General features: G+C 60.0%; 106 protein-coding genes and 1 tRNA gene (1 of these 107 running past the window's edge). 61 read left to right on the top strand and 46 right to left on the bottom strand.

Features of this window, described 5'->3' with window-relative positions; genetic code table 11:
- Positions 1–381, top strand: the 3' portion of a protein-coding gene (locus ABRP98_RS01455; RefSeq protein WP_349857123.1) for a DUF3558 domain-containing protein. Its footprint begins 345 nt before the window's first position; the window shows 381 of its 726 coding nt (coding positions 346–726); the start codon falls outside the window, past its left edge; it ends in the stop codon at positions 379–381.
- A gap of 306 nt (positions 382–687) precedes the next feature.
- Positions 688–2,262 (top strand): hypothetical protein, encoded by a 1,575-nt coding sequence (locus ABRP98_RS01450; RefSeq protein WP_349857122.1) that lies wholly within the window; start codon positions 688–690, stop codon positions 2,260–2,262.
- Between the two features lie 56 nt (positions 2,263–2,318).
- Here ABRP98_RS01450 and ABRP98_RS01445 read toward each other — a convergent pair whose 3' ends face one another.
- From ABRP98_RS01445 to ABRP98_RS01435, 3 genes are all read right to left on the bottom strand, one after another.
- Positions 2,319–2,591, bottom strand: a complete 273-nt coding sequence (locus ABRP98_RS01445) for a thiamine biosynthesis protein X (protein ID WP_349857121.1) — start codon at positions 2,589–2,591, stop codon at positions 2,319–2,321.
- A 56-nt stretch (positions 2,592–2,647) separates the two neighbouring features.
- On the bottom strand, positions 2,648–3,169 hold the full coding sequence (greA, locus tag ABRP98_RS01440) for a transcription elongation factor GreA (RefSeq protein ID WP_284769952.1): 522 nt from the start codon (positions 3,167–3,169) through the stop codon (positions 2,648–2,650).
- Between the two features lie 120 nt (positions 3,170–3,289).
- Positions 3,290–3,760, bottom strand: a complete 471-nt coding sequence (locus ABRP98_RS01435) for a DUF4307 domain-containing protein (RefSeq protein ID WP_349857120.1) — start codon at positions 3,758–3,760, stop codon at positions 3,290–3,292.
- Positions 3,761–3,852: 92 nt separating this feature from the next.
- On the opposite strand from ABRP98_RS01435, the gene mca reads away from it, so the two are divergent.
- The 3 genes from mca to ABRP98_RS01420 are packed head-to-tail and all read left to right on the top strand — an operon-like array spanning position 3,853 to position 5,847.
- Entirely contained in the window at positions 3,853–4,743 is an 891-nt protein-coding gene (mca, locus tag ABRP98_RS01430) for a mycothiol conjugate amidase Mca (RefSeq protein WP_349857119.1), read from the top strand.
- A gap of 3 nt (positions 4,744–4,746) precedes the next feature.
- Complete coding sequence (locus ABRP98_RS01425; protein WP_005280029.1) at positions 4,747–5,058, top strand: hypothetical protein; 312 nt, start codon at positions 4,747–4,749, stop codon at positions 5,056–5,058.
- A gap of 18 nt (positions 5,059–5,076) precedes the next feature.
- Positions 5,077–5,847: an isoprenyl transferase gene (locus tag ABRP98_RS01420; protein ID WP_349857118.1), complete on the top strand. Its 771-nt coding sequence runs from the start codon at positions 5,077–5,079 to the stop codon at positions 5,845–5,847.
- Positions 5,848–5,850: 3 nt separating this feature from the next.
- Here ABRP98_RS01420 and coaA read toward each other — a convergent pair whose 3' ends face one another.
- Entirely contained in the window at positions 5,851–6,777 is a 927-nt protein-coding gene (gene coaA, locus ABRP98_RS01415; RefSeq protein ID WP_284769949.1) for a type I pantothenate kinase, read from the bottom strand.
- Between the two features lie 119 nt (positions 6,778–6,896).
- Here coaA and glyA point away from each other — a divergent pair, with 119 nt between their 5' ends.
- Entirely contained in the window at positions 6,897–8,180 is a 1,284-nt protein-coding gene (glyA, locus tag ABRP98_RS01410) for a serine hydroxymethyltransferase (RefSeq protein WP_349857117.1), read from the top strand.
- On the opposite strand, the gene ABRP98_RS01405 is transcribed toward glyA, so the two are convergent.
- Positions 8,177–8,527 (bottom strand): DUF5997 family protein, encoded by a 351-nt coding sequence (locus ABRP98_RS01405; RefSeq protein WP_284852213.1) that lies wholly within the window; start codon positions 8,525–8,527, stop codon positions 8,177–8,179. The two genes, glyA and ABRP98_RS01405, sit on opposite strands and share 4 nt — an antisense overlap.
- 77 nt (positions 8,528–8,604) lie before the next feature.
- On the opposite strand from ABRP98_RS01405, the gene ABRP98_RS01400 reads away from it, so the two are divergent.
- The 4 genes from ABRP98_RS01400 to ABRP98_RS01385 all read left to right on the top strand — a co-directional run bounded on the left by ABRP98_RS01400 (position 8,605) and on the right by ABRP98_RS01385 (position 12,293).
- A complete protein-coding gene (locus tag ABRP98_RS01400; RefSeq protein ID WP_349857116.1) occupies positions 8,605–9,279 on the top strand; it encodes a LysR family transcriptional regulator substrate-binding protein in 675 nt (224 codons plus the stop codon).
- Between the two features lie 145 nt (positions 9,280–9,424).
- Complete coding sequence (locus ABRP98_RS01395; RefSeq protein WP_349857115.1) at positions 9,425–10,033, top strand: LGFP repeat-containing protein; 609 nt, start codon at positions 9,425–9,427, stop codon at positions 10,031–10,033.
- 235 nt (positions 10,034–10,268) lie between these two features.
- Positions 10,269–11,633, top strand: coding sequence for an RNA 5'-3' helicase PhoH2 (gene phoH2 / locus ABRP98_RS01390; RefSeq protein ID WP_349857114.1), 1,365 nt, complete (start codon positions 10,269–10,271; stop codon positions 11,631–11,633).
- Positions 11,634–11,714: 81 nt separating this feature from the next.
- Positions 11,715–12,293 (top strand): GNAT family N-acetyltransferase, encoded by a 579-nt coding sequence (locus ABRP98_RS01385; protein ID WP_284769946.1) that lies wholly within the window; start codon positions 11,715–11,717, stop codon positions 12,291–12,293.
- A 131-nt stretch (positions 12,294–12,424) separates the two neighbouring features.
- Here the strand turns inward: ABRP98_RS01385 and ABRP98_RS01380 are convergent, their stop codons facing one another.
- The 5 genes from ABRP98_RS01380 to glpX form a co-directional block, all read right to left on the bottom strand.
- Positions 12,425–12,718 (bottom strand): DUF2316 family protein, encoded by a 294-nt coding sequence (locus ABRP98_RS01380; protein ID WP_284852195.1) that lies wholly within the window; start codon positions 12,716–12,718, stop codon positions 12,425–12,427.
- Positions 12,718–14,286 carry an MDR family MFS transporter gene (locus tag ABRP98_RS01375; protein WP_349857113.1) on the bottom strand — a complete coding sequence of 523 codons (1,569 nt, stop codon included), beginning with the start codon at positions 14,284–14,286 and terminating at the stop codon, positions 12,718–12,720. The genes ABRP98_RS01380 and ABRP98_RS01375 overlap by 1 nt, the downstream gene beginning before the upstream one ends.
- The gene (locus ABRP98_RS01370; RefSeq protein WP_349857112.1) at positions 14,280–14,903 is read right to left on the bottom strand and encodes a TetR/AcrR family transcriptional regulator; all 624 of its coding nucleotides are present in this window, start codon (positions 14,901–14,903) and stop codon (positions 14,280–14,282) included. The genes ABRP98_RS01375 and ABRP98_RS01370 overlap by 7 nt, the downstream gene beginning before the upstream one ends.
- A gap of 221 nt (positions 14,904–15,124) precedes the next feature.
- A complete protein-coding gene (locus ABRP98_RS01365; RefSeq protein WP_349857111.1) occupies positions 15,125–16,525 on the bottom strand; it encodes a class II fumarate hydratase in 1,401 nt (466 codons plus the stop codon).
- A gap of 108 nt (positions 16,526–16,633) precedes the next feature.
- Entirely contained in the window at positions 16,634–17,647 is a 1,014-nt protein-coding gene (gene glpX / locus ABRP98_RS01360) for a class II fructose-bisphosphatase (RefSeq protein WP_284769941.1), read from the bottom strand.
- 217 nt (positions 17,648–17,864) lie between these two features.
- Between glpX and ABRP98_RS01355 the strand changes: the two genes are divergently transcribed.
- Complete coding sequence (locus tag ABRP98_RS01355) at positions 17,865–18,434, top strand: DUF4245 domain-containing protein (RefSeq protein ID WP_284769940.1); 570 nt, start codon at positions 17,865–17,867, stop codon at positions 18,432–18,434.
- Here ABRP98_RS01355 and ABRP98_RS01350 read toward each other — a convergent pair.
- From ABRP98_RS01350 to xseA, 3 genes are read right to left on the bottom strand one after another with little or no spacing between them, the layout of a single operon-like run.
- The gene (locus ABRP98_RS01350; protein ID WP_349838815.1) at positions 18,418–18,798 is read right to left on the bottom strand and encodes a hypothetical protein; all 381 of its coding nucleotides are present in this window, start codon (positions 18,796–18,798) and stop codon (positions 18,418–18,420) included. The two genes, ABRP98_RS01355 and ABRP98_RS01350, sit on opposite strands and share 17 nt — an antisense overlap.
- Positions 18,798–19,076, bottom strand: a complete 279-nt coding sequence (locus ABRP98_RS01345) for an exodeoxyribonuclease VII small subunit (protein WP_349857110.1) — start codon at positions 19,074–19,076, stop codon at positions 18,798–18,800. Before ABRP98_RS01345 ends, ABRP98_RS01350 begins: the two co-directional genes overlap by 1 nt.
- A gap of 24 nt (positions 19,077–19,100) precedes the next feature.
- Entirely contained in the window at positions 19,101–20,342 is a 1,242-nt protein-coding gene (gene xseA / locus ABRP98_RS01340) for an exodeoxyribonuclease VII large subunit (protein ID WP_284850341.1), read from the bottom strand.
- Between the two features lie 153 nt (positions 20,343–20,495).
- On the opposite strand from xseA, the gene ABRP98_RS01335 reads away from it, so the two are divergent.
- Positions 20,496–21,446: a 4-hydroxy-3-methylbut-2-enyl diphosphate reductase gene (locus ABRP98_RS01335; RefSeq protein WP_284850342.1), complete on the top strand. Its 951-nt coding sequence runs from the start codon at positions 20,496–20,498 to the stop codon at positions 21,444–21,446.
- 75 nt (positions 21,447–21,521) lie between these two features.
- Here the strand turns inward: ABRP98_RS01335 and ABRP98_RS01330 are convergent, their stop codons facing one another.
- The 3 genes from ABRP98_RS01330 to ABRP98_RS01320 form a co-directional block, all read right to left on the bottom strand.
- Positions 21,522–22,331: a DUF6542 domain-containing protein gene (locus tag ABRP98_RS01330; RefSeq protein WP_349857109.1), complete on the bottom strand. Its 810-nt coding sequence runs from the start codon at positions 22,329–22,331 to the stop codon at positions 21,522–21,524.
- A gap of 65 nt (positions 22,332–22,396) precedes the next feature.
- Positions 22,397–23,467: a DNA recombination protein RmuC gene (locus ABRP98_RS01325; protein ID WP_349857108.1), complete on the bottom strand. Its 1,071-nt coding sequence runs from the start codon at positions 23,465–23,467 to the stop codon at positions 22,397–22,399.
- A 36-nt stretch (positions 23,468–23,503) separates the two neighbouring features.
- On the bottom strand, positions 23,504–24,991 hold the full coding sequence (locus tag ABRP98_RS01320; protein ID WP_349857107.1) for an AI-2E family transporter: 1,488 nt from the start codon (positions 24,989–24,991) through the stop codon (positions 23,504–23,506).
- 29 nt (positions 24,992–25,020) lie between these two features.
- Here ABRP98_RS01320 and ychF point away from each other — a divergent pair, with 29 nt between their 5' ends.
- From ychF to ABRP98_RS01305, 3 genes are all read left to right on the top strand, one after another.
- A complete protein-coding gene (gene ychF / locus ABRP98_RS01315; RefSeq protein ID WP_349857106.1) occupies positions 25,021–26,106 on the top strand; it encodes a redox-regulated ATPase YchF in 1,086 nt (361 codons plus the stop codon).
- Between the two features lie 98 nt (positions 26,107–26,204).
- Complete coding sequence (locus ABRP98_RS01310; RefSeq protein ID WP_284769932.1) at positions 26,205–26,738, top strand: type 1 glutamine amidotransferase domain-containing protein; 534 nt, start codon at positions 26,205–26,207, stop codon at positions 26,736–26,738.
- A 308-nt stretch (positions 26,739–27,046) separates the two neighbouring features.
- A complete protein-coding gene (locus ABRP98_RS01305) occupies positions 27,047–27,961 on the top strand; it encodes a cation diffusion facilitator family transporter (RefSeq protein WP_502878773.1) in 915 nt (304 codons plus the stop codon).
- A 51-nt stretch (positions 27,962–28,012) separates the two neighbouring features.
- Here the strand turns inward: ABRP98_RS01305 and ABRP98_RS01300 are convergent, their stop codons facing one another.
- Entirely contained in the window at positions 28,013–29,374 is a 1,362-nt protein-coding gene (locus tag ABRP98_RS01300) for a dicarboxylate/amino acid:cation symporter (RefSeq protein ID WP_284850345.1), read from the bottom strand.
- 509 nt (positions 29,375–29,883) lie between these two features.
- Here ABRP98_RS01300 and pcp point away from each other — a divergent pair.
- Genes pcp through nrfD form a run of 4 tightly spaced genes read left to right on the top strand, consistent with a single transcriptional unit; the run spans position 29,884 to position 35,974 of the window.
- On the top strand, positions 29,884–30,480 hold the full coding sequence (gene pcp, locus ABRP98_RS01295) for a pyroglutamyl-peptidase I (protein WP_349857105.1): 597 nt from the start codon (positions 29,884–29,886) through the stop codon (positions 30,478–30,480).
- 47 nt (positions 30,481–30,527) lie between these two features.
- Positions 30,528–33,803, top strand: coding sequence for a formate dehydrogenase-N subunit alpha (fdnG, locus tag ABRP98_RS01290; protein WP_349857104.1), 3,276 nt, complete (start codon positions 30,528–30,530; stop codon positions 33,801–33,803).
- Positions 33,804–34,862, top strand: a complete 1,059-nt coding sequence (locus ABRP98_RS01285) for a 4Fe-4S dicluster domain-containing protein (protein ID WP_349857103.1) — start codon at positions 33,804–33,806, stop codon at positions 34,860–34,862.
- On the top strand, positions 34,859–35,974 hold the full coding sequence (gene nrfD / locus ABRP98_RS01280) for an NrfD/PsrC family molybdoenzyme membrane anchor subunit (protein WP_284796301.1): 1,116 nt from the start codon (positions 34,859–34,861) through the stop codon (positions 35,972–35,974). Before ABRP98_RS01285 ends, nrfD begins: the two co-directional genes overlap by 4 nt.
- Before the next feature lie 16 nt (positions 35,975–35,990).
- Here nrfD and ABRP98_RS01275 read toward each other — a convergent pair whose 3' ends face one another.
- Entirely contained in the window at positions 35,991–36,572 is a 582-nt protein-coding gene (locus tag ABRP98_RS01275; RefSeq protein ID WP_284769926.1) for a hypothetical protein, read from the bottom strand.
- A gap of 1 nt (position 36,573) precedes the next feature.
- Positions 36,574–37,563: a selenide, water dikinase SelD gene (gene selD / locus ABRP98_RS01270; protein ID WP_284796302.1), complete on the bottom strand. Its 990-nt coding sequence runs from the start codon at positions 37,561–37,563 to the stop codon at positions 36,574–36,576.
- A 76-nt stretch (positions 37,564–37,639) separates the two neighbouring features.
- Between selD and ABRP98_RS01265 the strand changes: the two genes are divergently transcribed.
- The 3 genes from ABRP98_RS01265 to selB all read left to right on the top strand — a co-directional run bounded on the left by ABRP98_RS01265 (position 37,640) and on the right by selB (position 40,871).
- Positions 37,640–37,734, top strand: a tRNA-Sec gene (locus ABRP98_RS01265).
- 23 nt (positions 37,735–37,757) lie between these two features.
- A complete protein-coding gene (selA, locus tag ABRP98_RS01260; RefSeq protein WP_349857102.1) occupies positions 37,758–39,086 on the top strand; it encodes an L-seryl-tRNA(Sec) selenium transferase in 1,329 nt (442 codons plus the stop codon).
- Positions 39,087–40,871, top strand: a complete 1,785-nt coding sequence (gene selB / locus ABRP98_RS01255; protein WP_349857101.1) for a selenocysteine-specific translation elongation factor — start codon at positions 39,087–39,089, stop codon at positions 40,869–40,871. It begins immediately after the preceding gene.
- 15 nt (positions 40,872–40,886) lie between these two features.
- Here selB and ABRP98_RS01250 read toward each other — a convergent pair whose 3' ends face one another.
- A complete protein-coding gene (locus ABRP98_RS01250; protein WP_349857100.1) occupies positions 40,887–42,107 on the bottom strand; it encodes a hypothetical protein in 1,221 nt (406 codons plus the stop codon).
- A gap of 253 nt (positions 42,108–42,360) precedes the next feature.
- Between ABRP98_RS01250 and ABRP98_RS01245 the strand changes: the two genes are divergently transcribed.
- A complete protein-coding gene (locus tag ABRP98_RS01245) occupies positions 42,361–44,277 on the top strand; it encodes a BCCT family transporter (RefSeq protein WP_502878775.1) in 1,917 nt (638 codons plus the stop codon).
- 35 nt (positions 44,278–44,312) lie between these two features.
- The gene (zupT, locus tag ABRP98_RS01240) at positions 44,313–45,110 is read left to right on the top strand and encodes a zinc transporter ZupT (protein ID WP_349857099.1); all 798 of its coding nucleotides are present in this window, start codon (positions 44,313–44,315) and stop codon (positions 45,108–45,110) included.
- A 1-nt stretch (position 45,111) separates the two neighbouring features.
- On the opposite strand, the gene ABRP98_RS01235 is transcribed toward zupT, so the two are convergent.
- From ABRP98_RS01235 to ABRP98_RS01225, 3 genes are read right to left on the bottom strand one after another with little or no spacing between them, the layout of a single operon-like run.
- Positions 45,112–46,053: a DUF808 domain-containing protein gene (locus tag ABRP98_RS01235; protein ID WP_349857098.1), complete on the bottom strand. Its 942-nt coding sequence runs from the start codon at positions 46,051–46,053 to the stop codon at positions 45,112–45,114.
- Between the two features lie 3 nt (positions 46,054–46,056).
- The gene (locus tag ABRP98_RS01230) at positions 46,057–46,593 is read right to left on the bottom strand and encodes a ribonuclease FAU-1 family protein (RefSeq protein ID WP_349857097.1); all 537 of its coding nucleotides are present in this window, start codon (positions 46,591–46,593) and stop codon (positions 46,057–46,059) included.
- Entirely contained in the window at positions 46,593–47,321 is a 729-nt protein-coding gene (locus tag ABRP98_RS01225; protein ID WP_349857096.1) for an Rv1157c family protein, read from the bottom strand. The genes ABRP98_RS01230 and ABRP98_RS01225 overlap by 1 nt, the downstream gene beginning before the upstream one ends.
- A gap of 269 nt (positions 47,322–47,590) precedes the next feature.
- On the opposite strand from ABRP98_RS01225, the gene typA reads away from it, so the two are divergent.
- Complete coding sequence (typA, locus tag ABRP98_RS01220; protein ID WP_284769917.1) at positions 47,591–49,501, top strand: translational GTPase TypA; 1,911 nt, start codon at positions 47,591–47,593, stop codon at positions 49,499–49,501.
- 11 nt (positions 49,502–49,512) lie between these two features.
- On the opposite strand, the gene ABRP98_RS01215 is transcribed toward typA, so the two are convergent.
- Positions 49,513–50,169 carry a GOLPH3/VPS74 family protein gene (locus ABRP98_RS01215; RefSeq protein WP_349857095.1) on the bottom strand — a complete coding sequence of 219 codons (657 nt, stop codon included), beginning with the start codon at positions 50,167–50,169 and terminating at the stop codon, positions 49,513–49,515.
- 89 nt (positions 50,170–50,258) lie between these two features.
- Here ABRP98_RS01215 and ABRP98_RS01210 point away from each other — a divergent pair, with 89 nt between their 5' ends.
- The 7 genes from ABRP98_RS01210 to ABRP98_RS01180 are packed head-to-tail and all read left to right on the top strand — an operon-like array spanning position 50,259 to position 56,015.
- Positions 50,259–51,878, top strand: a complete 1,620-nt coding sequence (locus ABRP98_RS01210) for an ABC transporter family substrate-binding protein (protein WP_349857094.1) — start codon at positions 50,259–50,261, stop codon at positions 51,876–51,878.
- Entirely contained in the window at positions 51,868–52,737 is an 870-nt protein-coding gene (locus ABRP98_RS01205; RefSeq protein ID WP_349857093.1) for a PIG-L family deacetylase, read from the top strand. The genes ABRP98_RS01210 and ABRP98_RS01205 overlap by 11 nt, the downstream gene beginning before the upstream one ends.
- On the top strand, positions 52,737–53,114 hold the full coding sequence (locus tag ABRP98_RS01200; RefSeq protein ID WP_349857092.1) for a hypothetical protein: 378 nt from the start codon (positions 52,737–52,739) through the stop codon (positions 53,112–53,114). Before ABRP98_RS01205 ends, ABRP98_RS01200 begins: the two co-directional genes overlap by 1 nt.
- Positions 53,115–53,168: 54 nt before the next feature.
- A complete protein-coding gene (fdxA, locus tag ABRP98_RS01195) occupies positions 53,169–53,492 on the top strand; it encodes a ferredoxin (protein ID WP_023017724.1) in 324 nt (107 codons plus the stop codon).
- A 3-nt stretch (positions 53,493–53,495) separates the two neighbouring features.
- Positions 53,496–54,584 carry a succinyldiaminopimelate transaminase gene (gene dapC, locus ABRP98_RS01190; RefSeq protein WP_284852180.1) on the top strand — a complete coding sequence of 363 codons (1,089 nt, stop codon included), beginning with the start codon at positions 53,496–53,498 and terminating at the stop codon, positions 54,582–54,584.
- 52 nt (positions 54,585–54,636) lie between these two features.
- Entirely contained in the window at positions 54,637–55,425 is a 789-nt protein-coding gene (locus tag ABRP98_RS01185; RefSeq protein ID WP_349857132.1) for a pseudouridine synthase, read from the top strand.
- Between the two features lie 29 nt (positions 55,426–55,454).
- Positions 55,455–56,015 carry a GtrA family protein gene (locus ABRP98_RS01180; RefSeq protein WP_005280100.1) on the top strand — a complete coding sequence of 187 codons (561 nt, stop codon included), beginning with the start codon at positions 55,455–55,457 and terminating at the stop codon, positions 56,013–56,015.
- Between the two features lie 519 nt (positions 56,016–56,534).
- Here ABRP98_RS01180 and ABRP98_RS01175 read toward each other — a convergent pair.
- The gene (locus ABRP98_RS01175; protein ID WP_349857091.1) at positions 56,535–56,690 is read right to left on the bottom strand and encodes a hypothetical protein; all 156 of its coding nucleotides are present in this window, start codon (positions 56,688–56,690) and stop codon (positions 56,535–56,537) included.
- Between ABRP98_RS01175 and ABRP98_RS01170 the strand changes: the two genes are divergently transcribed.
- A complete protein-coding gene (locus ABRP98_RS01170) occupies positions 56,679–56,960 on the top strand; it encodes a hypothetical protein (protein WP_284782501.1) in 282 nt (93 codons plus the stop codon). The two genes, ABRP98_RS01175 and ABRP98_RS01170, sit on opposite strands and share 12 nt — an antisense overlap.
- On the opposite strand, the gene ABRP98_RS01165 is transcribed toward ABRP98_RS01170, so the two are convergent.
- From ABRP98_RS01165 to ABRP98_RS01145, 5 genes are all read right to left on the bottom strand, one after another.
- Positions 56,913–57,104: a helix-turn-helix transcriptional regulator gene (locus tag ABRP98_RS01165; protein WP_284782607.1), complete on the bottom strand. Its 192-nt coding sequence runs from the start codon at positions 57,102–57,104 to the stop codon at positions 56,913–56,915. The genes ABRP98_RS01170 and ABRP98_RS01165 overlap by 48 nt on opposite strands.
- A gap of 83 nt (positions 57,105–57,187) precedes the next feature.
- A complete protein-coding gene (locus tag ABRP98_RS01160) occupies positions 57,188–58,033 on the bottom strand; it encodes a DUF559 domain-containing protein (RefSeq protein ID WP_349857090.1) in 846 nt (281 codons plus the stop codon).
- Between the two features lie 255 nt (positions 58,034–58,288).
- A complete protein-coding gene (locus ABRP98_RS01155; protein WP_349857131.1) occupies positions 58,289–59,620 on the bottom strand; it encodes an amino acid permease in 1,332 nt (443 codons plus the stop codon).
- A 101-nt stretch (positions 59,621–59,721) separates the two neighbouring features.
- Complete coding sequence (gene dapD, locus ABRP98_RS01150; RefSeq protein WP_349857089.1) at positions 59,722–60,693, bottom strand: 2,3,4,5-tetrahydropyridine-2,6-dicarboxylate N-succinyltransferase; 972 nt, start codon at positions 60,691–60,693, stop codon at positions 59,722–59,724.
- Positions 60,694–60,710: 17 nt separating this feature from the next.
- The gene (locus ABRP98_RS01145; RefSeq protein WP_349857088.1) at positions 60,711–62,069 is read right to left on the bottom strand and encodes an amino acid permease; all 1,359 of its coding nucleotides are present in this window, start codon (positions 62,067–62,069) and stop codon (positions 60,711–60,713) included.
- 88 nt (positions 62,070–62,157) lie between these two features.
- On the opposite strand from ABRP98_RS01145, the gene dapE reads away from it, so the two are divergent.
- Genes dapE through ABRP98_RS01110 form a run of 7 tightly spaced genes read left to right on the top strand, consistent with a single transcriptional unit; the run spans position 62,158 to position 66,926 of the window.
- Positions 62,158–63,246, top strand: coding sequence for a succinyl-diaminopimelate desuccinylase (dapE, locus tag ABRP98_RS01140; RefSeq protein WP_349857087.1), 1,089 nt, complete (start codon positions 62,158–62,160; stop codon positions 63,244–63,246).
- Between the two features lie 2 nt (positions 63,247–63,248).
- Positions 63,249–64,013, top strand: coding sequence for an LOG family protein (locus tag ABRP98_RS01135; protein WP_349857086.1), 765 nt, complete (start codon positions 63,249–63,251; stop codon positions 64,011–64,013).
- 14 nt (positions 64,014–64,027) lie between these two features.
- Positions 64,028–64,840 (top strand): dihydropteroate synthase, encoded by an 813-nt coding sequence (folP, locus tag ABRP98_RS01130; protein WP_349836699.1) that lies wholly within the window; start codon positions 64,028–64,030, stop codon positions 64,838–64,840.
- On the top strand, positions 64,837–65,559 hold the full coding sequence (locus tag ABRP98_RS01125; RefSeq protein WP_349857085.1) for a glucosyl-3-phosphoglycerate synthase: 723 nt from the start codon (positions 64,837–64,839) through the stop codon (positions 65,557–65,559). Before folP ends, ABRP98_RS01125 begins: the two co-directional genes overlap by 4 nt.
- A 3-nt stretch (positions 65,560–65,562) precedes the next feature.
- The gene (locus ABRP98_RS01120) at positions 65,563–65,868 is read left to right on the top strand and encodes a DivIVA domain-containing protein (protein ID WP_284782508.1); all 306 of its coding nucleotides are present in this window, start codon (positions 65,563–65,565) and stop codon (positions 65,866–65,868) included.
- 11 nt (positions 65,869–65,879) lie between these two features.
- Positions 65,880–66,047, top strand: coding sequence for a DUF3117 domain-containing protein (locus tag ABRP98_RS01115; RefSeq protein ID WP_005280113.1), 168 nt, complete (start codon positions 65,880–65,882; stop codon positions 66,045–66,047).
- A gap of 9 nt (positions 66,048–66,056) precedes the next feature.
- Entirely contained in the window at positions 66,057–66,926 is an 870-nt protein-coding gene (locus ABRP98_RS01110; protein WP_349857084.1) for a methyltransferase domain-containing protein, read from the top strand.
- Between the two features lie 540 nt (positions 66,927–67,466).
- Here the strand turns inward: ABRP98_RS01110 and ABRP98_RS01105 are convergent.
- Entirely contained in the window at positions 67,467–68,909 is a 1,443-nt protein-coding gene (locus tag ABRP98_RS01105; protein ID WP_349857083.1) for a GH32 C-terminal domain-containing protein, read from the bottom strand.
- A gap of 206 nt (positions 68,910–69,115) precedes the next feature.
- Positions 69,116–69,763, bottom strand: coding sequence for an O-methyltransferase (locus ABRP98_RS01100; RefSeq protein WP_349857082.1), 648 nt, complete (start codon positions 69,761–69,763; stop codon positions 69,116–69,118).
- A gap of 151 nt (positions 69,764–69,914) precedes the next feature.
- On the opposite strand from ABRP98_RS01100, the gene sigE reads away from it, so the two are divergent.
- From sigE to ABRP98_RS01085, 3 genes are all read left to right on the top strand, one after another.
- The gene (sigE, locus tag ABRP98_RS01095) at positions 69,915–70,544 is read left to right on the top strand and encodes an RNA polymerase sigma factor SigE (protein ID WP_005280118.1); all 630 of its coding nucleotides are present in this window, start codon (positions 69,915–69,917) and stop codon (positions 70,542–70,544) included.
- A 64-nt stretch (positions 70,545–70,608) separates the two neighbouring features.
- Positions 70,609–71,085 (top strand): anti-sigma factor family protein, encoded by a 477-nt coding sequence (locus ABRP98_RS01090; protein ID WP_349857081.1) that lies wholly within the window; start codon positions 70,609–70,611, stop codon positions 71,083–71,085.
- A 21-nt stretch (positions 71,086–71,106) separates the two neighbouring features.
- Positions 71,107–71,640 carry a twin-arginine translocase TatA/TatE family subunit gene (locus ABRP98_RS01085; RefSeq protein WP_349857080.1) on the top strand — a complete coding sequence of 178 codons (534 nt, stop codon included), beginning with the start codon at positions 71,107–71,109 and terminating at the stop codon, positions 71,638–71,640.
- Between the two features lie 12 nt (positions 71,641–71,652).
- Here the strand turns inward: ABRP98_RS01085 and ABRP98_RS01080 are convergent, their stop codons facing one another.
- Entirely contained in the window at positions 71,653–72,783 is a 1,131-nt protein-coding gene (locus ABRP98_RS01080) for an Mrp/NBP35 family ATP-binding protein (protein ID WP_284769893.1), read from the bottom strand.
- 123 nt (positions 72,784–72,906) lie between these two features.
- On the opposite strand from ABRP98_RS01080, the gene ABRP98_RS01075 reads away from it, so the two are divergent.
- Complete coding sequence (locus ABRP98_RS01075; RefSeq protein WP_284853497.1) at positions 72,907–73,653, top strand: hypothetical protein; 747 nt, start codon at positions 72,907–72,909, stop codon at positions 73,651–73,653.
- A gap of 371 nt (positions 73,654–74,024) precedes the next feature.
- On the opposite strand, the gene ABRP98_RS01070 is transcribed toward ABRP98_RS01075, so the two are convergent.
- A complete protein-coding gene (locus ABRP98_RS01070) occupies positions 74,025–77,780 on the bottom strand; it encodes a multifunctional oxoglutarate decarboxylase/oxoglutarate dehydrogenase thiamine pyrophosphate-binding subunit/dihydrolipoyllysine-residue succinyltransferase subunit (protein ID WP_502878772.1) in 3,756 nt (1,251 codons plus the stop codon).
- 163 nt (positions 77,781–77,943) lie between these two features.
- Positions 77,944–78,681, bottom strand: a complete 738-nt coding sequence (locus ABRP98_RS01065) for a hypothetical protein (RefSeq protein WP_284782515.1) — start codon at positions 78,679–78,681, stop codon at positions 77,944–77,946.
- 145 nt (positions 78,682–78,826) lie between these two features.
- Here ABRP98_RS01065 and ABRP98_RS01060 point away from each other — a divergent pair, with 145 nt between their 5' ends.
- Both ABRP98_RS01060 and ABRP98_RS01055 read left to right on the top strand, forming a co-directional pair.
- Positions 78,827–80,530: a carboxylesterase/lipase family protein gene (locus tag ABRP98_RS01060; protein WP_349857078.1), complete on the top strand. Its 1,704-nt coding sequence runs from the start codon at positions 78,827–78,829 to the stop codon at positions 80,528–80,530.
- Positions 80,531–80,610: 80 nt separating this feature from the next.
- A complete protein-coding gene (locus ABRP98_RS01055; RefSeq protein ID WP_349857130.1) occupies positions 80,611–81,465 on the top strand; it encodes a DNA primase in 855 nt (284 codons plus the stop codon).
- Between the two features lie 4 nt (positions 81,466–81,469).
- Here ABRP98_RS01055 and ABRP98_RS01050 read toward each other — a convergent pair whose 3' ends face one another.
- On the bottom strand, positions 81,470–81,982 hold the full coding sequence (locus tag ABRP98_RS01050; RefSeq protein ID WP_349857077.1) for a hypothetical protein: 513 nt from the start codon (positions 81,980–81,982) through the stop codon (positions 81,470–81,472).
- A gap of 112 nt (positions 81,983–82,094) precedes the next feature.
- On the opposite strand from ABRP98_RS01050, the gene ABRP98_RS01045 reads away from it, so the two are divergent.
- On the top strand, positions 82,095–83,330 hold the full coding sequence (locus ABRP98_RS01045; RefSeq protein ID WP_349857076.1) for an MFS transporter: 1,236 nt from the start codon (positions 82,095–82,097) through the stop codon (positions 83,328–83,330).
- 263 nt (positions 83,331–83,593) lie between these two features.
- Here ABRP98_RS01045 and ABRP98_RS01040 read toward each other — a convergent pair whose 3' ends face one another.
- From ABRP98_RS01040 to ABRP98_RS01030, 3 genes are all read right to left on the bottom strand, one after another.
- Complete coding sequence (locus tag ABRP98_RS01040) at positions 83,594–84,886, bottom strand: Nramp family divalent metal transporter (protein ID WP_349857075.1); 1,293 nt, start codon at positions 84,884–84,886, stop codon at positions 83,594–83,596.
- Positions 84,887–84,979: 93 nt separating this feature from the next.
- The gene (locus ABRP98_RS01035; RefSeq protein WP_349857074.1) at positions 84,980–88,102 is read right to left on the bottom strand and encodes a DUF3427 domain-containing protein; all 3,123 of its coding nucleotides are present in this window, start codon (positions 88,100–88,102) and stop codon (positions 84,980–84,982) included.
- A gap of 12 nt (positions 88,103–88,114) precedes the next feature.
- Positions 88,115–88,501, bottom strand: a complete 387-nt coding sequence (locus ABRP98_RS01030) for a (deoxy)nucleoside triphosphate pyrophosphohydrolase (RefSeq protein WP_349857073.1) — start codon at positions 88,499–88,501, stop codon at positions 88,115–88,117.
- Between the two features lie 127 nt (positions 88,502–88,628).
- Here ABRP98_RS01030 and ABRP98_RS01025 point away from each other — a divergent pair, with 127 nt between their 5' ends.
- On the top strand, positions 88,629–89,975 hold the full coding sequence (locus tag ABRP98_RS01025; protein ID WP_349857072.1) for a YjiH family protein: 1,347 nt from the start codon (positions 88,629–88,631) through the stop codon (positions 89,973–89,975).
- Between the two features lie 3 nt (positions 89,976–89,978).
- Here the strand turns inward: ABRP98_RS01025 and hutG are convergent, their stop codons facing one another.
- A complete protein-coding gene (gene hutG / locus ABRP98_RS01020; protein ID WP_349857071.1) occupies positions 89,979–90,917 on the bottom strand; it encodes a formimidoylglutamase in 939 nt (312 codons plus the stop codon).
- Between the two features lie 62 nt (positions 90,918–90,979).
- Here hutG and ABRP98_RS01015 point away from each other — a divergent pair, with 62 nt between their 5' ends.
- Together ABRP98_RS01015 and hutH are read left to right on the top strand one after the other, a co-directional pair.
- On the top strand, positions 90,980–91,723 hold the full coding sequence (locus tag ABRP98_RS01015) for an IclR family transcriptional regulator (RefSeq protein ID WP_349838835.1): 744 nt from the start codon (positions 90,980–90,982) through the stop codon (positions 91,721–91,723).
- Between the two features lie 74 nt (positions 91,724–91,797).
- Positions 91,798–93,348: a histidine ammonia-lyase gene (hutH, locus tag ABRP98_RS01010; RefSeq protein ID WP_349857070.1), complete on the top strand. Its 1,551-nt coding sequence runs from the start codon at positions 91,798–91,800 to the stop codon at positions 93,346–93,348.
- Here the strand turns inward: hutH and ABRP98_RS01005 are convergent.
- Positions 93,329–94,129, bottom strand: a complete 801-nt coding sequence (locus ABRP98_RS01005; protein WP_349857069.1) for an SGNH/GDSL hydrolase family protein — start codon at positions 94,127–94,129, stop codon at positions 93,329–93,331. The genes hutH and ABRP98_RS01005 overlap by 20 nt on opposite strands.
- A gap of 181 nt (positions 94,130–94,310) precedes the next feature.
- Between ABRP98_RS01005 and hutU the strand changes: the two genes are divergently transcribed.
- The 4 genes from hutU to ABRP98_RS00985 all read left to right on the top strand — a co-directional run bounded on the left by hutU (position 94,311) and on the right by ABRP98_RS00985 (position 100,461).
- On the top strand, positions 94,311–95,987 hold the full coding sequence (gene hutU / locus ABRP98_RS01000; RefSeq protein WP_349857068.1) for a urocanate hydratase: 1,677 nt from the start codon (positions 94,311–94,313) through the stop codon (positions 95,985–95,987).
- On the top strand, positions 95,988–97,157 hold the full coding sequence (gene hutI / locus ABRP98_RS00995; RefSeq protein ID WP_284769877.1) for an imidazolonepropionase: 1,170 nt from the start codon (positions 95,988–95,990) through the stop codon (positions 97,155–97,157).
- A gap of 46 nt (positions 97,158–97,203) precedes the next feature.
- Positions 97,204–99,075, top strand: a complete 1,872-nt coding sequence (locus ABRP98_RS00990) for a DEAD/DEAH box helicase (RefSeq protein ID WP_349857067.1) — start codon at positions 97,204–97,206, stop codon at positions 99,073–99,075.
- Between the two features lie 147 nt (positions 99,076–99,222).
- Positions 99,223–100,461, top strand: coding sequence for an HNH endonuclease signature motif containing protein (locus tag ABRP98_RS00985; RefSeq protein ID WP_349857066.1), 1,239 nt, complete (start codon positions 99,223–99,225; stop codon positions 100,459–100,461).
- A gap of 8 nt (positions 100,462–100,469) precedes the next feature.
- On the opposite strand, the gene ABRP98_RS00980 is transcribed toward ABRP98_RS00985, so the two are convergent.
- Genes ABRP98_RS00980 through putP form a run of 3 tightly spaced genes read right to left on the bottom strand, consistent with a single transcriptional unit; the run spans position 100,470 to position 103,142 of the window.
- On the bottom strand, positions 100,470–100,913 hold the full coding sequence (locus ABRP98_RS00980; RefSeq protein WP_284851556.1) for a DUF2269 domain-containing protein: 444 nt from the start codon (positions 100,911–100,913) through the stop codon (positions 100,470–100,472).
- A gap of 56 nt (positions 100,914–100,969) precedes the next feature.
- Positions 100,970–101,536 carry an HNH endonuclease family protein gene (locus tag ABRP98_RS00975; protein ID WP_349857065.1) on the bottom strand — a complete coding sequence of 189 codons (567 nt, stop codon included), beginning with the start codon at positions 101,534–101,536 and terminating at the stop codon, positions 100,970–100,972.
- A gap of 34 nt (positions 101,537–101,570) precedes the next feature.
- Positions 101,571–103,142 carry a sodium/proline symporter PutP gene (putP, locus tag ABRP98_RS00970; protein ID WP_349857064.1) on the bottom strand — a complete coding sequence of 524 codons (1,572 nt, stop codon included), beginning with the start codon at positions 103,140–103,142 and terminating at the stop codon, positions 101,571–101,573.
- Positions 103,143–103,322: 180 nt separating this feature from the next.
- Here putP and ABRP98_RS00965 point away from each other — a divergent pair, with 180 nt between their 5' ends.
- From ABRP98_RS00965 to ABRP98_RS00935, 7 genes are all read left to right on the top strand, one after another.
- Entirely contained in the window at positions 103,323–106,340 is a 3,018-nt protein-coding gene (locus ABRP98_RS00965) for a DEAD/DEAH box helicase (protein ID WP_502878771.1), read from the top strand.
- A 4-nt stretch (positions 106,341–106,344) separates the two neighbouring features.
- Positions 106,345–107,166, top strand: coding sequence for an SWIM zinc finger family protein (locus tag ABRP98_RS00960; protein WP_284769870.1), 822 nt, complete (start codon positions 106,345–106,347; stop codon positions 107,164–107,166).
- 2 nt (positions 107,167–107,168) lie between these two features.
- Complete coding sequence (locus ABRP98_RS00955; RefSeq protein WP_349857062.1) at positions 107,169–108,284, top strand: metallophosphoesterase family protein; 1,116 nt, start codon at positions 107,169–107,171, stop codon at positions 108,282–108,284.
- Between the two features lie 5 nt (positions 108,285–108,289).
- Positions 108,290–110,878 carry an AAA family ATPase gene (locus tag ABRP98_RS00950; RefSeq protein WP_349857061.1) on the top strand — a complete coding sequence of 863 codons (2,589 nt, stop codon included), beginning with the start codon at positions 108,290–108,292 and terminating at the stop codon, positions 110,876–110,878.
- A gap of 5 nt (positions 110,879–110,883) precedes the next feature.
- Positions 110,884–111,390 (top strand): MarR family winged helix-turn-helix transcriptional regulator, encoded by a 507-nt coding sequence (locus ABRP98_RS00945; RefSeq protein WP_023026318.1) that lies wholly within the window; start codon positions 110,884–110,886, stop codon positions 111,388–111,390.
- Positions 111,377–111,697: a molecular chaperone GrpE gene (locus tag ABRP98_RS00940; protein ID WP_349836692.1), complete on the top strand. Its 321-nt coding sequence runs from the start codon at positions 111,377–111,379 to the stop codon at positions 111,695–111,697. Before ABRP98_RS00945 ends, ABRP98_RS00940 begins: the two co-directional genes overlap by 14 nt.
- Before the next feature lie 72 nt (positions 111,698–111,769).
- Complete coding sequence (locus tag ABRP98_RS00935) at positions 111,770–111,973, top strand: hypothetical protein (RefSeq protein WP_005282344.1); 204 nt, start codon at positions 111,770–111,772, stop codon at positions 111,971–111,973.
- Positions 111,974–112,031: 58 nt separating this feature from the next.
- Here the strand turns inward: ABRP98_RS00935 and ABRP98_RS00930 are convergent, their stop codons facing one another.
- The gene (locus ABRP98_RS00930) at positions 112,032–113,201 is read right to left on the bottom strand and encodes an ABC transporter permease (RefSeq protein ID WP_349857060.1); all 1,170 of its coding nucleotides are present in this window, start codon (positions 113,199–113,201) and stop codon (positions 112,032–112,034) included.
- 3 nt (positions 113,202–113,204) lie between these two features.
- A complete protein-coding gene (locus ABRP98_RS00925) occupies positions 113,205–114,104 on the bottom strand; it encodes an ABC transporter ATP-binding protein (protein ID WP_349857059.1) in 900 nt (299 codons plus the stop codon).
- Positions 114,105–114,302 lie beyond the last annotated feature (198 nt).

The raw sequence follows: 114,302 nt of genomic DNA, 5'->3' as shown, positions 1-114,302 counted from the left end.
GAGATTGCTTCGGAGAGGTTGGAAGAAATTGGTTTAGAGCCGAAGATACTTGATTATCGAAATGAATCTGGACACTATTTTTGCAACATTGCATCGAACGGGAGGAATTTTTCGGAAAATATTTTAGTGTCCGTAGCTAGCGACTCAACTTCATTTGAAGAGCTAGGCCTAAATGAAGATCTTCGACAAAGAGATGAAACTGCGGATAGCGAAGGTATCCACCTATTTAACTCTGAACTCTTTAAAGAATCCCAGTGCAATGGATATCTTTCAACCAGTCGGGGGACGATAATAATCGGCATAAATGATGTCACGCCAAAATCAAGCCAAGTGAAAAGATGCCAATTGGCTGCTGAAATAATTACCAATCTCAAAAAATAGTCGTGTTTTGGGGGAAACATGCTTGTTAGTGTCAAGAACCTGCAGAGAAACACCAGTACAATATCCGAGCTATACCGACGAGCTCAGTCGCTAAAAGACCAAGTAAATAGCCCATTAAATTCGGGGTTTTCAAATGTGTCGGGCATTGACCACGTAGGGGGCGTGCACGAGAGGGCACTTTCTATCGACCCAGGTTCGGCTAAGGGGACGCTCCTAGACTACGCCTCGCAAGTTGAATGGTTGTCGCAGGCTCTTGCTCGTGAAGCACGAGGCTTTGAAGCCCAAGAAGCTGCAAATAGTAGGGCGATGGATATCGCGGACGCTGGCGGTGAGATTGGCGTTGAATCGATGCCGATTATGGACCAGCCGGAGCCAGGGTATAGCCCGTTTATGTTTACTCCGCCTGTAGTTAACGTCGGCACATCGATTACTAAGCTGGCAACGGACTTGATGTCTACGCAGATTTGGAGCGTATCCGAAGCTAATGCGCGGTGGAAGTCCTTAGGCTCCGAGGTTCGGGAGATCGTTAGTGGGCTTGAAAAAGCCGCGGGATCGTTGGAAAACGAGAATGACAGCGAAACGACGTCGCGAGCGGCAGCGAAGATCCGAGAGGTAGCGGCCTCGGGGAAGCACTTTGTAGCCAATGCGGAAGCAATGGGAGAAAAGCTCACTGGTTTCCACTCGCGATTGATGATGATTCAGCCGTCGGCAATGGCAATGGCGATGGATATTATGAAGATTTCTGACCCGGCCGAACGAAAAATCGCAGAGACTGCGGCGTTGGCAAAGCTCCAACCGGATCTTCAAAGGTTTGCCATCGACGCAATGCCTAATCAGCATGCGTTAATGGAACAGTCGCCAGCTTCCGGAGGGGGCGGTATTGATGCCGGTTTGTCTGGTGTGGATGGCGATGGCCAGAAGTATAGAACCGACAGTGTTGCGTGGCCGCGCGCGATTCAGGAAGCTATTGCCCGCGGTGATGTGGGACCGGGAAACTTCGACGTGGCAAATGGTACGGTCCACGATTTGGAGTCGGTGGGCATGACTCCAGAGGAAACCGCTGCGTTCCAAGAGCAATTGCATGCGGACGGCAGAAAGGCTCTTTCCCAACTAGGCGTGGGCGACGGAATGGATATCAGCGGTCGCGATGTCGCAACCAGTGGGGCCTCACTTCCTGGGACGACGGCGCCGCATAGTCAGTTAGGTTCTACGTCAATGGCTGGCGGTGGGCCCGGTGCTACGGGTATGGGCACTGGGGCCGGGTTAGGTCCCGGAACTGGAATTGCAAGTGCCACGGGTACTCCTACCTTCGGCGGGCGAGCTGGAAGTGGAAATCCTGGCGCGCTCCGCGGTGGCGGATTCAATCCAACGGCCGGGCTCGGTAGCGGGGCCTTGGGCACGGGTGGAAGGCCTGGTTCTGGCGTAGGCGGAAACATGGGTGCACTCGTAAATTCCGCCCCAGGACTAGGTGCTGACGGAACCGCTGCGCGCGGCGGAGCAGCTTTGCGTGGTGGCTCCGGTGAGAGCGTCGGCGCTCGCGGTGTGGGAGGTGCGCTTCCTCGCGGGGCAGGCGAATCTGCTGGCAATAGCAGCGGCGGTAACGGTAACCGGGGACACCTTGAAAGGGGAGCTGTGCGCGAAGCCGTGGTGCGCGGGGGAGGCGCCATCAATAGCACCGGTGCCAAATCTGGCGCCGCAAGGCCGGCAGCAGGTATGCGAGCCTTTGCGCCAATGATGGGAACCCGGGGTCAGGGAAATGACAAGAACCGGGTGAAGGCGGTAACGACTCAAGTTGAGCGCGATCCTAATAAGCGAGATCTGTTGGGAGAACCACCGGCTGTTGTGCCTGGGGTCATCGGCAATTGGGCGCGAGAATCCTAGGCAGCGAATCGGGAAAGAAAAAAGGCTGAGGGATACTATCCTTCAGCCCATTTCTTTTATTGCGGCAGTTGTGTCGTGGTGGCGTTTGGCTGCTGCACAGGTTCCTCGACCCCGTTCTGCAGGCCCTCCGAATCCACCCCGGGTTCGGAGGTGGTAGCAGATGAAGACGTCTCAGCATTCTTCTGCGCCGGCGCCTCGCCGGTGAAGGTCGATGCGTTGTCGATCTTGCCGGATTCAGAATCCTGTTCGTTCGGCGGGTGGCATGCGGCCAAGGAAAGGCCGGCGGTAAAAACTAAACCAGCGGTGGCGAAACGGGAGAATTTCTTCATGGGGATGTGCTCTTTCTCCAGAGTAGTGAAGGCGGTAATGGGGTGGGAGGAGGAAATTAGGATTCGCGCGGGGTGGCGGCCTTGGCGGAATCGTATGGGGCAGCCGATTCGATGGTTACCGAAATGGTCTTTCCGTTTGGTGCGGAGTACTCGCGGGTTTCACCCTCCTGCGCACCGATGATGGCGGCGCCCAGCGGGGACTGCTCGGAGTAGGTCTCTAGGTCCTTGTTATCGGTCGCAGCGGCGCGGGTACCGATGAGGAAGGTTTCCTTATCGTTCTTGTCGCCGTTGTAGTACACGTGAACAACGCTGCCGGTGTAGGCAACGCCTTCCTGCATGGTGCCACGCTCGGTGGTGGAGTTGGCCAGCAGCTCAGAAATCTGCTTGATGCGGGCCTCTTCCTGGTCCTGCATCTCTCGGGCGGCGTCGTAGCCGGCGTTTTCTTTCAGGTCGCCCTCTTCGCGGCGCTCATTGATTTCCGCTGCCACCTCTGGGCGGTGATCGATGAGTTCCTGCAGCTCGGTCTCGAGCTTTGCCTTGGTTTCTGGGGTAATGTACTGCTTTTGCTGCTCAGCCATTCTAAAACCTTCCGTGCTGTGGAATAGTGGTCAAAGTCCTGCGATGATGGCGGGACCGAAGTTAAGTATGCAACCAGGCAATTGCCCAGTTCTAGGCTGTACAAATCCTAGCACATGGGGCTAGCGACTTTCCGCGTAGTCGGGATTGTCCATATCCAGGTAATCCGGGATATTGCCGGAGCAACCATAGACTCCACCGGCGACGGCGCGGGCATTGGTGGGGACATCGACGGCAATGCGATGCGTCTCATTTCCGCCAGCGGGAACGGCAAATTCGCGGCGACCTACCTCGGATTTGGAATAATCGTAAGCCTGCACGATGCAGTATGCATCCTCATCGGTGTGATTGCGGGTTACGTCGACCCAGACGCGCGTGGTGTCATCGCTCAGCACCTCTTGAGTGACCATAGAAATCTGAGCATTGACGGATTCTTTTTCCCGAAAATACTGGAAGCCGTAGTAGAGAAGGGTGACGAGCATGGCGGCGAAAATTAACACCAGCGCCTTATTGGCCCAGCTACCAGAGTTCTTTTGTGATTTATCGCGCGAGCCGTAGCGCGCGGCGGAGCGAGAATTTCCGGCGGAAGTCATAGCCCTACTTTAACCGAGGAATACCATTTTCCCATTATCTACTAAGATAGTGGTCTGTTCTAAAAGCTAGTTTTAAAGGGGATGGATTTTCAGTGAGCGACTTTCGCCTCCTAGCAATCCACGCACACCCGGATGATGAATCCTCCAAGGGTGCTGCGACTACGGCCCGTTACGCTGCAGAAGGTGCGGATGTAATGGTGCTGACCTGCACCGGTGGTGAACGCGGTGACATTATTAACCCGGCTATGGACCGTCCTGGCGTCAAGGAAAACATGGCTGAGGTGCGCCGCGAGGAAATGGCTAAGGCAGCCCGCGCGCTTGGGGTCCAACACCAGTGGTTAGGTCACGTTGATTCCGGCCTGCCAGATCCTGAGGAAGGCAAGAGCATGGAAGACCTCTTGCCGGAAGGCTGCTTTGCCCTGATGGGCGATGATGCAGCGGCCCAGGAAATGGTGCGCGTTATCCGTTCATTCCGCCCGCAGGTCATCATTACCTATGATGAAAATGGCGGCTACCCGCACCCAGACCACCTCATGGTTCACCGAGCCTCCATGATTGCGTGGGAAAAGGCCGGTGACGCCTCTTACCACCCAGAACTGGGCGAGCCCTTCGAGCCGCTGAAGCTGTACTATTCGCATGGCTTCGTGTACCAGCGTATGAAGATGTTCCACGATCTTCTCCTTGAGGAAGGAAAGCCCAGCCCGTACGGTCCTATGCTGGCGCGTTGGGACACGGCTTTTGGCGATATTATGGCCCGCGTTACCACGCAGGTGGAGTGCGCCGATTACTTCCAAAACCGCGATGATGCGCTGCGGGCGCACGCGACGCAGATCGATCCTGCGGGCGCATTCTTGGCTACCTCCGTGGAGGTCCAACAGCGCTTGTGGCCGACGGAGGAGTTTGAATTAGCCAAGACCAGGGTATCGACCTCGCTGCCGGAAAATGATTTATTTGCGGGCATTGAAAAGAACGAGGAGACTTAAAGCATGAGCGTCTATGACTCCCTTTTCTTGGCTGCGCACGATGTCACTGTTCTTGCGCAAGGCACAGAAGGTGCAGAGGGCGGGCCGATGGGTCCCGAGTTTGGTAAAGCCTCGCCCATCGGGCTGCTTATCTTGGCCATCTTGGGCGTTGCAGTGCTGGTAGCGGGTTGGAATTTCCACCGTCGCTTTTCGCGCTTCCGTCGGCGCACCATGTTCGCTGAAGACCACGGAATCGATCCATTCGACGAAGAGGCAGTGGATGCGGCGCTGAAGGAAGCTGGCCTTTACGATAACCGCAAGAAGTCGATTTTCTAGCCGGCTGGAGTAATCAACGTGATATTTCTCAAGCGGCTGATGTACCCCTTGTATGAAGCACGCCTCGTGCGGCTTATCAAAGGCAGACCGCAGCCGAAGCACGTGGCGATCATGGCTGACGGCAACCGCCGCTGGGCGCGGGAAGCCGGTTTTACGGATATCAGCCACGGTCACCGCCAGGGGGCGAAGAAAATCGGGGAGATGATCGCGTGGTGCCGTGATACCGATATTGAGGTAGTCACCATCTACCTCTTGTCCACGGAGAACTTGAAGCGCAGCCAGCAGGAAGTGCAGCTGCTTTTTGACATCATCTCTGATGTGGTCACGCATTTGTCCCAGGGGGATCTGGATTGCCAGGTGCGCCTTGTGGGTAACTTAGATTTATTGCCCGCGCCGGTAACCCAGCGCATGGTTGACGCCGCTGAGGAAACCAAGGATAACCAAGGCGTCATCGTCAATGTGGCCGTGGGCTACGGTGGGCGCCAAGAAATCGTCGATGCCGTTCAGAAGCTGGTGCGCAGCGAGGCTGAAAAGGGCACGAGCGCAGCTGAGATGGCGGACCGAGTCACCGCGGATTCGATTACGGAACACCTTTATACCAAGGGCCTGCCGGACCCGGACTTGGTGATCCGCACCTCCGGTGAGCAGCGCCTTTCCGGATTCCTCCTGTGGCAAGCAGCCTATTCAGAGATCTGGTTCACCGATACCTATTGGCCGGCGTTCCGGAAGGTAGATTTCCTGCGCGCGCTGCGTGATTATTCGCAGCGTTCGCGCCGCTTTGGCAAATAGCGGCTAGATTTTTCGCATCCGCACCTTTTCGACGAGGTGATGCGAGCCCTTCTTCAATACCAGGGATGCGCGCACGCGGGTGGGCAGGATATTTTCCACCAAATTTGGCAGGTTAATGGATTGCCAAATCTCGCGGGCTTGGGCGCGCGCCTGCTCATCGTTCATATCGGCATAAGCAGCGAAGTGAGCATTCGGCCTGCGGAATTCGGTGTGGCGCAGCGTGAGGAAGCGGTCGATGTACCACTGCTCAATATCGTCCGTGCGGGCATCGACATAGACGGAGAAATCAAAAAGATCCGCGATGGTTAAGGTGGGGCTGGTTTGGAGGACGTTGAGGCCTTCCAAGATTAAGATATCCGGCTGGTTGACCTCTTGATAGCGATCTTTGACGATGTCATAGGTGATATGCGAATACAGCGGCGCTTTAACCACGGGTTTTCCGGATTTGACGTCGGTAACAAAGCGCATAAGTGCGCGGCGGTCGTAGGATTCGGGGAAACCCTTGCGCTTCATCAGTCCGCGGTCTTTAAGCGTTTGGGTGGGAAAGAGAAACCCGTCCGTGGTCACCAGGTCCACCTTCGGGTGAGAGTCCCAGCGCTGTAGGAGCACTTGGAGGAGGCGGGCGGTGGTGGATTTACCAACGGCCACGGAACCGCCTACGCCGATGACGAAAGGCACGTGCGTGGGAGGGTTGCCCAAGAAGGCTTCGGTGGCGGCGGTGAGTTGTTGCCGGGCGGTGACCTGCATGTGGATAAGACGGGAGAGGGGGAGGTAGACGTCTGCCACCTCGTCCAAATCAATGCGATCGCCGATGCCGCGTAGCTCTTCTAGTTCGTTTTCTGTCAACACCTGTGGCATGGATTTGCGAAGATCACGCCAGGTTTCACGGTCAAAGTCGAGGTAGGGGCTTGAATCCAGGTTGCGCGCCATAGCTTAATTGTCGCACGCGATGATAAGGGAATTAAAAATTTGCCCCCTGTAAGGTAGCCGAAAGGTTATGATATGTAATAGTTCATACTGCTTCCTACCGAGAAGAGGACTAGTCTTATATGGCTTCTTTCAATACTGACCTGCGCGATATTGACCCCGATGTTTTCGGCGCTATCCAGGGAGAAATTTCCCGCCAGCGCGAAACTCTAGAAATGATCGCTTCTGAAAACTTCGTGCCGCGCGCCGTCTTGCAGGCACAGGGTTCTGTCCTGACCAATAAGTACGCCGAGGGATACCCAGGGCGTCGTTACTACGGCGGTTGTGAGCACGTCGATATTGTTGAGGATCTCGCCCGCGACCGTGCGAAGGCGCTCTTCAACGCGGAATTTGCCAACGTGCAGCCACACTCCGGCGCGCAGGCGAATGCCGCAGTCCTGGCCAGCATCGCGGAACCGGGCGATAAGATCCTCGGCCTGTCCTTGGCGCATGGTGGACACCTGACCCACGGGATGAAGTTGAACTTCTCCGGCAAGCTTTACGATGTCGCGGCGTATGGTGTGGACCCAGAGACCATGCGCGTGGACATGGATAAGCTGCGCGAACAGGCGCTAAAGGAGAAGCCAAAGGTCATCATCGGCGGTTGGTCCGCGTACCCGCGCACCCTGGATTTCGCGGCCTTCCGCGAGATTGCCGATGAGGTGGGCGCTTACCTGTGGGTTGACATGGCCCACTTCGCGGGTCTGGTTGCAGCAGGCCTGCACCCGAACCCAGTGGAGCACGCCGATATCGTCTCCACCACCGTGCACAAGACCCTGGGCGGTCCGCGATCCGGCATGATCTTGGCCAAGCAGGAATACGCAAAGAAGCTGAACTCCAATGTCTTCCCAGGCCAGCAGGGTGGACCGTTGATGCACGCGGTGGCTGCAAAGGCTATTTCTATGAAGATTGCGGCCAGCGAGGAATTCAAGGAGCGCCAGGAGCGCACCCTTGAGGGCGCCTGCATTCTGGCTGATCGCCTCTTGGCGGAAGATACGCAGGCAGCTGGCGTGGACGTTGTGTCCGGTGGCACTGATGTCCACCTCGTCCTGGTTGATCTGCGCAATTCGCAGCTCGATGGTCAGCAGGCAGAAGACCTGTTGCACCAGGTAGGAATCACCGTCAACCGCAATGCGGTCCCGAACGATCCTCGCCCGCCGATGGTCACCTCGGGCCTGCGCATCGGCACCTCCGCCCTGGCCACCCGCGGCCTTGATGCGGAAGCCTTCACCGAGGTTGCCGATGTCATCGGCACCGCTTTGGCACAGGGCAATAGCGCCGATGTTGAGGCACTTCGCCGTCGCGTCGATAAAATCGCCGAGCACTACCCGCTGTATGAAGGCCTCGAGGACTGGAAGCTAGTTTAGTCCTTATCCTCAGCGGCGTCCTTGTGGACGTCGTGGCCGCGGGCCTGCGCCAACGTGGCGCGGGCTTGCTGCAGCCACTCAGGCTGCTTTTCCAAAAGCTCGCTGATTTCCGCGGTGGTCAGCGGCTTATCCATGTCATTTTTCTTTAATGCGGTGACAGAAATGCCCAGTTTGTGGGCAACTTCCTGCCGGGGGTGGGGGCCTTCGCGGCGCAGCGTTTGCAGCCACTGTGGGGGATTGTGCTGCAATTCGCGCAGTTCTTCGTGGCTTACCGCGCTATTTTGAAATTCTTCGGGCGCGGCGGGCAGATAGATATTCAGCTTTTTAGCGGCGGTCTGCGCGCGCATCGCGGTACCGGACGGTTGCTGTTGGTTATGTTGTTCACTCACGGTTTAACCGTAGCACTTTCAGTAGACTGTGCTCCATGCTGCGCTTAGCCTTTGTTACCGGTACACAACCTGGAAAATGGTTTCAGAGATTTCAGGACAATACTGCGCACGGCGGTTTATCCACCATTGATGCGGATGACAGCATGGCGGAAGTGCTCGCCGGTCACGTTGAAGTGGCGCTGACCCGTCTGCCGGATGCGCGCGTGGATGACTCCTTCCACGTGGTCCGCCTTTATGAGGAGGCCCCCGGCATCGCGGTTCCAAAAGACTCCGTTTATGCGGAGGTGGGCGAGGCGCTGGCGCTTGCCGATGTCTCCGATGAGCACCTCAACTACCGCCTCACCGATGCCGGTGAGGTCGATATCGCCGCCGTACGCGAAGCCCTGCAGGTGGTTGCAGCCAATGTGGGGATCGCCATCGCACCGCTGCCGCTATTAAAAATCCTCAGCAAGAAACAGGTGGTCCCGCTCGCGCTGAAGGATAACGAGGTGCCGGTCACCGAAATTGCGTTGGTCTGGAGAAAGGCGGAGGATGGCGAGGCCATCCAGGACTTTGTGGGCATCGCTAAGGGCCGCACCGCCCGTTCCTCCAGGCAGGAAAAACCGAAACGCACAGCCCGCGAAAAAGCTAAAGCCAAACAGTCTCGAAGGATTGTTAACAATCCGTTACAAAAGCAGAAGAAGAGTCCTAAGCAGCGCAAACGGCGATGAACTGAAAGCTGATCCGCTCAATCCCCAGTGCACACAGTGGCGCGGCAGTGCAGATCGCTATACAGTTGGTTGCGCTCGCCACAATGGCGGCTGAAAACTACAGTGAACTAATTTTTCGGCTGAAAAGCGAAAGGTAGATTTAGAAATGCACAAGATTACTCGTCGTATTGCAGGTGGCTTCGCGGCCGCAACCCTCTCCGTTGCTCTCGTTGCATGCTCGGACGCAGAGGATACCGTTGATGACGCCAAGGATACCGCTGGCTCCGTAGCCGCAGACGCATCGGATGCTGCCGGCTCTGCCGCAGCCGATGCCACCGACGCCGCAGGTTCCGCTGCCGCAGAAGCAACTGGCTCCAAGGACGATAATGCAGAGGGCGCCAAGGGCGATACCCAGACCGTCACTACTGCAAATGGCGAGGAAGAAGTTCCCGCTGACCTTGCAGCCGCCATCGAGGAAAAGCAGGCAGAGTGGGGCGACGTGCAGAGCGTAGAGTCCTCCGAAAAGGGCACCTTGGCTACCTTCGAGGGCGGCAAGCACCTGGTCTACTCTGAGGAGACTGGTGCACAGCCGGTCATCGGCAAGATTGCTGAAACCTGGGTAAACGAGGGTGGCCTCGACTCTTCCGTTGGCCTGCCTACCAAGCCAGAGGCTGACGCAACTGAGGCGAACGGCTGGACCCAAGAGTTTAGCAACGGCACCATCTCCTGGACTGAGGGTGAAGACGGCCAATTCAAGGCTGATATCGAGGCCTAAAGGCTAAAATTCGGCGCCCGCATAAGCGGCACGCCGAACACTCTCGACACTTTCCCTGCGGGTTGTCCCGCAGGGATTTGTCGTTTTCTTAAAGTTCATCTTCCACCCATGTGATTTCAACCTTGGGTGCTTAGGTTGGGTGGCAGCCCCCAAGAGATCGCAGCACTAGCGGTATTGGGGGACAGACAAGGAAGAATAGCTTTCTACCGTTTCACAAAGGAAGATTCCTGCCACCATGACTCGCCCCTCTGTACTTTCTACTCCACTAGGCACCACCGATAATGACGTCGCTACCAAGAACTATGTCCTCGATACTTCGGTCTTATTATCTGACCCGTGGGCGCTGCGAAAATTCGCTGAACACGAGGTCGTCCTTCCCGTTGTGGTTATCTCTGAATTAGAAGGAAAACGTCATCACCCGGAGCTTGGCTGGTTCGCCCGCCAAGCTCTTCGCTTTCTGGAAGAGCTGCGGGCTACCTATGAAGCGCTCGACCAACCCGTTCCGGTAAATGTAGCTGGCGGTACTTTGCGGGTAGAGCTTAACCACCAAGATCAGTCGCTCTTGCCGGCCGCATTCCGCGGGCCGGAAGGGGACCACCGCATCTTGGCCTGCACCTTGAACCTGGCGCACGAGGGTAAGGACACGGTCTTAGTCACCAAAGACGTACCGCTGCGCGTCAAGGCCGGCGCCGTGGGCGTGCAGGCCGATGAATACCACGCCCAAGACGTCATTTTGACTGGGTACTCCGGTATGGCCACCGCCTATACCACCACAGATGTCATCGACGCCCTCTACAGCGATGGGGAAGTGCTGCTAGACGGGGCTGTCACGGACGATGACACCCCGGTTGAAGACTTGCCGGTGCACTGCGGCATCACCTTGATTGCCGGCGCGCAATCTGCCTTGGGGCGCATCATGCCGGACGGGGCGGTGCGCTTGGTGCGCGGCGATCGCAATGCCTTCGGCGTGCAGGGGCGTTCGGCGGAACAACGCATTGCCTTGGATCTGCTGCTGGATCCGGAGGTTGGCATCGTTTCCATCGGTGGAAGGGCCGGTACCGGTAAATCAGCGCTGGCATTGTGCGCTGGCTTGGAGGCTGTCTTGGAACGCGGGGAGCACCGCCGCATTGTGGTCTTCCGGCCCATGTATGCCGTCGGCGGGCAGTCGCTGGGGTACCTGCCGGGCTCTGAATCAGAGAAGATGAACCCATGGGCTCAGGCGGTCTATGACACCTTGGAAGGCCTGGTCTCTGACAACGTGCTGGAGGAGATTCACGAGCGCGGGCTTATCGAGGTCCTGCCGCTGACCCATATCCGTGGCCGGTCCCTGCACGATGCCTTCGTCATCGTGGACGAGGCGCAGTCATTGGAGCGCAATGTTTTGCTCACCGTGCTCTCGCGCTTGGGGGAAGGCTCGCGAGTAGTGCTCACCCACGACGTTGCCCAGCGCGATAACCTGCGGGTGGGCCGCCACGATGGGGTACAGGCGGTCATCGAAAAGCTCAAGGGCCACGAGCTCTTCTCGCACATTACCCTTAAGCGTTCGGAGCGCTCCGCCATTGCGGAACTGGTAACCGATCTATTAGAAGGCAACGACTAAGTGGGGGCCGGATGAAAGCGATTTCGCAGACAGCGAATTTAATGAATTCTTTATAGAAAAAATCACCCAAGACCAGTAATAATGGTGCTTATGAGCGAGAACGCCAAGAAGACGTCTGCGGACGATAAGAAAAAGGATTTCCGTATTCGGCCCTTCACTTCGGCCGATTACCCGCAGATGCGGGACATCTACGAGCAGGGCCTGCAAACCGGCCATGCCACCTATGAAACCCGATCCTTGACCTACGAGGAGTTTACGAGCTCCAAGATCATGGCCTCGGTGCACGTAGCCGTTGAGGCGGACGATGATTCCAAGGTATTGGGGTGGGTTTCGGCCGCCCCGATTTCCTCGCGCACCGTCTTCCACGGCGTCGTGGAGGATTCCATTTACTTGGGATCTGATGCCCAAGGCCGTGGCATTGCAGGGGCTTTGCTCGATTGCCTCATTGAAGTGTGCAAGGACCTGCACAAGTGGGCCATCCACTCTTGGATCTTCCCGGAAAATGAAGGTTCTGCGGGCCTTCACAAGTCCCGCGGTTTTGAAAAGGTCGGCACCTACTCACACATGGCCAAGATGACCTATGGTGAGTTGGCCGGTCAGTGGCGCGATACCGATGTCTACGAGCTCCTGCTTCCCAAGCCGGAGGAAAAGAACAGTTAAAGGGCACTCAGCCTTTTCGTCACGAAGGCCGTAGCGCTGCCGGGGGGAATCAATCATCCCGGCGGCGCTACGGCCTTTATTTGTTTTCCCAAGCTAGGCGATCAACCAGGCGGGGGAGCAAAAGTGCGCTCCTAGACTGCGGGTAGCTCCCAGCGCCCAAACCACTTCTGTGCCTGTGGGCGCATGAAATCGCTCAGGCGGCTAAACGGCGGCACTTTGATGCCTTGGCGCTCTGCCAAGGCCACGAGGTAATCGCGGGTGCGCCATACCTCGATGGGGCTTGCCTCAATATCGAGCACCTCCGCGAGGCCGCCAGCCTGGTAGCCGAGGGAGGACTCGATGGGGGCATCGGCAAGCGGCAGGCTACCGCGCAGCGCATGGAGCTCCCTACTGGTGGCGGCGGTTTCTGCGGGGTTGAGCGACATTAATCGATCGTCTCCTTCAGGCGCTCTTCACGCAGGGGAAGCAGGACCAAGAGGGCGACGATGACGAGCGGGACCATCAGCGCGATGACCGGGGTGAGTCCGTCATTATAGGAATTTAATACTGCCTGCCTGAGCGGCTCTGGCAAGGAAGACACCAAGTCCGGGGTCAGGCTATTGGCATTGCCCTCGCCATTGCCAAACTTCTCGGCATAGGCCGCGCCCTCAGGTCCCAGCTGCTGGATGGCCTGCGGCAGGCGGTTGGCCATCTCATCCTGCATGTTGTTAATGAACATGGAACCGACCAGGGAAGCACCTAGGGCAGAACCGATCTGGCGGAAGAAGTTATTCGCCGCGGTTGCCGTACCCACCTGGGAGAGCGGGAAGGAGTTCTGGACGATGAGAACGAGCACCTGCATGACCATGCCCAGGCCGATGCCGAAGGCGAGGAACTCGAAGCCGAGTTGCGTGAGCGATGTGTCTACCGACAAGCGGGACATCCAAAAGAGTGCACCGGCGGTAATGACCAAGCCGATAAGGGGGTAGATTTTGTAGCGGCCGGTGCGGGCGATGATGAAACCGACGCCGGTGGAGGTGCCGATAAGTCCAATCATCATCGGCATCATCATTAGGCCAGCGTTAGTGGGTGATAGAGTGTGGACCATTTGCAGGTAGGTGGGCATATAGCCCAGCACCCCGAACATGGCCAGGCCCAGGATGACGCCGGATAGGGTAGTCAGGGCCATGTTGCGGTTTTTGAAGAGGCGGACCGGGATAAGCGGTTCGGCAGCCCGCAATTCCACGATGGTGGTAACGATCGCGCCGACGAGGGTAATGGCGCCGAGAGTGAGGATCATGGTGGAATCCCAGTCGTACTCGGTGCCGCCCCAAGTGGTCATGAGGATAAGGGAAGCGGTAGTAATGGCGATGAAGGTGGCACCGAGCCAGTCAAAGCGCTTCATATCGGCCTGGCCCACGCGCAGGTTGAGCACCAAGATGCAGACCACCATGGCCAGCAGGCCGAGTGGAATATTCATCCACATGCCCCAACGCCAGCCAGGGCCATCAGTAAACCAGCCACCCAAGACGGGGCCGAGGACGGAGGACAGGCCGAAGACGCCGCCCATGATGCCCATGAACTTGCCGCGCTCGCGGGAAGAGGTGACCTCGGCGATGATGGACTGCGAGGAAATCATCATGAACCCAGCACCGAAGCCTTGCACGGCGCGGGCGATGATGAGAACCGTCATGGAATCGGCAAAACCACCGATGGCAGAGCCCACGACGAAGACGGCGATGCCGCCAATGTAGAGCCACTTGCGGCCCAACATGTCACCCAGCTTGCCGGAAATTGGCATGGCGATGGTCATGGTGACAAGGAATGCGGAGATGACCCAGCTCATGTGGTCAACGCCGCCAAGCTCACCAACGATCGTTGGCAAAGCGGAAGAGAAAATCATCTGGCCCAGTGAGCTCATCAACATGGTGAGCACCAGCGCAGAGAAAATGAGCCCCAGGTTATCCGCCCGCGACTGGCCCTGCGCAGGAGCCTTTTCGGCTGTATCTACCATCGGATTCCTTTCATAACATCATTAATCAACTTCAGTGAATCATTAAGACGCGAACTCAGGGCGTCGCTGCAATCGCTATCAGGGGCGGCGATGGAAAGCCACAGGGCCTCGCGGACTACACCGGCGATGACCATGGCCTCCGTTGCCGCTGAATGGCCCTCGAGGATGCGCAATTCCGGTTCTTGGTTAAGGCGCTCCTCAATGAGCCCAATAAGCTCGATGGATTTCGCCCGCTTGCGGCTAATGGAGGCGGCGGCCGCCTCTGGGTCATTAGCAATGCGCTTGCGTCTCTCCCGAATCGTGGGATTAACGTGATGGCCCTCCATGTGCTGTTCCACCAGGTTAAGGACTAATTCCATGATGTCGGTGGTGGGTTCATGGAGGAAATACTCGCGCATTTCCGCGGTGAAGTCAGCGCTTGGCGCCCCAAGCACGGCGGATTCCTTCGAATCAAAATAATTAAAAAATGTGCGCCGAGAAATACCGGCTAGTTCGCAGATCTCTTCAATAGTGACCTCGCCAAAGGAATGCTTATCCACCAATTCTGTGGCGGCATCCTCGATGCGTAGCCGCGTTTCTAGGCGTTTCTGCTCGCGTAGTGATAGTTCTTCTTGCACAGAATGCAACTTTACACTCGGTGCAAACTTGCACCAAGTGCAAAATGGGTGATTTTGTAGATGTGTACGCTGAATTTATGGTGGGGGTCACAGCATGCGCTTGCCGATGTCCCCTTTCTTTACCCGCGCTTACCATGCCTGGCAAGCGCGTCGAGGCATGCGAAAACCCCCGCTCAAAAGTGATTTCCGAGCGGGGGTTGTAGCGCTAAACGCGGACTAGATTAAATATTGTCGCGCTCGCGGTTGGTCATGCTCAATACGTCCAAGCGCTTGTCCAGCTCTTCCTCAGTGAGGTTCTCGCCGTCAATAAAGCCCAAGTCGATAACGGCCTGGCGGACTGTGATCTTCTCATTGAGGGCGTGCTTTGCGGCCTTAGCGGCGTTCTCGTAGCCGATGGCGGAGTTCAGCGGGGTCACGATGGAAGTGGAGGACTCCGCGAAGTGCTTCATGCGCTCCTCGTTGGCCTCGATGTGGTCGACGCACTTCTCGGCAAAGACGCGGGCGGAGTTAGCCAGTAGGCGAGCGGACTCGAGCACGTTGCGCGCCATCATCGGGATGAAGACGTTGAGCTCGAACTGGCCCTGCGCGCCGCCGAAGGCAACGGCTGCGTCATTGCCCACAACCTGGCCGGCCACCATGGTGACTGCCTCAGGGATAACCGGGTTGACCTTGCCCGGCATGATGGAAGAACCAGGCTGCAGGTCCTTCAGGTGGATTTCTGCCAGGCCGGTCAGCGGGCCGGAGCCCAGCATGCGCAGGTCATTGGCAATCTTGTTGAAGGATACAGCCACCGAGCGCATGGCTCCGGAGAACTCTACAAGGCCGTCGCGGTTAGCCTGTGCCTCGAAGTGGTTTTCAGCTTCCTTCAGGTTCTCAACGCCGGTGAGCTTCTTGAGCTCCTCGGTCACCTTGCCACCGAATTCAGCGGAGGTGTTCAGGCCGGTGCCGGTGGCGGTACCACCGATGGCGAGTTCGCCCAAGCGCGGGAGGGTAGCCTCGATGCGCTCGATGCCGAGCTCCACCTGGCGGGCGTAGCCGCTGAACTCCTGGCCCAGGGTGATGGGGGTAGCGTCCATGAGGTGGGTGCGGCCGGCCTTGACAACGTCCGCGAATTCCTTCGCCTTCTTGGTCAGGGACTCGTGGAGCACCTTCAGGCCCGGAATGAGGTCATTGACGGCTGCTTCCGTGGCCGCCACGTGGGTAGCGGTGGGGAAGGTGTCATTGGAGGACTGGCCCATGTTGACGTCATCGTTCGGGTGAACCTCTACGCCCTGCTTCTGTGCCAAGGAGGCGATGACCTCGTTGGTGTTCATATTGGAGGAGGTACCGGAGCCGGTCTGGAACACATCGATGGGGAAGGCATCGTTGTGCTTGCCTTCCGCGATTTCCTTCGCAGCGGCGATAATGGCGTCTGCCTTTTCCGCATCTAGGCTGCCGGAGTCCTTGTTGACCTGTGCGCATGCCGCCTTGAGCAGGCCGAGTGCGCGGATTTGCGCATCTTCTAGGCCGCGGCCGGAGATGGGGAAGTTGTCTACCGCGCGCTGGGTCTGTGCGCGCCACAGGGCATTAGCGGGAACTTTAACCTCGCCCATAGTGTCATGTTCGGTACGGTATTCGGTCATGAAAATCACCTCGGTTAATTGATTGTGTGCGTCTACCCCCAGTATGGCGAAAAGCTAAAAACTAGAGCACGAAAAGCCCGAGCCCGCCCCGCCATTTGGGGGTGAGGTTTAGTTCTTGGTGGGGTCCGAGTAGTCCACGACGGAGTATTCCTGCAGCTTTGCCAGCTTGTGGAAGGAATCGACGTAGCGGATGGTGCCGGACTTGGAACGCATGACCAGCGAACGGGTGGAGGCGCCATTATTGCGGTAGGAGACACCTCGCAGCATGTCGCCGTTGGTCACGCCGGTGGCAGCGAAGTAGCAGTTCTTGGAGGAGACCAAGTCATTGGTGCCTAAGACCTTGTCCAAGTCGTGGCCGGCGGCGCGGGCCTTTTCTGCTTCCTCTTCATCCTTTGGCCACAGCTTGCCCTGGATTTCGCCACCCATGCACCGCATGGCGCAGGCGGTGATGATGCCCTCAGGGGTACCGCCGATGCCCATCATCATGTCGATGGAATTGGAATCCTGGCAGGTGGCGATGGCACCCGCCACATCGCCGTCCATGATGAGGCGTACCTTGGCGCCTGCCTCACGGATCTCTTGGATGAGCTTATCGTGGCGCGGACGGTCCAATACCACCACGGTGATATCGGCGGTGCGCAGGCCCTTTGCCTTGGCAACAGATTCGATATTCCACTGCACGGACTGGTTGATATCGATGGATCCGACGGCTTCAGGTCCAACGGCGATCTTTTCCATGTAGAAGACTGCGGATGGGTCATACATGGTGCCGCGCTCTGCAGCGGCGATTACGGAAATGGCATTGGGGCGGCCCTCGGCCATCAGCCGCGTGCCATCCACGGGGTCCACGGCAATGTCCATCGCCGCGCCCTCGCCGGTGCCGACCTCTTCGCCGTTGAAGAGCATCGGGGCCTCATCCTTTTCGCCCTCACCAATGACAACAACGCCCTTCATTGCTACGGAGTTAATCAGCTTGCGCATGGCATCGACTGCCGCGCCATCGCCCTCATTCTTCATGCCACGACCAACCCAGCGGCCAGAGGCCAAGGCGGCGGCTTCGGTCACGCGCACCAGCTCCATGGCCAAGTTACGGTCGGGCAAATAAGAAGTATTTTCGGACATGTGTAGTGGTTGCCTTCCATGTTTTCTCACCGTGGGGGTAATTCCCACGCGCTTAGTGTTCTACTTTTCCTATTCTGGCACTTTTTGGTGTCAATAGGTCCGATTTGGGGCCCCTTTTGTGGGGATTTTCCTCTCTCGGGGGAGCATTATCGGCGCGAATGTGCACACGCGGGAGGCATGTGGCACTTTCACGGCGGCTCATGCGATACTAAGGCGCGTGGCAGCAGAACAAAGACCGAAGATTTTCGAAGGCGCTCGCGACATCATTTTGTCCCTTTCCATAGTGGTCCTCATGATGTTGCTTGTGGTGGGCGCAACCGGGCTTTGCTCGGTGAATCCGGAAACAGCGCAAGGCCCAGTCCAAGAGGTAGACGAGGAGACCTTCCTGGATACGCAGGCCCGCGCCGGTGTTGGCGCCATCCGAGATCCCCAGATGCCCGAAGGCTGGCAGGCCAATGCGGCCCGACGTTCGCAGCTAGGAGGCGAGACAGCCACTGTCGTCAGCTGGCTTACCGCAGATGGAAACTACGTGGAATCCACCCAAACCCAGGTTTCTGCAGAAGACGCGGGCGAAAAATACGACGCTAACTATCGCGGGCTGAACTCCACGCGCGAGGTAGCCGGCCACCAAGTGCGCGTGCTGGCGAGCGACGACGATTCAGTGCGCCGCTTGTGGATCGCTGACCTAGGCGATGCCCGCCTCATCATCTCCGGCGCAGCCCCCGATGAAGAATTCGCCGCCGCGACCGAGGCCTTCATCAAGGCCAAGCCTATAAGCGGAAAGTAACCTCGCTGAGCCCCTCATCGTCTGCTTTCACCGTGATTCCCTCAGTATCACCGGCGGCTTCTTCCAAGGCAGCCGCATCTAGCCCGCTCAGGCGCGTCTTTTCTAGGTAGACGTCCACGCGCTCGCGCTGGGAACGCTGCGGGTAGATGGAGACTTGGACCACCTTGGCATCGGCAAGCAGCAGCACGATGGACTGGGAAAAGTAACTCAGTTCCTCCTCGGTGGTCGAAACCTGGGTGATGGTATGCGCCGGCCCGAAAAATTCCTCTACCAACGCGCGGGAATCGCCGCCCATGATGGAGCCTGCCGATGCCGATTTGGATACGAAATCAATCCGCTTTCCCGGGTAACCATAAATCTGCATTACTCTTCACCCTCCTCGGCCTGTTGCTCGTTGTTTTCCGCCTTTTCGAGAGCATCTTCCACGCGCTTAGAGGCGCCATCCAAGTGGGATTCGCACGTGCGAGCAAGTGCCTCGCCGCGCTCCCAGTACTTCAGGGACTCGTCCAAGCCCATTTGGCCGAGCTCTAGAATCTTGACGGTTTCAATGAGCTCATCGCGCGCCTGTTCGTAGCTCAATTCCTCTACGGGAGTAAAGGCATCCTGGCTCGGCTGGCCGGAACCAATGGTTTCATCTGACATCAGCAATTCTCCTACTATTTCTGGCTAATCGGCGGCCTGGGAGGCCATGGATACGGCGGTGATGGAACCATCGCCCACGCGAATGCGCAATTGCGCGCCGGGCGGTGATTGCTCATAGGAGCTAACTACCTCCGGATCGCTGCCATCTTTGGGCAAGACTTGAACAATAGAATACCCACGGGCAAGCGTCGCCGAAGGGCCTAAAGCAGAAACCCGTGCGCGAAGGGACTCCACGTGCCGGGTCTCGCGGTCTAACAACACCCGCAATTCGCGGCGCATACTCGTACGCATGCGCTCGACTTCTTCACGCCGAGCGCGGATCGGGGTCATCGGATCGGCCAATACCGGCCGGGAACGGATATTATCTAATCCACGGCGCTCGCGTTCTACCCAGCCGCGCAACGCCGCTGCCATGCGGGAACGCGCCTCTGCGATAACCGCCCGTTCCTCTGCCACCGAAGGGACCACGCGCTTGGCGGCGTCCGTGGGTGTAGCCGCGCGTAAGTCTGCGACATTATCCAGCACCGGGCTATCCGGCTCGTGGCCAATCGCGGAGACCACCGGCGTGCTGGCGGCCACGACGGCACGTTGCAGGGCTTCTTCAGAAAAAGGCAAAAGGTCTTCGACAGAACCGCCGCCACGGGCGATGATGATGACATCAATATCTGCATCGGCGTCGAGCTCCTGCAGGGCCGAAACCACTTCGGGGACGGTATTTGCCCCCTGAACAGCGGTATTGATGACGCGGAATTGCACGGCCGGCCACCGGTCGCGGGCGACCGCCATGACATCGCGCTCGGCGGCAGAACCGCGGCCAGTAATCAGGCCGATCTTCTGCGGGAGATAGGGAAGTGGGCGCTTGCGCGCGGGATCAAAGAGGCCTTCTGCGGCGAGCTGTGCGCGCAGCTTTTCAATGCGCGCCAATAAATCGCCGATGCCCACGTGCCGGATCTCCGTGGTCCACAAGGAAAAGGATCCGCGGCCGGCATAAAACGCGGGCTTGCCGTGCACGATGACGCGGTCGCCATCTTTTAGCGGCGTGGGCAAGTTGTGCAGCATTGAGGACGAGCAGGTCAATTGCACCGACTTTTCCTGCTGCACATCGCGTAGGGTGAGATAAGACAGCTTCCACGTGGGCTTGTAATTGATCTGCGTTAATTGGCCTTCCACCCACAGATATCCAAGGCGCTCGATCCACCCCTTCACCTGGTCATTGACCTGGCCTACAGGCCACGGGGTCTCTGGAGTATTTGCCGGTTGGTTCACGCACCCACCCTTTCCATCTACAGCACCATACGGTGCCTTTTAGTGTAGGTGCTCCGGACAAGCACCGCCCCGCTTGGGTGGCCTAGATGGGCGCTTTTGCTGCTGGATAGCCCTTACTATTGTTTTGCTTTACCTTTCGATACTCTGGGAGGCATGACTGATGGTAAAAATGTTCTCCTCGCGGCACCGCGCGGTTACTGCGCTGGAGTGGACCGCGCCGTCGAGACTGTAGAAAAGGCGCTAGAAAAATACGGCGCACCCATTTATGTGCGCAAGCAAATCGTCCACAACCGTTATGTCGTTGAATCTCTGGCCAAGCGCGGAGTCATCTTCGTTGAAGAGGCATCCGAAGCCCCAGAGGGTGCTCACCTCGTATTCTCTGCCCACGGCATCTCCCCGGCGGTGCGCAATCAGGCGCAAGAGCGCAAGCAATTGACCCTGGATGCCACCTGCCCCTTGGTTACCAAGGTGCACAAGGAGGCCCAGCGCTTCGAGCGCGATGGTTACCACATCCTCCTCGTGGGTCATGAAGGCCACGAAGAGGTAGAGGGCACCGCGGGAGAGGCCCCCGATGTCACACACCTGGTCGATGGCGTCGACGGCGTGGACAAGCTGCCAGATTACTTGCAGGATGAAAAACTCATCTGGCTGTCGCAGACCACGCTCTCGGTGGATGAGACCGTCGTCATCGTCAATAAACTGCGCGAGCGTTTCCCGCACCTGGAAAACCCGCCATCAGATGATATTTGCTACGCCACTCAAAACCGGCAAGAGTCCGTCAAGGCCATCGCGCCGAAGTGCGATCTGATGATCGTGGTGGGGTCAAAAAACTCGTCCAACTCGGTGCGCCTCGTAGAAGTCGCACTCGAGGCAGGCGCGCGCGACTCCCACTTGGTGGACTTCGCCGCAGAAATCGATGAATCGTGGTTAGACGGCGTAGAGACCGTTGGTGTGACCTGTGGCGCCTCCGTGCCGGAACTCTTGGTGCGCGAAGTACTCGAATACTTGGATGATCGCGGCTTTAATGACGTGGAGCAAGTAACCACCTCTACGGAATCCATTACCTTTGCGCTGCCGCGTGATCTGCGTCCCGCGCGCACCTAGCGCTGCAACGCCTAAAACAACGATAACCGTGAGCCTGGTGGCCTCTTAAAGAGTGCCGAGGGCTCACGGTTTAGTTTATTCGTAGAGGTTATCGTCCCAACGCTGCTTCTTGGCAGTGTCTTTTATCGAGGAAGTGGGACCTGTTTCGGGGGCCGGTGGTATCACGTCCCCCGCGCGCCGGTTCGGATCGGGCTGCAAGCGATTTTCGCGTTCCGCCTGTTGCTCGCGACGACGCTCTTCTCGGTCGCGGCCGCGGATGCGGTCCTGCGGCTTCTGCGGAGGTTGCGCCTGTGCATGCGATCTGCGGCGAGAGGCGCGTGGGGATGAGGCCTGCGGGTTTTCGGATCTATTACGCGCCATGAGTTCCGCCACGGAAAGCCGCTCAGCGCGGTTCTGACGATCCCGCTTCATGTCCGCGCGCCGCGAGACCCTTTGCTGATTCACAGCGCGCTGTGCGGCCTTGCGGAAGCGAATCCAGCGCAAAACGCCGATTGCCGTCGCGCCGAGAACCGCGATAAGCAACCACACGAAGTTCTGGACCAGCGGATACACCGAGGTGAGCAGCGACGTTTTAGAAAAACTGGTGCCTTCTGGAGCATTGGACTTGGTGATGAAGATTCCCGCCGTCACCACGGTTACCGCGTACAAAATGGGGATGGACGCGATGGACAGGAATAATCCCCGCTCCTCAACGATGAGCGCTATGAGTAGCGAGCTGATGATGAGGAAGGCAAAGTACATCCAGCCTATGGAGCCGGCAAGAATGGAAATCAATGCGCCGGTGAGCAAAAGTGCCGCCAATAGCCCAAGGCCCTTCAGCAGCGAGATGTTCGGCATGCTCAGGCTTTGCGCGGCGGTTGGCTTTCGTTGTTTGGCTAGTGACACGTCGCAAAATCCTACCGTCTGGCGCGGGCCAATGGCTATATCCACGCAGTAAACCTGCCTAGAATTTATGAAGAATTTGTCCCGCGCGGCCACGTATCAATGGGGGAGGGCTCGCGCGGTGCCCTGTTCGTGCGGCCGGGGATCTCCATTTCGTGCAGCTTGCGGGCAGTCACGCCCACGCGCGAATCCAGCGAGGAGAGCGTGGAATTATAGGCTTCTACTGCCTTTTCGAGGTTTTGACCCACCTTGCCGTAGTGCTCCGAAAGGGTATTGAGCCGCGAATAGAGCTCGCGTCCCAAGCGTTGGACTTCTTTTGCCTTGGTGGAAATATCTTCTTGGTGCCAACCCATAGCTACCGTGCGCAAAAGCGCGAAGAGGGAGCTCGGGGTGGCGATGACGACGTTGCGCTCAAAACCAAACTCGATGAGCTCAGGATCGACCGATAAAGCAGCATCGAGGAAGGGATCTGCGGGCACGAAGAGCACCACGAATTCCGGGGTGGGTTGGAAGGCCTCAATATAGTCCTTGTGGGACAACGCCTGGATGTGGCTGCGCAGCTGATGCGCGTGGCGGCGCAGGTAGCCGGCGTGTTCTTCTGGATCCTCGGTTTCTAGCGCATCGAGGTAAGAAGAAAATGGGACCTTGGCATCGACGATGATATGCCTGCCACCGGCCAAGTTGATGAGCATATCTGGGCGCACGATGCGGCCGTTTAAGGGGGCAGAGACTTGGGTATCGAAGTCTACGTGCCGTCTCATGCCGCCGAGTTCGACGACGCGCTCTAGCTGAATCTCGCCCCACCGCCCGCGCACATTGGGTGAGCGTAGAGCCGTAACGAGCTGATCCGTGCGCTCTGTTAGCCGGGACGAGGTGCGGGTCACCGCCTGCACTTGGCTGGACAGGGAGGCCAAGTGGGCGGTGCGATCTTCTTCCAATTCTTGGAGCTGGAATCCAAGTCTATCCATGGCCTTTTCCAGCGGTTGCAGCTCGGCCTGGCGGCGCTGGGATTCTTGCAGCGCCCGGTGCTCCTCGCTCGGTGCGGAGCGGGAGGTGGAATGAGAGTGGGCCAACCATCCCAGAACGGCGCCCAATAGGAGACCGATAAACAGCAGCAGCACGGGCAAAGTGGATGTCATGGAATCCACTATGACACGTGCTGCCGACACAGCACACTATTTTTTCGAATCTCCGTTCAAAAGATTTTCAAAGGCATCCCGCGCCCGGCGTAGGTTGGAGCGCATGCTCGGTTCGTCATAGTCCTCCGGGGTGGAATCGACGTCGACGGAGGCGTCGAGCGTGGTGGAATCGCCATCGGAAGCCGCGTCGGCGCCGGCGATATCGGGGTTGGCGTGTTCTGGGACCTTGCGCCATTGCTCGCGCTTGTACTGCGCTTGCTCTTCGGTATAGCGGCCGATGAGATAGCCCGCGACGGTGGAGTAGTTGAGCTCGGAGGAGTGCTTTTCCCCGGACTGCAGCTTCATCATGTCTTGGACGTAGCGATAAGCCACCGCGATCATGGCGGCGGTCGGCACGGCCAAGAATCCACCGATGAGTCCAAAGAGCGCGGAGCCGACGATGACGGAGACCAAAACAATGACTGGGTGCAGGTTCATGGCCTTAGCCTGCAGCCACGGCGAGAGGACATTGCCTTCAAGTTGCTGGACCAAAAGAACGAGACCCAAGACCAACAGTGCTTGGGTAAAGCCCAAAGACACTAAGGCGATAACCACCGCGAGCGCGCCGGAGACAATGGCGCCGACGAACGGGATGAAGCCGGCGATGAAGGTGATGATTGCCAGGGACATCGCCAAGGGCACGCCGATAAGCACGAGGCCGAGGCCGATAAAGATGGCATCGATAAGCGAGACCACCGCCTGTGCCCGAATGAATCCGCCCAGGGTATTCCAGGCGCGCGTGAGCAATTCCGTGAGGTGCCAGCCGGCGCGCCGCCCGGTGGCATCGCGCAGCCACGGCAGGAATTTGGTGCCGTCCTTGAGGAAGAAGAAGGTGAGCACCAAGACAATGAATACAGTGACGAAAAATGAGGTGGCATTGCCGATACCCGTAAATACAGACCCGGCGATAACGCCCGCACGCTCCTGCAACCAGCCTGCGGCCTCGTCGATATAGGTGCTCATATCGTCGCTATCGAGGTTCAGGGGTGGGCCCTGGGCCCAAACCTGGAGCTGCTGGATGCCGGAGACCGTTTGTAGGTAGAGCGACTGGGATTGCCGTATGAAGTCCGGTGCCACCGAGGCTATGAGCCCACCGACGGCGGCTGAAGAGAGCAGGATCGTCACAATCGCTGCCAGGCCCGCGGGTAGTCCCTTTGTTCGCATCCAACGCGCCATGGGGTTAAGCACTGTACAGATAATAAGAGCCAAGAGCACTGGAAGGATGCCCTGCCAGAAGCTACCCAGGACCTGATATACAGCAAAAAGGAAAACGCCGATTATCAGCAGGCGCACGGCCCACAGGGAGGTCGATTTCACCATTTCGCCCGCAATGACGGAGCGATCGACCTGATTACCCGGGGGATGTGGAGATACATCGTCCAATTGGCTGGTGTCGAAGTCACCGTCCATCTTATCGCCCGGGCTCGCCTGCGGCTTTTCGGGTGTCGGTTGCTTATCAGAACTCACCCCACCATCTTGCCTCATAACGCGGTAGGTGCGTTAGGATTAGCCCCGTGAGTCTTACACTAGGAATCGTCGGCTTGCCCAATGTGGGCAAGTCCACTTTGTTTAATGCCCTGACCCGTTCCGAAATCTTGGCGGCTAATTACCCATTCGCCACCATCGAGCCCAACGTGGGCTTGGTGGAGCTGCCGGATCCCCGTTTGGACGCCCTCGCCAAGATGTTCAACTCCGAGCGCATCTTGCCGGCGACCGTGTCCTTCGTGGATATTGCCGGCATCGTCGCAGGTGCCTCGCAGGGCGAGGGTATGGGAAACGCCTTCCTAGCCAATATCCGCGAGGCCGACGCTATCTGCCAGGTGGTCCGCGCCTTTTCTGATGACAATGTCATCCACGTCGATGGCCAGGTAGATCCCGGCAATGACATTTCCGTTATTAATACAGAGCTGATTCTGGCGGATCTGCAGACCATCGAGAAGGCCCTGCCGCGCCTAGAAAAGGATGCCCGGAAGAATAAGGACTTGGCGCCTGTTGTGGAGACCACCAAGAAGGCGCAGGAAATCCTAGAGGATGACCGCACCCTCTTCGCCGCCGCCAAGACCGGCGAGATTGATCTTTCCCTCGTACGCGAGCTGCACCTGATGACGGCTAAGCCCTTCCTCTATGTCTTTAACTCGGACGAGGCTGTGCTTACCGATGCCACCAAGAAGGACGAACTGCGCCAGCTCGTCGCCCCAGCAGATTGCGTCTTCCTCGATGCACAAACCGAGTCCGAGCTCTTGGAGCTGGATGAGGACGAGGCAAGCGAGCTGCTCGAGGCAGTAGGCCAAGAAGAGCCCGGCTTGGCTACCTTGGCCAAGGCTGGTTTCTCCACCTTGGGCCTGCAAACCTACCTCACCGCTGGTGAAAAGGAAGCCCGCGCGTGGACCATTAAGCAAGGCGCTGCCGCACCCCAGGCCGCTGGCGTAATCCACACCGATTTTGAAAAGAAGTTCATCAAGGCAGAAATCGTCTCCTTCGACGATCTTGTTGCTGCTGGCTCAATGGCCGAAGCGCGAGCCAACGGCAAGGTCCGCCAAGAAGGCAAGGACTACATCATGCACGATGGCGACGTGTGTGACTTCAAAATCGGCGGCTAAAACCTAGCTTGTTGCAGGTCGCGGTAGTGAACGTGGCGAGCGCGCGAATGTAGAGTTATCCTATCTGCGTACCCGACAACAATAAGGAGGCCATAATAATGGCTGAGCTAGAAAACAAGACGATCGCAATCATTGCTACGAATGACTTTGAAGACTCCGAGCTGACCTCTCCGCTAGAGGCCGTGCAGAAGGCCGGCGCTACTGTGAAGGTTCTGGCTCCTAAGGCCGGCACCATTACGGGCAAGAACGGTACCGAGATTAGCGTTGATGCTACGACCAAGGACTCCGAGGGTGAGACCTTCGACGGCATCATCCTGCCTGGTGGCACCAATAACGCTGACCTCATCCGCCTGGATGAGGCAGCCGTTAGCATCGTGCGCAAGCACATGGGCGAGGACCGCCCCTTGGGCGCTATCTGCCACGGCGGCTGGATTCTAGCCGATGCAGAGGCTCTCAAGGGCCGTACCTTGACGTCCTTCCCGTCCCTGCAGACCGATCTCCGCAATGCAGGTGCTACCTGGGTTGACGAAGAGGTCCACTGCGACCAGGGCTTGGTCTCCTCCCGTACCCCGGATGACCTGCCTGCATTCAACGCTAAGTTGGTCGAAGAGTTCGCAGAGGGTCAGCACTAAACTAGGCAAAAGCCTCAATTACTCCCTACGAGCCAGATGGTGAGAAACCTTCTGGTTCGTAGGGAGATTTTTCGTCTATATGGGCTCCTCGCGTTCGCTAGGGCGGATCAAGGATTTGCTTGAATGTTTAAGGATTCTCGCCGTCTGCTAACCTGTGAACCTAGAAGGGGAGTAGTTCCTACGGCGCTTACTGCGCCGCGATGACTGGTCGACACACTGGCTTAAAGGCCCGGCCACTCAGCATCGAGGCATCGATGCGAACGAGACCTTCGGACTGATTCTGGTTGCCGAAGGGAGAGTAGTAGACCTTGTTTTCTTTAAGTTCTGAGCAGCGTATTTTAGAGCGCTTTATGATGTTGTCCATCGCCGCGGCGGTAGCGACAATTGTCCTGAAATCCTTGGCGGCGTGGCTGACGGGCTCGGTTGGTTTCTTCTCTGATGCCCTCGAATCCCTCGTGAACCTTGTGGCAGCCATCGCGGGTTATTGCGCCTTGCGTATTGCCGCTAAGCCTGCCGATGATAATCACCACTTTGGCCACGGTAAGGCGGAGTATATTTCCGCGTTGGTAGAAGGGGCGATGATTTTCATTGCGGCAGGAGCCATCATCTACACCGCAGTCCAACGCCTTTTTACTCCCCAGCCCGTTGAAGAAGGCGGTTGGGGCTTAGCGCTGTCGCTATTGTCCTCGATACTTAATTTGGGCGTCGGTTTGGCCCTGATTAAGGCGGGCAAGCGCTACCGGTCTGCGACGCTAAATGCGGATGGGCACCACCTGATTACGGATGTGTGGACCTCCGCCGGCGTTCTCGTCGGCATGGCTGCGGTGTATCTTACGGGCTGGTTGTGGCTTGATGCGCTTGTGGCCTTGGCCATTGGCATCAATATCTTGTGGACGGGATTTAAGATTTTGCGCGATTCCGTCAGCAGCCTGCTTTCTGAGGCCCTTCCGCAAGAAGAACAAGATCAAATTTGGGATCTCTTAGCTGAACTGGAAAAAGAAAAGTCCGTGACTTTCACGGATCGGCGTACGGTAGCCTCCGGCAGGCAAAGAATGGTCTACCTGACCATGGAGGTGCCAGCGGACTGGAGCGTGCTCTACTCACACGAGATTGCCGATGACGTCGAAGTCGCCCTCGACGAGCTTTTCGCCGGATGCAGCGTATTTATCCACGTGGAGCCGGCTGGTGTTGCGCATCGCCGCCCACTTCCATTCCGGCAATAAATAAAGGCCCAAGGCCCAAGGCGCTGTGCCCTGGGCCTTTATTTTCGTTTATTAAGCCTTGACGCTTACTTCCTCGTCGGAGTCTTCCTCCATGATGTGCTTGACGCCATTTTCGGCTTCATCCCAGACCTCTTGGTTCTGGATGCCCGCGCGCTTGGCGACGACCGTCGCGCACAATGCCTGACCCGTGACGTTGAGTGCCGTACGGCCCATGTCAATGATGGGCTCAATGGCCAGCAGCAAACCAACGCCGGCCAAAGGGAGGCCCAGCGTGGACAGAGTCAGCGTGAGCATGACTGTCGCGCCAGTGGTACCCGCGGTAGCCGCGGAACCAATAACGGAGACGAAAATGATGAGCAGGTATTGCGTGAAGTCTAGGTCCACGCCATAGAATTGCGCGACGAAAATCGCAGCAACAGCAGGGTAGACAGAGGCGCAGCCATCCATCTTCGTAGTAGCGCCGAGTGGCACTGCGAAGGACGCGTACTCGGTGGGAACGCCTAAGGCGCGTTCGCTGAAGCGTTGCGTTGCGGGCATAACACCCATAGAGGAGCGGGTGACAAAGCCCAAGGACGTTACCGGCCAAATGCGCTTGTAGAAGCCCGTGACCGAGATATTGTTGAACTTCAGTACCGCTGGGTAGACCACGGCGAAGACGATTGCCAGGCCCACATACATTGCCAAGACGAATTTGCCCAGGGAGCCAAGTGCGTCCCAGCCGTAGGTAGCAACTGCCTTACCAATGAGCGCTGCGGTACCAATCGGTGCCAGGCGGATAATCCACCACAGGACCTTCTGGATGACCTTGAGGAAGGACTCCGTAAAGTGCAGGAAGGGATCGGCTGCCTTACCGGTCTGTACGGCGGCAATGCCAATGGCCAAGGAGATAACCAGCAGCTGAAGCGCACCGAAGTTCAGCGATATTTCGCCATCGCTGGCAGAGGCGGTAAGGCCAAAGAAGTTTTGTGGCAGGAGCTGCTCAAAGAAGGCAGTCCACGAACCAACGCTTGACGGATCCTCTGCAGCGGATGCATCGACGCTCGTGCCAGCACCGGGCTTCATGACTAATGCCACGACGATGCCCACGATGACGGAGAAGAACGCCGTAATGGCGAACCACACCAACGTAGAAATGGCCAAGGATGCGGCATTGGCAACCTTGCGCAGGTTAGCTACAGAGGTGACCACCGCGGCGAAGATAAGCGGCGGAACCATGACCTTCAATAGCTGGACATAGGCGCCACCGACACCGCTGAGCAGGTTGGTTAACCACCCTGGATTGTCAGGATCGGTATTCATCCCAGATGCGATCAGTCCTAGGATGAGGCCGATAATAAGGCCCGCAATGACTTGCGCGCCAAACCCCGTTGCCCAGCTAGGAAGTTTGGAGCGAGAGGAAACTTTTTGTGTCATAGAACGTCCTTTAGAAATAAAATGAACAGGTCTGACTATTTGTTGAGTACGGTTCTGTTCAACTTCAACTAGTTTCACTTTATTCCACGCGTCAAACCGCAAAGAAAAAGGGTCTCGTTTGCAGCAGGTGAATTGCTATGACCACTTTGTAGATAAAGCGGTTCAGTAACCACTCGTGCTTTCACCTTCAGCTGCGACCTCCATCTCGCCCTTTATCTCCTCCTCCTGCAACGCCGCCCTTCGCGCTCACCGCGAGCATCAGCTCGGTTGGATCGCCTATCTCCCGTGAGCGCGAAGGGAGGGGTAGGGGAGATGAATGGTCGCCCTCGATTTAATACACTGCCCGTCCGCTCGAATTCGTCTTCCTCACCTTCGCGCTCACCGAGAGCACAACGCCCCGGTGAAAGCCGCTGCCGGTGAGCGCGAAGGGCGGCTGGGTACTACGCGCAAACTAAGAGAACAGCGCTTAATCAAAGCAGCGGGGTACCGTTAGCTGCCATACTGGAATGATGAAGATTCTGGTAACTGCTTTTGATGCCTTTGGCGGCGAAGAGATTAACCCTACGGAACGCGCGCTGGATAGGCTGCCGGATGAAATCGGTGGGGCGCAGATTATTAAGCATCCTGTGCCAACAGTGTTCGGTGAAGCACTGAAGCAGGCCATTGCTGTGGCCGAGAAAGAAAACGTGGACGCGGTGGTCTGCCTGGGACAGGCCGGCGGGCGGGGCCATATCACTCCGGAGCGGGTGGGCATCAACTTCGCGGATGCTTCTATCCCGGATAATGCTGGTAACCAGCCCAGCGATGAACCAGTGGTTGAAGGCGGCCCAGCTGCATACTTTTCTACTCTGCCGGTGAAGGCGATGGTCGCAGCGATTCAGGAGGCGGAGATTCCGGCCCGGGTCTCGACCACCGCGGGAACGTTTGTGTGCAACCACCTGCTTTATGGCCTGCTGCACCATTTCAAAGATACGCAGGTAAAAGCAGGCTTTATCCACGTGCCGTTTATTAAGGAGCAGAATAAAGAAAACAGCCCGATGCTGGAGCTCGCGGACGTCGTGCGGGGCGTGGAATGCGCGATCAGCGCAGTTGCGAAAAACGCTTAGGGTCACCTTGCTAGAGAAATTTTCCGCCCAAATATAGATTTAAAGTCATGTCTCGCTTAAGTCCTCTCAACTGGCCGGTTGTGCGCCAGCTGCGTAGCGGCGATCCCTTTGGCAGGGATATCAATACGCAGTCTTCTAAGAGCAAGGAAAAGCACGGGCGCACAGTGGAAGCTGACCGCGTGGTGCAATCCGTGTGCCCATACTGCGCCGTCGGTTGTGCCCAGCGCGTATACGTCAAAGATGACCGGGTTATCCAGATTGAGGGCGATCCAGATTCGCCGATTTCGCGCGGGCGTTTGTGCCCCAAGGGTTCGGCGTCGGAGCAGTTGGTCAACTCCGCAACGCGTTTGACCAAGATCAAATATCGCGCACCGCACTCCACCGAGTGGCAGGAGCTGGATGAAGACACCGCGATGGACATGATCGCGGATCGTTTCTTGGAAGCGCGCCGGAAGGGCTGGCAAGACACCGATGACTCGGGGCGGACTCTAAACCGCACGATGGGTGTCGCTGGCCTTGGTGGCGCGACCTTGGATAACGAGGAAAACTACCTCATCAAGAAGCTTTTTACCGCTGCCGGTGCGGTGCAGCTCGAAAACCAGGCGCGCATATGACACTCCGCCACAGTTCCTAGTTTAGGAACTTCGTTTGGCCGCGGCGGCGCAACCCAACCGCTGCAGGATATGGCGAATGCTGATTGCATCGTCATTGAGGGTTCGAATATGGCCGAGTGCCACCCAGTGGGATTCCAGTGGGTCGTAGAAGCTAAAAAGCGTGGTGCCCGCATTATTCACGTGGATCCGCGGTATACGCGTACCTCTGCGTTCTCCAACCGCCACATTGGCATTCGCGGCGGAACCGACGTGGTGCTGCTGGGTGCGGTCATTAATTACATGCTCCAGAATGAGCTGTACTTCCGCGATTATGTCGTTGCATATACCAATGCGCCGATGATCATCTCGGAGGACTACCAGGACACCGAGGAACTGGACGGACTGTTTTCTGGCTATGACCCGGAAACCGGCACGTACGTGACCGATTCGTGGCAGTACGTGCAAAAGCCGGAAGGTTCTTCCTGGAATGTGGAGCGCGATGACACCCTGGAGCACCCGAATTCGGTCTTCCAGATTCTCAAGCGCCACTATGCGCGCTATACCCCTGAGCTGGTAGAAGAAACCTGCGGCATCGCGCAGGAAGACTTCTACTACTTGGCGGATTCCATTGCGCAGAATTCGGATCCGGAACACACCACGTGTTTCGCCTATGCCTTGGGCTTTACCCAGCACACCTTGGGCGCGCAGTTCATCCGTACCGCTGCCATTTTGCAGCTCTTGATGGGCAATGTGGGCCGTCCGGGCTCCGGAATCATGGCCCTGCGCGGGCATGCCTCCATTCAGGGATCCACGGACATCCCGACGCTCTTCCACTCCCTGCCCGGCTACCTGCCCATGCCGAGCGTGGAAAAGCAGACGTGGCCGGAATTCGTGGATGAGATCCGGGATGAGTCCCAAAAGGGCTTCTGGCAGATCGGCGAAAATTACGCCGTGTCCTTGATGAAGTCCTACTGGGGAGACGCGGCGACCAAGGAAAATAACTGGGGCTATGACCTCATGCCGCGCATTTCCGGCGCGCATTCCACCTACGAAACCTTGCAAGCCATGCTTAATGGCCAGGTAGATGGCTACTTCGTCTTTGGCCAGAATCCGGCGGTGGCGCAGTCCAATGGTGGCATGCAGCGTCGCGGTTTGGCATCGCTGAAGTGGCTGGTCGTGCGCGATTTCCAGGAAATCGAAACCGCATCGTTTTGGAAGGATGCGCCGGAGATTAAAAACGGCGAGCTGAAGACGGAAGACATCGAAACCGAGGTCTTCTTAATGCCCGCAGCCACCCACGTGGAAAAGGCCGGTACCTTTACCCAGACCCAGCGCATGCTGCAGTGGCGCTTCCAGGCGGCACCGCCGCCAGGCGATGCCAAGAGCGAGCTGTGGTTCTTCTACCAGCTGGGTAAGAAGCTCAAGGAACGCCTGCGCGATTCCACCGATCCGCGCGATCTCCCGCTCCAGAAGGTGACGTGGGATTACGTGGAAAATGAGGAAGGCGAGCCGAACTCGGAGGACGTCCTCAAAGAGATCAACGGCTACTACCTGGATGGTCCCAAGAAGGGCGAGCTTTTGCCCACCTTCGTGGAGATGAAGAATGACGGCACGACCTCCGGCGGCTGCTGGATCTACACCGGCGTGTACAAGGACGGCGTTAACCAGTCCGCGCGCAAGGTCCCGGGGTCGGAGCAGAACGAGGTCGCGCCCGAGTGGGGTTGGGTCTGGCCTGCTAACCGCCGCATTTTGTACAACCGTGCATCGGCCAAGCCGGATGGCACCCCGTGGTCCGAGCGTAAGAAGTACGTGTGGTGGGACGAGGCCCAGGGCAAGTGGGTAGGAGATGACGTCCCTGACTTCCCGGTGACGAAGTCGCCCGAGTACAAGGCTCCCGCCGATGCCGTCGGTCCGGACGCCCTTGATGGCACGGACGCCTTCATCATGCAGGCGGACGGTCGCGGGTGGCTCTTTGCGCCTTCCGGGCTTTCCGATGGCCCTTTGCCCACCCACTACGAGCCGCAGGAGTCTCCGGTGACCAACGTGCTGTATAAGCAGCAGCAATCGCCGACGCGCTTGACCATCAAGCGCCCGGATAACTTGCAGCGTCCAGAACCGGGCATGCCCGGTGCGGAGATTTTTCCGTTCGTATTTTCTACCTATCGCCTTACGGAGATGTACACCTCGGGTGCGATGTCGCGCCGCCTGCCTTATCTGGCGGAGCTGCAGCCGGGCCTATTCTGCGAGGTGGATAAGGACTTGGCCGCAAAGCGCGGCTTGGAAAATGGCGAGTGGGCGACGATTATCTCGCCGCGCGGCGTGATTGAGGCGCAGGTCTTGGTCACCGATCGCATGCAGATGCTGAAGGTTAATGGGGAAGAATTCCACCAGATTGGCCTGCCCTTCCACTACGGCGAGTCCGAGACCACCGCTGTGGTCGGTGACGGTGCCAACGATCTCTTGGGCCTTACGCTCGAACCGAATGTGTTCATTCAGAACTCAAAGATCGGTGCCTGCGATATCCAGCCGGGCCGCCGGCCAAGGGGAGAAGGCCGCTTGAAGCTGCTCAAGCAGTATCAGGAGCGGGCGCAGCTGAGCGTTGATTCCGGCAATGATTTGTTGTCGGTCCCTGACTCGTTTACTTATAACCCCGAGCCCGAAAAGCACAGTCAATCTGGCGCGGATAGTAGTGATGATGAGACGGCAAGCGATGGCGAAGAAGGTAAGTAAATGACTAATCTACTGACCGAGGACGCGGGCCGGCACGGCTATGATTCCTACCGCCGCATGGCCTTTTTCACCGATACGTCCGTGTGCATCGGCTGCAAGGCCTGCGAGGTGGCGTGCAAGGAATGGAACCGCAACCCGGTAGAGGGATATGACGTCACCGGTAATTCCTATGACAACACCGGCGCTTTGGGCGCTAATACGTGGCGCCACGTGGCCTTTGTGGAACAAAACAATGACCGCATCGAAAAGGCACGCGAAGAGGGAAAACAGCTTATTTCCCTTGGCATGCCCACCATCGGCGGAAAGCCGGATGAGGTCGATACCACTCCGCCGGATACGGATACGTTCCGGTGGTTGATGTCCTCGGACGTCTGCAAGCATTGCACGCATGCGGGATGTTTGGACGTGTGCCCCACAGGTGCGCTATTCCGCACCGAGTTTGGCACCGTGGTGGTCCAGGATGATGTGTGCAATGGCTGTGGAACCTGCGTTGCGGGTTGCCCCTTCGGCGTCATCGAACGCCGCGATGATGGCGGGGTGTCGTTGAAATACGATAAGACCGCGACGGTGGATTATCAGGATAATTCGCACGTCGGCATCAACGTGCTCAAAAAGCTCAAGCAGCGCAAGCCCCAAGGCACGGATCACACGCCGGGCGAGGCAATGCCGATTAAGAATGTGGGCGTCGCCCAGAAGTGCACCATGTGCTATGACCGCCTGAAACAGGGCGAGCAGCCGGCCTGTTCCAAGACGTGTCCGACGGATTCCATCCAGTTCGGTACCTATGAGGACATGCTGGCCGCAGCGAAGGATCGCGTGCGCGTCCTGCACGAACAGGGCATAACGGAGGCGCGGCTCTATGGCGCCAATGACAATGATGGCGTGGGCGGAACCGGCTCTATCTTCTTATTGCTGGATTCGCCAGAGGTCTATGGCCTGCCGCCGGACCCGCGCGTGCCCACTGCGGATTTGCCGAACATGTATAAAACCGCGGCCAAGGCCATCGGTGGGATGGCACTCGCCGTGGCGGGTTCCTTTTTGATTGGAGGGCGCAAATGAGCGGTTTTGATGAGTACCGGCCACCGCAACCGGAGCGGCCGAATCGCTACCGTAATTTCGACGGGCCAAAGCGCAAGAAGAAGCGCAAGCGCCCGGGCGCGGGTGCGCAGGATGGCTCCAAAGAGGAGCGGATGGCAGAAGACTTTGAGTTTTCTTCCTACTACGGCAGGCCCGTGGTTAAGGCCCCGCCGTGGGAGTGGCCCATCGGTGGATATTTCTTATTGGGCGGTATAGCCGGCGGATCGGGCCTTTTGGCTACCGGTGCACAGGCCGCAGGCAACGCACCTTTGCGCCGGACCACGCGGGTAGCGGCCTTTGGCGCGGCGGCCGCAGGATCGGTCTTTTTGATTTTGGACCTGGGCCGGCCGGAGCGCGCGTTGAATATGTTCCGCGTCTTCAAGGTGACCTCGCCGATGTCGCTCGGATCGTGGCTGCTCGCGGGCTTTTCCACCGCGGCGGCCATTCCGGCCGCGGTAGAGGTGGATAACGCGACCAAGCGGAGATTTCCGCTGCCGAAGTGGCTGCGCGCGAGCCTGAGCAAGGCCGCGACTCCGGCCGGAGTGATAACCGGTGTGCTCGGTGGCCCACTGGCCGGATATACGGCGGTATTGCTGTCTAATACGTCCAACCCAGTGTGGAATGACATGAAGCGGCACTTGCCCTATGTCTTTGTGTCCTCGGCTTCGGCAGCAGCCTCTGGCCTGGCCATGGTGACCACTCCGGTAAAGCACGCCGGTCCCGCCCGTGCCTTAGGAATGGCAGCTGCGGCCAGCGATATCGCGGCGACGAAGGTGCTTGAAAGCAATATGGAGCCGGAGCCGCGCGAGGAATTGCATCACGGAACGCCGGGAAAGCTCATGCGCGCCTCGGAATACTTGATTGCCGCTGGCGGGGTGGGCAGTGCGGTGGCGGCGGCGACGAAGTCCCGCGCCGTGTCTGTGGCCGCGGGCCTATCATTGCTTGCCGGATCCGCGTGCACGCGCTTTGGCGTGCTCAACGCGGGCCTTGAAGCGGTCAAGAACCCGGCCACCACGATGGGCCCGCAAAAGCGCCGCGCGGAGCGGCGCCGGCGCGAGCAGGGTCTTGCCACCGACGTGCTCAGCGCAGGCTAGCGAGGGCTAGCCAGGCTCAGTCGAGGTTGGCAAAGGAATCGGCGAGCTCTTCGCCGATCTCCTGCATGCGCGATTGCTCCGCCTCTAAGGACTCGGAATCGCGGTGGAGATAGTAGTTGACCGCCGCGTCATGGACCGTGGTCACGCAGGTGGTCGAGATGGCATCCTCGACCGCCCAGGCCGAGCAATAAAAATGCCGGTCCGCTGCGGTGAAATCGAATGGTTTGTACTCATTTCCCGCGCGGCCTTGGGCGGCATTTTGCTTATCGATGTCCTCATTGACCAGTTCCAAGTAGCGCTCTGCCGCCGCATCTGGGTCATCGGGGCATACGGCCTCGTTATCGGACTCGTATTTCGTGCCCAGTACGCTAACCTTCTCCGGCGAGTCGCCGCCGTAGAGCACGGAGAAGGAGTCATTCTCATCGCTGGTGGAATCGGGATCCTGGTTAGCGCCGATGAGGGTGTCGGGCAGGGAAGTACGCAGCTCCGATAATTCGATGGGTGAGCAGCCGCGGTTGGTGCTCCCGTCGGCGCAGGCGACAAGGCCCGCACCGAGGGCGAGGGTGGCAAGGGGCAGGCTAAAAAGGCGGTGGTTCATCTTAGGAAATGGTGATGTAGGAATCGTCAGAAAGCGGTGTCGTGCGGCCGATGACGGGGTAGCCCGGGACTTCGCCGATGATGAGGAGGCCGCCGGAAGTTTGGGCATCGGCAAGCAGCACTAGCTCTTCCTCCGTAAGGGAGGAGGGCTGCAGGTGCGGGCGGACCCAATTCAGGTTGCGGCGCGAACCGCCCGGGATAAAGCCTTCCGCGAGGGCATCGGTGGCGCCGTCCACGGTGGGGACCGCGGAAAAGTCCAGCTCAGCCGATACGCCGGAGGCGCGGCACATCTTGTACAGGTGGCCCAGTAACCCGAAGCCGGTGACATCGGTGGCCGCGCGCGCACCGGCGGCGACCGCATCCTGGGCGGCCTGGCGGTTGAGCGCGGTCATGGAATCGATGGCTGCTTGGGATACCTCGCCGGTGGCCTTGTGCTTATTATTCAAAATGCCCACGCCGATGGGCTTGGTCAGCGTAATGGGCAGGCCGGCCTCCGCGGCATCGTTGCGCATGAGTTTTTCGGGATCGCCGATGCCCGTCGCCGCCATGCCGTACAACGGCTCTGGGGCGGTAATGGAGTGACCGCCGGTAATGGAAATGCCCGCCTCGGTGGCTTTATCCATGCCGCCGCGCAGCACCTCGCGCAGGATGTCCAAGCCAAGCTTTTCATTGGGCCAGCCCACGAGGTTGATGGCGGTAATGGGGGTGCCGCCCATGGCGTAGACATCGGATAGCGCATTGGCTGCGGCAATCTGGCCCCAGGTATAGGGATCATTGACCATGGGGGTGAAAAAGTCCGCGGTGGAAATCACGGCGAGGCCGTTGTCGATCTTGACCGCTGCGGCATCATCGCCATCGTCGAGGCCGACCAGGACATTGGGATCGGCCTTGCCGATGAGCCCTTCTACCGCTGATTCCAATTCCCCGGCGGGAATCTTGCAGGCGCAGCCGCCACCGGCGGCGAAAGAGGTTAAATTAATCTGCTCGGTCATGCTGGTCATTTTACCCGCCGGAAAGTGGTGGGGCGGCGGCGGTGGGGTGCGCGCGGGATCTGTAAAGTAGCCAGACGGAGGCGTACGTGTCCTGGTGGGCGCCCCGGTCTTCAAAACCGGTGAGGCCGAGCATCTCGGTCTGGCAGGTTCGATTCCTGTCCGTCTCCGCCATACGCGCGCAAGGAGGAAAACGAGTGCCGAGCCATAACGCTGGTCGCCCCGCGAATAATGCCCGTGATCCCCGCCGGAATTTACCCCGCATGGATGAGCTTTTGCGGCTCCCCGCAGTAGAAAGCGCGCGGGAGATAATCGCAGAACACGCCATCCGCGCCTTGATTAAAAGCGTGCTGTCCGCCGCCCGGCGCGGGGAGGTGCCCGTTACCGGCGTAGAAGAAGAAATAGCGCGAAGGCTGGCTGACCACAGCACCTATTCCTTGCAGCCGGTCATCAACGCCACCGGCGTCATCATCCATACAAACTTGGGCCGCGCCCCGCTGCCAGAGGCTGCGATAGCCGCGCTGCAGGACGCGGCCGGATATACCGACGTGGAAATGGACTTAGACACTGGGCGGCGCTCGTCCCGGCGCGGTGCCGGTGCCACCCAGGCGCTGTTGGCGGCGTGCCCCGGTGCGGAGGACGCGCTGGTGGTTAATAACGGTGCGGCGGCCTTATTGCTGGCCACGGCCGCGCTGGCCCCGGGCAAGGAGGTCATCATCTCGCGCGGCGAGCTCATTGAAATCGGCGCGGGGTTTCGCCTACCGGAGCTGATTGAATCCACCGCGACGCGCCTGCGGGAGATAGGCGCGACCAACCGGACGCACCTCCATGATTATGAACGCGCGCTGGGGGAGGAGACCGGTGCGATTTTGAAGGTGCACCCGTCCAATTTTCGGATAGAGGGGTTTAGCTCCTCGGTGGGCGTGGCCGAGCTGGCGCAGCTGGCGAAGAAGCAGGGTACCCACCTCATCGTGGATCTCGGCTCGGGCTTGCTTACCCATGATCCGGTCCTGCCGGACGAGCCTGATATTCACGCGCAGCTCAAGGCCGGGGCGGATATTGTCATCGCCTCGGGCGATAAGCTGTTGGGCGGGCCGCAGGCCGGGATCCTGTTGGGCACTAAGGACGCGATTGCGGCGGTGAAAAAGCACCCGTTGGCGCGGGCGGTGCGCATCGATAAGCTGCGGCTCAATGCCCTGGAAGCAGCGATCACAACGCCCGCCAATGCGGTGCAGCAGGCGCTCCACCTTGACCCGGCGTGCCACCGCGCGCGCACCGAGGCCATCGCCGCGGCGGTGGGCGGCGAGGTTGTCGACCACGCTGGCCGCGTGGGCGGGGGAGGCGCCCCCGAGTACCCGCTGCCCGGCGTTGCGGTATCCCTGCCGGAGGAACTGGCACCAAAGCTGCGCCAGCACACCCCGCCGGTGGTGGCGCGCCAGCACCAGGGCCGCTGCCTCATCGACGTGCGCTGCGTGCCCGAGACCCAGGATGAGGTTCTCATCGCGGCCATCCGGGCGGTGATGTAGATGTACGTTATCGCGACCGCCGGCCACGTCGATCACGGCAAATCCAGCCTGGTGCGCGCCTTAACGGATATGGATCCGGATAGGTGGGCCGAAGAAAAGCGCCGCGGGCTCACTATTGACCTGGGCTTTGTGTGGACGACGCTGCCCTCTGGTGCGGACGTGGCGTTTGTCGATGTCCCCGGCCACGAAAAGTTCTTTGACAATATGCTCGCCGGTGTAGGCCCGGCCTCCGTGGTGCTCTTCGTGGTTGCCGCGGACGAGGGCTGGCAGGCCCAATCCACCGACCACCGCGATGCGCTGCACGCGCTGGGTATCGAGCACGGGATTATCGCCCTGACCCGCAGCGACCGCGCCGATGAAAAGCGCCGCGCGGAGGTCGCCGCTCAAGTGCGCACGCAGTTTTCTGCCACGCCGCTTGCCGATGCCCCCATCATCCCCGTCTCCTCCCACACCGGCGAAGGCCTGGCGGAACTGGGCGCGGCGCTCGATGAACTGGTGGCCCAAGTGCCCACACCCGCGATAGATGCCCCGGTGCGGCTGTGGATCGATCGCGCCTTTAGCGTCAAGGGCGCGGGAACCGTGGTGACCGGGACGCTCAGCGCCGGCACGCTGCGCACCGGCGACACCCTGGTGCTTTCCACCGCGGCAGGGGACAACCGCGTGGAGATCCGCGGCCTGCACAGCGAAAATACCGCGCAGGAACCCCTGGGCCCCGTAACACGTGCCGCGGTCAACCTGCGCGGGGTCGGTGCCGCCGATATCCACCGCGGTGACCTGCTGCTTACCTCAGGTGCGTGGCGCGCTATCGATACCGTAGACGTCCACCGCACCTTTGGCACCGCACTTGATGAATTGCCCGATATCCTCGTGGTCCACTGCGGGACCGCGGGGGTAGAAGCGCACTTGCGGCCGCTGTCAGCGGATTTCGCCCGCCTGCGCCTATCGCGCGCTATGCCGCTGATCATCCTGGATCGCCTTGTCGTCCGCAGCCCCGGTGGTCGCCATGTCAGCGCCGGCGTGGAGGTCATCGACGTGCGCCCGCCGGAGCTAGACCGCCGCGGTGCCGCCCGCAAGCGTGCCGAGGCATTGGCGGAGCACACCTCTTTCCGCAATCCTTCCTCCTACCTGCAGCGTGTGGGCTATGCCCGGCGCGCGGACCTGGAACTCGATGGTTATGACACCGATGCCACGCCGTCGGGCATCATTAACTTTCAACAGTGGTGGATTGCCGCCCGCCAGGTAACGCGCTGGAAAGAAGCGCTGACTACTGCGCTGCAGGAGCACGCCGCGGCCAATCCGCTCGCACCGGGCATGCCGCGCAAGGCGGCACTCGATGCCTTGGGACTTAAGGAAGAGGGGCTGCTGCGCCTAGCGGTGGCCGCTGCCCACGCGGAAGAATCCGAAGGCCTTATCCGCCTGCCGGGCCACACCGTGGATCTTGGCGCCGCCGAGTCCGCCGTGGCCGAATTAGAGCGCATGTTAGAAAAGGAGCCCTTCGCCGCACCGGAGGTGCACGAGCTTAAAGAGCTGGGACTGAGCGAGAAAGAACTGGCCGCAGCCGAGCGCGCCGAGCGCCTATTACGCCTGAAAGACGGGATCATCCTCTTACCGGACGCGCCGGGCAAGGCACGGGAGCACCTCTCACAACTCGAGCAGCCCTTCACCCTGTCCGCCGCCCGCCAAGCGCTAGGGACCACCCGCCGGGTGGCCATCCCGCTGCTGGAATACCTCGATGCCCACGGCATTACCCGCCGCGGCGAAGGCGGCAAGCGCACACTGCGCTAAGCAAACGTGTCCGATCTATTTGCGGTGATTTCCGCCGCGCGGGCGGGACTGCTCGCGCGCCACGCGCCGGGCACGCACGCGGGCGGATTCGGAAGAAAAGCGGCCCGGTTCCTCCGCGACGGGAAGCGCGCGCCAGCTCAGGTTCTGTGAGCCCGGCATGGACGAGACCAAGTCGGCCAAGCCACTGCTAGCGGGTGGTGCTGCGGCCTCATCGTTGTCGCGAGCACGAGGCGCCGGCGGGGTGGGAGATGCCTTTTCTTCTTTGTCTATGCCTACCGTGGCGCCGTCCTCTGGGGCAGCACTGTCCTCTGCGGCAGCGCCGTTCTCCGAGGTAGCGCTGGGCGTCGCGGGCGGGGCTTCTGCAGAACCTGTGGTTGCCGTGGCCGCGTCGGTATTGGGACTGACCGGGCGCCGCGTGCCTGTGGGAAGATCGCCGGCGATGTCAGCGGACTCCAGCGCGAACTCCCACTCCTCGGGCGGGGCTGGGGTGGCCCGGCGGGACGTAGTGGCACCAGGAAGCGCGGTGCGGCCAGACGGCACCCGCAGGGGTGGCGCCGCCGGGGAGAATAATTCGCTATCTGGGGAATCCGCTGCGGGGATATCGACCGCGATTATCCCACCGGCGCTATACGCACGGGCGGCCATCGTGGTACCGGCTTCTTGCGCCACCGCATACCCGGTGCGCAGGCCAGGCAACTGGCTCAACGCGCCGCACGGGCCGAGCACAGTATCGCCACAGGAGGCCACGACGGCATCATCGATGACCTTGAGCGTGACAAAGAACTGCTGCGTTTCAAGGTTAGATAGCTGCGAATCAGTTATATCGCCCGCCGCAGTATCGACGATTGCACCGTGGCCGCCGGCGAGCAGCGCCGATTCGGCCGGCTGGTCATTGACCGGCACCATCCACGGCCACAGCCCGAGGGAGACGGCAACCTCGAGTTCGCCGTCAACAATGCCGACCGTGGCTACTGTCTGCGGGGTGGCCTGCGATGCCTTCAACCGGTGCAGGTCCGGGTATTCGGCTGCCTCTACCTCATCGAGAAACCCAATGAAGCCAAACTCCGAGCGTACCCGCCAGCCGTTGGAGTAGGTATCGGGTTCTAAAGAGACATCGATAAGCGCGGGCTGGCTACCCACGCCAGGAATGCTGAGCACCGTGCCGGAGATAACATGTTCCAATATAGCGACGTGTTCGACGCCGAAGTAGCTGGTAGCAAGCGGGTAAGACACCATAGGAAGACAGTAACTCCAAAGCTTCAAAGCGGGGCGTAACGTACGGGTTTCATTTTACGCATGTGGGGGGTAAAACATCGCTTAGCCGGTGGTTTTCGGCATTGTTCGTTAACGTGTTAATGATTCCCACAAGTTGAATAGTGAATAATGAAATAGGAGTAGGGCTTTGTCATCTAATTCATCGCCTCGGCCCGATAACGGAACCACCAGTGGGCTGGAGAACGTTAATAATACGGAAGAAAGTCAAAAGCGCGTGCGCGGCGCACAACGCATACTGCACGACATCATCTACCCGCACAATATTCACCCTGCCTTGGTTCCTGGCGTGTCCATTGAGGACCAGAAGGTTAAATACAGCGTGGATAAGACCATCCTGGGCGTCGTCGGTGGACTCGTTATCGCCTTCGTAATATGGGGCGTGCTCGCTCCCGAACAGGTTTTTAATACCTCCTCCACCGCCCTGGATTGGGTCATGCGCAACCTAGGCTGGATCTTTACTGCACTGGCCACCTTCCTGATGTTCCTGCTGTTGATCCTCGCCTTTTCCAAATACGGGAAAATCCCACTCGGCGTGGATGGTGAAAAGCCGGAGTTTTCCACGATTAGCTGGGCCGCCATGCTCTTTGGTGCGGGCATCGGCATCGGACTTATCTTCTTCGGACCCTACGAACCGCTCACTCATTATCTCTCACCGCGCCCAGGCGCCTATGAAGCCGCCAGCGATGAAGCGGTGCTCGGCGCGCTCGCCCAATCGGCCATGCACTGGGGCCTTAACGCGTGGGCCATCTACGCCATCGTCGGGCTGTGCGTGGCCTATGTGTCCTTCCGCCGCGGTCGCGTACCCCTCATGAGCTCCATCTTGATGCCGCTTTTTGGCAACCGCTCCACCGATTCCACACCGGCGCGCATTATCGATGGCCTGGCGATCATCGCCACCCTCTTTGGTACCGCGGCCACTTTGGGAATTGGCGCGCTACAGATCGGCCGCGGAGTGGAAATCGTCAGCGGTTGGTCTACCACTGGCAATACCGCAGCCTTGGTCATCATTGTCGTGCTTTCCATCGGCACCATCTTTTCCGCCGTGTCTGGTGTAGCTAAGGGCGTGCGGTGGCTATCCAATATCAACCTGGCATTGGCGCTGGGTATCGCGATCTTCTTCTTCGTCATCGGACCGACTGCTCTCCTGGCCAATATGATGCCCGCGGTCATTATTGAGTACCTCGACAACACTCCCGAAATGTTGTCCGCCAACATGGGAGAGGGCGAAGATATGGTCTCCTTCCTGTCCTCATGGACCACGTTCTACTGGGCGTGGTGGGTATCGTGGTCGCCGTTCGTTGGCGTATTCGTGGCCAAGATTTCCCGCGGGCGCACCATCCGCCAATTCGTCCTTGGCGTGCTGTTTATTCCTTCCGCTATCATCATCGCAGCATTCACCATCTTGGGCGGCACCACCATTTGGCTGCAACGCCGCGATGGCGATATCGCTCCCGATGGGACCATTGATTCCATGCCGGCGGCCGAAGACATCTTCTTCAACGTCTTGGACCATTTCCCCGGATCTAATTGGATGGCACCGCTGGTCATCGTCATGCTAGTGGTATTTTTCATCACCACCGCGGACTCGGCCTCGCTGGTCAATTCCCAGCTCACCCAGCGCGGCAACCCGCAGCCGAAACCCACTGTCACTGTCTTTTGGGTGCTCTGTATGGCGGGCATCGCCGTGGTCATTCTCATGTCCGGCGGCAAAAACGCGCTGCAAGGCCTGCAAAACCTAATCACCATTACGGCGCTTCCTTTTGCCGTCATCATCTCGCTGATGTGCATTGCCCTCATTAGAGAACTGCGCCATGATCCAGCATCGATCCGCCACTATTACGAGCACCAGGCCGTCTCCAATGCTGTCATCCACGGCGTGCGTGATTACGGCGATAATTTTGCCCTGTCTATCGAGCCCACAACGGGAGATTCCGATTACGCCACCGGCGGCAAGTTTAACTCCACTGCTGCAGAGGTCACGGAGTGGTACGCGCGCACCGATGAGGAAGGCCATGCCATTGGTTATGACTACGAAGCTGGCCGTTACGTGGAAGATGATCCTTCGGTGGCCGATGGCGAGTTCGTATCCGGCTCCGGCGAAGACGATGCACAGACCCCGCCTTCCCATTAAGGCTTGATAATTACTGTCAGGTACAGTCACAGACTATGACCTTGTCCACGTTCGCCTTCGCCTTTGGACTGGTCCTGCTCTCGGGCCTGTCCACCTCCATCGGCGGGGCATTGGCGGTGGGAAAGCGCCAGCCAGGGCCCGCGTTTATGGCCGCAGCCTTAGGGCTTTCGGCGGGTGTGATGCTCTATGTCTCCTTCATGGAAATCCTGCCGGAAGGCATAGAGCAGCTTAGCGATGCCCTCGGGGGCGAAAAACCCGGCACCTGGGCCACGGTAGGTGCCTTCTTCGCTGGCATTGCGGTCATCGCGATTATTGACCGGATGGTGCCAGAAGAGATCAACCCGCACGAACCAGGCACGACGGAAGAAGACGCCCGCCGCGGCAGGCTGATGAAGACGGGCGTATTTACCGCAGTCGCGCTGGGCTTGCACAATTTCCCGGAGGGCTTTGCCACCTTCTTAGCCGGCCTGGAGTCTAAGGAGATTGCTGTTCCGGTGGCAGTGGCGATTGCCATCCATAATATCCCGGAAGGCATCGCCGTCGCGGTGCCGCTGCGGGAGGCGACCGGCTCGCGCAAGAAGGCCTTTTGGTGGGCTACGCTTTCCGGGCTGGCTGAACCGCTGGGCGCACTCATCGGCTTTGGTCTGCTCTTACCGGTATTGGGGCCGGCCACCATGGGCATTAGCTTTGCCGCCGTAGCCGGCATCATGGTGTTTATTTCCCTGGATGAGCTGCTTCCCACCGCGGAAGAAACTGGTGAACACCACTACGCCATCTACGGCCTTATCGCCGGTATGGCCATTATGGCGGTATCGCTCATGCTGTTTATGTAACTTAGTGTTGCGCTGCCGAGGTGGCAGACGGCGAGCCGGTCGAGGCTTTGACCGCCATGACGATGCTGGCGATGACAAGTCCGAGGATGAGCCCGCACACCATGGACAGGCCGGTTTCGGCCAGCCAGCTCAGCGCGCCATTGTGGATATGTTCAGTGGCAGCCTCGATAAACCCGTGCGGCTGGTCTACCCCGAATTCGTGGAGGCCCGAGGTGACGATATGCCCGCCTACCCACAACATGGCGGCGGTACCGATGATGCCGATGATATCCAGGACGAAGGGCATGCCCTTGACCAAGGCATTGCCTAACAGGGAATTGCCATCGCGGCGCTGGGTTAAGGCCAGGCCAATGTCATCCATCTTGACCAGCAATCCCACGGCGCCGTAGACGCCCAAGGTCAAGATGATACCGACGGCGATGAGCGCGCCGAGGCGCAGCCAGAAGGGTTGATCGATGACCTCATTTAAGGAGATCACCATGATCTCAGCAGACAGGATGAGGTCGGTGGTGATGGCGGATTTCACCAGGCTATCTTCGGCCTCTGGGCCCTTGTGCTGGACGGAATCGGTGGCATCGCTAGGGGAGGAGTGGAAGAAGGAGAGGATCTTTTCCGCGCCTTCGAAACATAAATAGGTACCGCCGCACATCAAGATGGGCGTGAGCGCCCACGGCGCAATCCAAGACAGGATCATCGCAATCGGCAAAATGATGACGAGCTTGTTGATGAGCGAACCCTTGGTGATACGCCAGATCATCGGCAGCTCGCGCTGCGGTTTTATGCCCTCGACGTATTGTGGGGTCACTGCGGCATCATCGACGACGACGCCGAGAGACTTCATAGATGTCTTGCCGCCTAAGGCGGCCACATCGTCGACGCTGGAGGCGGCGGCGCGGGCTATTAAAGCGACATCGTCAAGCAGGGCAAAAAGGCCACCGGCCATGGCTTATCCTTCGGGGGCTAAAGTTACGTTTTCTGACCAAGACAAGTCTATGCCGTGGTGGGCAAGCCAGGCCATTGCATCGTCGCCGTGGCGGGTAATTCCCTCGACCGCGTTTAGAGTGGTGTCGATAGCGAGTTCGGCGTCCTCGGCGGAAATGAGGCCAGCGGACGTCGCTGCGGAGAGCTCGTCGATGTCGAGGACAGTAATGGGTTCGCCGGTGGTGGTGACCAAGTCGACGTAGAGATCGCGGGTGGTCCACTCATTGCCTTGGCGCTGGATTTCGGCGACGTCGATATAAAAGTCCTGCTTAACCTCGACGCCGGGGCGGAAGTGGAAGATATTCGCGCGCAGGTTAAGGCTTGGCAGCAGCCACGATTCGAGGTAGCCAAAACGCGGGTGATCGGCACCGCGTGCCATATACAGGCCAAACTCGGTTTCGGTGTAGGTATCGACTTGGCGCAGGTAGCCCTTGGGATCGGTATTGGTGAAGGCCGCAGTATTAAAGGTCTCCCGCTTGGCTGGGTGGAGATCAACGGCCATTACTTCACCTCTAGGAAGGCGGCGGTGGGGACGAAATCGCAGCGTGCCTCGGTGGTATTAACGGAACCGGAGAGCAGCGCGATGACTAGGCCCTTGCCTGTGTGGGCCGTGCCAGAAAGCGTTGTGGGCCCATCCTGGTTGATGCCGTTATTGTGCAGCGGGGTAATGCCGCTTTGCAGGGTATTGATATTAAACCACTGCACGTTCATGCCTCCTTGGTCCGGTGCTGCCGGTGGGGTGCCCAAGGCGGTAAAGAGGAAGACGGTTTCGCCCTCGCCGGCGCCGGGGGCGGGAATTTCCGTAGGACCAGGTACCGCGATGCCAGAGCCGGTGGCGGCGTTGGTGCCGCCGATGCAGTTCGCGGAGACGGTGGGCCAATAAAACTGCCGGAAGTACGGGTTATCGCCCTGCGGCATGGGGACACCGCCACCACCGTCGCCGGTGCCGGCGAAGAAGTCCAAGGCGGACAAGATCGTATTGCGGGCGTCTTCGGGGATCCATGGCTGCGCAGCAAAGGCGCGCACGCGGTCCTGGGTTTCAGGGGTAGGGCGACCGAGCTCATCCAAGGGGCTGGCGGGCATGTGCTGCTGTGCCAGTGAGGAAAGATCTGGGGCGAAGGCCTGTGCGGGCGCTACCAGGGGAGAGGCGAGGCCAATAAGCGCGGCGGTGGCAGCGGCGATGTAGCCGGTGCGGCCGCTTAGGTGCCAAGAAGTTTGGGCGTGGCTCACGGTATCAGGTCCTTATTGTCTCGCGGGGAAAGTAGTATAGCCCCATTGGTCACAGCAGTAACAGTAATAACTCTAGTAACGATAGTTATCCACTGGGAAGTGTCAAGTACTAGGTCGTTTCAGGCACGCGAGACGTTACGGGGTGGCATAGGTCGCGTCTTGGCTCCCCAATGCTGCACTATGCCCTGTTAGGGGGTATCGTAGGACGTCGTTCAAGAACATTTCTCGCGCACCAGCGCTTGTAGATCCTCCGAAGGAGAACCCAACTAGTGAGTAATACCGAGTTCCGTAATGTTGCCATTGTCGCGCACGTTGACCATGGCAAGACCACGTTGGTCAACGGCATGCTGGAGCAGTCCGGTGCTTTTGGCGAACACGGTGAGCACACGGACCGCGTCATGGACTCCAACGATCAGGAGCGCGAGCGCGGCATTACCATTTTGGCCAAGAACACGGCCATCCGCCGCCAGGGTCTGGGCAAAGACGGCGCAGACCTCATCATTAACGTCATCGACACCCCGGGCCACGCCGACTTCGGCGGCGAGGTGGAGCGCGGCATTTCCATGGTGGACGGCGTCGTGCTGCTTGTCGATGCCTCTGAGGGCCCCCTCCCACAGACCCGCTTCGTCCTGACCAAGGCGCTAGAGGCCAAGCTGCCGGTCATCGTCTGTGTGAACAAGACCGACCGCCCCGATGCCCGCATCGACGAGGTTGTCACCGAGTCCCAAGACCTGCTGCTAGAAATCGCCGCTGGCCTCGAGGATGAGGAAGCCGCAGCAGCAGCTGAAGAGTTGCTCGATCTCCCGGTTCTGTACGCCTCCGGCCGCGCCGGCGTTGCCTCCACCGAGAACCCGGGCGATGGCAACGTTCCCGATAGCGAGGACCTGCAGGCGCTTTTCGATGTCATCTACAACGTCCTGCCCGAGCCCTCCGCTACCGTCGATGCCCCACTGCAGGCGCACGTCACCAACCTTGACGCCTCTGACTTCCTCGGCCGTATTGCGCTGCTGCGCATCTACGCCGGCCGCATCAAGAAGGGCCAGCAGGTGGCCTGGATTCACTACGACGATGAGGGCAACCAACACACCAAGACCGTCAAGGTTGCCGAGCTGCTGCGCACGGTCGGCTTCGAGCGTCAGCCGGCCGAAGAGGCCATCGCCGGCGATATCGTCGCCATCTCTGGTATTTCCGATGTCATGATTGGTGACACCATCGCCGATCCGGAAAACCCAGAGGCCCTGCCGCGCATCACCGTTGATGAGCCGGCCATCTCCATGACCATCGGTGTGAACACCTCGCCGATGGCAGGCCGCGGCGGCGGCACCAAGCTGACCGCCCGCATGGTCAAGGCCCGCTTGGAGCAGGAGCTTATCGGTAACGTCTCCCTGCGCGTGCTGCCCACGGAGCGCCCAGATACCTGGGAGGTCCAGGGCCGCGGCGAGATGGCTCTGTCCGTGCTTATCGAGTCCATGCGCCGCGAGGGCTTCGAGCTGACCATCGGTAAGCCGCAGGTAGTTACCCAGCAGATCGATGGCAAGACCTATGAGCCCTATGAGATCCTCACCATCGACTCCCCGTCGGAGCACCAGGGTGCCATCACCCAGCTGCTGGCTTCCCGCAAGGGACAGATGCAGTCCATGGACGTGCGCGAGGGCGACTGGGTGCGCATGATCTTCCGCGTTCCCGCCCGTGGCCTCATCGGTTTCCGTACCCAGTTCATGACCGAGACCCGCGGTGCTGGCATCGCCAACTCCATCTCCGATGGCATCGATGTCTGGGCCGGCGAGATTAAGTCCCGCGCCACCGGCTCCTTGGTGGCTGACCGTACCGGCCAGATCACCCAGTACGCACTGATGCAGCTGGCTGACCGCGGCAACTTCTTCGTCGAGCCAGGTGCAGAGGCCTACGAAGGCATGGTCGTGGGTGCCAATAACCGCGATGAGGATATTGACATCAACATCACCAAGGAAAAGAAGCTGACCAATATGCGCTCTGCCACCGCAGACGCCACGGTCACCCTGGCCAAGGCCCACACGCTCTCGCTGGAAGAGGCACTGGAATTCTGTGGCAACGACGAGTGCGTCGAGGTAGCCCCAGATGTGCTGCGCGTGCGCAAGCTGGAGCTTTCCGCCACCGACCGCAAGCGCGCCGCTTCCCGCGCTAAGCAGATGAAGAAGTAATCTGCCTCGATCTAAGTGGTGGCTGCGGTTGATGCCGCAGCCGCCGCGATAATCGCCGTCGTCTCCTGCAGTATGGTTTTTACCGCAGAGGCGGCGGCATCGTCGTATTCCACCTGTTGCTTTAATTCTTTGATGCGTTTGCGCATCTCCCGGCGTTTCATTTCGGGCGCATCCTCCTTGAGCAGGGGATAGGCCCCTTTAATCTCGCGGAGAATATCCAAGATAAACACGTCTTTGGCGCTAGGGGCTTGGGAGCCGTTAAGCACCGCCGCGAGCCTCTCGCGCACCTCATCTTCTAGCGCCGTGTCCGTCATGATGTAACGGTCGCCGCCCAGCTGCCACCACGCGGCATCCTCAATCTCCAATTGGCCGCGGTCCTGAAAATCCTGGGCAATCTTCTCGCGCGGGGAGAACCACCCCGCCTGCAGCAGTGTCTTGACCGAGCTGGTCCGGTGCTCGTGCAGGCTATCCCATGCCCAAGAAAGCACTGGGTGCTCTGGCTTTTTGTCCGTGGCGTGCACCTTATTCTTTGCAGTTATGGCAACTGCTTCGCACAGGAGCAAATCGCTAAAAAGGCCGGCGCGCAGGGCGGTCTCGTTATTGGATAGCACCTCCTTTTTACCGTTGTTCTTGGTAAGCAGGAGGAACATTTCTTGGCAGATAAGCATGGTGAGGAGATCCCTTCAATGGTGATTTCGTACGAGTTTAGCGCGCAGAATCTCCGTGTGGCGGGAAGAAGGTACTAAAGTAGTCCGCGATGAAAAATAGTCTCAAGGCCCGCGCACTTGCTGCCACTGCCGCCATCGGCCTCGCGTTTGTCAGCGGGTGTTCGGCCAATCCTGGCCCACCACCGGTGGTAGAAGACTCGGATGACCAGGAATCTACCGCCCAGGAAACGGAATCCTTCACGACCACGACGGATAACGAGCCGCCGCGCGCGGAGGAAGATAAGTCGCGGCCCACCATTTCCATCGGTGTCGATCCGCTGCGCGCCGGACTTAACCCACACCTGGTGGCCAATAACTCCGAGCTCGTGGATCAAATCGCCGAGCTGGTCTTGCCGTCGACGTTCCACTGGGGACGCATGGATACAGACGTCCTAGAATCCGCCGCGGAGGTCACCGCGCCGGAGGGCGTAGCCCAGCGGGTGCGCTACGTCATCGCCACTCCCGCGCAGTGGTCCGATGGCACCCCGATTTCCGGGGCGGATTTCAACTACTTGTGGAAGAAGATGACCACCACCGCAGGCGTCAAGGACCCGGCGGGCTACCGCGCCATTTCCGCGGTGACCACCTCCGATGGCGGGCGTGTGGTCACGGTGGATTTTGCAGAGCGGGTTAAGGATTGGAAGCAGCTATTCAACCAGCTGCTTCCCTCGCACCTGTTGCAAAATTCCGATTTCGATTCGGCGCTGGCCAATGACATCCCCGCCTCCGCCGGTCGCTTCTCGGTCGATAGCGTGGACCGCAGCCGCGGGGTCATCACCCTCAACCGCAATGACCGCTTCTGGGGTGCCGACCCCGCCCACATCGACGTCGTCCAGCTGCGCGAGGTGCGCGATAGTACCCAGGCGCTCAATATGCTGCGCTCTGGCCAGATTGGGTTCGCGGACTTTACCCCGGGTCAGACCTCGCAGGAAGCGCTCGGCCTGCTGGGACATGTGAGCGATAAGACGGTTACCCGCCCGCGCCAGCTGCGCTTGCACATGTCCACTGAGCACGGCGCCTTGGAGGACGCCGCCGCGCGGCGCGGGGTGGCCTCGCTTATCGATACCGAACAGGTCGCCCGGCTCGCCACTGGCCGCGCGTCCAACCTGAAGGCCGGGCATAATTCGGTCTCAGGGGAGGCGAACCTGACGGCCCTGCGCGAGCGCGCCAGCAAGAAGCCTATCCGCTTCGCCGTCGATCCGACCAGCCCCACGGCTTTGGCTGCGGCGAATACGCTTTACGATGTCCTCGAGGCCCACGGCATCCCCGCCGAGGTCACCACCGATAGGCTTACCACCATTACCTCTAAGCTGCTTCCTGAAGGCAAGGTTGATGCGGTGGTGACCTGGGAGGATATCACCTTAACTTCGCTCTCGGCCGCGAATATCTTCAACTGCGCCGAAGACGAACCGCTCGCAGGCGATCTCTCCGGGTTCTGCCCCGACAACGCCGCCGAAACGCGCATGGACATCCTTTCCGGAAAGATAAGCCCCTCCACCGCGCTGGGGCGAATCCGCGAGATCAACGCCCAGGACGTGTTATACGTCCCGCTCTTAGATGAAACGCGTGTGCACGCGCTGGGGGAGGGTATTGTAGGCCCCGGCCAAAGTATTGATGACTGGGATAAAGGTCTGGTCACAGCGCCGGTTTGGAGGATAGATGAGGACTAAGGACTTGGTGGGCTACCGCGTTGTTGCCGTACACGCGCACCCCGATGATGAAACGCTTTTTACCGGCGGCACCCTTGCCACCCTGGCCGCGCGCGGTGCGCAGGTCACGGTCATCACCCTTACCCTTGGCGAGGACGGCGAGGTCATCGGTGCGCCCTATCAAGGTCTTGCCGAGCACCATCAGCTCGGTGGCTTCCGCGCCCGCGAATTGGCCTGCGCCCTCTCCGCTTTAGGGGTGGAGGGCATCCAGCTGGGCGGATTCGGCCACTTCCACGATTCCGGCATGGTGGGATCGCCGTCTCACGACAACCCCCGTGCGCTGGTCAATCGCTTGGATGAGGCGGTAGATCTGCTCCGCGCGGAATTAGATGTACTCAAGCCACACGCCATCTTGACCTATGGACCAGACGGCGGCTATAATCACCCGGACCACGTTGCGGTGCATAGGGTGGTGGAAAAGGCGGCATCGGCAAGCACGCGCATTTGGTGGGCGATTTTTGACCGCGCCGCCAATTACGCCGGCCTGGAGACCCTCGACGCGCCCGCGGGCTGGCGCAAACCCGATGCCGCATACCTGGATAATTTCACCACCGCCGGCGCGGACCTAAGCTTCGCGCTTGACGATGCCGCCCTCCACGCCAAACGCGCCGCCATGCGCGCCCACGCCACGCAAATCTGGCTGGCCGATGGCAGCACCACCGCCACCAACCCCGAGGCCGCCGTCGCCGCTGTCCACGACCCAGCCGCGGTGCCTGGGGCCTACTGCCTGTCCAATAGATTGCTTATGCCCTTGCTGCGCGCCGAATACTTCCAACTCGGCAGGGGCGAGCCCGCAACCGACCTCCTGGGGGAGCTGTAATGCGCGCTGATTTTAGCCGCGGCGAGCAGGTCACAGGCCTTATCTGGCTTTCTCTCGGCGCCCTGCTATCGCTATTTTTGGAGGTCATATACCTCACCGCCCGGATTTCGCTGGCTGATGGTGCGAGCATAGCGTTTCCCATCACCATCCTCATCGCCGCTGCCTTCAACGTGGTGCTAACCCGCACCGCGCGGCTGTGGAGTGATCGTACTTACATCGCGGCCATCCCCACTATCGTCTGGGGCCTGGGATTTTTCGCGCTTATGCTGCTGGTTCCGATTACCGGTGATGTCATCGTGGGCAATAATATTCTCAGCTTGCTCCTGCTTTTGGCCGGAATCGGCGGCGGCGTTTGGCCTTTCCTAAAGCAGAAGTGACATACTATATTTCATCCCCAAACCCATGAAATCAGGAAGATTCAAGGATTCTCCATGACTTATACAATCGCTCAACCTTGCGTTGATGTAATGGACCGCGGCTGTGTTGAGGAATGCCCCGTCGATTGCATTTACGAAGGCAAGCGCATGCTCTACATCCACCCAGATGAGTGCGTGGACTGCGGTGCCTGCGAGCCCGCATGCCCGGTAGAAGCCATCTTCTACGAGGATGACGTTCCCGATGAGTGGATCGATTACAACGATGCCAACGCAGCATTCTTCGATGACTTGGGCTCTCCCGGTGGAGCGGCAGCCCTCGGCCCGCAAGATTTCGATGCGTCAATGGTAGCCGCGCTGCCCCCACAGAATCAGGAGTAATTCATGGCCCGCACACCGCTAGGACAATCGCTTCCGGATTTTCCCTGGAACTCGCTGGCTGGCGCCAAAAAGAAGGCCCAGGCGCATCCAGATGGAATCGTTGACCTTTCGGTGGGCAACCCCGTAGATCCGGTCGCCCCCGGCGTGCAGCTGGCGCTGTCTTCTGCCGCCGAGGCCCCCGGCTACCCGCAAACACAGGGCACGCCTGAGCTGCGCGAAGCCATCGCCTCCGCCCTGCGCCGCCGCTACCGCATGGACGTGGACCGCGTCCTGCCCGTAGTGGGCACGAAGGAGGCCATCGCGTGGCTGCCCACCCTGTTGGGAATGCGCGGCGAGACCGTCGCCTTCCCCTCGGTGGCCTATCCCACCTACGAGGTCGGCGCCCTGCTCGCCGGGGCCACTCCGCTGCGCGCTGACGACGACTTTCAGGATGCCTCCCTGGTATTCATCAATTCCCCGTCCAACCCCACCGGCCGCGTAGCTGGGGTAGAGGAGCTGCGCCGCATCGTGGCCTGGGCCCGCTCGACGGGTGCCATCATCGCCTCCGACGAGTGCTACATGGGCTTGGGCTGGAATGACGACAACCCGCCGGTATCCATCCTGGATCCGCGCGTGACCGACGGCGATAATACCGGCCTTATCGCCATGCATTCGCTGTCCAAGTCCGCGAATATGGCCTCCTACCGCGCCGGATTCTTCGCCGGCGATAACGATCTCATCGCGGAGCTCCTCGAGCTGCGCAAGCACGCCGGGCTCATCGTGCCAGGCCCGATTCAGGCGGCGATGGTGGCCGCGCTTGACGATGACCCCACCGAAGCCCTCCAGCGCCAGCGCTACGCCGCGCGCCGCGCCGAATTGATGCAGGCGCTTATCAAGGCGGGCTTTACCATCGACCACTCCGATGCCGGCCTGTACCTCTGGGCCACCCGCGGCGAAGACTGCCGCGAGACCATCGACTGGTTGGCTTCCCTGGGCATCCTCGCCGCACCTGGCGATTTCTACGGCCCCTCGGGCGCACAACACGTGCGCATTGGCTTAAACGGTACTGACGAGCGGGTGCGCGCCGCCGTCGAACGCCTCGCCAGTGCCTAACTCGCCTCGCGCGTTTCGCCCGCCTGCCCGGGAGGGGATTTCTCCCCGCAAGGTGGTCTTGCACGAACGCGTTCCGCGCGAGGGCGAGTACTGGGCCGCCCGCGCGGGCGATTCGCCCTTTCCAGAGGGAACGCTTCTTCCCGCCGGTGCGGCTCTTCCCAGGCCCGTTCCCGCGTGGTACCACCCCTCCGTCCCGCCGGAGGAGCCGATTCCCTTTGACTACTGCGTAGTCCACGCGGATGAAGACATCATTGTTGCCGATAAACCACACTTTCTTCCCACCACCACGAATGGCCGCTTGCAGCGCGAAACCCTGCAAACCCGCCTGCGCGTAGACTTCGGCGAAGACGATATCGTGCCGCTTCACCGCCTCGACCGCCTCACCGCAGGCCTTGTCATCTGCTCGCGCAATCCCGCCACTCGGGCCGCCTACCAGCGCATTTTCCTGGAGGGAAGGGCGGTGAAGAGGTATAGGGGCATCGTCAAGCAGCCGCTTTTCTGTGATGAGGAAATCAGGCTGCCCATGCACAAGCCGCGGGGCAGCAGGCAGGTGCTCGTGGCCGATAATGGCACGCCTACCTCGACGTATGTGCGCGCTGCGGGGCGGGAGGTGATCTTGTGGCCGCGGACTGGGCATACGCACCAGCTGCGGGTGCTGCTGAATCATCTTGGGCATCCGCTCATCGGCGATGACACATATCCCGCGCCGCGCCCGCTCGACCTCTATGACTTCTCCCGCCCGCTTTACTTGCTGCACAAAACTATATCTTTTATAGATCCTACATCACATTCGGAGCGTCAGTTTTTCAGTTCGCGTGGCTTAGGAACTACAATCAGGTAATTACTAATCTCCGGCAAGAAAGGCGGCCCATGGCAGACCTCAGCGTTGCGCGCTTTGCGTCCAATTTTGGGCAATTCCTCAAGTTTGGTCTTGTCGGCGGCTCGGGAACTGCGGTCAACCTCTTCGTTTATTTTCTCGCGCAGAAGCTCTTTGGCGCGGCGGATATTTTTGCCGAGGACCCCTTCATGAACCTCTTCGGTTCTGCATTCCACATCCGCTGGTACCACGTGTTTGCCACCATCTCCTTCCTCGTGGCCAATACCTGGAACTACCAACTCAACCGCATGTGGACCTTCCGGACCGTGTCCAAGGTGTCCTGGATTCGCGGTTTCTTCCCGTTCCTTTTGGCTGGAATCGGGGCGTTTATCGTTAGCCAGGTCATCCTGACGCTGCTCATGAATCCGAACTCGCCCGTGGGCCTACCAACCGATGTCTTCGATAACTCCACCGGATTGCGCACCAAGTCCTATTGGGCGCAGGCCATTTCCATTGTCGTTGCGATGCCCATCAACTTCATTATCAACAAGCTCTGGACGTTCCGCTCCAAGCCGAATAAACCCGTCGTCGTCGACGAGGTAGCGCCGGTTTAATTACCCGCTCCTAGCTCGGCCTAGCCCGGCTCGTTTCGCCACCCCGGCCCCGCCCTTCGCGCTCACCAGCGTGGGCTGCTGGGGTCTTTTTATGCCGCCGGTGAGCGGCAAGGGCGGGGAAGGACGTCGCCAAGCAAGTGTATGTGCGACACCCATCCCTTCGCGCTCACGCTGGGATAGTTTTCATCGACGCCATGCCTGCTCGGTGAGCGGCAAAGGAGGCTGCGCCTTTCGCGCTCACCGGCAATGGTTGCCGGCGGCGAAACTTCCTCCCGGTGAGCGGCAAGGGCGGGGAGGCGGGGCGCCGTTGTCGCTGGGACCCCTTCGCGCTCACGGGGAGTAGTAAACGAACGCCACCCGCCGTCCGCGGTGAGCGCGAAGGGCGGGTGGTGGGGTGTGCCTGAAGGCGGATGGTGGAGGTGAGGTACTAGTCCTCGAGGGTGGCGTCGAGGCGGGACTGGTCGCGGCGGTTTTGCTTCCGTCGGAGCGCAGGGGAGAAGAGGACGGCCGTGATGGCACCTACGGTGGCGCCGATGAGGTAGGGGCAGCGGGGGCATCGGAAAGCGTGAAGGTGTGGTAAGCGATGCCGGCGAAGCAGAGGAACATCGGGATGAGGTAGAGGGCGGTTAAGGTCCAATTGGAGCGGACCGTTGGGGTGGCGATGTGCCTGCGCATCCAGGCGGTGCTGAGGGACGTGCCGGCGATGGAGGGGACAATGGCGAGGAGTGCGAGGAGGCTGAGGTGGCCGGGGAGGGACCAGGCGAGGATGGCGGCGACGATGAGCTCGAGGAAGGTGCTTGGGTAAGGGTGATGGCGGAGGCCTTGGTGAGGATGTCGCGTTCGAACTCGTCGGTGGAGGCGCGCTCGATGTGGTTGAGGGATATGTTGGCGATGGCGTTAAACATGTTGTTCAGCTCCAAAGATTTCTTCGACTGTTTTATCTAGTTCGTGGCAGATGTCCAATGCGAGGTGCACGGACGGGGAGTAGTTGCCGCGTTCGATATTTGCGATAGTTTGCCGGGAGACGCCGACGCGCTCTGCTAGTTCGCCTTGCGACCATTCGCGCCAGCGCCGCCACTTGCGGACCATGTTGGGTTGTCCGGCCACATCATCACCTCTCTTGTCGTGTTTACATGACTTAATATAAAGTAAACTTGACATTATGGCAAGGGTTAGACGCATAGATGCCAGCGCCAATATGGCTGGGTGGCGGACATGGGAAGCTGTGGCTTGCGGCCTTTGAGCAGGTCACGGGTGGCTTTGATAAGCAGGATGACTTGGTCAAGGTGGTGAGTGACGTCATCGGCAGTAAAGCGCAGGACCGTGTACCCGTGTGCGGTTGCGGCGTTCTGTTTGGAACGGTCGGCCTGGAACGCGATGCTGTGGCTGTGGTAGGTCCAGCCGTCGATTTCCACGATGAGCTTGCCCATCAATAGGTCGAAGCGGTACCCACACACTAGGGCGTTGTGAACAGGGAAGATGCCCTCGGCGCGCAGCGCGCGGCTGACCTTCCGCTCCGGCGGGCTATCCGCGCCGATGGCGGAGCGCCGAATCGTCTCCTTCAACGCACGTGGTGTCCGGCCCATTCGTTTGCGGTCCCGCTCCAGCCGGCCGGGCCCCTTTTCACCGCGGTAAAACTCTTCCAGCAGCGGGCCACAGGCCCTAGCAATCTTGCGAGCAGCCCACAGAACCTGCACCACCGGTAGCCCTTTGACCAGGCTCGTTGCCTTGAGGCGAGAATGCGAAACCCGGAAATTCTTACCCCGCAGCGTGCGCGGGCCCTCCGCCTCTAGCGGAAACGTCAGCGGCCGGTCGAGGTGAATTTCTTGCGCGGTCTTCCCCGTAAAATGAATGCGGCTCAGCCCATGCACCAGCGCCTTCGCCACCGCCATCGGCGACCACTCGTCGGTATAAATCCCCCGGTGCACGCGGTGCAGCTTGCCCGCGCGCACTCGCCGCCGAATCGCGTCCTTGCCCAGCCCCTGCTCGCGCAACTGCGCAGTCGTCCATGCCCCCATGGCTTCAACCTAAAGAAGCGGCCGCCTTCCCGTCCATACGGATTTCGCTAGCCTGTGGATAACCGTCCCATTTTGCGTTCCCGCGCGCTATTCTCGCCGCTGCCCTGTGGATAACTCCCTCCACTCCTCCCTCGACGCCCCCTTCGCGCTCACCGGCGGCCACTTGGGTGCGCTGGAACGTCCCCTGGTGAGCGCGAAGGGCGGGGTAATGGGGCGTGAGGGCAGTGATGGTGGGCTGGAGGCGGGGAGTGGCCGCTAGGTCAGAGGGAGCGTGGAGGTCGGGTCGATGCCGCGAGCCTTGGAATTGAGCACACCCGCGATGGCGAGCACCGCGAACATGGCGGCGGCGGAGAGGAGTTGGGTGCGGGCGGTGGCATCGGTAAGCATGAGCACCGCGATGGCCGCGAAGAGGGCAAGGGCGAACCAAGTGAGATAGGGGAAGGCCCACATGCGGATGGGGAGTGGATGCAGGGCCTCGAGTTGGCGGCGTAGGCGCAGCTGGCTGACGGCGATGAAGACCCACACGATGAGCAGGGAGGCGCCGGCGGCGTTGAGCATGAAGGTGAGCAACCAGCCGGTATCGGTGTAGTTGAGGACGACCATGAGCACGGAAAGTGTGACGGATAGGGCGATGGCGGTGGTGGGCACGCCCTCGGTATTGGTGGCGGCGAAGATGCGCGGGGCCTCGCCGCGGGAGGCGAGCGAGTGCATCATGCGGGAGGAGGCGAAGATTTGCGCGTTGAAAGCGGATAGCAGCGCGAGGACGATGATGACCTCCATGATGCCGGCGGCACCGGGGATGCCGGCGCGGTCGAGGACCATGGTGAATGGCGATTCGGCGGCGGTGGAGGCGGCGTCCAGGCTGGAATAGGAAAGCAGAAACGTGATGACGAGGACGGAGCCCAAGTAGAACACGGAGATCCGCAAGATGGTGGAGCGCACAGCGTTGACCAAGGACTTTTCGGGGTCCTCGGATTCGGCGGAGGCGATGGCGACGACCTCGATGCCGCCGAAAGCGAAGGCTACGGCGAGCAGGCCGGCGGCGACGCCGCCGAGGCCGTTGGGCATGAAGCCATCGGCAAGGAAGACGGATGTGCCCACGAAAGTGTGGCCCGGCAGGAGGCCGAAGATGAGGAGGGCGCCGATGATGAGGAAGGCGATGATGACGACGACCTTGATGAGCGCGAACCAGTACTCAAATTCGCCGAAGGTGCGCACGCGCAGCAGGTTGACTAGGCCGAAGACGGCGACGCAGATGGCAGCGGGTATCCAAGAAGGGACGTCGAACCACGAGCCGATGAAACCTGCGGCGCCGGTGATTTCGGCGCCGAGGACGGCGACGGTGGCGCACCAGTAAATCCACCCTTGGGTAAAGCCTGCCCAGCGGCCGATGCCGTGTTCGGCGTATTCGGAAAAGGAGCCGGAGGCGGGGATGACCGTTCCCATTTCCCCGAGCATTTGCATCACGAGGATGGCGAGGAATCCGGCGATCGCATAGGCGATGATTACCGCTGGGCCGGCGGCGGAAATGCCGACGCCCGTGCCGAGGAAGAGACCGGCGCCAATGGTGGAACCGAGCCCCATCATGGTCAGGTGGCGGACCTTCAGGCCAGAACCAAGGGTAGAAGAGTTATCAGACACTTCTCCATGGTATTTCTCGGCCGCAGGGCGCCGGAATTGGGGTGGCGTTAATTCTTGTGGAGGTCCTCGTTCAGTGCGACGGCCTCCGCATTCCACTCCACGGCCTCGACGGCACCGGAGACGGAATTGCGGCGCAGCAGCAGGCCGGAGGCACCGGAGAGCTGGGAACCCTTGATGGCCTCGCCATTGCCGACGCCCAGGGCCTCAGCCACCTTGCCAAAGACGGCGACCTTGGTGCCGGCGGTGACGTAGAGGCCGGCTTCGACAACGGCGTCATCGCCAAGCGAAATGCCAATGCCCGAGTTGGCGCCGAGCAGGCAGCGCTCGCCGATGGAAATAACTTCCTTGCCACCGCCGGACAGGGTGCCCATGATGGAGGCGCCGCCGCCGATATCGGAGCCATCGCCCACGACGACGCCCGCGGAAATGCGGCCTTCCACCATGGAAGCGCCCAGGGTACCGGCGTTGAAGTTGACGAAGCCCTCGTGCATGACTGTGGTGCCCTCTGCCAGGTGGGCGCCCAAGCGGACGCGGTCGGCGTCACCGATGCGCACACCGGAGGGTACAACGTAGTCCACCATGCGGGGGAACTTATCCACGGAGTAGACCACGACGGGGCCGCGGGAGGCGAGGCGGCCGCGCACCATCTGGAAATCGGAGACGGCGCAGGGGCCGTAGTTGGTCCATACGACGTTATTGAGGTGGCGGAAGATGCCGTCCATGTTGAGGCCGTGCGGTTTTACCTCACGGTGGGAGAGCAGGTGGAGGCGCAGGTAGGCGTCGTAGGTATCGGTGGGGGCCTCGTCGAGGTCAGCGATGGAGGTTTCCACCGCCACTCGGGCCACGCCGCGCTCCTCATCGGGACCGACGAGGGCGGAGAACTGCTGCGGAGTCTCCTCCAAACGCGTCGTGCCGGTGGTCTCTACTTGCTTATCGGTATGAACTGCTGGGAACCAAACGTCCAAGACGGTGCCGTCGTGGGTAATGGTTGCCAGGCCACGTGCGGATGCAGAAGTCATGGTGGTTAGCTTAGCAATTACTGCCGTACTTGTTCGCGCTTGCCCGCGGGAACCACGAAGGACAAGGCGACGAGCGCGGCAAAGAGGATGATGACGGCGATGACTTGGTTGCGGGCGGAGGGATCAAAGAGCATGAAGATGGTCAGCGCGGCCAGCGCGACGGCGGTCGTCCACGGCAACCAGGGGTAGCCGGGCACGCGGATATCCGTGAGCTCGTCGTTTTCCTTGAGCTGCGGGTGCAGCTTGAGGAAGGAGGCGACGATGAACGCCCAGACCACCAAGAGGCAGCCGCCGACGGCGTTGAAGAGGAAGGCCAGCAGTCCCGGCGGGTTCCAGAATTGGAGGCCGACCGAGGCGAAGGCGAAGATCATGGACAAGATGACGGCGTTGATGGGGGAGCCGGAGTGGTTGGTCTTGAGGAAGGACTTGGGCGCGCAGTGGTCCTTGGCCATGTCAAAGACCAAGCGGGAGGTGGCGTAAATCTGCGCGTTGAAGGCAGACAGGAGGGCCAGCGCGATGATGGCCTCCATGAAGCCGGCGGCGAAAGGAATCTTGGCGGCCTCGAGTACCAAGGTGAACGGTGAATTGGCGGCGGCGTCGGCATCTTGGATCTGGCTAAACGGCAGGGCCATGGTGATAACCACGATGGAGCCGATGTAGAAGATCATGATGCGCACGATGATGGCGCGCACCGCGGTCGCCACGTTGCGGGCTGGGTCTTCGGACTCGGCGGCGGCGATGGTCACCAGCTCGATTCCGCCGAAGGCGAAGGCCACGGCCAGGAGGCCCGCGGCGAAGCCCGGCATGCCATTGGGTAGGAAGTTATCGGTGAAGTTGGTGCCGGCGCGGGAGAGATCCATGCCGGGCAGGATGCCCAGTGCCATGAGGATGCCGACGACGAGGAAGGCGATGATGACGGCGACCTTGATGATCGCGAACCAGAACTCGAATTCACCAAAGCCGCGCACGGCAGCGAAGTTCACCACGGCGAAGAAGGCCACCGCGATAAGCGCGGGAATCCACGGGGCGATATCGAACCAACTGCCGATGATCGCGGCGGCGCCGGTGATTTCGGCACCCATGACCATGATGAGCATGAACCAGTAGATCCAACCCATCGTAAAGCGCGCCCAGTGGCCGAAGGCCTGGCCAGCGTAGGTGGAAAAGGACCCCAGAGAGGGACGTGCCGCGGCGATTTCCCCGAGCATCCACATGATGAGCGCGATGAGGACGCCGGCGACGGCATAAGAGATGAGCACCGAGGTGCCGGAGATTTGGATTCCCAACCCGACGCCCAAGAAGAGACCGGCACCCACCGCGGAGCCAAGGCCCATCATGGTGAGGTGTCGCGATTTCAATTGTGTGGCTTCGGCCATAATTACCACCTTGTGAGAGGTTATTTTTTGCAGTGAAATGAACATTACACAATGCAACGGACCCAGCGGGACGCTACCATGGCGGCTTGTGACTTTAGATCTATATGGCGACCCCATTGAAGTGACCAAGGCGCTCGTCGATATCCCGAGCCCCTCCCACCACGAGGAGGCCATTGCGGATGCGGTGGAAGAAGCCCTGCGTGGTCTAGACGTGGAGGTCGCCCGCTTTGGCAATACCGTGTGCGCGCGCACGAACCGCGGGATGGCTTCCCGCGTGGTTCTTGCAGGCCACATCGATACCGTTCCATTGGCAGATAACGTACCGCATCATATGGACACCGCCGAAGATGGCGCCGAGATCATGTTCGGCTGCGGCACCGTGGACATGAAATCCGGCATGGCGGTATACCTCAACGCCTTTGCTCACCTGCATGCATCGGAAGAGCTCCAGCACGATCTGACCGTCATCGCCTATGAAGGCGAAGAGGTATCCACTGAATTTAATGGGCTGGGCCACTTGCAAAAGGACCACCCCGAGTGGTTGCAGGGCGATTTCGCGCTCCTCGGCGAGCCCTCCGGCGCCATGGTCGAGGCCGGTTGCCAAGGCACGATTCGTCTGCGCGTGACGGCGCATGGCACCCGCGCGCACTCGGCCCGCGCGTGGCTCGGCTCCAACGCCGCGCACAAGCTCGCCCCCGTCATGACCCGCATTGCGGACTACGAGCCGCGCGAGGTCACCATCGATGGCTGCACCTACCGCGAGGGCCTGAACATCGTCCACCTGGAGGCCGGCGTGGCCACCAATACCTTGCCGGACGAGGCATGGATGTTCGTCAACTTCCGCTTCGCCCCGGACCGCAGTACGGAGGAGGCGTTGGAGTACATGAAGGGGGTCATCGGCAAGCATGAGGACGTCACCATAGAGATCGATGACATCGCCGGTGCCGCCCTGCCTGGCCTGGGGCAGCCTGCGGCACGCGCGCTTGTCGATGCCGTCGGCGGCAACGTCCGCGCCAAGTTCGGCTGGACCGATGTCTCGCGCTTTGCTGAGATAGGCATTCCCGCCGTAAATTTCGGTGCCGGCGATCCTGGCTTTGCGCATAAGAAGGACGAGCAGGTGCCCACGGCGCAAATCACTGAAGTTTCTACCGCACTGCTTAATTACTTGAAGGGATAAAAATGACCCCTGACCACATGCGTACCCTGCGCGGCCCGCTCTTGCTGCGCAGCGAGGGAGAACAAGGCTCCACCTTTGACCAGCGCCTGCTGGAATCCGGCGCGGACCACGAGTGGCAGCACGCCGATCCGTGGCGCGTGCTGCGCATCCAAGGCGAATTCGTCGCCGGCTTCGATGCGCTGGCTAAGCTGCCCAAGGCAGTGACGGTTTTTGGCTCCGCGCGCACCAAGCCTGAGGATGCGAGCTATCAGATGGCCGAAGAACTCGGCCGCAAGCTCGCTGAATGCGCCTACGCCGTCATCACCGGCGGCGGCCCCGGCATCATGGAGGCGGCGAATAAGGGTGCGCACGAGGGCGATGGCCTCTCGGTGGGACTCGGCATCGAATTGCCGCACGAGCAGGGCCTCAATAAGTACGTGGACTTGGGCCTGAACTTCCGCTACTTCTTCGCCCGCAAGACCATGTTCTTGAAGTACTCCCAGGCCTTCGTCTGCCTGCCCGGCGGCATGGGCACCATGGATGAGTTCTTCGAGGTTCTCTGCATGGTTCAAACCGGTAAGGTCACTAACTATCCCATCGTGCTCATGGGTACAGAGTACTGGTCTGGCCTGCTGGAATGGATGAAAAATACCCTCGCTGCCGGTGGGTATATCAACGAAGACGACCAAGGCCTTTTCCTGCTTACCGATGACCCCGATGAGGCCGTCGCCCATATCATCGAGCGCCACAAGGTGATGAGCGATAAACGCATTAGGGAGCCGCGTTGAGCCTCGCGCGCGTGATGGCGATAGTCAATCGCACCCCGGATTCCTTTTATGACAAGGGGGCCACCTTTGACATGGACCCCGCCCTCAAGCGCTGCGATGAGGCCATTGTGGCGGGAGCCTCCATCATCGATATCGGCGGAGTCAAGGCCGGACCGGGCGAGGAAGTGGATAGCGCGGAAGAAATCGACCGCGTCGTGCCCACCATCGCCCGCGTGCACGAGCGCCACCCGGAGGTACTTATTTCCGTCGACACTTGGCGCAGCGAGGTCGCCGAGGCCGCCATCGCCGCTGGGGCAGGGCTGGTCAATGACACCTGGGCCGGCTGGGATCCGCAGCTTATCGAGGTCGCCGGCCACCACCGCGTGGGCTACGTGTGCTCGCATACCGGCGGGATTACCCCGCGCACCCGCCCGCACCGAGTCCACTTTGATGATGTCGTCGCTGACGTCGTTGCAGAGACCACCGCCCTGGCGGAAAAGGCCGCGGGGCTTGGCTGCCCCGAAGCTCTCACCTTCATCGATCCCACGCACGACTTTGGCAAAAACACCTATCACGGCCTAGAGCTCCTGCGACGTATCGACGAGATCGTCGCTACCGGCTGGCCCGTGCTCATGGCGCTATCCAATAAGGACTTCGTGGGCGAGACCCTCGCGCGCGGGGTAGGAGACCGCGTCGCCGGAACGCTCACCGCCACGGCCTGGGCCGCAGCGCACGGGGTGGCCGCCTTCCGCGTCCACGAGGTCGCTGAGACGGTCGACGTCATCCGCATGACCGCCGCCATCCAGGGCACGGCCACGCCCCTTGACACCACGCGCGGGCTCGCATGAGCGTTTCCGTCATCATCCCGGCGCTCAATGAGGAATCCACCGTGGCCGGCGTTATCCGCGCCTGCCTTGCCGATGACCCCCTCGAAATGCTCGTCATCGATGCCGACTCCACCGACGAGACCGCCGCAGTGGCGCGCGCCGCCGGTGCCGATGTGCGCAATTGGCGCGATATCCTGCCCGAACCGCCGCGCCCCGGCAAGGGCGAATCCCTCTGGCGCGGGGTCGCCGCCGCGCGCGGAGACATTGTCGTATTTATCGACGCCGACCTAGAATCCGCTGCGCCCGGCATGGTCACAGCACTCGCGGCGCCCTTTGAGGATCCCAGCGTAACCATGGTCAAGGCCCGCTATCGCCGCAGCCTCAACGGCCAACCCACCGGCGGCGGGCGCGTGACCGAACTCACCGCAAAGCCACTCATCCGGCAGTTCTTCCCAGAGCTAGCCCACATCGATCAGCCCTTGGGCGGCGAGTACGCGATCCGCCGCTCTGCCGCGCTAGAGGTGCCCTTCGTGGAGGGCTATGGGGTGGAAGCGGGGCTGCTGGTGGACATCGGCAAGCGCGGCGGGCTGACAGAAGTAGACCTAGGTACTCGAGTCCACCGCAACCGGCCGCTTCATGAGCTGGCACCGATGGCGGATATCGTGGCGCGCACGCTGCTCTCGCGCGCCGGGGTGGGAGCGCCAATTGCTCAGCGCCCGCCGCTGCTAGGTAGGATTTAAGCCATGCTGTCCTGGATTGTGCTCATCGTGGTGCTCATTGCGTTCATCGTGATCGGAACGTGGCTGTGGGGCTCGATATTTGGGCCCGGGACCGTGATGGACCCGCCCGATGAGCCGCAGAAGGTGCTGGAAAATAACCGCGCCGCCGCAGCTCAGGGCCGTTTTGAGGACGTGCAATTCGAGGTCGTCCCGCGCGGGTACCGCCAGGATCAGGTCGATGATCTGCTCGCGCAACTTGAGCAAGAATTAGCGGCTGCGCGGAAAAGCGGGCAAAAAGGGACTAAGCTGGATAGAAACGAAGATAGTTAAGGAGCCCTACTATGGCAGCAATGAAGCCACGTACCACTGGCGGCGAAATGGAAGCGGTGGTGGAATCCCGCAAGATCGTCATGCGCATCCCTTCTGACGGCGGCGGGCGCATCGTTATTGAGCTGAACAAAGAAGAAGCCGCGGAGCTCGGTTCTTTGTTGACCGAGGTTTCTAGCTAGTCTGGATACATGCTTTCTCATATCGTCGACATTCTGGCCGATCCAAACGACGGCACGGCGCTTTCCGGCGCCGGTGATTTTTCCCGCCTCGTTTCGGAGTCCGGCCATTCCTTTGATGTGGCCAAGCAAGGGTATGTGACCTTAGCGGCCGGTGCCGGCCTGAAGCACAAGGGCGATGACATGGACATGGTCAACGCCCGCGAGGCGTACCTGGCCACGGGCCACTTCGCGCCCTTCGTCGAGTCTGTGACCGGCGCGGTGCAAGACGCGCTCGATGCCAGCTCGCTGTCTGTCTCTACGCCCGCTTCGCTCCTCGAGGTCGGCGCCGGGACCGGCTACTATCTGGCCCACACGCTTGACTCCATCGACGGCGCGCGCGGCGTCGGCCTCGATATTTCCCCGCACGCAGCCAAGCACTTGGCCAAGTGCCACCCGCGCGTGGGCGCCGTGGTTGCCGATGTCTGGCAGCAACTTCCCATCCGCGATGAATCCATCGACGCCATTTCCGTGGTCTTCGCCCCGCGCAACCCAGCCGAGTTTCAGCGCGTCCTCGCCCCCGGCGGCCAGGTTATCGTCCTGACCCCAGGCGCCGGGCACCTCGATGAGCTGCGCGAACCCCTCGGCATCCTCGGCGTAGAAGAGGGCAAGGTTGACCGCATGTATGAGCAGGCGGAAGGCCACCTCGAGCAAGCGGCCGATCCGGTTGATATTTCCTTCCCCATCCAGTTGGACAAAGCGGCCATCGCCGCACAGGTAGGAATGAGCCCGTCCGCTCGCCACATCAGCGCCGACGAGCTTGCCGAGCGCATGGCCGCCCTTCCACCCACGCTGACGGTCACCGCCCGCGCCCGCCTAGACCGCCTCCGCGCCGTTTCTTAATCGCACACCTGCCTCGTGGCAACCTGTACCGCCCTTCGCGCTCACCAGCAGCGCGCGGGGCGGTTCTTTTGTGCTTCCGGTGAGCGCGAAGGGCGGGGATGGAATCAGCCAGCCACCGTTGCCTCCCTTGGCGTTCACGAGGAACAGCTTGCCGATGCCCCTCCACCTTGCCCGTGAGCGCGAAAGGCTGGTGGCATCGGCAGGGCGGTGGCTGACGGAAAACGAGGGTGCAGAATGCGGCTAAGGACGGCATCATTTGACCCGTGCGGTCGGTCCTGAGGCCAGATGGAAGGAATACCCGCCCTTCGCGCTCAGGGCAAGCACATTCTGATGGCCGGAGTCGCTCGCCGGTGAGCGCGAAGGGCGGGGTGGAATCGGCCAGTCACCGTACCCTCCCTTGGCGCTCACGGGGAGCTGCTTGCCGATGTCGCGACGCCTCGCCGGTGAGCGCGAAGGGCGGGGCCGAAAGGCGCGTGGCGACAGGCTTGGGCAGAAAGGCGGGGGCCGAGAGGCGGGCGGCCGGGAAGGAGGGCAGCAGTATTAGAGCTTGGAGCCGGAGCGTTGCCAGTCTTGTTCGATGACTGCATCACCGGTGGTCTCGACATCCATGCCGGAGCAGCCGCCGTCGAAATAGACGCGGGAGGCCATGGCGATGAGGCCGCCGTCAACGAAGACCTCCACCGTGGAACCGTCTTGGATGATGGTGAGGGTGTCGGAGTCGCCATCGGCAAGCGTGGCTGTGGCGGGAGCGGAATCAGCGAAGAAGTGGTCGAAGGCCTTGTTCATGGAACGATCGAGGCTGATTTCCTCGCCGGAGTGGCAGATGGTGGCGGCGGGGTCGCCGTTGCCATCGAGAAGGGTGATGGTGACGCTGGAGCCGGTGGGAACCTCCATGACGCCGGTCCAGGAGCGCGCATAATCCGAAAGCTTGACCGCCTCGGGCAAGCCGGTGGCCGGTGCCTGGTACAAGACGCCGCCCTCGAGCGTGACCTGGCGCGGCAGGGAGAGGGCATTTGACCAGCCCTCGGCATCCCAAGAGGCGTGTTGGGTGGCGTCGTCGCCGCGGCCGTTGCCGTTGAGCAGGCCGAGGATGACGGCGCGCTCGTAGCGGCTTTCTTCAGGGATCGTGCCTGCGGTGGCGTTGGTATTGCGCGGGCGGGAGAAATCGTGGCCGAAGTCCACGCGGCGGAAACCGGAAACCACCGTGAAGGTGGTGTCTTCCAGCTGACCCACGAGGTAGCCGGAAACATCGCGGCCGTCGCGCTCGAGGGTGACAAAGAGTACGTCGTAGATCTCTTCGTCGACTTCATCGCGCAGGCGCACGATGCGCGGGGAAACCACCGGAGGAATGGGGGAATCGGCGGGCACTTCGCCGTCGAGGAAGCCCGGGTCACCTTCGAAGGTAAGGCCGCCGCGCAGGGACCATGAGATACCGTCGTGGCTTTCTAGAATGACTGGCTGCGGGGTGTCGGTGCGGCCGGATAGCGCCAGCATGAGCCAGCCCTTGTGGCCGTCTTCGCGGTCATCGGTGGCCCAATCGGGCACGACGGAGGGCGAGCGGAACCGGGTGTGGTCGGTGGTATTGCCAGCCACCTCGCCAAAGCGCACGACGTTGGGGTCGAGGGCCGAGGAGTCATCGGAGACCTCGCAGACATCGTCGATGCCGGAATAGCGCGCGAGGCGAATGGAGGTGCCGGTCGCGGTCACGGAGGTGAAATAGAGGTTGATGGCGTCCTCACCTTGGGCCACGGAACCCGCGCGAAGGGCGAGCTCGCCGCCGACTGGGGCAAGGACGTCATCGCAGTCCAGCCAGTTAAACGGCGCTTCCTCCGAGTACGTGTGTCCCCAGCGGGCCGGGGCATCGGGAGTGGGGCGATATTGATAGAACATGTGCCACGTATCGCCATCGCGAAGGACGCCGGCGGGCGCATCTAGGATGCCGGCATCGGGGATGAAGTGGAGTTCGGGGCGGTGAGTCGTCACGGCATTCCTCTCTTAAATCAGGTGCGGGTTACAAGCTTGGGTTGGGGTGGCAGCCACGCCAGGGAGGAAACTCGTTGACCTGCCACGCGGTGGTTTCGCCGCCGTGCGCGGGCGAGGACTTTATGGGGCAGTGTCCGGCTGTCATGTACACCCAGAATACGGATATCTTTTAGCGCGTGCAGGGCCCTCGCTTGCCGATGCCCCCTCTAAAGCTTCGTTACCAATGTCAGCCCCGAACCCAGTGGGAGCCGGGTTACGGTGGCGCCTTCGAGCTCGCGGAGGTATTCATCGGCCTCGCGCGCGGCGGCGGTATCGCGGTCAGTGCGGGAGGTGTCGGCGACGGTGCCATCGAGAAGCGCATTGGCGAGCACGAGTGTGCCGTGCTGGTGCAGCAGGGGCCAGGCGGCCTTGATGAGGGCTGGGAGGTCGAGGGCGGCGACGTCCGCGTAAATGACCTGGTAGGCCTCGGTGGCCAGGCGCCCGAGCACGTCGAGGGGGCGCGAGGGGAGGAAGCGACCGCGGGTGGGGGTGTAGCCGGCCTCGCGAAAAGCGGCCTTGGCGCTGCGCTGGTGCTCGGCCTCAGGGTCGATGCACGTGAGGATGCCGTTGTCTGGCATGCCCGCGAACAGGTAGAGACCGACGACGGAGGCGGCAGGGGTAATCGCCACGGCCTGGGGGCGGTCTACCACGCCGGAGGAGGTTGCCGTCAGCGTGGTGAGAAGCTGACCGGTGGATTCATCCGGGACGGGCAGGCCGTATTCCTCGGCGTGGTCGCGGGCTCCGCGGAGAGCCGCCGAAGGCTCACTGGTGGAATCGATATAGGAGCGCAGTGCGTCATATGCGGTAGTAGTCACGATTAAGACAATAGGTAAAGTTGCGCGCTAGGGTGGCAAAAACGCGCCTAGCCAGCGAAATTGTGGTCTGTGGGAAGTATGTGACGGACTCACAGGATATTATCAGCGCAGCAGCTGGAGTTTCCGCGCCGAGTATAGAAAAATGACACCCATGACAGAAACGAAGCGCGATGCCGAGTCCGTTGCCTCCACCGATCCGAACGTGGAGTTGACCGGTACCGCGGCGTTCGATGCTGGGGAAGCCACGATGCCTTCGTGGGCCGAATTGGTGGCAGAGCACGCCGATGGCGTGTACCGCTTGGCCTACCGTTTATCCGGTGACCAGCAGGATGCCGAGGATCTCACCCAAGAGACCTTCATGCGTGTCTTCCGCTCTTTGGATAAGTACCAACCGGGTACCTTTGGCGGCTGGCTGCACCGCATCACCACGAACCTCTTTTTGGATATGGTGCGCCACCGCTCCAAGATCCGCATGGAGTCCCTGCCTGAGGACTATGAGCGCGTTCCGGGTACGGATATGACCCCGGAGCAGGCCTATACCGTGGCCAACCTGGATCCCGTACTGCAGTCCGCGCTGGATAGCCTGGCGCCGGATTTCCGTGTCGCCGTGGTTCTGTGTGATATCGAAGGCATGAGCTATGACGAAATCGCCGAAACCCTCGGCGTGAAAATGGGCACGGTGCGCTCACGCATCCACCGCGGCCGCTCCCAACTGCGTGCGGCGCTGGAAAAAGAGGCACAGACCAATGCGGAAGCGCGCATCTTGTTGCGCACGCGCTAGAATCGAATCGTTAGCTCCCCTGCCGCGTAGCAGGGGGATTAAGTGTGAGTAATCCGGCTGTGGCATGAACGTGAGGAGGGTGTCGATGGACTCACTGCGCGGACCCCGCACCCTCTCCAGGCTCAGCGTGCGGGGTGACTTTACCCCCGCGCAGGCGAAGGCCCGGGATAAGGCAAAGGCGCGGGCGCGGCGCAGCGATTCCATCGGCCACCTCGGCCCAGAGGCCGTCGTTGCCTTCGTGGACGGGGAGATGGAGCCCAAAGCCATGCACCGCGTGCGCATCCACCTGGTCCACTGCGCGGAATGCCGCGCCGACGTGCACCACCAGCGCCATGCCTCCGAGTGGGTGCGCCACTGCAGTGATGATTCCGCGGTGAAGGCCCCACAGTCCTTATTGGCCAAACTGGCGGGAATGGCTACAGAGGGTGTGGCGCCGGGCCCCGATGCGTCGACCCCGGCGCACCGGCCGGAGCAGGATTTCCTGGATAAAGTCGAGACGGTGGTACGCGCGATTAAACACAATCAGCGCGGACAGAACTAAACGGAGGGCGAGGATTTAACCGTGTTTTCTTCCATTGGCTGGCCCGAGATTATTGTCATTGTCCTCCTCGGCATCGTCATCATCGGTCCAGAGCGCATGCCGGAGGTCATCAAGGACGTGCGCGCGGCCATCTACGCCGCCCGCAAGGCCATCAATAATGCGAAGGCCGAGCTCAACGGCGAGATGGGGTCCATCTCCGCGGAATTCGACGATATCCGCGGCCCGCTCAACCAAGCTGCACAGTGGACGCGGTTAGGCCCGAAGGGTGCTATTACCAAGGCGCTTTTCGATGGCGATGATTCCGCCTGGGACGACTTCAATCCCCAGAAGATGGCCGAAGATATCAAATCCGGCACCGCGCCGAAAGAACCCGAACAGCGCGCGCAAGACAACAATGGTGCTGCCCGGCCCACCTTTAACTATTCCGAGGTATACGGCGACACCACCGAAACCCCCCAGCAGCCGGCGCAGCGGCCGCCCCAGCAACAACAAAAGCCGCAGCGCGGTGGGGAAGATTCCACCGGCGGCGGCTCTGAGTGGAGCGACGTTACCTAATACAACGCGCTCTTAGTTCACGCCCAGGTTGAGGCTCTTGCCCACGAGGGAATCGGAGCGGATGGCGAGCTTATCAGCAACTGCCCTGATTTCCTTTGCGGCAGGGGAGTCGGGTGCTTCGAGCACGATGGGTGTGCCGGCATCGCTATTCGAGCGCAGGGACGGATCCAGCGGTACGGAGGCCAGCAGCGGCACCTCGTGGCCCAGGATGACGCCGAGGCGGTCTGCGACGATCTGGCCGCCGCCTTCACCAAAGACGTCCATGGTGGAGCCATCCGGCATGACCATGGCGCTCATGTTCTCAATCACGCCGGCCACGCGCTGGCGCGTTTGCTGGGAGATGGAACCGGCGCGCTCGGCTACCTCTGCCGCAGCGGCCTGCGGCGTGGTGACGATGAGCAGCTCCGCATTCGGGATGAGCTGCGCAACGGACAGCGCCACATCGCCGGTACCCGGTGGCAGGTCGAGGAGGAGGACATCGAGATCGCCCCAGAATACGTCCGCCAAGAACTGCTGCAGCGCGCGGTGGAGCATAGGCCCGCGCCAGACGACGGGCGCGTTACCCTCCACAAACTGCCCGATCGAGATGTGCTTAATGCCGTGGGAGATGGGTGGCAGTAGCATTTCATCATCAAGCACGGTGGGGCCGTCGGTTGAGCCGAGCAGGCTGGGCACGGAGTGGCCGTAAATATCGGCATCGACAATGCCGACCTTCAGGCCCTTATCCACCAGCGCTGCGGCAAGGTTGACGGTCATCGAGGACTTGCCGACGCCACCCTTACCCGACGCCACCGCAAATACGCGGGTCGTCGAATCGGGCTTCGCAAAGGGAATCTCGGGTTCGGCCTGGCCGCCGCGTAGCTTTTGCTTCAGCTCGCGGCGTTGCTCATCGCTCATCGCGTCCATGGTCACGGTGACCTTGCCAACGCCGTCGATATCCTCGACCGCGGCACGGGTATTGGTCTCGATGGTGGACTTCATGGGGCAGCCCGCGATGGTCAGATAAATGCCAACGGTGACGTCGTTTCCTTCGATATCGACCGATTTCACCATATTGAGTTCGGTGATGGGGCGGCCGATTTCTGGATCCTGTACGTGGGAAAGAGCCTCGCGTACGGCTGATTCGGTAATAGAGCTAGACATAACTCTTGCCATCTTAGTCACGGCGCTACCTCAGGTAAACACGCCTGCACGGTAGACTCTGTGGGACGTTTAAATCCATCCGTTTGTATCGGTGAACTAGAACAATTAGAAGGAGCACCCTCAGTGAAGCGCAGCCCCGCCCGTCGATATGCCCGCGCTACTGTTACCGCGGTGGTAGGCGCTGCGCTGCTTGCAGGCTGCTCAGACAAGGTCGAGACCAGCCCCGCTGCGGCACAATCCGAACCGGAACAGGTGCAGATCGTCGTTGACCCTGCAGAAACAGATCAGCTCATCTTAGGCGAGGTATTCCGGCAGTCGCTCTTGGAGGAAGGACGCATAGCCGAGCTGAAGAAAGAAGAAACCTTCAAAACACATGGAGGCAAGGGCAGTTCCCTAAACCCGGAAGGCAATTTTTACGTTGGGTGCACCGGCAGCTTTTTAAGCCACTTTAATCCCGGTGAGGCGCGCGATATCTCGGCGGAATATAAAAAGGCAGAAGAAGACAGTGAGCCGGGCGGGGAGGACTTCCTAGCCCGCACCCATATTGCACTCATGTCTACCTTGCCCACTCAACTTGCCACCGTCGAGCCCTCCGGCGCTCACGGTTGTGAGGATGCGCAACCAGAGCTGCCAGAAAACTTCGTGGTCATCTATAGCGATAGCCTCTTTGACCGCGAAGAAGAAAAATCCGTCGCCGCGGTCACCAAATTCATCACGCAAAAAGATATCTCTGACATGGTGGAGGCGATAGAGGAAGGCGAAGAGCTGAAGAAGGTCGTCCACGAATGGATGGAAGCCTCCGGAATGGACATTGTCAATGAAGAAAGCGATTCCGGCTCCTCCGGCGGCTCGGATCTGAGCAGTTCCTAAGGTATCGGTGCGGTTCGTTCTACCCACCACCCGCCCTTCGCGCTCACCGGCAGGCGCGCTTTAGCATGCGTTCGGCCTCTTCGTGATCGCGAAGGGTGGGGTAGGCGAACCGGCGAATCTAATCGTCGCACCATTTCTGCGATAGCTGCACCGCACCCCTTGGCGCTCACGGGCGGTGCTTGCCGATGCCCCTCCACCTCGCCGGTGAGCGCGAAGGGCGGGTAGGCGGCTGGCTGGAAGCGAACCTAGCGAGGCGAAGGCAACAGCGTCCATGAAATAGCATTAAGCATGAAAATGCCCCAGTGAGGAAATAACCTCACTGGGGCATTCAGCGCTGTAGCGCTAGGTGCGGCTTCGGCGATTAAAAGCGATTAAACGTCGAAGGCCTCTTCAAGCAGGTTCTTCTGCTCAATCTGGTGCACCTTGGCGTTACCCGTAGCCGTAGAGGACTGGGCGCGGCGGGAAACGCGGACCATTTCCGGCATATCCGGAATGAGGTTGCGCAGGTGCTCGTTGTAGAACGGCCATGGGCCTTGGTTGGCGGGCTCGTCCTGTACGAACCGGACCTGGGTGGCGTTCGGGTACATCTCGAATGCTTCGCTCAGGCGGTTGAACGGAATCGGGTGGAGCATTTCCACGCGGACGATGGCGATGTCATCGCGGCCGTCGGCCTCGCGCTTCTTCTCCAAGTCCCAGTAGAGCTTGCCGGAGACCAGCATGATGGTCTTAACCTTGTCCGTATCGCCGACCTTCTTGTTATTGACGTCCACGAAGTGGGGGTCATTGATAACAGAGCGGAACTTCTTGACCTCGGTGAACTCCTCAACGGAGGAGGTAGCGGCCTTGTTGCGCAGCATGGACTTCGGGGTGAAGACGACCAGCGGGCGCTTCATTTCACCCAAAGCCTGGCGGCGCAGCAAGTGGAAGTGGTTAGCCGGGGTGGACGGCTGAGCCACGGTCATGGAACCTTCCGCACACAGCTGCAGATAGCGCTCGATGCGGGCGGAGGAGTGGTCCGGGCCCTGGCCTTCGTAGCCGTGCGGCAGGAGGAGAACCAGGCTTGACAGCTGGCCCCACTTGGCCTCACCGGAAGAGAGGTACTCATCGATGATGGTCTGGGCACCGTTGGCGAAGTCACCGAACTGAGCCTCCCACGCCACGAGGGCGTCGGGGTTACCCACGGTGTAGCCGTATTCGAAGCCCATGCCGGCGAACTCGGTAAGCGCGGAGTTGTAGACCATGAACTTACCGCCGTTGTCCTTGGACACAGCCAGGGAGTTGAGCGGGTTGTACTCGTTGCTATTGCGGTGATCGAAGGTCACGGCGTGGCGCTGGGTGAAGGTACCGCGGCGGGAATCCTCACCGGCCAGGCGCACGACCTTGCCCTGGTTAGCCAAGGAACCGAAGGCGAGCAGCTCGCCCCAGCCCCAGTCGATGCCGCCTTCGCGAACAGACTTCGCACGGTCCTTGGCCACCTTGGCCACGCGCTTGTGGTACTCGAAGTCCTCGGGTGGGTTGCCGTAGGCATCGCCAAGCTCGACCATCTCTTCAGCGGTGATGGAGGTATCCAGGCCGCGGGTGAGATCCTGCGAGGAGGTAATACCGGTCTGTTCCTTGGGGCCGGCCTTTTCGGCTTCCTTGTGCTCGGTGAATACTGACTCCATCTGGTCGTGGAAGTCGCGTGCCGCTGCCTCGGCGTCCTCGGCAGACAGGTCGCCACGGCCGATGAGCTCGTTGGTGTAGTGCTCGCGCACAGGCTCGTGGTTCTCAATGACCGAGTACAGCTGCGGCTGGGTCATGGATGGGTCATCGGCCTCGTTGTGGCCGCGCAGACGGTAGACCACGAGGTCAATGAAGACGTCCTTGCCAAACTGGCGGCGGTATTCTGCGGCCATCTGGCCAACCCAGACAACGGCCTCTGGGTCATCACCGTTGACGTGGAAGACCGGGCAGTCAAAGCCCTTGGCCAAGTCGGTGACGTAGTGGGTGGAACGGCCGGAATCCGGGGTGGTGGTAAAGCCCACCTGGTTGTTGACCACGATGTGGATGGTACCGCCGTTGGTAAAGCCGCGCAGCTGGGACAGGTTGATGGTCTCCTGTACGACGCCGAGGCCGGTGAAGGATGCATCGCCGTGGAGCATGACGGGAACGACGGAGTAGCCGTCCTTGCCCTTGTCCAAGATGTCTTGCTTGGCGCGGGCGATGCCCTCCATGACTGGGTCCACAGCCTCGAGGTGGGACGGGTTGGCTGCAAGGGTGACCTTGATTTCACCATCGCCGAACATCTGCAGGTGCTCGCCCTCGGAGCCCAAGTGGTACTTCACGTCACCAGAGCCGCCGAGCTGGCCGCCCTTGTAGTTGCCGTCGAACTCGCCGAAGATATCTGCCAGCGGCTTGCCCACGATATTGAACAGCACATTCAGACGGCCGCGGTGCGGCATGCCCATGACAACCTCGTCGAGGCCCTGGCCCGCAGCGGTATCGATGATGGAATCCAAAAGCGGGATAAGGGTTTCAGAGCCCTCGAGGGAGAAGCGCTTCTGGCCCACGTACTTGGTCTGCAGGAAGTTCTCGAATGCCTCGGCGGCGTTGACCTTCTGCAGGATGTACTTCTGCTCGGCATTGGTCGGCTTTGGCATGCCGGCCTCGAGGCGGTCCTGCATCCAGCTGCGCTCGTCGCGGTCCAGGATGTGGGTGTATTCGGAGCCGACCTTCAGGGTATAAGCAGCGCGCAAGCGGGAAAGCACCTCGCGCAAGGTCATCTGTTCCTTGCCGCCGAAGCCGCCGACGTTGAAGACGCGGTCCAAGTCCCAGATGGTCAGGCCGTGCGTAGCGATGTCGAGGTCGCGGTGATCCGGGCTAGGCAGGCCGGGCTGGGACCAGCCGAGCGGGTTGACATCGGCAAGCAAGTGCCCGCGGGAGCGGTAGGATTCGATGAGCTGCATGACGCGGGTGTTCTTATCCACGCCAGAGTTGGGGATGTCCTGTGCCCAACGGAAGGGCTCATAAGGAACGCCCATGGACTCGAAGAGCTCGTCCCAGAAGGCGTCATCAACAATGAGCTTGCCGATGGTGCGCAGGAACTCGCCGGACTCTGCACCCTGGATAACGCGGTGGTCATAGGTGGAGGTCAAGGTGACCAGGCGGCCGACGCCCAAGTCAGCCAAGCGGTCAGCGGAAGCGCCGGCGAATTCTGCCGGGTAATCCATGGAACCAACGCCGATAATGGAGCCTGCCCCCTTGGTCAGGCGAGCAATGGAGTGGCGGGTGCCGATGCCGCCTGGGTTGGTCAGGTTAATGGTGACCCCAGAGAAGTCATCCATGGTGAGCTTGTTCTTACGGGAACGGGTAACGATGTCCTCGTAAGCCTCAATGAACTCGGCGAAAGACTTGGTCTCGCACTCCTTGATGGCGGCGACCACGAGGGCGCGGGAGCCATCCTTCTGCGGGAGGTCGATGGCCAGGCCCAGGTTGATGTGCTCAGGCTGGACGACGAAGGGCTTGCCGTCCTTTTCCTCGTAGCGCACGTTCATGCCAGGGTGCAGCTGCACGGCCTTGACCATGGCGTAGCCAATAATGTGGGTAAAGGAGATCTTGCCACCGCGGGTGCGCTTCAGGTGGTCATTGATCATGGAGCGGTTTTCCCACATGAGCTTGACCGGTATATCGCGCACGGTGGTAGCGGTAGGAATCTCGAGGGATTCTTCCATGTTCTTAGCAATCGCCTTAAACATGCCCTTGAGCTGGCGCTCGTCGCCGCCCTTATAATCTTCTAGGTCATTCAGCGGAGACTGCGCATTCTTGCCCGCAGAATGCTTCGCCTTCGCGGACTTTTCCTTGGCCTTAGATACAGACTCTTTCACGTTGGTATCGCGGGCCTCTTGCTTGCGGGCGGTGGTAGTGCCTTCGGTCTTCTTGGCCGAGGACTTAGACTCTGCCTGCGCCTTCTTTGGCTGTGGCTTAGATGCTTGAGAAGGAGCCTCAGCTTCTGGCTGCGCCTTGGGCGCGCCGTTTGCTTCGAAATAGTCGCGCCACTCCTTGTCTACGGAGCTAGGATCCTTGGAGTACTGCTGGAACTGCTCGTCTATCAGCCACGCATTCGGGCCGAAGATGCTCGATGTGCTCACGGCAGGTTTTCGCCTCATTTCTCTGCTTTAAAATGGTCGTTTATTCGACTTTAGTCCGGACTTTGTACGAGCGCATTTATCACCCGCCAAAGTGTCTGCCTATATGATACGGGCCAATCCCTCACCTTCACTATGTCAGGGGTACTGAATTCGCTCTAAACGATCATTGGGTACCCGCCTCAGTGTGGGAAAGAGGGGAGAGCTGGTGGCGGGCGTGTTCGATGACCTGATTGGCCAGCTTGCGATTGGCCTTCGTGCCAATGACCGCGCCGATGCCCATAGGCATGAGCTTGCCCACCCATGCCCACTTCATGCGCTTGGTGATTTGCTTGGTAAATACCTTGGTCAGGCGGCCATTGATGCCAGATAGCGTGGGACCGGAAAAGCGGGAGAGGGAGGCTACGGAACGCGCCCCCGTGACCGTGCCGAGGTCCCCCACGAAAGTATCAACCACCGCGGAACCCTTCGAGCCAGTCAGTACCACCAGCACCAGGGCGCGGCGGCGCTCGGGCGAGGAGATATCGTCGCCGCGCAGGTACGCGGACGCCAGGATGTACCACGCAGCGGCTTCAAGAAAGACCACGGATTCCGCACCAATGGTGGCAGCACCCGTAAATAGCCCGATGCCGGGCACGGATGCGGAGGCACCAGCGGCCGCGCCCGTGCCGGTAGTGATATTGATGAAGTGCTTGTTAATAAAGCCCTGCAACTCTTGGTCAGTTGCATCCGGGTGATGCTTCTTTAGGTTCTTGACGTATTTGGAAATAACACCAGATTGCACGGATACGGCGCGGTCCAAAGAGTTCAGCAGAGCCTTGGTAAATCGGCCGCTGTGCTCTGGATCGATGTCATATGTGTCAGTAGCTGCGTCATCTGGGGCGGACTTTTTAAATATGGACATGCCTTCTCCCACACCAATCCTTAATTTGTTGGGGCAGTAGTATTAATTGATTTTTTTACCTAGCATAGCCCTGGCCTTGAAAGAAGGGGGCGCGCATGTGCGATTCGGATCGCCACCGGCGTGCAATCTACCTAAGGTAGGGAGTATGCCTTACCCGCAGGATGGTCAACGCGACAGTGGGGACTCTTATTCCGAAGAGTCCACCGCTGCCGCGCGCTTGCGGGCCATGCGCGCACACGAGCGCGCCCGTCAGGCCCACGAGCGGGCACAGAATGCCTACGCGGATGAGCTCACGGTGCGCACGACCTCCGGCTGGCTGCGCGGGGTCATCGAAGAAGACCTGCGAGTAGATCGCCCCATTAGCGCCGGGCCAGTGCGCACGTGGCGCGGCATTCCCTTCGGCGCCTCCACGGCCGGCGAGAACCGCTTCCGCGCCCCGCGCCCGGCACCTCGCTGGAACGGCGTGCGCGATTGCAGCCAATTCGGGCCGATCGCCCCACAGCCCACATACTCCTGGACCGACCGCATCGTCGGCTCCGAGGATTGCCTGTACCTCGACATCGTGCGCCCCCGCACAGAGGAAAAGCTGCCCGTCGTGGTGTATCTGCACGGCGGCAGCTTCATCATGGGCTCGTCCCACATGCTCATGCTGCGCGGGTTTGAGCTCGCCACCCGCATGAACGTGGTCTACGTATCCATCAACTTCCGCCTCAACGCCTTGGGATATCTCGATCTGCGCAGCCTTGGCGGCGAGTGCAGCGCTAACCCCGGCGTGGCGGATCAGATTCTGGCCCTTAATTGGGTGCGAGATAATATCGCTGCCTTTGGCGGTGACCCAGACTCCGTTACTCTCATGGGCGAATCCGCGGGTGGTGCCGCGGTGCTGGCGCTGATGACCAGCCCGCCGGCCGAGGGGCTCTTCCACCGCGCCATTGCCCAATCCCCACCGATTGCGCTGGTGCATTCCCGTGCCCAATCCACCTTGTGGGCCCGCGAACTTGCCCGCCGAGTGGGCCTGCCGCGTCGGGTGAGCGTGGATGATCTGCGCCAAGAAGACTGTGCGGATGTGGTGCGCTCCGGCCAATCCATGATGTGGCGCGCCGGCGAGCTACTGCACTTAAACTCCTGCTACGCGCCCACGGTGGACGGCGAACTTTTGCCCGAGCACCCTATCACCGCCTTTGAGCAGGGCCATCAACACAAAATTCCGTTGCTGATTGGCACGAATTCGGATGAAGCCAGCTTTGGCAAGTTCCTCTTTCAGCGCCAAAGCGCCCGGGAGCGCGCAGCCCTCCGGCTTTTGGCCTCCTATGATCCCCACCACGCCCCTGAGGTCGTGGCCGCCTATCGCGGCGCGGTCCGCAGGGAGGATTTTGCGCACTTGCTTGCCGATGCCCTCTTCTGGGCACCCTCCACCCGCATCGCCAGCGCCCACTCTGAAGTGGCCGATACCTGGATGTACCGCTTCGACTTCGCCTCTGCCGTCTTGAAGTGGCTGGGTTTAGGTGCCATGCACTCGATGGAGTTGGGCAATGTCTTTGGCGATCCCCAATCCTCGCGCGCCTCCCTGTTAACCGACTGGGGCTCGCGCGCTGAGATGGAGGAATTGACTTCCACCATGCAGGATCACTGGGCCGCGTTCATCCATGGCGGCAGCCCGAAGGCGCAGTGGCCGCGCTATGAGGGCGGTGAGCGCGCGACCATGATTTTTGACGAACAGGCCTATATCGTGCATGCCCCCAATGACGGTCGCCGCAAAGCGTGGGAGGATTACCACATGGTGGAGTGGGGAAGTGGGCGCCCAGAGCTCGTGCGCTCCCTTGGTTTCCAACCACACAGGCGGGATTAGCGGTAGAATCCAGAGTGACCGCGGGCGGCGTCTTGCCCACCGCGGAGACCTCTGCTTCCGAAGGATGGATTTTCACCACCATGAGCTTTTTCGAAGATATCGCTTCCGCATTGGACGCCGAGGGCATCGAGTCCCGCGTCAATGAAGACGTCATGTTCGTTCCAATCACCTCTGATTTGGAAATCCAGTTTGTTGAAATCGATCCTCTCTTGCCGGCGGCCAACGTGTACATCGCTGCCGCGGATGTGGATGAAGACGATGAAGAATTCGAGGCCGTCCTGGTCTCCGTTGCCTTTTCCGTCGAAGACGCCGTAGAAGCCGTCTCCCGCCACATCGCCACCGACCAGGTCGTTACCGTCCTCCGAGACCTCCTGGAAGGCACCGATGAGCGCATCGCGGAATTGGAGTTTGACCAGGATGAACTCAACCCGCACCTCGTGGTTGCGGAAGTAGGCAACGATTCTGAGCTACGTGTATTAGTGGAAACCATCGACGGGGTGCCCTCTGCTATCGTGCGCTTCCTCGCATTCGACTTCGATGAAGAAGATATGGAAGAGCTCGAAGATGAGGCCGTCACGGAGCTGTGGCAGGTGGATGAGGATGGCGAAGACCTCGATGAAAACGAGCGCCTTGCCCTCTTTGACAACACCGATTCTGATGACATCCCCATCGTGGAAGTCCCCGCTGAGGCCCTGGAACTAGGCACCTACACCGATTTCGACCGCCTCTTTGACGTGCTCGGATTGGTCTCGGAACAGGCTCTGGACTGGGAGGCCCAGCTCGTCAACTTTGATGAGGATGACTTCGAGGAACCAGACGTCTACGACATCTTCTGCGAAGACGCCGATGATGACGATGACGAGGACCTTGAGTTCTTCGACACCTTCACCGAAGACGACGACGCTGACGCTGACGACGAGGGCGACAACAACTAAGCCCCTAAGCCGCTTGCTGGAATCCCGCGAACAGGGATTCCGGCGAGCGTACGGGCTTAAAGGCGCTATCCACCAGCCACACGTAGGTGGCATTCGGCTCGCGAGAGATCTCGTGGACGGCGCCAGCTAATTCTGCGGGGACAAGCGTGCGCACCCATCCTTCCGCCGTGGCGGGATCGACGACCTGCCCAAAGTTGTCGGTGATGCGAATGGTGATGAGGTAGGCGGGGATGCGGCTTTCGCCGAACCCGCGGATCCGCGCCTTTACTCGTGCTCCCACGCGGTGGCGGGTAATGCTCATGCTGTAGTCCGCGCCGCCTGGTGTGGGTGGCAGTTGTTTTATGGGCGGGCGCCACGTCGGGGTGGGACGAGCCAAGGACCGCGGGTGGTGCATGATGGCGGAAATTGAGCTGACGGTCTCATAGTGGTGGTAGGCCAAGTCGGCGGCGATTTCCGTCGCCGTGGCGCTGGGTTGACTGGGTACTGTGTGCGAAAAGTTCTTATCTACGTTGTGCATGGCACTCACTCTAAACCGCATGGCCGACACGAGTTCGAATAATACAAACACATGTTCGAAAAAGTAGCTTAAATAGCTTTCAGACCTTCAAAGGCATAAGGTTGCACGTGCTATGAAGAGTGCTAATGCCGAACCGGCGCCCTACGAAAAGCCCAAGGTGCCGCGGGAAATCTGGGTGATGGTAACGGCGGCGTTCATTATCGCCTTAGGTTATGGCCTTATCGCACCGCTTTTGCCGCAGTTCGTGGTCAGCTTCGATGTTTCGATGGCCGCCGCCGGCCTGGTGGTATCCATCTTCGCCGCCTCCCGGCTGATCTTCGCGCCCGTGTCTGGTTCGTTGGTGGACCGCGTCGGCTCGCGCCGCGTCTACCTGGTGGGGCTGATGACCGTGGCCGTGACCACGGGCTTGGTCGCCATTGCCCAGGAGTATTGGCACATCGTGGTGCTGCGCGCATTGGCGGGGCTTGGCTCGACCATGTTTACCGTCTCCGCGATGGGCCTTATCGTGCGCCTGTCTCCACCCTCGATTCGCGGTAAATGTTCTGCCACCTATGCCACGGCATTCCTGCTGGGCAATGTCGCCGGCCCTGTCCTCGGCGCCAGCCTGTCCTTCCTGGGCTTCCGCTGGCCATTTTTCATCTACGGCATCGGCGTGATGCTCGCTGCTTTCGTTGTCTGGTGGCAGATGCCGCGGGTCAACCACTCCCAAACCACCACCTCGGAACTGCCGCCCATGCGCCTGCAGGAAGCTTGGAGCGATACTGCCTTCCGCGCGGTGCTGACCTCCAACTTCGCCCACGGGTGGATCAATATGGGCGTGCGTGTGTCCGTCCTGCCGCTTTTCGCCGCCGCCATTTTCCACAATGGCGCCGCAGCCTCGGGCTTGGCCCTCGCAGCCTTCGCCGCAGGCAATGCGATCATTCTTCAATTCTCCGGCCGGTGGTCCGATCTCCATGGCCGCAAACCACTTATCCTCATTGGCTTGGTGGGCTCCGCCATCTTCATGGTGCTCATGGGCCTAGCCACCAGCGTGTGGTTCCTCTTGCTCGTATCCGCCCTTGCGGGTGCAGCATCGGGTCTAATCAATCCTTCCCAGACCGCCGCGGTGGCAGACATCGTGGGCAACGAGCGCTCCGGCGGCAAGGTATTGTCGGCCTTCCAGATGGCAGGAGACTTCGGCCAGATCGTGGGCCCCATGCTCATTGGGCTGCTTGCCGATGTCTATGGCTTCCCCGCAGCCTTCACCGTCTGCGGTGCCATTGCCATTTTCGGCATCATTGCCTGGCTCTTCGGGCGCGAGCCCCGCGAGGAGTCCACGGTGGAAGTAGAGCGGATGCCGAAAAAATAGTTGACGGCAACCGCTCTGTGCCGGCTAAGTTATGCGCGTGTGGATGACTTAAACGCGCGCTTTCTTGATGCAGTCAATAACGCCTTGATTATTTGGGTACGGCTGCATAATTCAGACATATTTGTGGGCCGTGCCTGGTGGATCGAAGAAAATACTTGGGTACTCCGCCGCCTAGAGGATGGTACGCGCCGGCACATTTTGCCCCGAGAGGTGGAGAGCTTAAGGGTGATCGGCGCGTACCTCGAAGATTACGAGCAACAGGACTAGAAGAGCCCTGCGACTTGGGACACGCACAGGTAGACAAAGGCTGCCGAAATGATGCCCATCAAGGTGTTGATGAACCAACCATTGCGCCATTCTTTCGGGGTGTGCTTGGTATTAAGCAGTACCAGGAGCGTAAGGCCCAGGAACGGCATGAAGAATGCGCCCAAGACACCGTAGCCAATGATTAATCCGGTGGGCTTGCCCAGCAGTAGGAGAAGCATCGGTGGGAAGGTCAACCAGATGAGGTAAGCGCGGTAGTACTTACCGCCCGTGCTGGTGCTGGGGTGGCCTTGTGGGAGGTTCTTCAAGTGGCCAACGTAGTCCGCGAACATGAGGGACACACCGTTCCACACGCCTAAGCAGGAAGAGAATGCGGCAGAGAAGAATCCGACGATGAACCACTTAGAAATAAAGGTTCCGTAGCGGGCCTCCAGCACGTCCGCCATGTCCACCAAGCCCTGGTCATTATCGGAGACAGCGACATTAGCGCTGTACAAAAGCTCGGCACCAAGGACAAGCGTAGCCAGGACGAAGATACCGGTGACGGCATAGGCCACCGAGTTATCCATGCGCATGACCTTCATCCACTTGGGCGTGAACCATTTCTTTTCTCGCAGCCAGTAGCCATAGGCAGCAAGGGTAATCGTGCCGCCGACACCACCGGCGATGGAGAGCACGTAGACGAAAGAACCATCCGGGATGGTGGGGACAAGGCCGCGCAGAATCTCTGGCAAATTGGGCGCGGTAATTGCGGCGATGCCCACCACAGTGACAAACATGATGCCAACCAAGATGGCGGCCAGTTTTTCAAAGAGCTGGTATTGCCCCAGCCACGTAAGGACAAAGCACAACACGCCGGTCAGGATGGCCCACATAGTCAAGCTAGTACCGGGGAAGAGTGCGCTTAACGCCAAGCCGGTGCCGGACATGGCGGCGGCGCCATAAACCAACCCCCAGATGACGATGTAGGGCGCGAAATACCACGAGGTCCAGCGTCCTAGCTCCCGCCAACCGTGGAACATGGTGTTTCCAGTGGCCAAGCTGTAGCGGCCGACGCCTTCCACCAGCACGATTTTCATAATCGTACCGACAATGACGGCCCACAACAGTGCGTAGCCGTAGCGCTGGCCGGCAATCATGGTTGCTACCAAGTCAGCTGCACCGACGCCGGTGGCCGCGGCGACCAAACCCGGACCAACGAGGGTCCATTTCACCTTTGCTTGTGGCTCAGAGTCGTGTGTCTGTTGGCCTGCGGCGGAAGTTGCGCCGGTGTGGTTATCTGATTGGCTCATGACACTTCCTTAAGTGGCTGTGGTGTGAATCACTTAAGGGAAATGTATCACTCTTGGTGGGTAAAGTGCAGCCTAATTATTCAACCATGCGTGCTAAGCGACGGTCCGACCGGCAGCATACAGAGCCTTTGGCATGGTTCTTTGGAGCTTCCATTGAAACTGAATGGGCTTTTCTCCGTGGTGGGAAACATAATCCACAGCGCCTAAAAATGTATAGGCGCTCGCGGTGCCCACTGAGTTCTTCTTAGTGAAGCGAGATGCGATAAAAATCCTCCCGCCGAGCTCCTCGTGCTGAATATAACGGCGTGCGGCCTTCGATTTTAAAGTTGTAGTAGATTGCGACTCCCAGTGGAGAAGATCCGGTGAAATCGGGTAATCACGGTAATTCGTGGTAGCGCTCACCTGATCGTCTTTTTGGAAGGTCACCAAGAACAAGTCCATGTTCATATCAGGGAAGTATTTCACTCCCTCGCGCGGAAGGCTGACTAGTTTTTCTAATTCTCCGGCTTGCAGGGCACCCACTAATTCTGCCAAGGAGTAATCGGCGTGGGTTTCCAAAACGGTGTCGTCGCTCGGCTGTGGGATAATACGCGAAGCATCATTTTGTAGCAGCATGACCTGCTCGAGTTCCCAAATAACTCGTGGGTGCTCCCGCAATATTCCCAGCGCCTCGTCAAAAGATGACGGGCTGGGTGCATTGGAATTAGCCCAAAACCCCAAGACCAGCATCCGTGCAAAGGCCTGATCAGTGGGCGTCATATCGCCGAATTGCGAGGTAGCGGATTTTAGGATTCGAAGATAGGCCTCAATGCGCGTCGTATCATTGACATGAAGGAAAACTTTAATCCGGTTGAGTAAGAAGCTTTCCATCTCATCGTCACGTGGCTCGAGGAGGCCTTCCTCGCGTAGTAGGCGGGTCCAGGAGTATTTGTTGGGGCGGTAAATATCCTCCAAATCGAGGTTTGCCTCGTCGAGGAAATCCTTGAGATCGGTGGTTCTTATTTCTGCTACCAGCGCACGCACTTTCCGCAAGTTGCTCCGTGCCGTCTTCTTTACGTTGCTGAGAACCTGTTCCGTCGTCGACTCATCGAATTGGATATGCGTTCCCGGCGGCGTGGTGGGAAAGCCCTGCTCTATCTCGGTTCGTAGACGTTTCCCGCGTTTTCTCGTTAACGCATTGAGTTTACGTTCAAAATCGTATTCAACATGCTGTTGGCCAATGAAATCGAATACGGTACAAGAATCCTTTCCGGGAGCAAGGCGAAGACCGCGGCCAAGCTGTTGCAGGAAGATAACCGGGCTCTGGGTCGGCCGGAGTAGGAGCAGCGTATTAACCGCAGGGATGTCGACGCCCTCATTGAAAATATCAACGGAGAAGAGAGCCTTGATGGCGCCGGTTTCTAGCTGTTTAATGGCTTCCGCGCGTTCAGAGGAAGTCAGTTTACTCGTCACCGCTTGAGCCGGAATGCCAAATTGCTGAAATTGCTGCGCCATGTGCTCTGCGTGGGCGATGGAAACACAAAAGCCGATCGCCTTCATCTCAGAAAGATCGAAAATCCGTTTATCCAGTTCATTCAGAATGAATCGCGTCCGCTTTTCACCAGACTTGATATAGAACTCTGATAGCTCGATGGTGTTGTAATCTTTCTTTCCTCTGTTCCACGTGAGTGAGGAAAGATCCGTGCCGTCTGCGATTCCGTAATAGTGCATTGGAACCAACAGCTGGAGGCGCAAGGCATCCCAGAGGCGTAGTTCATGGGCAATGCGGTAGTCGAAATATTGTTGGACATTTTTGCCATCACCGCGCTCTGGTGTTGCGGTCAGTCCAAGTAATTCGTCTGGTTCAAAATGACTTAGAAGTGCGTTATAGGTTGGTGCTTCGGCATGGTGAAATTCATCGATGACCACAACATCGAATTGATCGGGCGCGAGCTTTTCCAATCGGGTGGAATTAAGCGACTGAACGCTCGCAAAGACGAAGTCCCAGCGCCGTGGCTCGGTGCCATCGACAAGCAACTCGCCAAAGTCGGCATCCTTAAGTACCTCGCGGTACGTACGGCGCGCCTGGTGAAGAATTTCCTTGCGGTGTGCGACGAAGAGTAAGCGAGGACGACGCTTCCACTGCCGGCAAAGATTAAGGTAATCCAGGGCGGCGACGACGGTCTTGCCAGTGCCTGTGGCTGCAACGAGTAGATTTTTGTGGCGATCCTTTACCTCACGTTCGGACCGCAGTGCCTCGAGCATTTCTTCTTGATAAGGGTAGGGAGTAACTTCCAGGCCAGAAAGCTCTAATTGGCGCAACGCTTGTGGGGACTCCGCGCCTTTGGCGATGCGCAGGGATTCCTGCAGGCGATCCATGTCCCGCGCCGGATCAAAAGTTTTGAAGTGGCTATCGTGCCAGTAGCTGTCAAAGGTTTTCATAAACTTTTCAATGACCTCAGGCGTCGCCGTAGCAGAGCCGCGCACATTCCACTCCCAGCCATCGATAAGAGCAGACCGCGAAAGATTCGAGCTTCCAATAAAGGCAGTGTCGAAACCAGAATTTCGTCGGAAGAGCCATGCTTTGGCATGCAGGCGTGTGGATTTATGCTCATAACAAATCTTCACATCGGCGCGATATTTTTCTACCAGGCGTTTAAGGGCCGCCGCATCGGAAGCCCCACAGTAAGTAGAGGTTAATAGGCGGAATGGAATCTGGTTGTCGCGCAGGAACTGCAACTGCTGGTCAAGGACACTGATTCCGGAGCTTTTGATGAAGGCACACAGCAAGTCGACGGAATCGGCTGTCTTTATCTCCCGCTCAACCTCGCTGGTTAGGCTGGCGTCGCCCTGGGCATTAGTAAAAAGCGCGCTCTTAGTCAGCGATACATCCGGAAGCAGCGGAGGTTCGGCTAAAGAAGTGTTGTAGACGGCGTAGAGGAGTTGCTCGGTATCAATATCTTCGTCCTCGCCAAGTAACCCAGCGATTGTATTGATAAGGGCTACTCGGTCTGCTGAGGATTTAAGCCCCATGAGGCGTTGCTCTAGTAAATCGCCGATGTGTTGAGACATGGCCGAGGTATAGCGCCCGCGAGCGCTATCATCTGTGCCGTTTCCTACCCCGAATCCCGCCGATGGGTGTCGACTTTGCGTTTCCTCCATTCGCTCACGAATGCGCGAGGTCACCGGGGTTTCATAAACGCCGAAGGGGAGCGAGGAATCCAAGGAATGACTCATAGCTACAAGATTCTAAGGGCAAAGCTTTTCCACGGCTGGAATATCCGCTGGCGCCCAGGTCAGCTCCATTGCTCCTGCGGGGGTAACCCATTTGGTTGCGTCGTGATCGCTCAGGCGAAGCTCGCCGCTGATAAGTGTGCAATAAAAGGTGGTTAGTTCGATGGTGGCAAAGTCGTACTCGTAGGTGGTTGTCGTGAGCTTGGTGCCTACGTGCGCGATGAGGTTGAGTTCCTCGCGAATTTCGCGAGCTAAAGCCTGTTCGGGTGTCTCGCCCGGTTCGATTTTTCCGCCTGGAAATTCCCAATGTCCTTCTAGGGGTTTTCCGGGCTTCTTGCGGCAGGCGAGGAATCGGTTGCCATCGTGAAAGACGGCACCGACGACGCGGATGGGGTTAGACATAGTTCCATTGTGCCTTGAGCTAGGAAACGCTAGACAATAACGTGTTATTTAGATAACATAATCGCAATGTTCGCGTCAGGCTGTCTCGCGGGCTTGATCATCATGCAAGCTTGAGGGGCGGTCTATCGTGACTTCTACTGATTCAGTTAATTCCTCCATCCAGAGCCATGACGGGGAAGTCCCGCGGCCTGGGGGACGGTGGAAACTCTTTGTTTATAGCGCCATTGGCGCGTTCGTGTTCTTCTTTCCTGTGACGTATAAGGAAAAGAACTCCATTCCTTTGGACCACATGGTCACCATCGTGCGCGATAGCATTCCGGCGGTGGTGCCGTGGCTTATTTTTGCGCTCGCCGTGTATGGAACGGTGCGTAGCTTTAGTACGGGGGCGTTTAAGGAAAGCGCGCTGCAGGCGGTCTTTGCGGTCCTCAATATCGCCGGTGCCATCATTTCCTTCCTCATGGTTATTGACGCGCTGCCGTGGGTTTTAGGTGATGAGGATTTGGTTCCCTTCTTGTGGAACTCTATTGCCACGCCGGTGGGGCTTATCGTGCCCATCGGCGGTACCTTCCTGGCATTTCTTATCGGCTTTGGGCTTTTGGAATTTGTTGGGGTGCTGATGCAGCCCATCATGCGCCCGCTGTGGAAGACGCCGGGGCGCTCCGCCATCGATGCGGTGGCATCCTTTGTCGGTTCGTATTCGCTGGGCATTTTGGTCACGGACCGCGTCTATCAAAAGGGCGGTTATACCGGCAGAGAGGCTGCCGTTATTGCCACGGGATTCTCCACGGTATCGGCGGCGTTTATGGTTATCGTGGCTAAGCAGCTGGATTTGATGAATATCTGGGGCACGTACTTCGCCGTCACGCTGCTGGTGACGTGCCTGGTTACGGCCATTACCGTGCGCCTCCCGCCGCTGCGGACGATTCCGGATGAATACTGCGAGGATGCAGAGCCAGACCCGGAAAAGCCGGTGGAAGGATCGCGCTTTAAGAATGCGTGGCGCGAGGCGATGCTGGCTCTGCAGCGTGCGCCGTCGCTGCCGCAGGCCATTTGGGATAATCTGCGCGATGGCGTGCGTATGGCCGCGGCGATCGTTCCGTCCATTATGTCGGTAGGCCTTATTGGCTTGCTGCTTGCGCGGTTTACCCCGATTTTTGAATGGATTGGGTACCTGTTTTATCCGTTTGCTTGGATAGTGCAGCTGCCGGAGCCAGCACTCGGTGGCAAGGCCGCGGCGATGGGCATTGCGGAGATGTTCCTGCCCGCCACCGCGGTGGCAGGCAGTGACTCCATGGTGCTGAAATTCGTCATCGGGGTCGTGGCGGTCTCTGCCATCATCTTCTTCTCGGCCCTGGTGCCGTGCATTTTGGCCACCAAGATTCCGGTAAAGCTATCCCACCTGGTCATCATCTGGTTTGAGCGCGTTGCTCTCACCATCGTGATTGCGACCCCGATTGCGCACCTCCTGTTCTGAGTATTACTGCCCGCTTACCGCAGTGAGGTGAGCGTTAACGATGTCATCGATAAGCCGCGCCGCCGCCTTGGCGGTGCGGTTGTCTATGTCGTAGGTGGGGTTGAGCTCGACGACATCGACAAGCGCGAGCTTGCCCGTGGCCGCGATGGCGACCGCCAGGGCGCGGATGCGCTCGTAGGCAACGCCGAGGCTAGCCGGGGCGGATACACCCGGCGCGGTGGAGGCGGGAAGCACATCCAGGTCGATGGATAGGTGGACCTTGTCCGCACTGGCGGTGGCCTGGGTGGCGAGCGTGCCGCATTCGGCCGGGGCGAGGTTGAGCAGCTCCTCATCCAGGGTGTAATTGACGCCGAGCTTATCGGCATCGTTGAAGAGCACCGCGGTGTTATTGGGGCGGGAAATACCGAAGACGGTGTAGTCAAAGTCATCGGTGAGCTGGGAAATCTGGGTAAAGGGCGTGCCGGAGGTGGCGTGGTCCGCGTGGCGGAGATCGAAGTGGGCGTCCAAGTTGATGATCGGGGTGGCACCGCGCGCGCGGAACAGGCCGCGGTGGGAGCCGAAGGCGGTTTCGTGCCCGCCGCCCAAGATAATCGGCAGGGTATCGACGCGGACGAGTTCTTCGACCTTGTCAGATAGCGCCTCGTGGGCGCCGTCGAGATCGTCGGCTTGGGTGGTGATGGTTCCGGCATCGGCAAGCGCGTGGCCGTGGTGGACCGCCAGGGAGCCAAGGGCTGTGCGCAGGGCGGCGGGGCCGGCGGCGGCACCCTGGCGGCCGCCATTGCGCAGCACGCCCTCATCGGAGGCAAAGCCCAGCAGGGTGACGGGCGCGGATTCGGCCTGGTTGATAACACTATGCCAGCGCGCGTGCTCGGCGCCGGGGCCATCGGAGCGGCCGGACCATTCGGGGGCGGGAGTAAAAAGTGGGGCTGATTCGGTATTCATAGTGCCGATACTAGAAGCATGCGGTGAATTTGTCTGTCACTGGCGGAATATAATTGGGCGCTGTGAGTGCTAACCGAGTCCCCGCCGCGCGCCATGCCCTGGACATCCTCAAGCTGCTATCTACTATCGATGTCCCGATTTCCGCCGCCCGCATCCAAGGTGAGCTCGGCCTACCGCGCTCGACCACGTACCACCTGCTCGCGGAGATGGTCGATGCCGGGTTCGTCGCCCACCTGCCCGAGCACAAGACCTACGGCTTGGGGCTGGCCGCGTACTCGATGGCCTCTGCGTATGTAACCCAGCAGCCGCTGGTGCGCATGGCTACGCGCGACCTAGAAGAATGCGCGCGGCTGGTAGGCGGATCCGGTCATCTTTCGCGCATGGCGGGCTCGGAGATTTTATACCTACAGGAAGTCCGCGCGCCGGGCGCTGCCTCGTTGGTTACGGAGGTCGGGGTGCGCCTGCAGGCGCATAAGACGGCCTCGGGCAGGGTGATGCTGGCACACCTGCCGGAATGGGAGGTCAAGGCCGCCTTCGATACCGCAGGCGGGGAAAATTTTGGTCTCCTTAAAAAGCAGCTGGACCGGGCCCTTGCGCGCGGATGGGACCAAGAGATAGAAGAAATCTCGCGGGGACAGGCCTCGGTAGCGGTGCCCATCCTGGACCACCTGGAGCGGCCCGCAGCAGCCATTGCGGTGACCTACCCCGTGTCCACGCCGGGCGATGGGGTGGACGCACTCATCGCGGCGCTGGGCCAGGCCGCGGAGAAAGTCGCGGGGAAAATGTATCGCCAGCGCGAAAAGTGAGGTAGCATGCGGGCTAGCGCGTTAGGCTGTGACGTGAGCTATATTTTGCTGCCCTAAAGACAATAGGAGTCATCATGCCTAATGCATACCCATCTACCGTTACCGTCGGCGTCGGAGCGCTGACCATTGAGGAAGTCGTTGCCGTTGCCCGTTACGGCGCCACGGTAGAAATCTCCGCCGAGGCCCTGGACGAGGTCGCCTCCACGCGTGACCGGGTCGAAGAACTGGCCCAAGACCCCACGCCGGTCTATGGCATCTCCACCGGTTTCGGCGCGCTTGCCCGCCGCCACATTCCAGAAAAAATGCGCGCGCAGCTGCAGCTATCCCTGGTGCGCTCCCACGCGGCCGGCACCGGCCCTGAGGTGGAAGAAGAAGTCATTCGCGCGCTCATGCTGCTGCGCCTATCCACCTTGTGCACCGGCCGTACTGGCGTGCGCCCCGTGGTAGTAGAAACCTACGCCAAGGCCCTTAACGCCGGCATCGTGCCGGTGGTGCGCGAATACGGTTCGTTGGGCTGCTCCGGCGACTTGGCCCCGCTGGCCCACTGCGCCCTAGCGCTCTTGGGCGAGGGCGAGGTCCGCGTAGACGGCGAGCTCAAGGACGCCGGCGAGGCCCTTGCCGCCGCAGGCATCGAGCCGCTGGAGCTGCGGGAGAAGGAGGGCCTTGCCCTTATCAATGGCACCGATGGCATGCTGGGCCAGCTCTGCCTGGCCATTACTGACCTGCGCGCGGCCGCCAAGACCGCCGATATCGCCACCGCCATGACGGTAGAAGGACTGCTGGGCACCCTCGTGGTCTTTGCCGATGACCTGCAGCAGCTGCGCCCGCACCCAGGCCAAGCCGATTCTGCCGCCAATATCCGCCAGGTGGCAGACGGCTCCGAAATCCTCGCCGCAGCGCTGGAGGAGTTCAAGAAGAACCAGGTCCAGGATGCCTACTCGGTGCGTTGCGCGCCGCAGGTGGCCGGCGGTTTCCGCGATACCTTGGCGCACACCGCGCAGGTAGCAGAGCGCGAGCTCGCCGCCGCCGTTGATAATCCGGTCGTGGCCAAGGACGGCCGCGTGGTCTCCAACGGCAACTTCCACGGCGCCCCGGTGGCCTATGCGCTTGATTTCCTCTCCATCGTCACCGCGGACTTGGCGTCCATTTCTGAGCGCCGCACCGACCGCTTCCTTGATCCGGCCCGCAACCGCGGCTTGAACGCCTTTCTTGCCGATGACCCCGGTGTCGACTCCGGCCACATGATCGCCCAATACGCCCAGGCTGGCATCGTCAGCGAATTAAAGCGCCTGGCCACCCCGGCCTCGGCCGATTCCATTCCTTCCTCTGCCATGCAGGAAGACCACGTGTCCATGGGTTGGTCCGCCGCCCGCAAGCTGCGCAAGGCCGTCGATGGCCTGCAGTGCGTGCTGGCAGTGGAGATCCTCACCGCGGCGCGCGCCATCGACATGCGCGAGGGCACGCCCGCTGGCGGCACCGGCGCGGTCATCTCCGCCCTGCGCGAGACCGTTCCTGGCCCCGGCACCGACCGCTACCTCTCGCCAGAAATCGAGGAGACCGTGCGCCTAGTCAAGTCTGGCGCGCTGATCGATGCCGTCGAGGCCGCTACGAGCGAGCTGCGCTAACCGCCTCGGCCATCGCCACCTGGCCCGCGTGGGTGGGGTGCATGGGGAAGGAATCGGTATCCTGCCCCGTAAAGTCCACCCACGGCTCATCCGAGCAAGCGGAGTGTTGCGGGGCATCGTCAGGCAGCACGTAGGTGCCGCCGTTGCGTTCGGCGGCCTCGCGTACCGCTTTGTTGATGCGCTGGATGGTATCTGCCAACCACTCCCGGTCTGTGGCCGGGATTTTTTCTATAAAGGGGCATGCCTCGCCGGGGTTGATGAGGGGAATATAGCCGGTGGCAATGACTTGTGCCTCAGGCGAGCGGTGGGCGATTTCCCTGTAGACCTTGTCCAGCCGTTGGGGCAGATCCTGTAGCTCCAATTCGATCTGTGGGCCCGATTCGGCCTGGCATAAATCGTCCGTGGCGCATTGGGTCAGGCGCACAAAGCTGGCATCGTTGCCGCCGATGCTCAGGGAGACGAGGGACGTATCCGCAGCCAATGCATCCACCTGAGCTGGATGCTCGCCCGCGGAGGATAAAACATCCAGCGTGCTCGCGCCCTGGCAGGTGACGTTGCGGAAAGAACTCGTGGTGATCTTCTCCGCGGCGAGCTCCGGATAGGAATCTTGGGCGCGGGCGCAGGAATCGGGCGGATCGAGCGGGAGTGTCGTCGACCCCATAGCTGCGTAGGAATCCCCGAGGGCCACATAGTTTTCTGGTTCTTCCGGGGCTTCCTGCGGCTGCGAGGAGCATCCTGCCAGCAGGCAGGCGGCGGCGAGGGCGGGCAATACGTGGCGCATGAATGCCATCGTAGCCGCAGAGTCTGAAATGCCAGACAGTTGGTGACTGAGCAAGCTCTAAATACGTTGTGCATCACACTAAATTGATATCTGTGACGCTCGCCAAGCCCCCGGGAGACAGCCCCGGGAAACCGGCCTTGGGGTAGGGCACGGCGTCGATAAGCACAAGCGAAAGGAAGCCATGTCTGAACCACGCGAAGTCCGCGCACCGCGCGGCACCGAACTCAACGCAAAATCCTGGCAAACTGAAGCGCCATTGCGCATGTTGATGAATAACCTCGACCCAGAGGTGGCAGAGCGCCCCGAGGACCTCGTGGTCTACGGCGGCACCGGCCGCGCAGCACGTAGCTGGGAGGCCTTCGATGCCATTGTGGAATCGCTGAAAGACCTAGAAAGCGATGAAACCCTCCTCGTCCAATCTGGCAAGCCGGTGGGCATCTGGAAGACCAATGAATGGGCACCGCGCGTGCTCATCGCCAACTCCAACCTCGTGGGTGACTGGGCTAACTGGGAACACTTCCGCAAGCTCGAAGACGAGGGCCTGATGATGTACGGCCAGATGACGGCCGGCTCCTGGATCTACATCGCCACCCAGGGCATCCTGCAGGGCACCTACGAGACCTTCGCGGCCGTGGCCAAGAAGCGCTTCGAGGGCAGCCTGGCCGGCACCCTGACCCTGACCGGTGGGTGTGGCGGCATGGGAGGTGCTCAACCGCTCGCCGTGACTCTCAACGGGGGAGCGGTGCTCATCGTGGACGTGGATGAGCACCGCCTGCGGCGCCGCCAGCACAAGCGCTACCTCGATGAAGTGGTCACCGACTTGGACGAGGCCCTGCGCTTGGTCCTCGATGCCAAGGAAAACAAGAAGGCCCTCTCCGTCGGCCTCGTGGGCAACGCCGCCGAGGTCTTCCCAGAGGTGCTGCGCCGCCAGCGCGCCGGGGAGTTCAAGGTAGACATCGTCACCGACCAGACCTCCGCGCACGACCCACTGTCCTACCTGCCCACCGAAATCACCGTGGATGACTGGCAGTCCGAGGCCAAGGCCGATCCCACGACCTTTACCAAAAAGGCTCGCGAATCCATGGCCGCACAGGTCCAGGCGATGGTGGAATTCCAGGACGAGGGTGCCGAGGTCTTTGACTACGGCAACTCCATCCGCGATGAGGCCCGCCACGCCGGCTACCAGCGCGCATTCGAGTTCCCAGGTTTTGTTCCCGCCTATATCCGCCCGCTCTTCTGCGAGGGAATGGGCCCATTCCGCTGGGCAGTGCTGTCTGGCGACCCAGAAGACATCAAGGTCACCGACCAAGCCCTAAAGGAGCTCTTCCCTGAAAACGAGCACCTACACAACTGGCTGGATGCCGCCGAGGAATACGTCGAGTTCGAGGGCCTGCCCGCCCGCATCTGCTGGCTCGGCTACAACGAGCGCCACAAGGCCGGCCTGCTCTTCAATGACCTGGTGCGCGAGGGCAAGATTAAGGCCCCCATCGTCATCGGCCGCGATCACCTCGATTCCGGCTCGGTTGCATCCCCGTACCGCGAGACCGAAGCCATGCTCGATGGCACCGACGCCGTCGCTGACTGGCCGCTGCTTAATGCCATGACCGCCGTATCTTCCGGCGCTACCTGGGTCTCCCTCCACCACGGCGGCGGAGTGGGCATGGGCCGCTCCATCCACGCCGGCCAGGTCACGGTTGCCGATGGCACCGATCTCGCCGCCGCCAAGCTGCGCGCCGTGCTGACCAATGACCCGGGCATGGGCGTTATCCGCCACGTCGATGCCGGGTACTCTCGCGCAGAGGAAGTCGCCAAAGAACGCGGCGTACGCGTACCCATGGAATTTAAGGCAAGGGATTAAATGAGCACACTTTTTACCGGAATTTCTGAACTCCGCACGGTTAGCGAGCACGGCACGCTTAACGATGCCGCCCTTATCGCCGACCACGGCACCATCGCCTGGATTGGCCCTGCATCTCAGGCGCCCGCCGCCGATGACCAGGTGGACTTGGGCGGGCGCGCCGTCCTTCCTGGTTGGGTGGATTCGCACACCCACATGGTCTTCGACGGTGACCGCTCCGCCGAGTTCGAGGCCCGCATGTCCGGCGGTTCCTACGAGGCAGGTGGCATCGCGGTGACCATGGACGCCACCCGGGAGGCGGGGGCGGACCGCTTGGATAAGCTCGTCGCCGAGCGCGTGGCCGCCGGCCGCCGCGGTGGCACCACCACCTTCGAGACCAAGACCGGCTATGGCCTCAACACGGAATCTGAAGTGGAAGCCGCCCGCGTAGCATCCCAGCACGTCGATGACGTCACGTTCCTGGGCGCCCACCTCGTGCCGCCGGGAGCGGATGCGGAAGACTACCTCGATGAGGTCGTCGGCCCGATGCTGGACGGCGTTGCAGAATACGTCCAGTGGATCGACGTATTCTGCGAGCGCGGCGCGTTCAATGAAGAGCAGTCGCGCCGGGTTTTGGAAGCCGGTAAAAAGTTGGGCCTTGGCCTGCGCGTGCACGGCAACCAGCTTGGCGAGGGCCCGGGGGTTAGCCTCGCGGTCGATCTCGGCGCCGCCTCGGTGGATCACGTGAACTACCTGAGCGATAGTGACATCGAAAAGCTCGCAGCATCTGAGACAGTGGCCACCATGCTCCCAGCCTGCGATCTTTCCACGCGCGAGCCTCTGGCGCCTGGCCGTGCGCTTCTCGATGCCGGCGCCACCCTCGCCATCGCCTCCAACCTCAACCCAGGAACGTCCTATACCTCGTCGATGAACTACTGCGTGACCACGGCCGTCCTGCAGCAGCACCTATCCGTCGACGAGGCCATCCACGCCGCCACCACAGGCGGTGCCACGGCGCTGCGCCGCCATAATGTGGGCAACGGCCTTGATCCTAAGGGCCGCCCCGCGAAGGGAACCCTGGTGGAGGGTGCGGCCGCTGACCTGCACGTGCTCGATGCTCCTAGCGCGGTGCACTTGGCCTACCGGCCGGGCATGCCGCTGAGCTACCGCACGTTCGTGGCGGGGGTATAGCGAGGAATGGAGTTTGCCGCCGGTATCGCGTAGGGTTGGACGAGCAATGAGCATTACCGATAACGCCACCGGCGGCGTAAACGAGCCGGAAGATTTTAATAAGTCGGAATCTCAGGACAACTCGCAAGGTGTCAACCAGGACACCAGGGCTGCGAATACTTCTGAGGGCACCGGCGCTGAGTCCAAAGATTCGGCCAACGACAACTCCCAGGGGTTCGAGCACCTCGGCCTGCCAGATAAAATTCTGCAAGCCGTTGCGAAAGTAGGCTTCACCACCCCGTCCCCCATTCAAGAAGAAACCATCCCGATTCTGATGGAAGGCCGCGACGTCGTGGGCCTTGCACAGACCGGTACCGGCAAGACCGCAGCCTTTGCGCTGCCGGTCTTGTCCCAGCTTGACCCGCAGGCGCGCCACCCGCAGGCGCTCGTCCTTGCGCCTACCCGCGAGCTGGCCCTGCAGGTTGCAGACGCCTTCCAATCCTTCGCGGAAACCCTGAAGGGAATCGAGGTTCTTCCCATCTACGGTGGTCAGGCCTACGGCATCCAGTTGTCTGGTCTGCGCCGCGGCGCCCAGGTCATCGTGGGTACCCCGGGTCGCGTCATCGACCACCTGGAAAAGGGTTCGCTTGACCTGTCCCAGCTGCAGTTCCTCGTCCTCGATGAGGCCGATGAAATGCTGAACATGGGCTTCCAGGAAGACGTTGAGCGCATCCTGGAAAGCACCCCGGACCGCAAGCAAGTGGCGCTTTTCTCCGCCACCATGCCTAATGCCATCCGCCGCCTGTCCAAGCAGTACCTGCACAACCCGGCGGAAGTAACCGTTAAGTCCGAGCGCCGCACCAACGACAACATTAAGCAGCGCTTCCTGCTGATTCCGCACCGCGCAAAGATGGATGCCTTCACCCGCATCCTCGAGGTCATTACCTATGACGCCATCATCGTCTTCTGCCGCACCAAGCACGAGACCGAAGAGGTGGCCGAGGCCTTGCGCGATCGCGGTTACAGCGCCGCTGCCATTAACGGCGACATCGCCCAGGCGCAGCGCGAGCGCACCGTCGATCAGCTCAAGGATGGCCGCCTAGACATCCTCGTCGCTACCGACGTCGCCGCGCGTGGCCTTGACGTCGAGCGCATCACCCACGTGGTGAACTTCGACATCCCGAACGATACCGAGTCCTACGTGCACCGCATCGGCCGTACTGGCCGTGCCGGCCGCTCCGGCGAGGCAATCCTGTTCGTCACCCCGCGCGAGCGCCGCATGCTGCGCTCCATCGAACGCGTGACCAATGCTCGCCTCGAAGAGATGGACCTGCCGTCCGTCGATGAGGTCAATGAGAAGCGCAAGGAAAAGTTTGCGCAGGCCATTACCCAGTCCATGGACAACAAGCAGGCCGATTTCTTCCGCAACTTGGTGCGCAAGTACTCGGAAGACAATGACGTCGCGATGGATGACATCGCCGCGGCCTTGGCCGTCATGCACCAGGGTGGCAAGAACTTCCTATTGGAAGACAAGCCTTTGCCCAAGCCAAAGAAGGACCGCCGCGATCGCGATGACCGCAAGCGCGACCGTGACTTCAAGGGTGGCGGCAAGAACCGCGGCGGCTCCAAGCGGCCGGATGGTGACTTTGAGACGTACCGGTTGGACGTCGGCAAGCGCCAGAATGTCCGCCCTGGTGCCATCGTCGGTGCTATCGCCAACGAAGGTGGCCTGTCTGCCAAGGACTTCGGGCGCATCACCATTGCGGTGGGGCACACGCTCGTGGATCTGCCGAAGAACATGGACCCGGCTGTGCTGGACCGCCTGAAGGATACCCGGATTTCTGGCCAGCTCATCAAGATTCAGAAGGATACCGGTCGCCCGCCTCGCCGTGATGGCGGCGGCGGTGGCCGGAAGCACGGTGGGCGCTTCCGCGACTAATTAAACCTCCAAAGGGCCTCTTTTTAGAGGCCCTTTTTTCATGCCCTGTGACCTGCGCTTTTACTATAAACGGGGGTAGTGTGTCAGGGTGGTTTTGTATGGTGTATGACGAAAGCATGTTCTAGTAAATCTCTCGAAAGAAAGTCCATGAATGCGCCATATTATGCCAATACCAATCCAGAAAATTCTACCTCCCGTGCAGCTACGGAGATTAGGAAGGCCGAATACCAGTTTTGGGAAAGGCTTCATCCTGGCCCGGATGACGATATCGAAATTATTAGCCAATCCCTGTCTGACTTAACTGGGGCGCGTCAGTCCCGCATTAGAAATATTATCTTCGCCTTCGAGCGGCTAAAGGAGTTGCCGCGACTGCGGGCCCGGCAAGAACAGCATTTTCATTTAGATTTAGACCGACTGATTACGATTGACCAAACCCTAGCCAAACTCGGCGCCATTGATGCGGAGAAGAAGTTCACTATCGATGACGCCCTGACCAACTACTTGACCCCAACTCGTCCCAATCAGAAGCTGCCCTCGCACCGAAATCTCCGCCGCAAGTTACGCGAGCTTATTGTGCGCCTCGATCCCTCTATTGCCGCGCGGGATCCGCGCCGCAAGCAAGCCTATAGCGTTGAACCTACAGGTGGGGAGTGGGCTGCGGTTTGTCTGGACGTCGGGTTAGAAACCGCGGAGATAATTGACCGCAATATTCGGGATATCGCTACGGAAAAGGATCTCACGATGGCTGAGGCCGCAGTGGAGCTGCTGACTGGAAAGGCGCAGGCAAAGGCCAAGGTCGTGTTGAATGTGTATCGCTGCGACCTGCCGGATGCACCCGCCTTTGTACAGAACTTGGGCTGGGTATCTCCGGAGACTGCGGATGACCTACAGGCTCGGGCAACGACGACAAGGGACATGGAGAAGTCCGGTCAGGCGGAAAGCTCTAACTACGTGACACCGCCGGATATCCGGGCGTTTGTGGAGGGCTTGGATGGCACCTGCCGGTGGCCAGGCTGCACGCGGCCGGCTGTGGCTTCCCAGATGGACCATCGGCACGACTTTGCGGATGGCGGTCCGACCTCGGCGGCAAACCTTACGTGCTTATGCCAACACCATCACAATATAAAGACCGATGGGAGGGCCTTTTATATCAAGGACCCGATAAGCGGGGACATCGTCTGGCTCTTTGATGACTCTACGTGGGTCTATGACTCCGCGAGTGGGCCGCTGGCCCCTAAGAACCGCAGGTGGGCGCAGACGGTTGCACAGGCGACGCAGAAGCGGAGGGAGAATGCGCATGCAGATGCACAACAGTTAAAAGAAGAACTTTGGGAAGAGTCCACCCATGAAAAAGGGGACAGTGATGACACTGTCCCCGAAGAGTAAATGGCTTCCTAGATGTACATCAAGATAAGGCAGATGATCCACAGGAGGTTGAAGACGCCGCCGAAAGCGGACAAGGACTTCTTAATGGAGCCCAGGTTGGCTGTATCGCCGGACTCTAGGGCTGCCTGCGCCGTGCGCTGCTTAGGAAGGATGAGGAAGAAGAGCAGGCACCACGCGATGATGGCCACGAGGATGGCGATGTGGAAGTTGACCTGGCTCTTGAAGGTTTCGATATCAGACAGGAAGACAGCAAGGCCAAGGACCGGCACGAGCGCGGAAATGTAGCCGTAAGTGTTGGTGATGTTGTGCAGGTTGCGGGCGGCACCGAGGGCCGTCTTATCGCCCTGCGCTGCGCGCTGCAGCTGGGTCTGGTAGATGGACGTGGAAATGCACACGGGGCCAAGCAGAACAATGGCCGCTGCCACGTGCAGGAAGATGAACAAAGTAGTCATGGAGGATGCCCTTCAGTTAAGAAAAGTTGCCTTGTTCACCCTAATCAATTTCCCTGCTAGAAATCGAACCGACATTGCCTTCTCATTGCACGCACGTCTGCGCGGGGCAACGGTAACTCGTAGTTCCGGGCGATTTCTGCGAGGCGCCGCGAGTAATCGCAGCGGTTGGCGGGCGGTAACCACTCAGAGGGGAGGGAATCAGACTTTTCCTGATTGAGCTTCCGGCTGGTCGCCACCAGATTGAGGGGATCGTTAGCAAAGCGGATCTTGGTGTCTTGGTCCCATTCTGCAGCCCCCAGGTCAAAGGCGGCGGAAAGCGGGAAGATGTGGTCGACCTCGATGGGGGAGGTCGCTGAAATCATCTCACCCGCGTAGGGGTCATAAATCGTGCCGGACTGTGGCCGGCATTCAGCGAAGTCCTCGCTGGCTTGGTTCTCCATGATGGCCTCACGCGTGGTGCATGCGCCGTTGGGCTGCCAGCCGCCAAACTCGTCGCGGTCGTAGCCCGGCAATTCCGCGCGAGCCGGCACGGTGGAGACATCAAAACGCGGAAAAGGCCACGCATACCATGCGATAACGAGAGCGGTTATGCATGATAGCGCGGCCAGGTAATAGGACTTCATGTCCTATTGGACTCCGCGAGGTGCGGGAAGGTTCCTACTTGTTATCGGAAACCTTTTCTGCTGCTTCCTCGAAGTCCAGGGAGTCGTCCTTCTCAACGAGCTTGGCAAGTTTCTCGGCTTCCTCGAACTCGTCCAGGACCTCCTGGTCTGGCTGCTTGGTAGCCAAGGTGACCAGAACGGTGACGATGAGTGCGGAGAAGAAGCCTGGGACCATCTCGTAGAGGGAATCGCCGAGCGGGGACATGCCCCAACCGATGGCGACGACTGCACCGGTGACCATACCGGCGATTGCACCGGTTGCGTTGAGGCGCTTCCAGTACAGAGCCAGGATAACGAGCGGACCGAATGCGGAACCGAAACCAGCCCATGCGAAGCCGACCAAGCCAAGAATGGAGTCGGACGGGTTGATAGCCAGGAGTGCGGCGATAACCGCGATGGCCACAACGGCGGTACGGGACAGGTTAATCAGGATGCGCTCGTCAGGCTTGCGCTTTGCGATGATGAGGTAGAGGTCCTCAATCAGGGAAGAGGAAACCACGAGCATCTGGGAGGACATGGTGGACATGATCGCTGCCAAGACTGCGGTCAAGATGAAACCAGCAGGCAATGGGTGCATCATGGCCTGAGCCATATCCAAGAAGATGGTCTCGAAGTTCTCTTGGTCAGTGATGGTCTCACCGAACTGGGTGAAGTACACAGTACCGGTAAGCGCAACGAAGATAGCGCCGATGACGGAAAGACCCATCCAAGTGATGCCGTAGAAACGGCCCTGCTTGGCGTCAGAAGGCTTACGCAGCGCCATGAAGCGCACGATGATGTGCGGCTGGCCAAAGTAGCCCAAGCCCCAAGCGGCGTTACCAACGATAACACCAGCGGAAACGCCGGCGAAGAGAGAGAAGTAGTTATCGTTTGGCTCGAGAGCGCCGTCGGTAGCGTAGCTGTTTTCGGTAGCGAAGGAGAAGATCGCGCCGGCATCGTCGAGAGCGAAAAGCGCCATGATTGGCACGATCAGCAGGGCGACGAACATCAGCATGCCCTGCATAGCGTCGGTGTAGGACACTGCCAGGAAGCCACCGATGAAGGTGTAGAAAATGGTCACTGCGGCGATGACCAACATACCGGTGATGTAGTCGCCACCGAAGGTGGACTCGAAGTAACGACCACCGGAGACCATGCCGGAAGAGACGTAGAAGGTAAAGAAGAAGATAATGATAACTGCGGAGATAATACGCAGCATGCGCGACTTATCGCGCAGACGGTTCTCGAAGAAGGAGGGGACCGTAATGGAATCGCCCGCAACCTCCGAGTAAGCGCGCAGACGCGGCGCAATCCACTTCCAGTTTGCCCATGCACCGATAAGGAGGCCGATAGGCATCCACAGCTCGGAAAAACCGGAAAGGAAGAGCGCGCCAGGCAGACCCATAAGCAGCCAGCCGGACATATCGGATGCGCCGGCGGAGAGAGCAGCTACGAATGGGTGCAGGCCACGGCCGCCCAAAACATAATCGTCGTATTCGTCGGTTTGTTTGTAGCTCCAGTAGCCAATGGCTGCCATTACGAGGAAGTACACAATCATCGCAATGACGTACCAAGTTGATTCTTGCACGTTTCACTCCTTGTAGTGATTTATCGGACATTAGTACGTTAACGGTGACTTAAGGATCACCCAAGCTAAAATTCAGCTGTGGCATAGATCTCCAGTGACGTTTTTCACCGTCTAACTGCGCAAAGACATGAATATAACGAGCTTGTAACAAAACTATACAGGGCTGCTATGCTGGCCGTTATGGCTTCTTACCTTGTGCATGGCCTTTGGCTGCCGGTTTCGGGGCTTGGTCTATGGATTGAGCAGGTAGAAGGGCACAAGATTGTTATGCCTTCGGCCGTGCCAGAAGGGACGTTTCCGCAGGCAATTGATGCCATCTTGGCTAAGAAGTCCTTCCGGAACCGGGCGCGGGTATCACTACGGACTCCAAAGGGCAAAGACGTCTCGCTCATGGTGCCCATGGCCATGTTTGCCCCAGAAGAAGCAGTAGAAGCCCTAGCCCAGCTAGAATACCTGGATCATCATCCACCGGCATCGATTGCCCCGGATCTGCACTGGCTCATTCACGCATATAGTGGCCTGAGCAAGTTTGTCCGCGCGGGCAGGGTGACGTTCCGGTTGGCGTACCAGGCCAACGAGTGGTTTCCCATGTGGCAGCTGGCCTCAGGTTTGGGTGAGCGCGGTTGGCTAGCAGAAATGATGGCCGCGGCCCCCGGGATTCTCCATATAAATAATAGAGCCCTTTCAGATGACCTAGCGGATGAACTGACGCATTGGATTGCCAACCGGGAATTGCAGCCGCTGCTTAATGAGCCCCGGCCCATGCCTTGGCACGACTTCGCCCGCGCATTGCTGACGACGGCCCCTATCCGCCGCGGCCGCGCGCAACTGCTGCGTGGGCTCAATGAATGGAAAAATTCCATTTACCAGGTGGAACTCCAACTCGTCTACATCGTGGAGGAACCGGAAGAACAGGATCCAGAAGACGCAGCGTGGCCGATTCGTGTGCGGGTGCGCTCTGGAACGGATTCGCCGCGGCCGGTATCGGCGGAGGAGCTGGATAGGGCGAGCATCGAGAAGCTGCGCGAAAACCACCGCAAGGCCGTGCATGCGGCACCGAGCCTGGGCCAGAGTACGCAATTGCCCCAGCCTGGCGACGGCGATTGGGATGTCTACCTGGACACGGAACAGCTCACGCAGTTTATTGCGCACGAGGTGCCCGAGCTGAAAAAGCGGGGCATTACCGTCATGCTGCCCAAATCGTGGGCGCAGATGGATACCAAGGCCAAGCTGGAAACCCGTGAGGCCAGGGACCCGGCCGAGGCCGCTACGAAGAAGCACATCGGCATGAATCAGCTCGTGGACTATAACTGGCGCATGTCCGTGGGCGATGTGGAGCTTACCGAGTCCGAGATGGACGAGCTGGTCAATTCCAAGTCCGGGCTCATCCAGCTGCGCGGCAAGTGGGTCATGGCCGATACCCAGGTTGTGTCCAAGGTTTCCTCTTATATGGAGGAGCTGGCGGATAAGTCCCGCGAGCGCGCCAAGAAGGAGCTCGAGCAGCTGGCGGCCTCGGCGGAGATGGCCAAGAAGCTAGGTGAGCCGGGCTGGCAGCAGCTCATGGCGGAGGTCGAGCGTCGCCGCGCGGAGTTCAACGAGAAGAGTGAGCACCAAGTCACGGTGGCGGAGCTGCGGGAGCTGGCGCTCGAGTCGATGGCTCAGGAGCCCATCGAATTTACCGGCAGCACGTGGCATACCGCGTTGCTCGGCGGCATGGATACGGTCGCACCTAAGCGCGTGGACATCCCGGAGACCGTGCATGCTGAGCTGCGCGAGTATCAGCGCACTGGCGTGGACTGGCTGTATTGGATGTCTCGTAACAATATTGGTGCCGTGCTTGCCGATGACATGGGGCTCGGCAAAACACTCCAACTACTGTCCCTATTGGCGGTGGAGAAGAAGCGCGGTGAACAAACCGGACCCACCTTAGTAGTCGCACCGACTTCCGTGGTGGGTAACTGGGCTCGCGAGGCGCGTCGCTTCGTGCCGGATTTCGAGGTCATGGTGCAACACGGCGCGGGGCGTCCGAGCGGGGAGAAGTTCCTCGAGGCCGCCGGAAAAGCAGATCTCGTCATTACTACCTATGGCACCGTGAGCCGAGATTTTAACCTCTTGGGCGAGGTGTCTTGGCAACGCGTGGTCCTCGATGAGGCGCAGGCCATTAAGAATTCGGCCACGCGTTCCTCCAAGGCGGTGCGATCGCTGCCCTCCGAGCACCGCGTGGCGCTGACCGGTACGCCGGTGGAAAACCGGTTGTCAGAGATGCGCTCCATCTTGGACTTTTGTAACCCTGGAATCTTGGGCACGGCGTCCTTTTTCCGAAATCACTTTGCCAAGGCCATCGAGCGCAATAATGATGAGGAGATGTCCGAGCGTCTGCGCGCGCTGACCGCGCCTCTTATTCTGCGCCGCGTCAAGACCGATCCCAATATCATCGATGACCTGCCGGAAAAGTCCGAGCAGATTCTTACGGTCTCCATGACCACAGAGCAGGCGGCTTTGTATAAGGCGCTGGTCAATGAGGTAAAGAAGAGCTTGGAGGATGCGACGGGCATCAGCAAGCGCGGCATCGTCTTGGCCTCCCTGACGCGCATTAAGCAGATCTGCAATCACCCAACGCATTATTTGGGAGATGATTCGCCGGTGGTCATCAAGGGCAAGCACCGCTCGGGCAAGGTGAAGGAGCTGATGCGGATTGTCGATGCCGCCACCGAATCCGGCGAGCGCCTGCTGATCTTTACCCAGTACAAGGCCTTCGGTGATATCTTGCAGCCCTACCTGAGCGGGCAGCTGGGCCACGAGATTCCCTTCTTGCACGGCGGGGTGACGAAGAATAAGCGCGATCAGATGGTGGAGGATTTCCAAGCCGAGGATGGTCCACAGGCGATGATCCTTTCGCTCAAGGCGGGCGGCACGGGGCTCAATCTCACTGCGGCATCGATCGTGGTGCACATGGACCGCTGGTGGAACCCCGCGGTGGAAAACCAAGCCACGGACCGCGCCTTCCGCATTGGTCAGCGCCGTAACGTGCAGGTGTATAAGATGATTACCGCTGGCACGTTGGAAGAATCCATTCAAGACATTTTGGATGGAAAGACGCAGCTGGCTGGTTCCGTCGTCGGCGAAGGCGAGGGCTGGCTCACGGAATTGGAGCCGGACCAGCTGGCAGAGCTCATGAGTTACCGGGGAAAGGAGTAAGCGGATGGCCGTTAAGGGCGATGACAATGTCATCTACGCAAACTTTGGTACCCGCAAGCGCGTGAGCACCCCGGATGAGGTCAACCATGTTGACCGCAGCGGGCGGCTACTGTCCAAGACCGCAGCCCGGATTTCTTCCTTTACCAGCCATGATGCGGACCGGGGACGGATTACCCGCGGGCGCCAGTACGCCGAAGGCGGTCACGTCGTTGGCTTGGAGATCCGCAACGGTGCCATCCATGGGCGCGTGGCCGGTTCCCAGAACGAGCCTTTTTCCGTACTCATCCAGCTGCCGTACCGCGATAATGACGATATTGCGGCACTCGCCGGCCAATTCGCGCGCACGCCGAATTCCGTAGCGAATGCGCGCAAGGGCCTGTTGTCTGAGGAAGCGCTGGATACCTTGTTTGCCAGCGAGGTCGAAGATCTGCGGCTATCCTGCACCTGCCCGGATTCCGCGTATGCCTGCAAGCACATCGTGGCGGTGGGAGATAGGCTCGCCACCCGCGCGGATGCGGATCCCGCCGTGATTTTCAATATGCGCGGGCTGGACTTTGCGCGCTTGGAAAAGGCCGTCATGGAGCAATCGCAGCAGGTCTCTCGAGAAAGCTTTGGAGCTAGCGATTTATCCGCGGAAGAAAAGAACGACGTGTTCTGGAATGGCCGCGAGATGCCTAAACTGCCGCACCCCAAGGTTGCCCCAGCGCTGGAAGATTCCGATCCGGACCTCTTGCGCAAGGCCCTGCGGGCCGTATCGCATACCAATATTGACCTCTTGCGGGCCGTGTCCGATATTGAAGACCTCTACTACCACTTAACGCACTGATTATGATTGCAACGACCTTTATCCACACGTCCGACTTCCAGCTGGGAATGACCCGCTGGTTCTTGAAGGGGGAGGCGCAAGGTCGTTTCAACGATGACCGCGAGTCCGCCATCATGCACCTAGGCCAGCTCGCGGAGGAGGTCGGCGCGCAGTTCATCGTCGTGGCGGGCGATGTATTTGAACACAATGCGCTCTCCCGAGAAATTTTGGCCCGCGCTACCGAGATGTTTAAGCGCTTGCCCGTGCCGGTGTATGTGCTGCCGGGAAACCACGATCCGCTGGTCGCGGACTCGGTATTTTATCGCACCAGCGCGGATAACGTGCACGTCATCGCGGATTCAGAACCCATCGCGGTGGGCAAGGGCGTGGAATTGGTGGGGGCGCCGTACTTGTCCAAACGCGCCAACCACGACTTGGTGCGCCAGGCCTTGGAGCCGCTCGAACCCACGGAGGGAATCCGGATTGCTGTGGGCCATGGACAGGTGGATTCGCGTACTAGCGGGGGAGATGCCGATACCATCGACTTGGAATTCGTAGAGCAGTGCTTGGAGCGTGGGGTGATCAATTACTTGGCGCTGGGCGATACCCACTCGACGGCCAGCCTGGGAAAGACCGGCCGCGTCTGGTTCTCTGGGAGCCCGGAGACCACGGACTTTAAGGAATGCTCCACCGGTGGCGGCGAGGCCGATTCCGGGAACGCGCTGGTGGTAAGGATTGAGGGGGAAGACATAGACATCGATAAGCGCAGCATCGGGCGCTGGACGTTTGAAGCCCTCGATGCTTCCGTCAATTCCACCGAGGATGTCGAACGCTTCCTGCGCAGCTTGGAAGAGTATCCGGATAAGGTGCGCACGGCGATTAAATACAGCCTGCAGGGGACCCTCGGCATTGCGGCGCACGCCCGGCTGCAGCGTGGGCTGGATGAGTTGGAGGCGGTCTTTGCCTCGCTGCGCCCGCGCGAGCGAACCATGGACCTGTTCTTGGAGCCTAGCGAAGACGAACTAGCCAACCTGGACATTTCCGGCTATGCCGCCGACGCCCTGCAAGAGCTGCTGGAAAACCGCGAGGATCCGGTGGCCCGCGACGCCGCCAACCTGCTATTTCGCTTGGAAGGATAAACCACATGCGCATCCACAGCTTAGAAATTAAAAATGTCCGCGGCATCGAGCATTTAGTGTTGGATGACCTTCCAGAAACCGGGGTGGTGGTCATTCACGGCGAGAACGAGGCCGGTAAATCCACCCTCGTGGAGGCCCTCGATGTGGTGCTGACGGAAAAGCACACGGCGCGCCCCAGCGGTATCCGGGATCTGCAGCCGGTGGGCAAGGACGTATCGCCGGAGGTCATTGCGGATATTTCCGTGGGGGAATACCGCTTTCGCATTGCCAAGCGCTGGCTGCAGAAGAAGTACTGTGAGCTGGCCATCTCGTCCCCGCGCCACGCACAATATACAGGCCGCCAGGCCGATGACGAGCTGGAACGGATCTTAAGCGAGAACATGGATCGCCAGCTTCTTGATGTCCTCTTTATGCGCCAGGATGACTCCAATGACGCTATCTCTGCAGTGGGCATTCCCTCGTTAACGCAGGCCCTCGAGCAGGAGTCCGGCCTGGCAGAGGACGAGGTATCCGGCGATGATTCCCAGCTTTTGGGCAAGGTAGATACGGAATACAAGCGCTACTACACCGAAAAGACGGGCAAGGCAGCCGGCGAGTATAAAAAGGCCCAGGAGACTGTGGAGCGTGCCGAGCAGGAGTTGGAGGAAGCTTCCGCTGCGGTGCGCGGGCTCGATTCCGTGGTGGAGCGCTACGAGCACCTGGAACGCCAGCAAGAAGAAGCCGAAGCGCAGCTACCCGCGGCTCGCCAGGACCTCGCCGAGAAACAAGCCGCCGCGGACGAGGCCGTAAAGGCCCAGCACCAGGTGGATGCGCACAAGGCGGAGCTCACCCGCGCCAAGGAGGATTTCCAGCGCGCGAAGGACGCGCAAACACAGCGCCTGGAGATGGCCGAGGCACTCGAGGCCGCTGGCACCGCACAGTCGAGCGCCGCGGATAAGCTCGCGGCCGCTCGCGAGAAGGCCACCGAGGAAAACACGCAGAAAGAAGCGGTGGAAAAGAAGCTGGCCGCCGCGAAGGAGGACTACGCCACCGCGCGCACAACGCTCAAGCAGGCGCGGCTGCATCAGGATAAGGAGACCTTTAAGCGCCTGGACAAGCGCCTGCTCAAGGTTGAGGAACTGGCTCGTGGCGTGGAGAAGACACAGGCGGAGATCGCCCAACGCGGGCGCGAGATGACCGCCGCGTACGTCGAGGAACTCCGCAAGGCGGATGCCGATCTCGCCTTGGCCAAGCGCCTGCACGATGCCACCGCCGCTAAGGTGGAATTTTCTGGGCCGGAGGGCGCGGAGATTGGAGTTGATGGGACGCAGGTGGACATCGGCAAACAGCCTGCAATTGAGCTTGTCGATGGCCGCGAGATCACCATCGGCGATATCACCGCCCGCTTCGTAGCCGGTGCGTACTCTTCCGATAAGACCCAGCGCGAGGTGGATCAAGCTGAGGCGCGCTTGCAGGAGCTTTTCGATGCCACCGGTGTCGAGTCCATCCCCGCCGCCGAGGCCCTGCTTAAGGCGCACTCCGAGCAGAATGCCGGGTTGGATGCCGCCACGCGCAAGCTCGAGGGCGAGCTGGGGCCGGATGATTTGGGCGAACTGCGCGCCCAGCACGCGGCGCTGAAGGAGAAGGTTGCCGGGCTCGATGATGCCCCGGCCAAGGATTTATCCGCTGCAGAAGAAGCGGAGGAAGAAGTGCGCGAGCTTGTCGATGCCCTCGACCGCGAGCTCATTCCCTTCCGCGATAGCCGCATCGCCCACGACGTGGTGCGCCTGGAAGCCGAGCTCGAGGCCGCCACCGAGAAGGCCGAGCGCGCCGAGCGCGAGCTGACCGAAGTGCGGGAGAAAACCTCTGATGCCGGCTTAGCAGAAGAGGTAGAGCGGTTGGGTGCGCTGGTGGAAAGGCTGCAGGAACAGCTATCTGAGATGGAGGCCGTGGACCTAGCCACCGCTCAGAGCTTGGTGGAGGGCGCGCAATCGCACCTGGAGTACCTGCAAAATCAGGTGCAAGATTCCAAGGTGGAGCTGGGCAAGCTGTCGAGCGAGATTAATTATCACTCCGGCGCGGCAGAGCGCGAGCAGCAGGCGCAAGCGGAAGCAGAAATGGCGCAGGCAGTGCTAGAAAGCGTGGAAAAGCGCGCGCTGGCGGCACGCTACCTGCGCGAGCTGCTGCTCAAACACCGCGATGCCGCGCGCCAGCGCTATGCCGAGCCCTTCGTGGCGGCACTCGCCCAGCTGGCCCGCACCATCTACGGCGGGGATATCAGCTTTGAATTGGCAGACGATCTCTCTGTTACCGCGCGCACCCGCGATAATGAAACGGTGGCCATGACCAGCCTGTCTGGTGGCGCGCGCGAGCAGCTGGCCATCCTTACCCGCTTTGCCATCGCGCGCTTGGTGGCGGGGGAGGGAACCGTGCCGGTCATCGTCGATGACGCGCTGGGTTCTACCGACGCACACCGCCTGCAACTCATGTCCACTTTGTTCTCACAGGTGGGCCGCGAGAACCAGGTTTTGGTCTTTACCTGCATGCCGCAGCGCTATTCCCGGGTGCCTGGGCGTAGCGAGCGCGACATTGCCATGCTGAAGGGGGTAATCTAGTCCTTATGTCTGAACAAACCCGCTGGTTAAACGATGATGAACAGGAGCTATGGCGCCTATTATTGGCTGCGACCCGCAAGATAGATAGGGGCATGGACGAGACCCTTAAGGCGGGCGGGGAGATCTCCGTCTCCGAATTCGCGGTCTTGGTATCCCTTTCGGAAGCCCCAGATCAGCACCTGCGCCTGCGCGACCTGTGCACGGAGCTGGCTTGGGATCGCTCGCGCGCCTCCCACCAGGTCACACGCATGGAAAAGCGTGGGCTCTTGGTCAAGGAAAAGACCACCGATGATGGCCGCGGGGTCAACGTGCACATCACGGAGGCTGGGCTCCACCACCTCGAGCGCGCGGCCCCCGAGCACGTGGAATCCGTCCGCCGCTTGGTATTCGACCACCTCCACGAGGATGACGTTCCCGCACTCAAGCGCTTTTTCCATGGGGTATTACAGGTAAATAATATCCCTGGCTATTCGGGATTCGTCCCGGATTCTTTATTGAATGGAGGAAAATAATACCGCCATGATGGGACAAGAACTTTTCGAGCACCCTAAAAAGCAGCATAAAGCGTATGGCTTAACGGCCTTGGGTGAGCTGGGCCAGCGCATTGGTGACCCAGAGGCTTTTGCCGAGGACCGTGCCGATGCCGATCAGCTTGCCGCGATGGAGGAAGCCCTGGAAACCTATCCCGATTCTGCAGTGACCTTTGATGAGGATGCCGATGCCTGGATTGTGGGTGCGGAAGAGGATATCGAGAAAATGTTCGCGGACCGCGAGGCATTCCTTGAGGCATTATTAAATAACGAAGATCCGGGGATCTAATGCCACCGCGGAGACCATAAACTGTTAAGATACTTTTAGTTAATCTTCGGTGAAGCGAGAGGTTTTATCATTATGAACGAGCGCGAGGCTCAAGAACAACGCGAGGCGGCAGCCCGCCAGCAATCCGAGGGCTGGGTTTCTGTTTTTGTCCAGTGGATTCCCTGCATGCTGCTGGCCCTAGTGCTGGTCGGCGCCATGTTCTTTGGCATGTACTACATCGAGCACGGCACCCTGGATATCACCCAGCCGATCACCAACGAATTCATCGTTGAGTAATCCTGCGCAGTAGAAAAATCCGGCCTCCCCTTGGAAAGTGGGAGGCCGGATTTATTTTTTATTTCTTGAGCGCCTGGCGCCAGGTCATCTTCTTGCCATTATTCAAAATGGCACGGCGGTAGATGCGCGCGACAAAGATGAGAATCAGCACGGTAACAACAGCGAGGACCGCATAGCTTCCCGCCAAGCCCAGCCAGCTCATATTGCCGCTAGCAACTTGGAGGGGAGCGACCAACATGGAGATCGGCGGCACCCAGCCCATCACCTGCATCCAGGTGGCATCCAAGTTCGTCCAGCCAAACATGGTGATATACATGGTGGCAAAGACAAGGAGCAGGATGGGCATCTGCGTTGATTGCAGATCCTCGGTGCGCTGCACCATGGAGCCAGCTGCGGCATAGAGACTGCCGAAGAACAAGAGGCCGAGGATTTCCCCGACGAGGAGGGCAGCGATTAGGCCATAATCGAGCTGGATTTCGCTCGCTGCGCCAGTAAATGCCAGGGAGGCTACGCCGCCGGCCAGAATGAGGAAGGTGCCGAGCAGCCCGATGATGGTATTGCCAATGACCTTGCCGGCCAAGAATTCCACCGGGCGCACCGTGGACAGGATGATTTCCACCACGCGCGAAGACTTCTCTTCGGTAACGCGGCCGCCGATGAGCCCGGCGAAGGTCATGATGGAAAAGACCACCACCATGGAGGCGATAAGGACGATGGCGACATTGCCCATCTGTTCTTCGGAGGACTCATCGGCTTCCAGATCTACCGCGGTCACTTCGGCTGATGGGGTGGCGGCGGCAAGCTCTTGGGCATCAATATTCAGCGTATTTAAGGCCTCTGCCTGCGCCTGTGCTGCGACCACCTGATTGATCGTGGTGGAGATGGTGGTGGAGGCAGTGCCATTAGCCAGAAGCTCCCACCCCTCGTCGCCGGCGGGCACGAGCGCGGCGTCGACATCGCCGGCATCGATAAGCTGCACCGCGCCATCCCGGTCATCGGCGGCCTGGGCCTCCAGCCCGGAATCAGCGAATGCGTCTGCCTCCATGCCCACCACGGCGACGGAATCTGGTTCATCGTCACCACCGGAGAGCAAGTCAATGATAATGGGGGTGGCGATGGCACCAATGATAAGCAGCAGCATCATGATGACAACGGATTTGGTCTTAAGAGCAACCGCCATTTCGCGCTTGGCGACGGTCCCTATGGTCTTCATTGCCGAATACTGCATGGGCTAGGCCTCCTCGGTGGTGGTGCTGGTGACGACGTCTTGGAAAAGCTCGGTAAGGTCTGGGACCTTGAGGCCGAAGGAGTGAACAGGGCCAGCGGCCATGGCAGCGCGCAAGATGGCTTGGTCATCGGTGCCGTCATCAGCTTCGAGCACCACGCCCTGGTCAGTTTCCTCAACCAAGTGAGTGCCGTCCGGGTACCACCCGCGCGCAGGGGTGTCCACCGCATAGCGCGAGGCGCCTTGGGTGCGCAGCTCGTCTACCGTGCCTTCTGCCACCATGCGGCCTTGCGTGACGATGCCCACGTGATCGCACAGGCGCTGCACCAAGTCCAGCTGGTGGGAGGAAAAGATGACAGGCACCCCGCGCGCGGCGCGCTCGCGCAGCATGTCAGACATGACATTGACCGCGACGGGGTCCAAGCCGGAAAAGGGCTCATCCAAAATCAGCATATCGGGGTCATGGATGAGGGAGGCGGCCAGCTGCACGCGCTGCTGGTTGCCCAAGGACAAATCATCCAGCTTGTCGTTCTGGCGCTCACCCAACCCCAGCAGCTCTAGCAGTTCCGTGCCGGATTTCTGGGCGGCCTGCTTGCTCATGCCATGCAGGGTGCCCAGAAAAGTCAGCTGGCCAAGCAGCGGTTCCTTGCCGTAGAGGCCGCGCTCTTCTGGCATATAGCCAATGCGGCGGCGGTTATCGTCATTAATGGGGGAGCCATCGAAATATACCTCCCCGGAGTCTTTCGCGAGCACGCCCAGCGCGATGCGCATGGTGGTGGACTTGCCCGCACCATTGGAACCGACGAAGCCGAAGATTTCGCCCTCCTGCACGCTAAAAGTCATATCCCGCAGCGCGCGGACGCTGCCAAAAGATTTATTGAGATGGTCAATTTCTAAGGTGGGCAAGGTTTGTCCTCCATGGTGTGCCTATACTGCATAACTTTCGTGGTTCTAGATACCTTAGTATTTCACAAACCTAATAGTTTTTCTATGGAAATGGCACGCGTAGCGAAACCCCCTCGCTGGCAAAGTGAACTGGCCCCCGAAAGTTGGACTGGTTTAATTCTAGGCGATGAGGGGTTCAAGGGTCTGATTCCGATATTG

It is taken from the genome of Corynebacterium sp. KPL2838 (genome assembly GCF_040225455.1).
Taxonomy (GTDB): domain Bacteria; phylum Actinomycetota; class Actinomycetes; order Mycobacteriales; family Mycobacteriaceae; genus Corynebacterium; species Corynebacterium rhinophilum.
This window is presented reverse-complemented; position numbering and strand designations above follow the sequence as displayed.

Bases quoted from the DNA above. Each gene is read 5' to 3' on its own strand.
- ABRP98_RS01450 (WP_349857122.1), top strand. From the start codon at position 688: ATGGATATCGCGGACGCTGGCGGTGAGATTGGCGTTGAATCGATGCCG.
- ABRP98_RS01445 (WP_349857121.1), bottom strand. From the start codon at position 2,591: ATGAAGAAATTCTCCCGTTTCGCCACCGCTGGTTTAGTTTTTACCGCC.
- greA (WP_284769952.1), bottom strand. From the start codon at position 3,169: ATGGCTGAGCAGCAAAAGCAGTACATTACCCCAGAAACCAAGGCAAAG.
- ABRP98_RS01435 (WP_349857120.1), bottom strand. From the start codon at position 3,760: ATGACTTCCGCCGGAAATTCTCGCTCCGCCGCGCGCTACGGCTCGCGC.
- ABRP98_RS01425 (WP_005280029.1), top strand. From the start codon at position 4,747: ATGAGCGTCTATGACTCCCTTTTCTTGGCTGCGCACGATGTCACTGTT.
- coaA (WP_284769949.1), bottom strand. From the start codon at position 6,777: ATGGCGCGCAACCTGGATTCAAGCCCCTACCTCGACTTTGACCGTGAA.
- glyA (WP_349857117.1), top strand. From the start codon at position 6,897: ATGGCTTCTTTCAATACTGACCTGCGCGATATTGACCCCGATGTTTTC.
- ABRP98_RS01405 (WP_284852213.1), bottom strand. From the start codon at position 8,527: ATGCGCGCGCAGACCGCCGCTAAAAAGCTGAATATCTATCTGCCCGCC.
- ABRP98_RS01400 (WP_349857116.1), top strand. From the start codon at position 8,605: ATGCTGCGCTTAGCCTTTGTTACCGGTACACAACCTGGAAAATGGTTT.
- ABRP98_RS01395 (WP_349857115.1), top strand. From the start codon at position 9,425: ATGCACAAGATTACTCGTCGTATTGCAGGTGGCTTCGCGGCCGCAACC.
- phoH2 (WP_349857114.1), top strand. From the start codon at position 10,269: ATGACTCGCCCCTCTGTACTTTCTACTCCACTAGGCACCACCGATAAT.
- ABRP98_RS01385 (WP_284769946.1), top strand. From the start codon at position 11,715: ATGGTGCTTATGAGCGAGAACGCCAAGAAGACGTCTGCGGACGATAAG.
- ABRP98_RS01380 (WP_284852195.1), bottom strand. From the start codon at position 12,718: ATGTCGCTCAACCCCGCAGAAACCGCCGCCACCAGTAGGGAGCTCCAT.
- ABRP98_RS01375 (WP_349857113.1), bottom strand. From the start codon at position 14,286: ATGGTAGATACAGCCGAAAAGGCTCCTGCGCAGGGCCAGTCGCGGGCG.
- ABRP98_RS01365 (WP_349857111.1), bottom strand. From the start codon at position 16,525: ATGACCGAATACCGTACCGAACATGACACTATGGGCGAGGTTAAAGTT.
- glpX (WP_284769941.1), bottom strand. From the start codon at position 17,647: ATGTCCGAAAATACTTCTTATTTGCCCGACCGTAACTTGGCCATGGAG.
- ABRP98_RS01350 (WP_349838815.1), bottom strand. From the start codon at position 18,798: ATGCAGATTTATGGTTACCCGGGAAAGCGGATTGATTTCGTATCCAAA.
- ABRP98_RS01345 (WP_349857110.1), bottom strand. From the start codon at position 19,076: ATGTCAGATGAAACCATTGGTTCCGGCCAGCCGAGCCAGGATGCCTTT.
- ABRP98_RS01335 (WP_284850342.1), top strand. From the start codon at position 20,496: ATGACTGATGGTAAAAATGTTCTCCTCGCGGCACCGCGCGGTTACTGC.
- ABRP98_RS01325 (WP_349857108.1), bottom strand. From the start codon at position 23,467: ATGACATCCACTTTGCCCGTGCTGCTGCTGTTTATCGGTCTCCTATTG.
- ABRP98_RS01320 (WP_349857107.1), bottom strand. From the start codon at position 24,991: ATGAGGCAAGATGGTGGGGTGAGTTCTGATAAGCAACCGACACCCGAA.
- ABRP98_RS01310 (WP_284769932.1), top strand. From the start codon at position 26,205: ATGGCTGAGCTAGAAAACAAGACGATCGCAATCATTGCTACGAATGAC.
- ABRP98_RS01300 (WP_284850345.1), bottom strand. From the start codon at position 29,374: ATGACACAAAAAGTTTCCTCTCGCTCCAAACTTCCTAGCTGGGCAACG.
- pcp (WP_349857105.1), top strand. From the start codon at position 29,884: ATGAAGATTCTGGTAACTGCTTTTGATGCCTTTGGCGGCGAAGAGATT.
- ABRP98_RS01285 (WP_349857103.1), top strand. From the start codon at position 33,804: ATGACTAATCTACTGACCGAGGACGCGGGCCGGCACGGCTATGATTCC.
- nrfD (WP_284796301.1), top strand. From the start codon at position 34,859: ATGAGCGGTTTTGATGAGTACCGGCCACCGCAACCGGAGCGGCCGAAT.
- ABRP98_RS01275 (WP_284769926.1), bottom strand. From the start codon at position 36,572: ATGAACCACCGCCTTTTTAGCCTGCCCCTTGCCACCCTCGCCCTCGGT.
- selD (WP_284796302.1), bottom strand. From the start codon at position 37,563: ATGACCGAGCAGATTAATTTAACCTCTTTCGCCGCCGGTGGCGGCTGC.
- selB (WP_349857101.1), top strand. From the start codon at position 39,087: ATGTACGTTATCGCGACCGCCGGCCACGTCGATCACGGCAAATCCAGC.
- ABRP98_RS01250 (WP_349857100.1), bottom strand. From the start codon at position 42,107: ATGGTGTCTTACCCGCTTGCTACCAGCTACTTCGGCGTCGAACACGTC.
- zupT (WP_349857099.1), top strand. From the start codon at position 44,313: ATGACCTTGTCCACGTTCGCCTTCGCCTTTGGACTGGTCCTGCTCTCG.
- ABRP98_RS01235 (WP_349857098.1), bottom strand. From the start codon at position 46,053: ATGGCCGGTGGCCTTTTTGCCCTGCTTGACGATGTCGCTTTAATAGCC.
- ABRP98_RS01230 (WP_349857097.1), bottom strand. From the start codon at position 46,593: ATGGCCGTTGATCTCCACCCAGCCAAGCGGGAGACCTTTAATACTGCG.
- ABRP98_RS01215 (WP_349857095.1), bottom strand. From the start codon at position 50,169: ATGCTTATCTGCCAAGAAATGTTCCTCCTGCTTACCAAGAACAACGGT.
- ABRP98_RS01210 (WP_349857094.1), top strand. From the start codon at position 50,259: ATGAAAAATAGTCTCAAGGCCCGCGCACTTGCTGCCACTGCCGCCATC.
- ABRP98_RS01205 (WP_349857093.1), top strand. From the start codon at position 51,868: ATGAGGACTAAGGACTTGGTGGGCTACCGCGTTGTTGCCGTACACGCG.
- ABRP98_RS01200 (WP_349857092.1), top strand. From the start codon at position 52,737: ATGCGCGCTGATTTTAGCCGCGGCGAGCAGGTCACAGGCCTTATCTGG.
- fdxA (WP_023017724.1), top strand. From the start codon at position 53,169: ATGACTTATACAATCGCTCAACCTTGCGTTGATGTAATGGACCGCGGC.
- dapC (WP_284852180.1), top strand. From the start codon at position 53,496: ATGGCCCGCACACCGCTAGGACAATCGCTTCCGGATTTTCCCTGGAAC.
- ABRP98_RS01180 (WP_005280100.1), top strand. From the start codon at position 55,455: ATGGCAGACCTCAGCGTTGCGCGCTTTGCGTCCAATTTTGGGCAATTC.
- ABRP98_RS01175 (WP_349857091.1), bottom strand. From the start codon at position 56,690: ATGCGCAGGCACATCGCCACCCCAACGGTCCGCTCCAATTGGACCTTA.
- ABRP98_RS01165 (WP_284782607.1), bottom strand. From the start codon at position 57,104: ATGGTCCGCAAGTGGCGGCGCTGGCGCGAATGGTCGCAAGGCGAACTA.
- ABRP98_RS01160 (WP_349857090.1), bottom strand. From the start codon at position 58,033: ATGGGGGCATGGACGACTGCGCAGTTGCGCGAGCAGGGGCTGGGCAAG.
- ABRP98_RS01155 (WP_349857131.1), bottom strand. From the start codon at position 59,620: ATGATGGGGCTCGGTTCCACCATTGGCGCCGGTCTCTTCCTCGGCACG.
- dapD (WP_349857089.1), bottom strand. From the start codon at position 60,693: ATGACTTCTGCATCCGCACGTGGCCTGGCAACCATTACCCACGACGGC.
- ABRP98_RS01145 (WP_349857088.1), bottom strand. From the start codon at position 62,069: ATGGCCGAAGCCACACAATTGAAATCGCGACACCTCACCATGATGGGC.
- ABRP98_RS01135 (WP_349857086.1), top strand. From the start codon at position 63,249: ATGACCCCTGACCACATGCGTACCCTGCGCGGCCCGCTCTTGCTGCGC.
- folP (WP_349836699.1), top strand. From the start codon at position 64,028: ATGGCGATAGTCAATCGCACCCCGGATTCCTTTTATGACAAGGGGGCC.
- ABRP98_RS01125 (WP_349857085.1), top strand. From the start codon at position 64,837: ATGAGCGTTTCCGTCATCATCCCGGCGCTCAATGAGGAATCCACCGTG.
- ABRP98_RS01120 (WP_284782508.1), top strand. From the start codon at position 65,563: ATGCTGTCCTGGATTGTGCTCATCGTGGTGCTCATTGCGTTCATCGTG.
- ABRP98_RS01115 (WP_005280113.1), top strand. From the start codon at position 65,880: ATGGCAGCAATGAAGCCACGTACCACTGGCGGCGAAATGGAAGCGGTG.
- ABRP98_RS01110 (WP_349857084.1), top strand. From the start codon at position 66,057: ATGCTTTCTCATATCGTCGACATTCTGGCCGATCCAAACGACGGCACG.
- sigE (WP_005280118.1), top strand. From the start codon at position 69,915: ATGACAGAAACGAAGCGCGATGCCGAGTCCGTTGCCTCCACCGATCCG.
- ABRP98_RS01090 (WP_349857081.1), top strand. From the start codon at position 70,609: ATGAACGTGAGGAGGGTGTCGATGGACTCACTGCGCGGACCCCGCACC.
- ABRP98_RS01080 (WP_284769893.1), bottom strand. From the start codon at position 72,783: ATGTCTAGCTCTATTACCGAATCAGCCGTACGCGAGGCTCTTTCCCAC.
- ABRP98_RS01065 (WP_284782515.1), bottom strand. From the start codon at position 78,681: ATGTCCATATTTAAAAAGTCCGCCCCAGATGACGCAGCTACTGACACA.
- ABRP98_RS01060 (WP_349857078.1), top strand. From the start codon at position 78,827: ATGCCTTACCCGCAGGATGGTCAACGCGACAGTGGGGACTCTTATTCC.
- ABRP98_RS01055 (WP_349857130.1), top strand. From the start codon at position 80,611: ATGAGCTTTTTCGAAGATATCGCTTCCGCATTGGACGCCGAGGGCATC.
- ABRP98_RS01050 (WP_349857077.1), bottom strand. From the start codon at position 81,982: ATGCACAACGTAGATAAGAACTTTTCGCACACAGTACCCAGTCAACCC.
- ABRP98_RS01045 (WP_349857076.1), top strand. From the start codon at position 82,095: ATGAAGAGTGCTAATGCCGAACCGGCGCCCTACGAAAAGCCCAAGGTG.
- ABRP98_RS01040 (WP_349857075.1), bottom strand. From the start codon at position 84,886: ATGAGCCAATCAGATAACCACACCGGCGCAACTTCCGCCGCAGGCCAA.
- ABRP98_RS01035 (WP_349857074.1), bottom strand. From the start codon at position 88,102: ATGAGTCATTCCTTGGATTCCTCGCTCCCCTTCGGCGTTTATGAAACC.
- ABRP98_RS01030 (WP_349857073.1), bottom strand. From the start codon at position 88,501: ATGTCTAACCCCATCCGCGTCGTCGGTGCCGTCTTTCACGATGGCAAC.
- hutG (WP_349857071.1), bottom strand. From the start codon at position 90,917: ATGAATACCGAATCAGCCCCACTTTTTACTCCCGCCCCCGAATGGTCC.
- hutH (WP_349857070.1), top strand. From the start codon at position 91,798: ATGCCTAATGCATACCCATCTACCGTTACCGTCGGCGTCGGAGCGCTG.
- ABRP98_RS01005 (WP_349857069.1), bottom strand. From the start codon at position 94,129: ATGCGCCACGTATTGCCCGCCCTCGCCGCCGCCTGCCTGCTGGCAGGA.
- hutU (WP_349857068.1), top strand. From the start codon at position 94,311: ATGTCTGAACCACGCGAAGTCCGCGCACCGCGCGGCACCGAACTCAAC.
- hutI (WP_284769877.1), top strand. From the start codon at position 95,988: ATGAGCACACTTTTTACCGGAATTTCTGAACTCCGCACGGTTAGCGAG.
- ABRP98_RS00990 (WP_349857067.1), top strand. From the start codon at position 97,204: ATGAGCATTACCGATAACGCCACCGGCGGCGTAAACGAGCCGGAAGAT.
- ABRP98_RS00985 (WP_349857066.1), top strand. From the start codon at position 99,223: ATGAATGCGCCATATTATGCCAATACCAATCCAGAAAATTCTACCTCC.
- ABRP98_RS00980 (WP_284851556.1), bottom strand. From the start codon at position 100,913: ATGACTACTTTGTTCATCTTCCTGCACGTGGCAGCGGCCATTGTTCTG.
- ABRP98_RS00975 (WP_349857065.1), bottom strand. From the start codon at position 101,536: ATGAAGTCCTATTACCTGGCCGCGCTATCATGCATAACCGCTCTCGTT.
- ABRP98_RS00965 (WP_502878771.1), top strand. From the start codon at position 103,323: ATGGCTTCTTACCTTGTGCATGGCCTTTGGCTGCCGGTTTCGGGGCTT.
- ABRP98_RS00960 (WP_284769870.1), top strand. From the start codon at position 106,345: ATGGCCGTTAAGGGCGATGACAATGTCATCTACGCAAACTTTGGTACC.
- ABRP98_RS00955 (WP_349857062.1), top strand. From the start codon at position 107,169: ATGATTGCAACGACCTTTATCCACACGTCCGACTTCCAGCTGGGAATG.
- ABRP98_RS00950 (WP_349857061.1), top strand. From the start codon at position 108,290: ATGCGCATCCACAGCTTAGAAATTAAAAATGTCCGCGGCATCGAGCAT.
- ABRP98_RS00945 (WP_023026318.1), top strand. From the start codon at position 110,884: ATGTCTGAACAAACCCGCTGGTTAAACGATGATGAACAGGAGCTATGG.
- ABRP98_RS00940 (WP_349836692.1), top strand. From the start codon at position 111,377: ATGGAGGAAAATAATACCGCCATGATGGGACAAGAACTTTTCGAGCAC.
- ABRP98_RS00935 (WP_005282344.1), top strand. From the start codon at position 111,770: ATGAACGAGCGCGAGGCTCAAGAACAACGCGAGGCGGCAGCCCGCCAG.
- ABRP98_RS00930 (WP_349857060.1), bottom strand. From the start codon at position 113,201: ATGCAGTATTCGGCAATGAAGACCATAGGGACCGTCGCCAAGCGCGAA.